104 protein-coding genes and 1 other RNA gene (2 of these 105 only partly in view) are annotated in these 111954 nt (G+C 68.6%); 57 read left to right on the top strand and 48 right to left on the bottom strand.

The features are described 5' to 3' along the window. Together HEP73_RS09290 and HEP73_RS09295 are read right to left on the bottom strand one after the other, a co-directional pair. Positions 1 to 1302, bottom strand: partial view of a glycoside hydrolase family 3 C-terminal domain-containing protein gene (locus HEP73_RS09290; protein WP_185822960.1) — the 5' end (the start) only. Its footprint begins 1680 nt before the window's first position; only the first 1302 of its 2982 coding nucleotides appear in the window; it begins with the start codon at positions 1300 to 1302; its stop codon lies off the left edge, out of view. 79 nt (positions 1303 to 1381) lie between these two features. Further along, complete coding sequence (locus HEP73_RS09295) at positions 1382 to 3154, bottom strand: M14 family metallopeptidase (protein WP_185822961.1); 1773 nt, start codon at positions 3152 to 3154, stop codon at positions 1382 to 1384. Positions 3155 to 3333: 179 nt separating this feature from the next. Between HEP73_RS09295 and HEP73_RS09300 the strand changes: the two genes are divergently transcribed. Next, the gene (locus HEP73_RS09300) at positions 3334 to 4890 is read left to right on the top strand and encodes a POT-type proton-dependent oligopeptide transporter (protein ID WP_185822962.1); all 1557 of its coding nucleotides are present in this window, start codon (positions 3334 to 3336) and stop codon (positions 4888 to 4890) included. Positions 4891 to 4899: 9 nt separating this feature from the next. Further along, on the top strand, positions 4900 to 5535 hold the full coding sequence (locus tag HEP73_RS09305; protein WP_185822963.1) for a rhomboid family intramembrane serine protease: 636 nt from the start codon (positions 4900 to 4902) through the stop codon (positions 5533 to 5535). 163 nt (positions 5536 to 5698) lie between these two features. Here HEP73_RS09305 and HEP73_RS09310 read toward each other — a convergent pair whose 3' ends face one another. Then, positions 5699 to 5899 (bottom strand): hypothetical protein, encoded by a 201-nt coding sequence (locus HEP73_RS09310; protein WP_185822964.1) that lies wholly within the window; start codon positions 5897 to 5899, stop codon positions 5699 to 5701. 302 nt (positions 5900 to 6201) lie between these two features. Here HEP73_RS09310 and HEP73_RS09315 point away from each other — a divergent pair, with 302 nt between their 5' ends. From HEP73_RS09315 to HEP73_RS09330, 4 genes are all read left to right on the top strand, one after another. Further along, a complete protein-coding gene (locus tag HEP73_RS09315) occupies positions 6202 to 6489 on the top strand; it encodes a GNAT family N-acetyltransferase (RefSeq protein WP_185816121.1) in 288 nt (95 codons plus the stop codon). 61 nt (positions 6490 to 6550) lie between these two features. After that, positions 6551 to 7411: a DUF3298 and DUF4163 domain-containing protein gene (locus HEP73_RS09320; RefSeq protein ID WP_185822965.1), complete on the top strand. Its 861-nt coding sequence runs from the start codon at positions 6551 to 6553 to the stop codon at positions 7409 to 7411. Between the two features lie 11 nt (positions 7412 to 7422). Continuing rightward, the gene (gene cfa / locus HEP73_RS09325) at positions 7423 to 8541 is read left to right on the top strand and encodes a cyclopropane fatty acyl phospholipid synthase (RefSeq protein WP_185822966.1); all 1119 of its coding nucleotides are present in this window, start codon (positions 7423 to 7425) and stop codon (positions 8539 to 8541) included. 78 nt (positions 8542 to 8619) lie between these two features. Then, positions 8620 to 9117 carry a MarR family winged helix-turn-helix transcriptional regulator gene (locus HEP73_RS09330; RefSeq protein WP_185816124.1) on the top strand — a complete coding sequence of 166 codons (498 nt, stop codon included), beginning with the start codon at positions 8620 to 8622 and terminating at the stop codon, positions 9115 to 9117. Positions 9118 to 9222: 105 nt separating this feature from the next. On the opposite strand, the gene HEP73_RS09335 is transcribed toward HEP73_RS09330, so the two are convergent. Continuing rightward, positions 9223 to 11424: a M3 family metallopeptidase gene (locus tag HEP73_RS09335; RefSeq protein ID WP_185822967.1), complete on the bottom strand. Its 2202-nt coding sequence runs from the start codon at positions 11422 to 11424 to the stop codon at positions 9223 to 9225. A 208-nt stretch (positions 11425 to 11632) separates the two neighbouring features. Between HEP73_RS09335 and HEP73_RS09340 the strand changes: the two genes are divergently transcribed. Next, on the top strand, positions 11633 to 13675 hold the full coding sequence (locus HEP73_RS09340; RefSeq protein ID WP_185822968.1) for an amidohydrolase family protein: 2043 nt from the start codon (positions 11633 to 11635) through the stop codon (positions 13673 to 13675). Between the two features lie 4 nt (positions 13676 to 13679). After that, the gene (locus HEP73_RS09345) at positions 13680 to 14171 is read left to right on the top strand and encodes a glutathione peroxidase (protein ID WP_185822969.1); all 492 of its coding nucleotides are present in this window, start codon (positions 13680 to 13682) and stop codon (positions 14169 to 14171) included. A gap of 157 nt (positions 14172 to 14328) precedes the next feature. On the opposite strand, the gene HEP73_RS09350 is transcribed toward HEP73_RS09345, so the two are convergent. From HEP73_RS09350 to HEP73_RS09360, 3 genes are all read right to left on the bottom strand, one after another. After that, a complete protein-coding gene (locus HEP73_RS09350) occupies positions 14329 to 15108 on the bottom strand; it encodes a ferredoxin--NADP reductase (protein WP_179565247.1) in 780 nt (259 codons plus the stop codon). Between the two features lie 97 nt (positions 15109 to 15205). Further along, positions 15206 to 15601, bottom strand: a complete 396-nt coding sequence (locus tag HEP73_RS09355; protein WP_255423730.1) for a hypothetical protein — start codon at positions 15599 to 15601, stop codon at positions 15206 to 15208. Between the two features lie 25 nt (positions 15602 to 15626). Then, positions 15627 to 17510, bottom strand: a complete 1884-nt coding sequence (locus tag HEP73_RS09360) for an ABC transporter ATP-binding protein (RefSeq protein ID WP_185822970.1) — start codon at positions 17508 to 17510, stop codon at positions 15627 to 15629. 208 nt (positions 17511 to 17718) lie between these two features. On the opposite strand from HEP73_RS09360, the gene HEP73_RS09365 reads away from it, so the two are divergent. Next, positions 17719 to 17946, top strand: a complete 228-nt coding sequence (locus tag HEP73_RS09365; RefSeq protein WP_185822971.1) for a hypothetical protein — start codon at positions 17719 to 17721, stop codon at positions 17944 to 17946. A gap of 63 nt (positions 17947 to 18009) precedes the next feature. Here the strand turns inward: HEP73_RS09365 and HEP73_RS09370 are convergent, their stop codons facing one another. From HEP73_RS09370 to HEP73_RS09380, 3 genes are all read right to left on the bottom strand, one after another. Beyond that, positions 18010 to 18915 carry a dimethylarginine dimethylaminohydrolase family protein gene (locus HEP73_RS09370; RefSeq protein ID WP_185822972.1) on the bottom strand — a complete coding sequence of 302 codons (906 nt, stop codon included), beginning with the start codon at positions 18913 to 18915 and terminating at the stop codon, positions 18010 to 18012. A gap of 148 nt (positions 18916 to 19063) precedes the next feature. After that, on the bottom strand, positions 19064 to 19504 hold the full coding sequence (locus HEP73_RS09375) for a carboxymuconolactone decarboxylase family protein (protein WP_185816132.1): 441 nt from the start codon (positions 19502 to 19504) through the stop codon (positions 19064 to 19066). A 110-nt stretch (positions 19505 to 19614) separates the two neighbouring features. Beyond that, positions 19615 to 20496, bottom strand: coding sequence for an RNA polymerase sigma-70 factor (locus HEP73_RS09380; protein WP_185822973.1), 882 nt, complete (start codon positions 20494 to 20496; stop codon positions 19615 to 19617). 101 nt (positions 20497 to 20597) lie between these two features. Here HEP73_RS09380 and HEP73_RS09385 point away from each other — a divergent pair, with 101 nt between their 5' ends. Together HEP73_RS09385 and HEP73_RS09390 are read left to right on the top strand one after the other, a co-directional pair. Beyond that, on the top strand, positions 20598 to 22121 hold the full coding sequence (locus HEP73_RS09385) for a fumarate hydratase (RefSeq protein WP_185822974.1): 1524 nt from the start codon (positions 20598 to 20600) through the stop codon (positions 22119 to 22121). A gap of 75 nt (positions 22122 to 22196) precedes the next feature. After that, positions 22197 to 22832, top strand: a complete 636-nt coding sequence (locus tag HEP73_RS09390; protein WP_185822975.1) for a glutathione S-transferase family protein — start codon at positions 22197 to 22199, stop codon at positions 22830 to 22832. Positions 22833 to 22905: 73 nt separating this feature from the next. Here HEP73_RS09390 and HEP73_RS09395 read toward each other — a convergent pair whose 3' ends face one another. After that, positions 22906 to 24057, bottom strand: a complete 1152-nt coding sequence (locus tag HEP73_RS09395; protein ID WP_185822976.1) for a phospholipase A — start codon at positions 24055 to 24057, stop codon at positions 22906 to 22908. Between the two features lie 128 nt (positions 24058 to 24185). Continuing rightward, positions 24186 to 24671 carry a DUF456 domain-containing protein gene (locus HEP73_RS09400; RefSeq protein ID WP_185822977.1) on the bottom strand — a complete coding sequence of 162 codons (486 nt, stop codon included), beginning with the start codon at positions 24669 to 24671 and terminating at the stop codon, positions 24186 to 24188. 234 nt (positions 24672 to 24905) lie between these two features. Between HEP73_RS09400 and HEP73_RS09405 the strand changes: the two genes are divergently transcribed. Then, positions 24906 to 25121 carry a cold-shock protein gene (locus HEP73_RS09405; RefSeq protein WP_046979462.1) on the top strand — a complete coding sequence of 72 codons (216 nt, stop codon included), beginning with the start codon at positions 24906 to 24908 and terminating at the stop codon, positions 25119 to 25121. Between the two features lie 98 nt (positions 25122 to 25219). Here the strand turns inward: HEP73_RS09405 and HEP73_RS09410 are convergent, their stop codons facing one another. Together HEP73_RS09410 and HEP73_RS09415 are read right to left on the bottom strand one after the other, a co-directional pair. Next, positions 25220 to 25696, bottom strand: a complete 477-nt coding sequence (locus HEP73_RS09410; RefSeq protein ID WP_185822978.1) for a glycine zipper 2TM domain-containing protein — start codon at positions 25694 to 25696, stop codon at positions 25220 to 25222. A 153-nt stretch (positions 25697 to 25849) separates the two neighbouring features. Continuing rightward, positions 25850 to 26275 (bottom strand): hypothetical protein, encoded by a 426-nt coding sequence (locus tag HEP73_RS09415; RefSeq protein ID WP_185822979.1) that lies wholly within the window; start codon positions 26273 to 26275, stop codon positions 25850 to 25852. A 95-nt stretch (positions 26276 to 26370) separates the two neighbouring features. Here HEP73_RS09415 and HEP73_RS09420 point away from each other — a divergent pair, with 95 nt between their 5' ends. From HEP73_RS09420 to HEP73_RS09430, 3 genes are all read left to right on the top strand, one after another. Further along, entirely contained in the window at positions 26371 to 27204 is an 834-nt protein-coding gene (locus HEP73_RS09420; RefSeq protein WP_185816140.1) for a tRNA threonylcarbamoyladenosine dehydratase, read from the top strand. Between the two features lie 137 nt (positions 27205 to 27341). Then, the gene (locus HEP73_RS09425; protein ID WP_185816141.1) at positions 27342 to 27629 is read left to right on the top strand and encodes a hypothetical protein; all 288 of its coding nucleotides are present in this window, start codon (positions 27342 to 27344) and stop codon (positions 27627 to 27629) included. Positions 27630 to 27958: 329 nt separating this feature from the next. Then, positions 27959 to 28114 (top strand): hypothetical protein, encoded by a 156-nt coding sequence (locus HEP73_RS09430; RefSeq protein ID WP_185822980.1) that lies wholly within the window; start codon positions 27959 to 27961, stop codon positions 28112 to 28114. 48 nt (positions 28115 to 28162) lie between these two features. On the opposite strand, the gene HEP73_RS22425 is transcribed toward HEP73_RS09430, so the two are convergent. The 5 genes from HEP73_RS22425 to HEP73_RS09455 all read right to left on the bottom strand — a co-directional run bounded on the left by HEP73_RS22425 (position 28163) and on the right by HEP73_RS09455 (position 30469). Continuing rightward, positions 28163 to 28315 carry a hypothetical protein gene (locus tag HEP73_RS22425; protein ID WP_221899391.1) on the bottom strand — a complete coding sequence of 51 codons (153 nt, stop codon included), beginning with the start codon at positions 28313 to 28315 and terminating at the stop codon, positions 28163 to 28165. A 190-nt stretch (positions 28316 to 28505) separates the two neighbouring features. Further along, entirely contained in the window at positions 28506 to 28940 is a 435-nt protein-coding gene (locus tag HEP73_RS09440; protein WP_185822981.1) for a tetratricopeptide repeat protein, read from the bottom strand. 3 nt (positions 28941 to 28943) lie between these two features. Continuing rightward, positions 28944 to 29390 carry a hypothetical protein gene (locus HEP73_RS09445; RefSeq protein ID WP_185816144.1) on the bottom strand — a complete coding sequence of 149 codons (447 nt, stop codon included), beginning with the start codon at positions 29388 to 29390 and terminating at the stop codon, positions 28944 to 28946. Between the two features lie 50 nt (positions 29391 to 29440). Further along, positions 29441 to 30223 carry a TatD family hydrolase gene (locus HEP73_RS09450; protein WP_185816145.1) on the bottom strand — a complete coding sequence of 261 codons (783 nt, stop codon included), beginning with the start codon at positions 30221 to 30223 and terminating at the stop codon, positions 29441 to 29443. Between the two features lie 6 nt (positions 30224 to 30229). Then, entirely contained in the window at positions 30230 to 30469 is a 240-nt protein-coding gene (locus tag HEP73_RS09455) for a DUF6116 family protein (RefSeq protein WP_185816146.1), read from the bottom strand. A gap of 174 nt (positions 30470 to 30643) precedes the next feature. Here HEP73_RS09455 and HEP73_RS09460 point away from each other — a divergent pair, with 174 nt between their 5' ends. The 12 genes from HEP73_RS09460 (at position 30644) to HEP73_RS09515 (ending at position 44202) form a co-directional block, all read left to right on the top strand. Continuing rightward, positions 30644 to 31456 carry a glycine zipper 2TM domain-containing protein gene (locus tag HEP73_RS09460; protein WP_185816147.1) on the top strand — a complete coding sequence of 271 codons (813 nt, stop codon included), beginning with the start codon at positions 30644 to 30646 and terminating at the stop codon, positions 31454 to 31456. Between the two features lie 105 nt (positions 31457 to 31561). Next, positions 31562 to 32725, top strand: a complete 1164-nt coding sequence (locus HEP73_RS09465; RefSeq protein WP_185822982.1) for an acyl-CoA dehydrogenase family protein — start codon at positions 31562 to 31564, stop codon at positions 32723 to 32725. A gap of 60 nt (positions 32726 to 32785) precedes the next feature. After that, positions 32786 to 33325, top strand: a complete 540-nt coding sequence (locus tag HEP73_RS09470; RefSeq protein WP_185822983.1) for a GNAT family N-acetyltransferase — start codon at positions 32786 to 32788, stop codon at positions 33323 to 33325. 91 nt (positions 33326 to 33416) lie between these two features. Continuing rightward, positions 33417 to 33971 carry an NADPH-dependent FMN reductase gene (locus tag HEP73_RS09475; RefSeq protein WP_185816150.1) on the top strand — a complete coding sequence of 185 codons (555 nt, stop codon included), beginning with the start codon at positions 33417 to 33419 and terminating at the stop codon, positions 33969 to 33971. 217 nt (positions 33972 to 34188) lie between these two features. After that, entirely contained in the window at positions 34189 to 35607 is a 1419-nt protein-coding gene (locus tag HEP73_RS09480; RefSeq protein WP_185816151.1) for a replicative DNA helicase, read from the top strand. A 175-nt stretch (positions 35608 to 35782) separates the two neighbouring features. Then, positions 35783 to 36892 (top strand): FIST N-terminal domain-containing protein, encoded by a 1110-nt coding sequence (locus HEP73_RS09485; RefSeq protein ID WP_185822984.1) that lies wholly within the window; start codon positions 35783 to 35785, stop codon positions 36890 to 36892. A 2-nt stretch (positions 36893 to 36894) separates the two neighbouring features. Further along, positions 36895 to 38028 carry a sensor histidine kinase gene (locus tag HEP73_RS09490; RefSeq protein WP_185822985.1) on the top strand — a complete coding sequence of 378 codons (1134 nt, stop codon included), beginning with the start codon at positions 36895 to 36897 and terminating at the stop codon, positions 38026 to 38028. A gap of 3 nt (positions 38029 to 38031) precedes the next feature. Then, the gene (locus HEP73_RS09495; RefSeq protein WP_185822986.1) at positions 38032 to 39138 is read left to right on the top strand and encodes an HDOD domain-containing protein; all 1107 of its coding nucleotides are present in this window, start codon (positions 38032 to 38034) and stop codon (positions 39136 to 39138) included. Beyond that, positions 39135 to 40292, top strand: a complete 1158-nt coding sequence (locus tag HEP73_RS09500) for an HD domain-containing phosphohydrolase (protein ID WP_185816155.1) — start codon at positions 39135 to 39137, stop codon at positions 40290 to 40292. Before HEP73_RS09495 ends, HEP73_RS09500 begins: the two co-directional genes overlap by 4 nt. Before the next feature lie 102 nt (positions 40293 to 40394). Then, positions 40395 to 41819: a cryptochrome/photolyase family protein gene (locus HEP73_RS09505; RefSeq protein ID WP_185822987.1), complete on the top strand. Its 1425-nt coding sequence runs from the start codon at positions 40395 to 40397 to the stop codon at positions 41817 to 41819. A gap of 123 nt (positions 41820 to 41942) precedes the next feature. Continuing rightward, complete coding sequence (locus HEP73_RS09510) at positions 41943 to 43397, top strand: WS/DGAT/MGAT family O-acyltransferase (protein WP_185822988.1); 1455 nt, start codon at positions 41943 to 41945, stop codon at positions 43395 to 43397. A 106-nt stretch (positions 43398 to 43503) separates the two neighbouring features. After that, positions 43504 to 44202 carry an OmpA family protein gene (locus tag HEP73_RS09515; protein ID WP_185816158.1) on the top strand — a complete coding sequence of 233 codons (699 nt, stop codon included), beginning with the start codon at positions 43504 to 43506 and terminating at the stop codon, positions 44200 to 44202. A 155-nt stretch (positions 44203 to 44357) separates the two neighbouring features. Here HEP73_RS09515 and HEP73_RS09520 read toward each other — a convergent pair whose 3' ends face one another. Beyond that, positions 44358 to 45455 (bottom strand): LysR family transcriptional regulator, encoded by a 1098-nt coding sequence (locus HEP73_RS09520; RefSeq protein ID WP_185822989.1) that lies wholly within the window; start codon positions 45453 to 45455, stop codon positions 44358 to 44360. Between the two features lie 128 nt (positions 45456 to 45583). On the opposite strand from HEP73_RS09520, the gene HEP73_RS09525 reads away from it, so the two are divergent. The 6 genes from HEP73_RS09525 (at position 45584) to HEP73_RS09550 (ending at position 53325) form a co-directional block, all read left to right on the top strand. Further along, positions 45584 to 45808, top strand: coding sequence for a hypothetical protein (locus HEP73_RS09525; RefSeq protein WP_185822990.1), 225 nt, complete (start codon positions 45584 to 45586; stop codon positions 45806 to 45808). Beyond that, the gene (locus tag HEP73_RS09530; RefSeq protein WP_185816161.1) at positions 45805 to 46578 is read left to right on the top strand and encodes an SDR family NAD(P)-dependent oxidoreductase; all 774 of its coding nucleotides are present in this window, start codon (positions 45805 to 45807) and stop codon (positions 46576 to 46578) included. Before HEP73_RS09525 ends, HEP73_RS09530 begins: the two co-directional genes overlap by 4 nt. A gap of 11 nt (positions 46579 to 46589) precedes the next feature. Further along, entirely contained in the window at positions 46590 to 47783 is a 1194-nt protein-coding gene (locus tag HEP73_RS09535; protein ID WP_185822991.1) for an efflux RND transporter periplasmic adaptor subunit, read from the top strand. A gap of 163 nt (positions 47784 to 47946) precedes the next feature. After that, positions 47947 to 51117: an efflux RND transporter permease subunit gene (locus tag HEP73_RS09540; protein ID WP_185822992.1), complete on the top strand. Its 3171-nt coding sequence runs from the start codon at positions 47947 to 47949 to the stop codon at positions 51115 to 51117. Positions 51118 to 51148: 31 nt separating this feature from the next. Beyond that, positions 51149 to 51883, top strand: a complete 735-nt coding sequence (locus HEP73_RS09545) for an SDR family oxidoreductase (RefSeq protein ID WP_185822993.1) — start codon at positions 51149 to 51151, stop codon at positions 51881 to 51883. Beyond that, entirely contained in the window at positions 51877 to 53325 is a 1449-nt protein-coding gene (locus HEP73_RS09550; RefSeq protein ID WP_185822994.1) for an efflux transporter outer membrane subunit, read from the top strand. The genes HEP73_RS09545 and HEP73_RS09550 overlap by 7 nt, the downstream gene beginning before the upstream one ends. 59 nt (positions 53326 to 53384) lie before the next feature. Here the strand turns inward: HEP73_RS09550 and HEP73_RS09555 are convergent, their stop codons facing one another. The 3 genes from HEP73_RS09555 to HEP73_RS09565 form a co-directional block, all read right to left on the bottom strand. Next, entirely contained in the window at positions 53385 to 53552 is a 168-nt protein-coding gene (locus HEP73_RS09555) for a hypothetical protein (protein ID WP_185822995.1), read from the bottom strand. Between the two features lie 13 nt (positions 53553 to 53565). After that, the gene (locus HEP73_RS09560; RefSeq protein WP_185822996.1) at positions 53566 to 54540 is read right to left on the bottom strand and encodes a GGDEF domain-containing protein; all 975 of its coding nucleotides are present in this window, start codon (positions 54538 to 54540) and stop codon (positions 53566 to 53568) included. 290 nt (positions 54541 to 54830) lie between these two features. Continuing rightward, entirely contained in the window at positions 54831 to 55859 is a 1029-nt protein-coding gene (locus HEP73_RS09565; protein ID WP_185823367.1) for a LysR substrate-binding domain-containing protein, read from the bottom strand. 120 nt (positions 55860 to 55979) lie between these two features. On the opposite strand from HEP73_RS09565, the gene HEP73_RS09570 reads away from it, so the two are divergent. Then, entirely contained in the window at positions 55980 to 56564 is a 585-nt protein-coding gene (locus HEP73_RS09570; protein ID WP_185822997.1) for an FMN-dependent NADH-azoreductase, read from the top strand. 273 nt (positions 56565 to 56837) lie between these two features. Here HEP73_RS09570 and HEP73_RS09575 read toward each other — a convergent pair whose 3' ends face one another. Beyond that, entirely contained in the window at positions 56838 to 57173 is a 336-nt protein-coding gene (locus HEP73_RS09575; RefSeq protein WP_221899428.1) for a hypothetical protein, read from the bottom strand. A gap of 472 nt (positions 57174 to 57645) precedes the next feature. Then, positions 57646 to 57997, bottom strand: a transfer-messenger RNA (tmRNA) gene (gene ssrA, locus HEP73_RS09580). Between the two features lie 689 nt (positions 57998 to 58686). Here ssrA and HEP73_RS09585 point away from each other — a divergent pair. After that, complete coding sequence (locus HEP73_RS09585) at positions 58687 to 60927, top strand: S8 family serine peptidase (RefSeq protein ID WP_185823368.1); 2241 nt, start codon at positions 58687 to 58689, stop codon at positions 60925 to 60927. Between the two features lie 90 nt (positions 60928 to 61017). Here HEP73_RS09585 and smpB read toward each other — a convergent pair whose 3' ends face one another. Next, complete coding sequence (gene smpB, locus HEP73_RS09590) at positions 61018 to 61521, bottom strand: SsrA-binding protein SmpB (protein ID WP_003467984.1); 504 nt, start codon at positions 61519 to 61521, stop codon at positions 61018 to 61020. Between the two features lie 60 nt (positions 61522 to 61581). Between smpB and HEP73_RS09595 the strand changes: the two genes are divergently transcribed. Both HEP73_RS09595 and HEP73_RS09600 read left to right on the top strand, forming a co-directional pair. Next, complete coding sequence (locus HEP73_RS09595) at positions 61582 to 62013, top strand: type II toxin-antitoxin system RatA family toxin (protein ID WP_179565174.1); 432 nt, start codon at positions 61582 to 61584, stop codon at positions 62011 to 62013. Further along, positions 62010 to 62273 (top strand): RnfH family protein, encoded by a 264-nt coding sequence (locus HEP73_RS09600; protein WP_185822998.1) that lies wholly within the window; start codon positions 62010 to 62012, stop codon positions 62271 to 62273. The genes HEP73_RS09595 and HEP73_RS09600 overlap by 4 nt, the downstream gene beginning before the upstream one ends. A 27-nt stretch (positions 62274 to 62300) precedes the next feature. On the opposite strand, the gene HEP73_RS09605 is transcribed toward HEP73_RS09600, so the two are convergent. Continuing rightward, positions 62301 to 62699, bottom strand: coding sequence for an outer membrane protein assembly factor BamE (locus HEP73_RS09605; protein WP_185816169.1), 399 nt, complete (start codon positions 62697 to 62699; stop codon positions 62301 to 62303). 103 nt (positions 62700 to 62802) lie between these two features. On the opposite strand from HEP73_RS09605, the gene fur reads away from it, so the two are divergent. After that, the gene (fur, locus tag HEP73_RS09610; RefSeq protein ID WP_179565169.1) at positions 62803 to 63225 is read left to right on the top strand and encodes a ferric iron uptake transcriptional regulator; all 423 of its coding nucleotides are present in this window, start codon (positions 62803 to 62805) and stop codon (positions 63223 to 63225) included. A 610-nt stretch (positions 63226 to 63835) separates the two neighbouring features. On the opposite strand, the gene recN is transcribed toward fur, so the two are convergent. After that, positions 63836 to 65503, bottom strand: a complete 1668-nt coding sequence (gene recN / locus HEP73_RS09615; RefSeq protein ID WP_185822999.1) for a DNA repair protein RecN — start codon at positions 65501 to 65503, stop codon at positions 63836 to 63838. 112 nt (positions 65504 to 65615) lie between these two features. Here recN and hrcA point away from each other — a divergent pair, with 112 nt between their 5' ends. The 8 genes from hrcA (at position 65616) to HEP73_RS09655 (ending at position 76031) form a co-directional block, all read left to right on the top strand. Next, positions 65616 to 66674, top strand: coding sequence for a heat-inducible transcriptional repressor HrcA (gene hrcA, locus HEP73_RS09620; protein ID WP_185823000.1), 1059 nt, complete (start codon positions 65616 to 65618; stop codon positions 66672 to 66674). Positions 66675 to 66848: 174 nt separating this feature from the next. Further along, positions 66849 to 67370 (top strand): nucleotide exchange factor GrpE, encoded by a 522-nt coding sequence (gene grpE / locus HEP73_RS09625; RefSeq protein WP_185816172.1) that lies wholly within the window; start codon positions 66849 to 66851, stop codon positions 67368 to 67370. A gap of 149 nt (positions 67371 to 67519) precedes the next feature. Beyond that, positions 67520 to 69436 (top strand): molecular chaperone DnaK, encoded by a 1917-nt coding sequence (gene dnaK / locus HEP73_RS09630; RefSeq protein WP_185823001.1) that lies wholly within the window; start codon positions 67520 to 67522, stop codon positions 69434 to 69436. A gap of 158 nt (positions 69437 to 69594) precedes the next feature. Beyond that, complete coding sequence (dnaJ, locus tag HEP73_RS09635) at positions 69595 to 70734, top strand: molecular chaperone DnaJ (protein ID WP_185816174.1); 1140 nt, start codon at positions 69595 to 69597, stop codon at positions 70732 to 70734. A 438-nt stretch (positions 70735 to 71172) separates the two neighbouring features. Beyond that, positions 71173 to 73251, top strand: a complete 2079-nt coding sequence (locus HEP73_RS09640; protein ID WP_185823002.1) for a hypothetical protein — start codon at positions 71173 to 71175, stop codon at positions 73249 to 73251. After that, positions 73248 to 73967 (top strand): DUF3142 domain-containing protein, encoded by a 720-nt coding sequence (locus tag HEP73_RS09645; RefSeq protein ID WP_221899392.1) that lies wholly within the window; start codon positions 73248 to 73250, stop codon positions 73965 to 73967. The genes HEP73_RS09640 and HEP73_RS09645 overlap by 4 nt, the downstream gene beginning before the upstream one ends. Before the next feature lie 46 nt (positions 73968 to 74013). After that, complete coding sequence (gene pdxY / locus HEP73_RS09650; protein ID WP_185823003.1) at positions 74014 to 74922, top strand: pyridoxal kinase; 909 nt, start codon at positions 74014 to 74016, stop codon at positions 74920 to 74922. After that, positions 74919 to 76031, top strand: a complete 1113-nt coding sequence (locus HEP73_RS09655; RefSeq protein ID WP_185823004.1) for a prephenate dehydrogenase — start codon at positions 74919 to 74921, stop codon at positions 76029 to 76031. Before pdxY ends, HEP73_RS09655 begins: the two co-directional genes overlap by 4 nt. A 360-nt stretch (positions 76032 to 76391) precedes the next feature. Here HEP73_RS09655 and HEP73_RS09660 read toward each other — a convergent pair whose 3' ends face one another. The 5 genes from HEP73_RS09660 to HEP73_RS09680 form a co-directional block, all read right to left on the bottom strand. Continuing rightward, entirely contained in the window at positions 76392 to 76604 is a 213-nt protein-coding gene (locus tag HEP73_RS09660; protein ID WP_185816178.1) for a hypothetical protein, read from the bottom strand. A gap of 127 nt (positions 76605 to 76731) precedes the next feature. Next, entirely contained in the window at positions 76732 to 78498 is a 1767-nt protein-coding gene (locus HEP73_RS09665; protein ID WP_185823005.1) for an ABC transporter transmembrane domain-containing protein, read from the bottom strand. Next, positions 78495 to 79088, bottom strand: coding sequence for an IMPACT family protein (locus HEP73_RS09670; RefSeq protein ID WP_185823006.1), 594 nt, complete (start codon positions 79086 to 79088; stop codon positions 78495 to 78497). The genes HEP73_RS09665 and HEP73_RS09670 overlap by 4 nt, the downstream gene beginning before the upstream one ends. Before the next feature lie 148 nt (positions 79089 to 79236). Next, entirely contained in the window at positions 79237 to 80127 is an 891-nt protein-coding gene (locus HEP73_RS09675; protein ID WP_255423732.1) for a hypothetical protein, read from the bottom strand. 293 nt (positions 80128 to 80420) lie between these two features. Then, the gene (locus tag HEP73_RS09680; protein ID WP_185823008.1) at positions 80421 to 80975 is read right to left on the bottom strand and encodes an RNA polymerase sigma factor; all 555 of its coding nucleotides are present in this window, start codon (positions 80973 to 80975) and stop codon (positions 80421 to 80423) included. 214 nt (positions 80976 to 81189) lie between these two features. Between HEP73_RS09680 and HEP73_RS09685 the strand changes: the two genes are divergently transcribed. Then, complete coding sequence (locus HEP73_RS09685; RefSeq protein WP_185823370.1) at positions 81190 to 84066, top strand: bifunctional diguanylate cyclase/phosphodiesterase; 2877 nt, start codon at positions 81190 to 81192, stop codon at positions 84064 to 84066. 687 nt (positions 84067 to 84753) lie between these two features. Here HEP73_RS09685 and HEP73_RS09690 read toward each other — a convergent pair. The 6 genes from HEP73_RS09690 to HEP73_RS09715 form a co-directional block, all read right to left on the bottom strand. Further along, on the bottom strand, positions 84754 to 85347 hold the full coding sequence (locus tag HEP73_RS09690; protein WP_185823009.1) for an LOG family protein: 594 nt from the start codon (positions 85345 to 85347) through the stop codon (positions 84754 to 84756). A 226-nt stretch (positions 85348 to 85573) separates the two neighbouring features. After that, positions 85574 to 87010 (bottom strand): dihydrolipoyl dehydrogenase, encoded by a 1437-nt coding sequence (lpdA, locus tag HEP73_RS09695; protein ID WP_185823010.1) that lies wholly within the window; start codon positions 87008 to 87010, stop codon positions 85574 to 85576. A gap of 180 nt (positions 87011 to 87190) precedes the next feature. Continuing rightward, positions 87191 to 88405, bottom strand: coding sequence for a dihydrolipoyllysine-residue succinyltransferase (gene sucB / locus HEP73_RS09700; RefSeq protein WP_179565129.1), 1215 nt, complete (start codon positions 88403 to 88405; stop codon positions 87191 to 87193). Positions 88406 to 88448: 43 nt separating this feature from the next. After that, positions 88449 to 91274 carry a 2-oxoglutarate dehydrogenase E1 component gene (locus HEP73_RS09705; RefSeq protein ID WP_185823011.1) on the bottom strand — a complete coding sequence of 942 codons (2826 nt, stop codon included), beginning with the start codon at positions 91272 to 91274 and terminating at the stop codon, positions 88449 to 88451. Positions 91275 to 91455: 181 nt separating this feature from the next. Beyond that, positions 91456 to 92364 carry a GNAT family N-acetyltransferase gene (locus HEP73_RS09710; RefSeq protein ID WP_185823012.1) on the bottom strand — a complete coding sequence of 303 codons (909 nt, stop codon included), beginning with the start codon at positions 92362 to 92364 and terminating at the stop codon, positions 91456 to 91458. Between the two features lie 10 nt (positions 92365 to 92374). Next, positions 92375 to 93613: a ribosomal protein uL16 3-hydroxylase gene (locus HEP73_RS09715; RefSeq protein ID WP_185823013.1), complete on the bottom strand. Its 1239-nt coding sequence runs from the start codon at positions 93611 to 93613 to the stop codon at positions 92375 to 92377. A gap of 241 nt (positions 93614 to 93854) precedes the next feature. Here HEP73_RS09715 and HEP73_RS09720 point away from each other — a divergent pair, with 241 nt between their 5' ends. Further along, positions 93855 to 95036 carry an OmpA family protein gene (locus HEP73_RS09720; RefSeq protein ID WP_185823014.1) on the top strand — a complete coding sequence of 394 codons (1182 nt, stop codon included), beginning with the start codon at positions 93855 to 93857 and terminating at the stop codon, positions 95034 to 95036. Positions 95037 to 95087: 51 nt separating this feature from the next. On the opposite strand, the gene HEP73_RS09725 is transcribed toward HEP73_RS09720, so the two are convergent. Both HEP73_RS09725 and purB read right to left on the bottom strand, forming a co-directional pair. Then, the gene (locus HEP73_RS09725) at positions 95088 to 95726 is read right to left on the bottom strand and encodes a DUF3060 domain-containing protein (RefSeq protein WP_185823015.1); all 639 of its coding nucleotides are present in this window, start codon (positions 95724 to 95726) and stop codon (positions 95088 to 95090) included. A gap of 70 nt (positions 95727 to 95796) precedes the next feature. Further along, positions 95797 to 97164: an adenylosuccinate lyase gene (gene purB, locus HEP73_RS09730; protein ID WP_185823016.1), complete on the bottom strand. Its 1368-nt coding sequence runs from the start codon at positions 97162 to 97164 to the stop codon at positions 95797 to 95799. Positions 97165 to 97389: 225 nt separating this feature from the next. Here purB and HEP73_RS09735 point away from each other — a divergent pair, with 225 nt between their 5' ends. Next, entirely contained in the window at positions 97390 to 98379 is a 990-nt protein-coding gene (locus tag HEP73_RS09735; RefSeq protein ID WP_185823017.1) for a YiiG family protein, read from the top strand. 466 nt (positions 98380 to 98845) lie between these two features. Next, positions 98846 to 100258: a class II fumarate hydratase gene (locus HEP73_RS09740; protein ID WP_185823018.1), complete on the top strand. Its 1413-nt coding sequence runs from the start codon at positions 98846 to 98848 to the stop codon at positions 100256 to 100258. 419 nt (positions 100259 to 100677) lie between these two features. Here HEP73_RS09740 and HEP73_RS09745 read toward each other — a convergent pair whose 3' ends face one another. The 7 genes from HEP73_RS09745 to HEP73_RS09775 are packed head-to-tail and all read right to left on the bottom strand — an operon-like array spanning position 100678 to position 105107. Further along, positions 100678 to 101118: a hypothetical protein gene (locus HEP73_RS09745; protein WP_185823019.1), complete on the bottom strand. Its 441-nt coding sequence runs from the start codon at positions 101116 to 101118 to the stop codon at positions 100678 to 100680. Positions 101119 to 101171: 53 nt separating this feature from the next. Continuing rightward, positions 101172 to 101732, bottom strand: coding sequence for a DUF2884 family protein (locus tag HEP73_RS09750; RefSeq protein WP_185823020.1), 561 nt, complete (start codon positions 101730 to 101732; stop codon positions 101172 to 101174). A gap of 40 nt (positions 101733 to 101772) precedes the next feature. Then, positions 101773 to 102597: a GIN domain-containing protein gene (locus HEP73_RS09755; RefSeq protein WP_185816565.1), complete on the bottom strand. Its 825-nt coding sequence runs from the start codon at positions 102595 to 102597 to the stop codon at positions 101773 to 101775. A 53-nt stretch (positions 102598 to 102650) separates the two neighbouring features. After that, entirely contained in the window at positions 102651 to 103631 is a 981-nt protein-coding gene (locus tag HEP73_RS09760; RefSeq protein WP_185823021.1) for an ABC transporter permease, read from the bottom strand. Further along, positions 103628 to 104509: an ABC transporter ATP-binding protein gene (locus HEP73_RS09765; RefSeq protein ID WP_185816198.1), complete on the bottom strand. Its 882-nt coding sequence runs from the start codon at positions 104507 to 104509 to the stop codon at positions 103628 to 103630. Before HEP73_RS09765 ends, HEP73_RS09760 begins: the two co-directional genes overlap by 4 nt. Continuing rightward, a complete protein-coding gene (locus HEP73_RS09770; protein WP_046980357.1) occupies positions 104506 to 104868 on the bottom strand; it encodes a GntR family transcriptional regulator in 363 nt (120 codons plus the stop codon). The genes HEP73_RS09765 and HEP73_RS09770 overlap by 4 nt, the downstream gene beginning before the upstream one ends. A gap of 2 nt (positions 104869 to 104870) precedes the next feature. Continuing rightward, positions 104871 to 105107 carry a hypothetical protein gene (locus tag HEP73_RS09775; RefSeq protein WP_185816199.1) on the bottom strand — a complete coding sequence of 79 codons (237 nt, stop codon included), beginning with the start codon at positions 105105 to 105107 and terminating at the stop codon, positions 104871 to 104873. Positions 105108 to 105236: 129 nt separating this feature from the next. Here HEP73_RS09775 and HEP73_RS09780 point away from each other — a divergent pair, with 129 nt between their 5' ends. The 7 genes from HEP73_RS09780 to HEP73_RS09810 form a co-directional block, all read left to right on the top strand. Continuing rightward, on the top strand, positions 105237 to 105803 hold the full coding sequence (locus HEP73_RS09780) for a glutathione peroxidase (protein ID WP_255423733.1): 567 nt from the start codon (positions 105237 to 105239) through the stop codon (positions 105801 to 105803). 87 nt (positions 105804 to 105890) lie between these two features. After that, positions 105891 to 106838, top strand: a complete 948-nt coding sequence (locus tag HEP73_RS09785; protein ID WP_185823022.1) for an FKBP-type peptidyl-prolyl cis-trans isomerase — start codon at positions 105891 to 105893, stop codon at positions 106836 to 106838. A 15-nt stretch (positions 106839 to 106853) separates the two neighbouring features. After that, a complete protein-coding gene (locus HEP73_RS09790; protein WP_185823023.1) occupies positions 106854 to 108197 on the top strand; it encodes a UDP-glucose dehydrogenase family protein in 1344 nt (447 codons plus the stop codon). Continuing rightward, positions 108160 to 108423 carry a SlyX family protein gene (locus HEP73_RS09795; RefSeq protein ID WP_185816202.1) on the top strand — a complete coding sequence of 88 codons (264 nt, stop codon included), beginning with the start codon at positions 108160 to 108162 and terminating at the stop codon, positions 108421 to 108423. The genes HEP73_RS09790 and HEP73_RS09795 overlap by 38 nt, the downstream gene beginning before the upstream one ends. Before the next feature lie 21 nt (positions 108424 to 108444). Further along, on the top strand, positions 108445 to 109224 hold the full coding sequence (locus HEP73_RS09800; RefSeq protein ID WP_185823024.1) for a DUF2058 domain-containing protein: 780 nt from the start codon (positions 108445 to 108447) through the stop codon (positions 109222 to 109224). Between the two features lie 2 nt (positions 109225 to 109226). Beyond that, entirely contained in the window at positions 109227 to 111371 is a 2145-nt protein-coding gene (locus HEP73_RS09805; RefSeq protein ID WP_458309663.1) for an acyltransferase family protein, read from the top strand. A 31-nt stretch (positions 111372 to 111402) separates the two neighbouring features. After that, positions 111403 to 111954, top strand: the 5' portion of a protein-coding gene (locus HEP73_RS09810) for a transporter (RefSeq protein WP_185823026.1). 270 nt of this gene lie beyond the right edge of the window; 552 of the gene's 822 nt are visible here — the first part of the coding sequence; its start codon is at positions 111403 to 111405; its stop codon lies off the right edge, out of view.

Below are 111954 nucleotides of genomic sequence, written 5' to 3' on the forward strand. Positions count from 1 at the left end.
CCCGGCCAGCAGCGGATCTTCGCCGGCGTACTCGAAGTTGCGGCCGTTGCGCGGATCGCGCTGCAGGTTGACGCTGCCGGCCAGCAGCACGTTGAAGCCCTGCTGCCAGGCCTCGCGACCCATGGTGGCGCCGCCGGCGAAGGCCAGCTCGCGGTTCCAGGTGGCGGCGGTGGCCGGGCCGGACGGCAGCGCGGTGGCATGGTCGCCGGGGCGCACGTTGCCCGGATTGGTCACGCCGACGCCGGCATCGGCCAGCTGTTGCGCGGCGATGCCCAGGCGTTCGATCGCCGGCACGAAGCCGGCCGAGCCGAGCGCGCCGGGCGGCAGCGGACCGCCGTCCTTGCCCAGGCCGAAGTAGCTGTGCAGCATCTGGAACTTCTCGTCGGGAGTCATCGCCTGCACCAGCAACGCGGCGCGGCGGTCCGGCGCCAGCGCGCGATCGGTCCACGGGCGCTGCGCGTCGGCGCTGGCGCTGGGCGCCAGGCGCAAGGTGCTGACCAGGCCGAAGTGATCCGAGGCCCACACGCCGTTGGCGTCGGGTTTCTGGAACAGGATGCGGCTGCTCACCGGCTCGAAGCGCTCGTGCTGGAAGAACACGTGGTCGATGCGTTTGGGCGGGTTGAACTTCGGGTTCAAGGTGCTGTCGCCGCGGCGGTCCTTGGCGCCGTGCAGGGTGCCGTAGCTGTCGCCGAAGCTGGCGCGCAGCGCGGCCAGTTCCGGCGCGTCGGCGCTGGCGTTGAAGTCGCCGGCGAGCAGCGACGGCGCGCCGTCGGCGGTCCTGTCGACCCAGGCCAGCAGGTCCTGCAACTGGCGTTCGCGCAACGCGCCGCCCGCCTCGGTCCAGTGCAGGTGGGTGACGTAGAGATTGACCGCGCGGCCGTCCACGTCCAGGCGCAGGCGCCCGGCGGTGCGGCTGTCGTCGAGCGGGTTCAGGCGGATCTGCTCGCGCGCCAGGATCGGGCGCCGGGTCAGCAGCGCGTTGCCGTAGCGCTGCGCGTTGCCGGGCGGATCGACGCTGGTGAAGTACCACTCGTAGCCGAGCTGCTCGGCCAGCCATTGCGCCTGGTTCGGCAGCTTGTCGTGCTGCAGCACTTCTTCCAGCGCGATCGCGTCCGGGTGCAGTTCGCGCAGGGTCTGCACGATCTGGGTGCGCCGATTCGGCCAGTCGAGCTTGTCGTGATACAGGTTCAGCGTGACCACGCTGAGCGTCGGGGTGTCCTTGTCGGTCGCGGGCGCAGGCGCGGCGAAGGCCGGCCAGGCCAGCGCGAGCGCCAGGCAAAGGAATCCTGAAAACGTTTTCATAGCGGGGCGTGAGGCCTCTCTAGCAGCTGAAGGGATTGCGCATCGGGGGGAGTCGGGGGAGGGGAGAGCCGGTGGAGCGCTAGGACGGCGCTTCGTCGCTGCGCATCACCGGATACAACCGGTACTGCGCATCCCAGGAGGAATGGCGGCGGTGGAAGAACTCCAGCCGCGCATGCGGATCCTTGGCGAAGGCGGCATCGTGCTCGAGCTTGCCCTCGAATTCGGCCTTCAGTGCCGGGTCGCTGGCCAGCATCTGCCGCGCCACGTCCTCGGCCACATAGTCTTCCATGTATTCGGTGCGCTCAAAGGCGCTGTTGAACTCGCCCCATTGCAGCAGCGAATCCGGCGCTTGCGGCTCCAGCAGCGCCATCAGCAACCGCGCCTTGGGCTGGGCGATCGGCACGAACAGGGCGCCGGTGCCGATGGCGCGCGTTTCGGGTGCCCAGGCGCCCTGCACGCTGAGCCGCTGGTGGCCTTCGGAGGAGCGCGCGGCGAAGCTGGCGTCGTCGGCGCGGAACGTCTGCACCGGCAGCGTGGCGCCCGCGTCCACCGTGCGGAAGGCGATGCCGTGCTGGCGCAATTTGGCGGCGACCAGCGCGGCCTGCGCGGCCGGCACCAGATAGCCGGCGCGCGGCGCCACCACTTCGACGCTGGGCACGATGTGATCGCGCAGCGGTACCCGCCAGATCTGCGGGGTGCGTTCGTCGTAGCGGGTCATCAGCGCGCCGGACACCGGCGACAGCGTGCGGGTATAGGCGTAGCCGCGGAAATCCACCAGCCGCGACTGCTCGGTGGTGCGGTAGTCCAGCGTTATCGTCTTCCCGCCCAGCTGCTGCGCGCGCACGTCGGCGGCCAGTGCGTCGGCGCGCCAGCGGCCGCCGTTGCGCGCCACCTGCTGCAGCACCGAGACGATGGTGTTGCGGGTGATCCGCACGCGCTGCGGATAGGGCTTCCACGAATGCGTTTCCACCAGCACGCCGAAACGGTTGCGCAGCTGGAAATAGCCGTGCGAGAAGCGCGGCGTGGCCACGCCGTCCTCGAAGCCGGACGCCGGATCGTCGTTGACAACGAACGAGGGGTAGTAGGGCAGCGGCAGCGAGCCCTGCCGCTTCAGGTCGGCGAGCACGCTGTCGCGCAGGCGCAGGCCGTCGCCGCGCAGCGCGGCGTCGCCGGCATGCAGCGGTTCCACCTGCACCGACACGTCGTGCTCGAACTGCGCGCCGTCGGTGACGTGCAGGTCCACGTACAGCAGCGGATCCCACTGTTCGACCAGGCGCAGCATCGCCTGCATCTCCGGCGCGTCGGCCTTGACGTAGTCGCGGTTGAGGTTGAGGTTCTGCGCGGTGGTGCGCCAGCCCATCTGCTCCGGGCCGCGCTGGTTGGGCCGGTTCCAGGCGCCGAAGCGCTCGTGGCCGTCGACGTTGAACACCGGCACGAACAGCCACACCTGCTTGTCCAGCGCGCCGCGCGCGGCCTGGCCGTCGAGCAGCTGGCGCAGCGCCAGGAAGCCGGCGTCCTTGCCGTCGATCTCGCCGGCGTGGATGCCGCCCTGGATCAGCACCACCGGCAGCTTGCGCGCCTGCGCCGTCGCGGCGTCCAGCGCGCCGGAGGTGGAGACCGCCAGCGCCTTCATCGGCCGGCCTTCGGGCGTGGTGCCGAAGTCGAAGCAACGCACCGCCTGCGGATAGCGCTGCGCGAACGCGTCGCACAGCGCGATGGTCTCCGCGTAGCGCCCGGTACGCATGAAACCGCTGCGCTCGGCCTCGGTGGACAGGCCCGCATCGCTGGCCAGCAATGGCATGCTGCACAGCAGCATCGACAGCAGGAGGGGGACCAGCCAGGGTCGGATCATTGCGGCACCGTCGCGGGATAGGCCCCCATGATGCGTGCAGCGCGCCGATTGCGAAAGCACCTGGGTGCCGCCGCGGCCGCTGCGGGCGGTTCGATTCGCCCGGAACGATCGGGTAACCTTCTGAAAATTTTGCCTGGACCAGTGCCTGTGACGAGCGAACGAGCGACGAGGAAGTGCGGATGAGTGCGGCCAACGCACACGCCGGCGCGCGGATGCCGCGGCAGATCCCCTACATCATCGGCAACGAGGCCTGCGAGCGTTTCAGCTTCTACGGCATGCGCAACATCCTGGTGCAGTTCCTGATCACCTCGCTGCTGCTGCAGGAAGTGACCGCGCCCGGCCGCGAGGCCGAGGCCAAGCACATCATGCACAGCTTCATGGTCGGCGTGTATTTCTTCCCGCTGCTCGGCGGCTGGCTGGCCGACCGCTTCTTCGGCAAGTACAGCACCATCCTGTGGTTCAGCCTGATCTATTGCGCGGGCCATGCCTGCCTGGCGCTGTTCGAGGGCAGCCGCGAAGGGTTCTTCGTCGGCCTGGGGCTGATCGCGCTGGGTGCTGGCGGCATCAAGCCGCTGGTGGCCTCGTTCATGGGCGACCAGTTCGACCAGTCCAACAAGCACCTGGCCAAGGTGGTGTTCGACGCCTTCTACTGGATCATCAACTTCGGCTCGCTGTTCGCCTCGCTGCTGATCCCGCTGGCGCTGAAGAACCTGGGTCCGGCCTGGGCGTTCGGCATTCCCGGCATCCTGATGTTCGTGGCCACGCTGGTGTTCTGGGCCGGGCGCCACCGCTACGTGCGCATGCCGCTGCCGCCGAAGGATCCGCACGGCTTCGCCCAGGTGGTGCGCAGCGCGCTGCTGTCGCGCGCGCCGGGGCAGGGGCGCCCCGGCCTGGCCCTGGCTGCCATCGCGGTGGTGCTGGCGTTGGCCAGCTTCGCGCTGCTGCCAACGCTGGGCATCGTGATCTGCCTGTGCCTGGCGCTGGTGCTGTTGCTGGCCGGAATCGGCGGTGGCACCTGGTGGCAGCTGGAGCGCGCCCGCGCGGTGCATCCGGATGCGGCGGTGGACGGCGTGCGCGCGGTGCTGCGGGTGCTGGTGGTGTTCGCGCTGGCGACGCCGTTCTTCTCGCTGTTCGACCAGAAGGCCTCGACCTGGGTGCTGCAGGGCCAGCAGATGCAGATGCCCGACTGGTTCAGCGCCTCGCAGATGCAGGCGCTGAATCCGGCGCTGGTGATGCTGCTGATCCCGTTCAACAACCTGGTGCTGTACCCGCTGCTGCGCCGCGGCGGCTACGAGCCGACCGCGCTGCGGCGGATGACCGCCGGCATCGCCTTCAGCGGCCTGGCCTGGATCGTGGTCGGCACGCTGCAGGTGGCGATGGACGGCGGCGACGCGTTGTCCATCGCCTGGCAGATCCTGCCGTATGCGCTGCTGACCTTCGGCGAGGTGCTGGTGTCGGCGACCGGCCTGGAGTTCGCCTACAGCCAGGCGCCGCAATCGATGAAGGGCGTGGTGATGAGCTTCTGGAACCTGACCACCACGGTCGGCAACCTGTGGGTCCTGCTGTCCAACGCGGCGGTGCGCAACGACACCGTCACCGCGCACATCGGCAGTACCGGGCTCAGCGAAACCGCGTTCCTGATGTTCTTCTTCGCCGCCTTCGCCTGCGTCGCCGCGCTGTTGTTCGGGCTGTACGCGCGCCGTTACCGCATGGTCGATCATTACCGTACCGCCTGAGGCCCCCACATGCCGTCCGTTACCCCCGTCAACCTGATCCTGATCGTCCTCACCGTGCTGGTGTCGTGGGCGGCGTTCAACAACCGCAAGCTGCTCGACCGGCTGATCCTGTGGCCGCCGGCGATCGACCGGCACAAGCAGTACGACCGGCTGGTGACGCACGGCTTCATCCATGCCGATTTCCCGCATCTGCTGTTCAACATGGTCACGCTGTATTTCTTCGGCGGCCCGATCGAACGGCTGATGGAGCGGCTGACCGGCAGCTTGCTGACCTATCCGCTGTTCTACCTGGCGGCGCTGGTGGTGGCGATCCTGCCCAGCTACCTGAAGAACCAGAAGAACCCGAACTACTTCAGCCTGGGCGCGTCCGGCGCGGTGTCGGCGGTGCTGTTCGCGTACATCCTGCTGGCGCCGTGGACCGGGATCTACTTCTTCTTCATCCCGATCCCGATCCCGGCGATCCTGTACGCGCTGTTCTACGTGGGCTACAGCATCTGGATGGATCGCCGCGGCGGCGACAACATCAATCACAGCGCGCACTTGGCTGGCGCCGCGTTCGGGGTGATGTTCCTGCTGATCATGGAGCCGTCGGTGCTGCAGCACTTCCTCGACCAGCTGGCGCAGCCGCGCTTCGGCCGCGATTAGCGGCTGCGCGAACGCTGGCGGCGATGCCGCCGTTCCAAGTGGGTGTGAGGCGAGGGTGCCGCCGAAACGGAATCGGGCCGCAAGCGCGGAGTGCGCGCTGCAGCCGGTCGCTCGAAACCGTCACGCAGCGGCCCGCCTCGCGGTCCGCAGCGTGACGCTCGGCTCAGGCGGCCTCTTGGCCGCGCAATTGCACGTTGGCGCTGCCGATGGCGGCGTGTGCGTAGGTTTCCTTCAGCCGGTCGTAGACCTCGCTGTTGAGCTGGTCGAATTCCCAGCCCTGGGTGTGGCCGCTGACCACCAGCTGGTACAGCCCTTCCAGCAGCGACGCATCGTGGTCGCCATGGATCTGTTCGTTGTCGCTCATGCGCATCGCCCCTGTTCGATTACACCGTGATGGATTTCGCAAGTCTCATGCCAGATTTCCACGGTGGTACGCGGTTGGTAGCGGCCGCACGTGGCAGGACTTTAGGACGCGTCTCCGATCTCGGGCGCGCTGCAGGGATCCTCGCGCGTTTTTTCTGAGCCGCGTCGTGATCTGCCGCCGGCCCGGCTCAGGCCGGAAGTGACGCAGCGCGTCGGCTGCGGGTGACGCGGTGCGGCGTGCGGCTTCACATCGTCGCGGCGCGCGCGCGACCAGACTGTGTGCTCCGTCGCATGAGCCAGGCCATGAGCGCAGCGCCCCTCCCACCGATCGAACACGATCCGCAGCGACAGCGCTTTACGCTGCAGCTGGACGGCCATGAGGCCGAGTTGGACTATCTGCTGCAGGACGGCCGCCTGGTCATCACCCATACCGGCGTGCCGACCGCGATCGGCGGACGCGGTCTGGCGGCACGGCTGGTGAGCGCGGCGCTGGACCATGCGCGGGCGCAGGGATTGAAGGTGGTCCCGGCGTGTTCGTACGCGGCGGTGTTCGTGCAGCGCCATCCCGAATACGCCGATTTGCTCGGCTGAGTGCGCACGACGCGACGGCGGCGCGATAATTCGTCATCACACAGACGCAAGACACAGGGGAATGGACGTGAGGCACAGGGTACAGACGGGGCAGAACATTTCATGGCGGTGGACGGCGCTGGCGTTGGCGGCGACGTTGGCCGTGGCAGGGTGCAAGCGCGAGGCCGCGGCGCCTGCCGCCGAACCGGCTCCGGCTCCTGCGCCCGCCGCCGCGGCGGCGCCCGCGGCGCCGGCCCCGGTGGAACTGAAGGACGTCATCGAGCACAACCCCAGCTACGTGGTCGGCATTACTTTCCCGCCGGCGCTCAACCGCTACCCGGGCCTGGCCGAGGCGGTCGGCCGCTACGCGCAGGCGGCGCGCGGCGAGCTGATGGACGCGGTCGGCGGCCTCGGCAACGACCGTCCCAGTGCGCCCTACGAGTTGTCGCTGCAGTTCGAGATGTTGCTGGAACGGCCCGAGCTGGTGGCGGTGGCCGCCGACGGCAGCCGCTATACCGGCGGCGCCCATGGCGAGCCGCTGGTGGCGCGCTTCGTGTGGCTGCCGCAGCAGCGGCGCCTGCTGACCGCCGAGACGCTGATTCCCGATCCCAAGGGCTGGGCGCAGGTCGCCGGCTACGTCGCCACGCAGCTGCGCCAGGCGGTGCAGGCGCGGGTGGATGCCGAGCAGTTGCCGCCCGAGGACCATGACGAGCAGGTCCGCAGCGCCGACAAGATGATTGCCGAAGGCACCGAGCCGCAAGCGGAGAATTTCAGCCAGTTCCAGCCCCTGGTCGACGCCGCCGGCAAGATCGTGGCGTTGCGCTTCGTGTTCCCGCCGTACCAGGTGGGGCCGTATTCCGATGGCACGCAGACCGTGGATGTCCCGGCCAGCGTGTTGCGCGGGTTGGTGGCGCCGGAATACGCGGAGCTGTTCGCGGCGTAGCGGGTGCGGGCATGGTCGGGCCGCTGCAGCGCCGTGTCGTCGACCTGCTCGCCAGTGCCGACGTGCGCGTCGGCGGTACGCGCGCCCACGACATCGCAGTGCACGACCCGCGTTTCTACGCGCGGGTGCTGGCGCAGGGTTCGCTGGGCCTGGGCGAAAGCTACATGGACGGTTGGTGGGAGGCGCCGGCGCTGGACCAGACCCTGGCGCGGCTGATCGATGCGCGGCTCGAGCAGCGTGTGCACGGCATCGCCGACCTGGCGTACGCAGTGCGCGCGCGCCTGTTCAACCTGCAGCGCGGGCGCCGCAGCTACGAGGTCGGGCGCCGCCACTACGACCTGGGCAACGACCTGTACCGGGCGATGCTCGGCCGCCGCCTGGTCTACAGCTGCGGCTACTGGGCCGCCGCCGCCGATCTGGATGCGGCGCAGGAGGCCAAGCTGGACCTGGTCTGCCGCAAGCTGCAACTGCGCCCGGGCATGCGCGTGCTGGACATCGGCTGCGGCTGGGGCGAGGCGCTGAAGTTCGCCGCCGAGCGCTACGGCGTGGCCGGCGTCGGCGTCACCGTGTCGCGGGAACAGGCCGATTACGCGCGGCAGCTGTGCCGCGGCCTGCCGATCGAGATCCGCCTGCAGGACTACCGCGAACTGGACGAGCGTTTCGACGCGATCTTCTCGATCGGCATGTTCGAGCACGTCGGCGACAAGAACTACCGCAGCTACTTCGCACGGGTGCGGCAGTGCCTGCATCCGCACGGACTGTTCCTGCTGCACAGCATCGGCAGCAACGTGTCGCGGCACCGGACCGATCCGTGGATCGCGCGCTACATCTTTCCCAATTCGATGCTGCCCTCGGCCGCGCAGATCGCCGCGGCGCTGGAAGGCCGCTTCGTGTGCGAGGACTGGCACAACTTCGGCGCCGACTACGCGCGCACGCTGCAGGCCTGGCGCGACAACATCGAGGCGGCCTGGCCGGGGTTGGATGCGCAGCGCTACGACCTGCGTTTCCGGCGCATGTGGCGCTTCTATCTGGCCGGGTCGATGGCCACCTTCCGCTGCCGCCGCGCGCAGCTGTGGCAGCTGCTGCTGTCGCCCGAAGGTGTACGGGGAGGATACCGCGCACCGCGTTGAGCGCAGGCGGGTGGTTGCCGTCGCACAACAGTCGGTAGCATGGGCGCCCCCCACCCCCGAATTGCGATTGCATCCCCCATGGGAAGTTTCGATCAGACCGAGCGGCGCGTCGCCTTCACCTGCGAGCGCTACCCTGCCTTCCCACGCGAACCGGCCGTGCTGGTCAGGCTCGTCAAGCATCTGTACAAGCGCATCCACGCCAATGCCTGCGGGCTGCTCAAGGCGCACGGCATCAGTCCGCCGGAATACGAGATCCTGATGATGCTGTACGGCACGCCCGGGCAGTGCATCACCCCGACCGAAGTGGCCGAGGCGGCGGGCGAGAAGCCTGCCAACATCACCCGCCTCACCGACAACCTGTGCGGCAAGGGCTTGCTGCTGCGCTCGGCCAGCCCCGAGGATCGGCGCAAGATCACCTTGACCCTGCAGCCTGCCGGGATCGCGCTGATCGAACGCATGTTGCCGGAGGTGTGCACGTTTCTGGACGCGGAGACCGCCGGCCTGGACGAGGCCGAGCAATTGCAGCTGGAGACGCTGCTCAAGAAGATGCTGGCCGGGATCGACAGCGCCGGCTGACCGCGCCGCGTCCGAGCGTGCCGCTGCACGCGATTTCTGCAAGCCACGCAAACGACAACGCCGCCCGCGATGCGGGCGGCGTTGGGGGACGCATGGCGCCTGGGGTCAGTCCTTGCCGGCCGGCGTCTGCGGCATGGCGCCGTCGCCGCCGCCCGGGGTCAGGCCGCGCTTTTCCAGCAACGGCTCGATCTTCGGCGCGTGCCCGGCGAAGTCCTGGAACAGCTGCATCGCATCGACGCTGCCGCCGCGCGAGAGCAGGGTCTGGCGGAAGCGGTCGCCGTTGGCGCGGCTGAGCCCGCCATGCTGCTTGAACCACTGCTGGGTGTTGGCGTCCAGCACCTCGGACCAGATGTAGGCGTAGTAGCCGGCCGCGTAGCCGCCCATGATGTGGCTGAAATAGGGCGTGCGGTAGCGCGGCGGCACCGGCGCGTAGGCGATGCCGTCGGCGGCCAGCGCCTTGGCCTCGAAGTCCATCACCCCCGCGGCCGGCGGCACCTGGCCGGCACCGAGCTGGTGCCAGCGCTGGTCGAGCATCGCCGCGCCCAGGTATTCGGTGGTGGCGAAGCCCTGGTTGAACTTGGCCGCGGCCACCACCTTGTCCAGCAAGGCCTGCGGCATCGGCGCGCCGCTCTGGTAGTGCTTGGCGTAGTGCTTGAGGATGGCCGGGTCGTCCGCCCACATTTCGTTGACCTGCGACGGGAACTCGACGAAATCGCGCGGCACGCTGGTGCCGGAGAAGTACGGGTACTTCACGTCGGAGAACATGCCGTGCAGCGCATGCCCGAACTCGTGGAACGCGGTGGTGACCTCGTCCCAGGTCAGCAGCGTGGGCTGGCCGGCGGGCGGCTTGGGAATGTTGAGGTGGTTGGCGACCACCGGCTTGTAGCCGGTCAGCGCCGACTGCGACACGTAGGAATTCATCCACGCGCCGCCGCGCTTGGATTCGCGCGCGTACATGTCGGCGATGAAGATCGCCAGTTGCTTGCCGTCGGCGTCGAACACGTCGTAGACCAGCAGGTCGTCGCGGTAGGTCGGCAGATCGGTGCGCTGCTTGAAGGTCAGCCCGTACTCCTGGTTGGCGGCGTAGAACACGCCGTTCTCCAGCACGTTCTTCAGTTCGAAGTAGGGCTTGAGCTGGGACTCGTCGAAGTCGTACTTGGCCTGGCGCACCTTTTCGGTGTAGTAGGCCCAGTCCCAGGCGGCGAGGGTGAAGCTCGGCTTGCCTGCAGCCTTCTGTTCCTTGTCGATCATCGCCTGCAGGTCGGCGGCCTCGCGCTTGGCGTTGGCGACCGCGGCCGGGGCCAGCTTGCCGAGCATCGCATTGACCGCTTCGGGGGTCTTGGCGGTCTGGTCTTCCAGCGAATAAGCCGCGTGGTTCGGATAGCCCAGCAGCTTGGCGCGTTCGGCGCGCAGGCTCATGATCCGCGACACCAGCGCGGTGTTGTCGTACTTGCCGCCGTGGCTGCCGCGCGACACCGAGGCTTCGTAGATCTTCTGCCGCAGCGCGCGGTCCTTGAGCTGGGTCAGCGGCGGCTGGCCGGTGGTGTTGAGCAGGGCGATCACGTACTTGCCGTCGAGCTTGCGCGCCTTGGCCGCTTCGGCCGCCGAGGCGATCTGTTCGTCGGACAGGCCGTCGAGCTGCTTGACGTCGTCCACCACCACCGCGGCCGCATTCACTTCGGCCAGCACGTTCTGGCTGAACTGGGTGCCGAGCTTGGCCAGCTCGGCGTTCATCGCCTTGAGCTTGGTCTTGTCGGCATCGCCGAGCTTGGCGCCGTCGCGCACGAAGTCGCTGTAGTACTTCTCGACCAGGCGCACGCCCTGCGCGTCCAGGCCGAGCTGGTTGCGGGTGTCGTACAGCATCTGGATGCGCGCGAACAGCTTGGGGTTGAGCGAGATGGTATCGCGGTGCGCGGCAAACTTGCCCGAGTACTCGGCCTGCAGCTGCTTGCGCGCATCGTTGGTGTCGGCGCCGACCAGGTTGAAGAACACCGTGGTCGCGCGATCCAGCACCTGGCCGCTCTTCTCCATCGCCACGATGGTGTTGTCGAAACTCGGCTTGGCCTTCTGGTTGGCGATCGCCTCCACTTCCTTCAGCTGCTGCGCCATGCCGGCGTCGAAGGCCGGGGCGAAGTCGCTGTCCTTGATCCGGTCGAACTGCGGGTAGTGCAGCGGCAGCGGACTTTCGGCGAAGAACGGATTGGCCTGCGTGGCCGCTTGCGAAGCGGCGGGCGTGGCGGCATTGGCGTAGGCAGGCATGGCGAGTCCGAGCGTGGCGGCGAGTGCGAGGGCGAGGCGGGTGGTCATCCAGCGGTATCCATCGATAAGGTCGGACCATGCAGGCTACCCCAGTGCGGCGCATGCGGCCCGTGACTAAAGCCATGGGCCTGTGGCGCAGCGCAGCACATGCTGCAAGCGCGCTTGCCTTCGCCGCGGCGGCGGCGTCATATAGCGCCAGACCGATGCAGACCACTGCCATTGCGTGAAGACGGCCGACGGCCGCGGGGAGAAACAGATGAAAGCGATCTTCGGCTTGTGCGTGGCCGCGTGCGCGGCATGGGCGGCGCCGGCGTGGTCGGCGCAGACGCTGCGCTACGTGGTGCTGGTGGACGGCGGCAAGCAGGCCGGGCAGCAGAACGTCAGCGTCGGCGACGACGGCGTCACCCGGGTCGACTACGTGTTCAAGGACAACGGCCGTGGCCCGGAACTGAAGGAGCAGTACACGCTGGCCGCCGACGGCACCTTCAAGACCTACCAGGTGCAGGGCACCTCCACCTTCGGTGCGCCGGTGGACGAGCGCTTCAGCCGCGACGGCGAGCGCGTGCAGTGGAAGTCCACGTCCGACCAGGGCGAGCGACGCGTGGCCGCCGGCGCGCAGTACTGGCCGCTCGGCGGCACACCGGCGGCGACCTCGGCGGCGGTCACCGCGCTGAGCCGCCGCGCCGACGGCAAGCTGCCGCTGATTCCCAGCGGCGCGCTGACCCTGCGCAAGCTGCAGCAGGCGCAGGTCGGCCAGGGCAACAGCGCGCGCAAGGTGCAACTGGTGGCGCTGACCGGGGTCGGCTTCACTCCCACCTTCGCCTGGCTCACCACCGACACCACGCCGCGCCTGTTCGCGTTCATCGCGCCGGGCTGGATGCAGTTGATCGAGACCGGCTACGAAAAGGATGCCGACGCGCTGGAAGCGGCGCAGAAGCAGGCCGAAGCCACCGCTCTGGTCGAGTTGCAGCAGCGCCTGGCGCATCCCTTGCCCGGCACCACGCTGATCCGCAACGCGCGCGTGTTCGACAGCGAGCACGCCACGCTCGGCGCCGCGTCGGACGTGCTGCTGCGCGACGGCAAGATCGTCTCGGTGGTCGCCACCGGCAGCGCGCCGGCACAGGCGCAGCAGGTGATCGATGCGCAGGGGCGGGTGCTGCTGCCCGGCCTGTTCGACATGCATGGGCACGTCGGTCGCTGGGACGGCGGCCTGCACCTGGCCGCCGGCGTCACCACCGTGCGCGACATGGGCAACGACAACGCCACGCTGCAGCAGGTGATGCAGGAAGAACGCGCCGGCCAGTTGCTGATGCCGAGCCTGGTCGCCTGCGGCTTCCTGGAGGGCGAAAGCCCGATGGCGGCGCGCAACGGCTTCGTGATCAGCACCCAGGCGCAGGCCAACGAAGCGGTCGACTGGTATGCGGCGCACGGCTACGTCGGCATCAAGATCTACAACTCGTTTCCGCAGGCGCTGGTGCGCGACACCGCCGCCTACGCGCACGCCAAGGGCCTGCGCGTGAGCGGGCACATTCCGGTGCACATGCTCGCGCACGAGGCGGTGGAGCAGGGCTACGACGAGATCCAGCACATCAACCAGGTGCTGCTGAACTTCTACGCCACCCACGACACCGATACGCGCACGCTGGAGCGTTTCTACCTGCCGGCCAAGCGCACCGCCGACCTGGATTTCGACTCGGCGCCGGTGCAGGCCTTCGTGCAGGAACTGGCCAAGCGGCAGATCGTCATCGATTCGACCGTGGCCACCTTCGACTTCATCCGCCAGCGCCCGGGTGAACTGTCGCAGGCCTATGCCGCGGTCGCCGGGCATCTGCCGCCGGACGTGCAGCGCGGGCTGCGCAGCGCCGAGTTCGACATTCCCGACGACGCCACCGCGGCGCTGTACGACCGTTCCTACGAGAAGATGATCGCCTTCGTCGGGCGCCTGTACCGCGCCGGCGTGCCGCTGGTGGCCGGCACCGATGCCACCCCCGGCTTCACCCTGCAGCGCGAGATCGAACTGTACGTGCAGGCCGGGCTGACCCCGGCGCAGGCGCTGCAGGTGGCGACCTGGAACGGCGCCAAGTACTCGCGCACGCTGGACAGCCGCGGCTCGATCGCGCCGGGCAAGCGCGCCGATCTGCTGCTGGTCGATGGCGACCCGACCCGCGACATCGCCGACCTGCGCAAGGTCGCGCTGGTGGTCAAGCAGGGCACGGCGTACTACCCCAGCGAGGTCTACGCGGCGCTGGGCATCGAACCGTTCGCCGCGCCCGCGCGCATCGCCACCGTCGAGGATTGAGTGCATGGACACGCCGACCACCGCCTACGCCTTCACCGCCGACGACCTCGACGGCCGCCCGCAACCGCTGTCCGACTATGCGGGCAAGGTACTGCTGATCGTCAACGTCGCTTCCAAGTGCGGCTTCACCCCGCAGTACGCCGGACTGGAAGCGCTGTGGCGGCAGTACCGCGAGCGCGGGCTGGTGGTGCTCGGCTTCCCTTGCGACCAGTTCGGCCACCAGGAACCCGGCGACGCGGACGAGATCAAGCGCTTCTGCGCGCTGACCTACGAGGTCGATTTCCCGATGTTCGCCAAGGTGCAGGTCAACGGCGACGCCGCGCATCCGCTGTGGCAATGGCTCAAGCAGCAGAAATCGGGGCTGCTCGGCATCGCCGCGATCAAGTGGAACTTCAGCAAGTTCCTGGTCGGCCGCGACGGCCGGGTGCTGGCACGCTATGCGCCGACCGACAAGCCGGAAGCGCTGGCGGCGGACATCGAGCGCGCGCTGGGTTGAGCGGAATTGATGTGCGATGCGGCCTGCTTTTCTGTAGGAGCGGCTTCAGCCGCGACAGGCTCTACGGATAGCGGCTGTCGCGGCTGAAGCCGCTCCTACAGTAGTGCGTTGCGAGTGGTGCGTCGCGGTTGGCAGGCGCAGGCATCGCGGCTGCGCGTCACTTCTCGACGAAGGCGCGCTCGAACACGTAGTGACCCGGCGTGCCGATCCGCGAGGAGGCGACGAAGCCGCGCGCGTCCAGGGTCTGGCGCAGGTCGGCCAGCATCTGCGGGCTGCCGCAGATCATCGCCCGGTCGTATTCCGGGTTCAGCGGCGGCAGGCCCAGGGTCTGCTGCATCTGCCCACTTTCCAGCAATTCGGTGAGGCGGCCGCGGTTGCGGAAGTCCTCGCGGGTCACCGCCGGGTAGTACAGCAGTTTCTCGCGGATGGTCTCGCCGAGGAACTCGTGCTGCGGCAGCTCGTTTTCGAAGTAGTCGCGGTAGGCCAGGTCTTTTTCGAAACGCACGCCGTGGGTCAGGATCACCTTGTCGAAGCGCTCGTAGGTTTCCGGATCCTTGATCACCGACAGCCACGGCGCCAGGCCGGTGCCGGTGCCGAGCAGGTACAGGTGCCGGCCGGGGTGCAGGTCGCTGATCAGCAGGGTGCCGGTGGGCTTCTTGCCGACCAGCACCGCATCGCCCGGCTTGATGTGCTGCAGGCGCGAGGTCAGCGGGCCGTCCGGCACCTTGATGCTGAAGAACTCCAGCCGCTCTTCCCAGTTGGCGCTGGCGATGGAGTAGGCGCGCAGCAGCGGCCGCGTCTCCGTCTCCAGGCCGATCATCACGAACTGGCCGTTGTCGAAGCGGAAGCCTTCGTTGCGGGTGGTGGTGAAGCTGAAGTAGTCGTCCGTCCAGTGGCGGACGTCGAGCACCGTTTCGGGGCCAAAAGCAGAGGACATGCCGTTGATCGTGATGGGGAAGGAGCGGGCGCCATTCTACCCCATGTCGGCTCAAATGAGAGGGAATCTCATTTGGGACGGTTCATCCCGGCGGGCTTCACTTCTCGAACGACAGTTCGTAGGACAGGTACAGCGGCGCCTTCGGCGGGACCAGCAACGGGCGCTGGCGCAGGAAGCGCTCCAGGCATAGCGCCAGCGGCGTGGTGCCGTTGCGCCAGCTCGCGCCGACGTTGCCGTCGTCCTGCAGCTGGACCACGACGACGAACGGCGAGGTGTCCGGGCGCGGCGTGGCGCAGCTGGCCACGCCCTCGTCCAGCGCCGCGCGCTGCAGCGCCTGCAGGCGCTCGGCCAGCGCGCCGGGCAGCGCGGCCTCGTCGCGGTCGGCCAGGGCCTTGGCGGCGGCGTAGTCGGACGGGCCGGGAACCGGGTCGGCCGCGGCAGCGGGGAACGCCACGGCGGCGGCAAGCAGGCAGGGCAGGAGGCGTCGCAGCATGGCGGATCCGAAGGACAGGCGAAGCTCAACGATACCCAGCGGCCTGCAATTCGAACAGCTCCGCGTAGCGGCCGCCTTGCGCCATCAGTTCGGCATGGGTGCCGCTGGCCTCGATCTGGCCGCCGGCCAGGACCAGGATGCGGTCGGCCATGCGCACGCTGGAGAAGCGGTGCGAGATCAGCACTGCGGTGCGGTTGTCGGACAGTTCCTTGAAGCGCTGGAACACCTCGAACTCGCTGCGCGCGTCCAGCGCCGCGGTCGGTTCGTCGAGGATCATCACCTGCGCATCGCGCATGTAGGCGCGCGCGATCGCGATCTTCTGCCACTGCCCGCCGGACAGGTCCACGCCGGTCTTGAAGCGGCGTCCGATCAACTGGTCGTAGCCGTGCGGCAGGCCTTCGATCAGCTCGCTGGCCATCGCCCGCTGCGCGGCGGCGCGGATTCGCGTCGCGTCTGCCATCGAATCGACCCGGCCGACGCCGATGTTCTCGCCGGCGCTGAGGTGGTAGCGCACGAAGTCCTGGAAGATCACCCCCAGGTTGGCGCGCAGGTCGTCCAGGTCGTAGTCGCGCAGGTCGCGGCCGTCGAGCAGGATGCGGCCTTCGTCCGGGTCGTACAGCCGCGCCAGCAGCTTGACCAGGGTGGTCTTGCCGGCGCCGTTCTCGCCGACCAGCGCCAGCACCTCGCCGGCGCGCAGCTCGAAGTCCAGGTGCCGCACCGCCCATTGCTCGGCGTCCGGATAGCGGAAGCCGACGTTCTCGAACACGAAGCCGCGCACGATCGGCCGCGGCACCGGCACCGCGCCGGGGCGGGTGCGGATCTCCGGCACGATGCGGAAGAACGAATACAGGTCGTCCAGGTACAGCGCCTGGCCGGCCACCTGCGAAAACCCGATCAACAGCCCTTCCAGCAGCTGGCGCAGGCGCAGGAAACTGCCGGCCAGGAAGGTCAGGTCGCCGATGCTGAAATCGCCGCGTACCGTGCGCCAGGCGATGTAGCCATAGGCGGCGTAGTAGCCCAGCGTGCCCAATGCCGCCAGCAGCGTGCCCCACAGCATGCGCTTGCGCGCCAGCGCGCGGTTGGCCTGGAAGAAACGGTCGGCCAGCGCGCGGTAGCGCTCGATCAGGAAGCTGTGCAGATTGAAGATCTTCACTTCCTTGGCGGTCTCGACGCTGGCGCCGACCTGGCGCAGGTAGTCGAGCTGGCGCCGCTCCGCGGTCCACTGGAAGTTCAGCGAATAGCCCAGCGCGTTGAAATGCGCCTCGCCGACGAAGGCCGGGATCAGCGCGATGGCCAACAGCAGCATCAGCCACGGCGCATACACCACCAGGCCGACCGCGAAGCTGACCACGGTGATCGCGTCCTGCACCTGGCCGAACAGCTGGCTCATCAGGTTCATCCGGCCCATGGTCTGGCGCCGCGCGCGGTCGAGCTTGTCCTGCTGCTCCGGGTCCTCGAAATCCTCCAGGTCCAGCTGCGCGGCATGCTCCATCAACTGCACGCTGGTGACGTTGTTGAACAGCTCCGACAGCAGCGTGTCGGCATAGCTGACCAGCCGCCCTAGCAGGTCCGAACCGATCGCCAGCGCCAGTTCCAGCGCCAGCAATTCCAGCAGCCGTTCTAACCGCCCGCTGGCCAGCGCTTCGCCGAACGAGGTGAAGCCGGGCGACTGCCCGACCAGGTGGATCGCCTCGTCGATGATCAGCTTGCCGATGTATAGCGAGGCCACCGGGATCAGCGCACGCAGCACGCGCAGGCCGATGCTGGTCAGGGTCAGCCAGGGGCTGGTCTGCCAGATCTGGCGCAGGAACGGCGGCAGGTTGCGCATTGCGTCGAAGCGCTCGCGCAGGCTGGGGCCGGTACGGGGAGACGGGCGCGGCGCGCCATGGACAGGAGAAGGGGAAGCCATCCGCGCATTGTGCCGGGGCCGGGTGTGCGCGGGGAGTGTTTGGGCCTCAGGCGAGACCGGCGGGCCGCTGTGGGAGGGCGCACCCGCGGCGGCGGCCCGCTGTCGCGAAGACGATGTTCCCGCTATCTTCGCAGTCGGACCAGGGACCGATCTCCATGCAGGACGAACTGCCGCTTGCCACGATCGGTTGCTTTCGAGGACATGCGCGATGACGACGGGCTTCGCCATCCGCTATGTCGTCTACTGTCTGGCCATCATCGGTTGCGTGTTCTGGATCGACTCATCTCTGCCGCCGGTTGTTCCCATCGTTGCCGCGCTGGTGTTCTTCGTGTTTGCGGTCGTCTACACCGTGTTCCGCTTGCTTGGCGGGCGCGGCCGCCTCGGGGTCGGCAAACTCTGGAAGGAGTTCCTGGATTTTCTTTACGGTCTGGGCTAAGTGGCGCTGCAGGTATCCCATGCCGCTGCCAAGCGCCGGCCGGCCGTCGATCGCTTCAGCGTCTCACTCGTCCAGGCGCAGGGTCAGGCACTTGGCCGCGCCGCCGGCCTTGAGGAATTCGTCCAGCGCGGTCTGCACTACGCGGTAGCCGATCCGCGCCAGGGCCGCGCACAGCTCTGGCGAGGCGCGGTTGAGCAGCACGCTCTGGTCCAGGTCCACCGCGTTGCAGGCGAAGGCGAGGGCATCGGCTTCGCTCACCGCGATGCGCTGCGCCGGCGGAATGCGGCGGGCGATGGCCTGCTGGGCGTAGTCGTCGAAGGCGGCCGGGTAGTACAGCAGGTAGCCGTCGCGCAGCGGGCAGAAGCAGGTGTCCAGGTGGTAGAAGCGCGGATCGACTAGGCGCAGCGGCATCACCTCGATGTCCAATAGGTCGGCCAGCTCGTGCGCGGCGACCAGGTCGCTGCGATGGCCGTGGCCCATCCACAGCCGGCGTGCGCCGCGCTCCAGCAGCGCGTCGCCGGCGCCCTCGAAACGCACGTCCTCGGGCAGCGCGCGGATGCGGAAGCCGGCGCGGCGGCACCAGTCGGCGAACAGCGCTTCCTCGCCGCGGCGCTCGGCGTGGCGGAAGCGGCTGGGCACGAAGCTGTCGCCGAGCACCAGGCCGGCGTTGGCGCTGAAGACCATGTCCGGCAGGCCGGCGGCCGGCGCGATCCGCTCGACCCGAACGCCGGCCGCCTCGGCTGCGGCGACCAGCGCGTTCCACTGCGCCTGCGCGCGCTCGCGGCTGGCGGCATGGACGTTGCCTTCCATCCAGGGATTGATCACGTAATCCACGGCGAAGTGCTGCGGCGCGCACATCAGCAGGCGATGGCCTGCGTGGGCGGCGCTGGAGGCCTGCGCTTGCGGCTCGGCCAATGCCAGGTCCGTGTCGTCCGCGGCCGTGCCACCTACCAGGAATTTCTCGCTCATGCCCGCCTCGCTGTGCGTTGGTGATGCGCAAACGCTAGCGGGGTCGTGTTGCGGTTTGCGGTCATGAAAGCCGGGACTGGGGATTCGAGATTGGGGATTGAGGCGGTCGGCGTACCGGCGTGCGCCGGTACGCCGCTGCGCGCTGCGCTTACGGCATTGCCGGTTGCAGGCCTACGCCGAGCCGGTTCCAGGCGTTGATGATGGCGATGGCCATGGTCAGCGCGCTGATGCCGTGTTCGTCGAAGTGCGCCGACAGGGCGTCGTAGGCGTCCTGCGGCGGCGCGCCGGACGGCAGCGTGGTAAGCGCCTCGGCCCAGGCCAGCGCCAGCCGTTCGCGCGGATCGAAGAAGCGGCTCTCGCGCCAGCCGGCGACGGTGTCGAGCTTGCGCGGTTCGATGCCGGCCTTGCGCAGCGCGGTGGCGTGCATGTCGATGCAATAGGCGCAGCCGTTGAGCTGGGACACGCGCAGGAACACCAGTTCGGCCAGTTCGTGGCCGAGCACGCCCTCGTGCACCTGCTGGCTGGCGGTCAACAGGGCGCGGAAGGCGGCGGGTTCGTGGCGGGTGTAGTCGACGCGATGGAAGTGCATGGGTCTTGCTCCATGACGGCCGCAATGGCCGTCTTCGCAGCAAGGACGCGGCAGCGCGCGGCGGCGTGACAGCGCCGCCCCAAATCAGGCTTTCGCGTCAGGCGTTCGCCTCAGCCGCTCGCGGCAGCGTCCGCGCCGGCCAGCGCCGGCAGCTTGTCCGGATTCATCAGGGTCAGCACTTCGACGATGCGCTCGCCGTCGATCACTACCAGCACCGCCGAATGCAGCCGCGCACCGATGAAGCGCAGGATCGCCGGCTCGCCGTTGACCGTGCCGATCCGCACCTGCAGGCCCAGGCCGCGCCGCGCCACCGCCCAATACAGCATGGCGATACGCTCGGCGCCGAGCAGCGGGCGCAGCGTGGCGGTGACCTTGCCGCCGCCGTCGGAGAACATCCGCGCGTTGGCGTCGAGCAGGGCCACGATCGCGCCGCGGTCGCCCTGCTGCGAGGCGTGCATGAAGCGCTCCAGCAGGTGCCGGTGGCGCTCCGGCGCCACCGCGAAGCGCGGCCGGCCGGCCTTGAGCCGTTCGCGCGCGCGGTGCACCAACTGCCGGCAGTTGGCTTCGGCATGCCCGAGCAACTGGCCGATCTGCGCGTAGTCGTAGTCGAACGCCTCCTTCAGCAGGAACGCGGCACGTTCCTCCGGTCCCAGCCGTTCCAGCAGCGCCAGGAACGCCACCGACACCTGCTCGGCGCGCGCATGGCGCTCGGCCGGATCGGTGTCCTCGGCGATCTCCAGCGGCTCGGGCAGCCACGGACCGGTGTAGTGGACGCGGGCGCTGCGCGCGGCGCGCAGCCGGTCCAGCCCGAGCCGGGTGGTGGCGGTCACCAGCCAGGCCTCGGGGTCGCGGATCGCGGCGCGGTCGCTGGCCTGCCAGCGCAGCCAGGCGTCCTGCAGCACATCCTCGGCGTCGCTGCGGCTGCCGAGCAGGCGATAGGCCAGGCCGAACAGCCGGGGACGTTGGGATTCGAAGGTGGGATCGGGGCTCATGGCGACCAGGACGGAACAGCGCGTGCCGGCGTGACAGCGGGCGAGGCGGTCACTTTGCCCTAAAATGGCCGGGTTTCCCCCCGCCAGCCGTAGAGCCAGCCGTGACCTCGATCAAGCAGGAAGACCTCATCCAGTCCGTCGCCGACGCGCTGCAGTACATCAGCTATTACCACCCGGTCGATTACATCAAGAATCTGGCCGCCGCCTACGAGCGCGAACAGTCGCCCGCGGCCAAGGACGCGATCGCGCAGATCCTGATCAATTCGCGCATGTGCGCCGAGGGCCACCGCCCGATCTGCCAGGACACCGGCATCGTCACCGTGTTCCTGGAAATCGGCATGAACGTGCGCTGGGACGACGCCACGATGGGCGTGGAGGACATGGTCAACGAAGGCGTGCGCCGCGCCTATAACCATCCGGACAACAAGCTGCGCGCCAGCGTGCTGGCCGATCCGGCCGGCAAGCGCGCCAACACCAAGGACAACACCCCGGCGGTGGTCAACACCAAGATCGTGCCGGGCGAGCACGTCGAGGTGATCGTGGCGGCCAAGGGCGGCGGTTCGGAGGCCAAGAGCAAGTTCGCGATGCTCAACCCGTCCGACTCCATCGTCGACTGGGTGCTCAAGACCGTGCCGACCATGGGCGCCGGCTGGTGTCCGCCGGGCATGCTCGGCATCGGCATCGGCGGCACCGCCGAGAAGGCCATGCTGCTGGCCAAGGAAGCGCTGATGGAGCCGATCGACATCGTCGACCTGCAGGCGCGCGGCGCCTCCAACCGGGCCGAGGAACTGCGCCTGGAACTGTACGAGAAGGTCAACGCGCTCGGTATCGGCGCGCAGGGCCTGGGCGGCCTGACCACGGTGCTGGACATCAAGGTCAAGGACTATCCGACCCACGCCGCCAACCTGCCGGTGGCGCTGATCCCGAACTGCGCGGCCACCCGCCATGCGCATTTCACCCTGGACGGCAGCGGCCCGGTGATGCTGGATCCGCCGTCGCTTGAGGACTGGCCCAAGCTCACCTACAACCCGAGCAACGCGCGCCGGGTGAACCTGGACACCATCACCCGCGAGGAAGTCGCCAGTTTCAAGCCGGGCGAGGTGATCCTGCTCAACGGCAAGTTGCTGACCGGGCGCGACGCCGCGCACAAGCGCATGATCGACATGCTCAACCGCGGCGAGACGCTGCCGGTGGATTTCACCAACCGCTTCATCTACTACGTCGGCCCGGTCGATCCGGTGCGCGACGAAGTGGTGGGTCCGGCCGGCCCGACCACCGCCACGCGTATGGACAAGTTCACCCGGCAGATGCTGGAACAGACCGGCCTGCTCGGCATGGTCGGCAAGTCCGAGCGCGGCGATGCGGCGATCGAGGCCATCCGCGACAACAAGGCGGTGTACCTGATGGCGGTCGGCGGTTCGGCCTACCTTGTGTCCAAGGCGATCAAGGCCTCGCGCGTGCTGGCGTTCGAAGACCTGGGCATGGAGGCGATCTACGAGTTCGAGGTCAAGGACATGCCGGTCACCGTGGCGGTGGACTCCAGCGGCGAGTCGGTGCACAAGACCGGCCCGCGCGAATGGCAATCGCGCATCGGCAAGATCCCGGTGGTGGTCGAGCCGGCCTGAGCCGCCGGCACCGCGCGAAATGCGAGACTGGCGCGGCCGTGGTCATCCGGCTTCGGCGACTTACCAGGAGATTGCATGAGCGCCACCCTGTACTACTCGCCCAGCACCGCCGCCCTGGTGGTGCACTGGCTGCTGATCGAGCTGGACGTGCCGCATACGCTGCACGCCCTGGACTTCGAACGGCGCGAGCACAAGGCACCGGAGTACCTGCAGCTCAATCCGGCCGGCGTGGTGCCCACGCTGGTGCTGGACGGGCAGGTGCTGACCGAGGCGGCTGCGATCGTGCTGCACCTGGCCGACCTGCATCCGCAGGCCGGGCTGGCGCCGCCGCCCGGCAGTCCGGCGCGCGCCGACTACTACCGCTGGATGCTGTTCTGCGCCAACACGCTGCAGCCGGCCTACCGCGCCTGGTTCTATCCGGACGAGCCGGCCGGTGCCGACAACGTCGACGCCAGCAAGGTGCAGGCGCAGCGGAAGCTGGAGGCGGCCTGGGAACAGGTCGCGCAGCACCTGGGGGCGCATGGCCCGTACCTGCTCGGCGAGCAGCTGTCGGCCGCCGATTTCATGTTGACGATGATGATGCGCTGGTCGCGCAACATGCCGCGGCCCAGCGACAGCTGGCCGGCGCTGCAGGCGCATGCGCAGCGGATGAAGGCGCGTCCTGCGTTCCAGGAAACCTACCGCCGCGAAGGCCTGACCGACTGGACCTGAGTCCGGCGGCGGCGATGTGGCGCGGCGGCCGCTGACGGCCGCCGCGCGATTGCGTTGCGAGGCCGTTCGGGCCTCAGTACCACTCCAGCAGCGACACGCCCAGGCCTACGTAGGTGGCGCGATGGTTGTAGTCGATCATGCTCTCGCCGTAGCCGTCGAACACCTGCACATGGCCGCGCAGCAGGTTGCTGATCGGGAAGCCCCAGTCCAGCTGCACCGCGCCGTGGGAGCGGTCGCCGCTGCGCAGCGAATGCCGCGCCATCAGCGAGATCTCGTGGCCGCCGCGGTTGTAGGTCAGGGTGGCGTCGCCGCGGCCCATGTAGTCCTCGATGTCCGGGTTGTTGTCCTGGCGGTCGCTCTCCGGGATCCGGTACCACGGACGCAGCACCAGCGCCCAGTTCTCGCGGTCCAGGCCGATGTTGAGGATCGCCCGGTTCCAGCTGCGCGAGAACGGATCGCTGCGGCCGTTGGACTGGTGGTTGAGCTGGATCCCGGTCATCCGACCCTTCCAGCCGAACAGGCTGTAGTTGTTGCGGAACACCAGCGCCAGTTCCGGCTCGTAGTTGGTCTCGCGGAACGGCCGCGACTGCTCGCTGTTGTAGACCTGCCAGCGCGAACTCTGGGTATAGGCGCCCCATAGGTCGCCGTTGTCGCCGAAGATGTTCTCCACGATCTTGGTCTTGAAGCTGAGCTGGAACTTGGCCTCGATGCTGTCCAGCGGCTCGGCCGTGGTCACCGTGTTGTTCGGGTTCGGCGAGGACGGCGTTTCGTTCTTCTTGCTGGTCCAGAACGCCGGCAGCAGGTACACCGGCTTGTAGGCGCGCAGCTGGAAGTTGCCCAGCTTGGAATCCTTGGCCAGCTCCCAGCGGCTGTCCAGCAACGAGCCCTTGCCGGCGTTGGCGATGGTGGCGTCGTAGCGGTCGTCCTTGAACAGCGAGGCGGTGCGCTGGCGGGTGCGCTGGGCCAGGCCGGCGTCCTGCGGAATCGACGCATCCAGCTGCTGCTTCTGGGTCTCGCTGGCCATCTTCGCCGCCGCATCGGCGGCCTGCGGATCGGCGACCCGGCGCGACAGCGCCTGGTCGTAGCAGGACAGGCGCGCGGCATCGCTGGAAATCGCGACGCAGGCTTCGGGCGAGGCAGGAGTGGGCATCACTTCCTGGGCGTGGGCCAGCGGCATCGCCGCGAAGGACAGCAGCAACAGGGGACGGGCCGGGCGATGGATCATGCAGGTTCTCTCGAAAACGGGCGGCGCGGGCGGTGGTGCGCTGCCGAGGTGAATAGCCGGTTGCGAAAATACAGCAGCTGGCACAACAGGGTCATCACGCGTTCATCTCGCGACACCGATGCCATGCCTTACAACAGCCAGGCGGCCGCGAACAGGCCGACCATCGCCAGCGCCAGGGCCAGCTTGGCGGCGGTGCCGAGCACGATGCCCAGCCAGGTGCCGAGGCCGACCTTGGTCGCCTGCTGCAGCTGCCGGCCATGCCAGTACTCGCCGGCCAGCGCGCCGACGAAGGGGCCGACGAACAGGCCGATCGGCATGAAGAACAGGCCCGCCACGCTGCCCAGCACCGACCCCCACAGCGCCTTGCGGCTGGCGCCCACGCGCTTGGCGCCGAACACGGTGGCAAGGAAGTCGACCAGGAATGACAGCAGGGTCAGCACGCCGAGCACCGTCAGCATCACCCAGCCCACGCGCTGGAAACCGTCGGCCCAGGCCGCCAGCACCAGCCCGGCGAACAGCAGCGGCATCCCCGGCAGGGCCGGCAGCACCACCCCGGCCAGGCCCAGTACCACCAGCAGGCCGGCGAGGATGTAGTAGATGAACGTAGGATCCACGCGGTGTGCTCCGGGGCGATTTTGGGGTTGACAGAAAGGGTATTTTTGCTGATTGCATTTTCATTTTCGCCGCGGTAACTTTCAGCCGCTGCGTTTGCAAAGGTCACCGTGAATCGTGGCCCGATGCGGTAGATCCAGACGATCCGCTACAGCGTTATACCTCGCTTCCTCCTTGCAACCAGCCGCCGAACCCACGGCGTACCCACCCCTGAGACTGTTTCAAGGAGTAAGTCCATGACTGACGGCAATCGCGAAAACGGTACCGTGAAGTGGTTCAACGATGCCAAGGGCTTCGGTTTCATCAGCCGCGAGAACGGCGAGGACGTGTTCGTGCACTTCCGCGCGATCCAGACCCAAGGCTTCAAGAGCCTGAAGGAAGGGCAGAAGGTCAGCTTCACCGTGGTGCAGGGCCAGAAGGGCCTGCAGGCCGACGCGGTGCAGCCGGTCTGACCCCGGCGCGCCCGGCCCGGCGCCGAGCCCACGCCCAGCAAAAAGGCCCGCAGTGCGGGCCTTTTTGCATTGCGGCAAACGCCTGGCAGCGGGTGCGCTTAGCGCGGCACCACGCGGCCGTTGACCACGCGTACATAGGTGTTCTCGCGGATCCCGGCCAGATCGCGCTGGTTGACCACGATCACCCGGCCATCGTCCATCTGCACGTGCAGGTCGTAGCTGTCGCTGGTGACGTTGTTCTGGATCTGGTTGCCGGCCAGGGCGCCGGCGGCGGCACCGGCCACGGCCGATACGTTCTGGTTGCCCTTGCTGCCGCCGGTGTGGTCGGAGATCTCATGGCCGGCGATCGCGCCGACGATGCCGCCCAGGACCGCGCCGGTGCCGGTCGGCGCGGTGCGGCCGGAGCCCACCGTGTCGATGCGGGTCACGATGCCGCAGTCCGCGCAGCGGTTGTCCGAATAACCGCGCGACGGCTGGCTGTAGCCGCCGCCACCGCCGCCGTAGCCGGGCGACGTGGCGCAGCCGGCCAATGCCAGAACGGCGACGGCGCCAGTGGCCAGTAGATGAATCTTCATGTGTGCTCTCCTCGACAGACGGTGGACCGCGGCAGCCCCGCGTTTGCACGCATCCTGTTCGCCAGCGTGTGAATGCAACGCCAATCGCCACCCGCTTGGGTTGCCGACGCGCTGCAGCGTCAGGGGGAATTCATCGAGAAGCGCGATGGCGGGTCAGCGGAAATCGCGATGGCAGGCCTCGCAGCCTTCGTCGATCCGGTGGGTGAGCTGGTCGAGCGCGGCGCAGGTGGTCGGCAGCGGGGCCTGCGCCGCATCCAGCGTGGCGCGCAGCGCCCCGGCATGCTGCTGGAAGCGGCTGTCGTCGCTGAGTCCGGGAAACGCCGTTTCCAGGTCGTTGCCGAGCAGGCGCAGCGTGTGCACGCGCGCCTGCAGGTCGGCGGCGCTGCAGCGGTTCTGCGCATGGCTGCGTTGCAGCAGGGCCAGTTGCTTGTCCATCACCTGCATCAGGCTGCGCGGGAACGGATCCTGCCGCGCCTGCAATGCGCGCATCGCCATCACCGTCGCCACCAGGCCGATCAGGATGCCGGCGAGCAGCACGAACAGGTAGCGGGAGGCAGTGGAGGCGGGCGGGCTGGCCATGGGGCGGGCTGGCGGAAGGAAAGCGCGATAGTACGCCGGCCGCCGAGCTGCGTGGCGCCGCCGCCGCGTCGTCGCCGATGAAATAAACTGCGCGCATGAACGAACAACTGCGTGAGCGCTTCGCCGGCATCGACCGGCTGTACGGGCGCGGGACCATCGAGCGCCTGGCGCAATGCCGCGTGGCGGTGGTGGGCATGGGCGGCGTCGGCTCGTGGGTGGTGGAGGCGCTGGCGCGGTCGGCGGTCGGCCATCTGACCCTGATCGATGCCGACGACATCTGCGTGTCCAACACCAACCGCCAGTTGCCGGCGCTGGAAGGGCAGTACGGGCGCAACAAGGCACGGGCCATGGCCGAACGCTGCGTGGCGATCAACCCGGCGATCGAGGCGACCGCGGTCGAGGCCTTCCTGACCCCGTCCAACATCGCCGAGTTGCTCGGCACCGGCTTCGACCTGGTCATCGATGCCTGCGACAGCTTCCGGGTCAAGGTCGAGACCATCGCTTGGTGCCGCCGCCGCAAGCTGCCGCTGCTGACCGTGGGCTCGGCCGGCGGGCGCACCGACCCGACCCTGGTGCGCATCCGCGACGTATCGCGCACCGAGCACGACGCGATGCTGGCGCTGATCCGCAAGAAGCTGCGCAGCGAGTTCAACTTCCCCAAGAACCCGCAGCGCTACTTCGGCGTGCCGGCGGTGTATTCGCTGGAGAACGTGCGCTATCCGCAGGCCGACGGCAGCGTCTGCGGGCTGCGCCCGCAGCTGGGGCCGGATGCGGCGCTGAATCTCGACTGCGGCGCCGGGCTCGGCGCGGCCACGCATATCACCGGCGCATTCGCCTTCGCCGCGGCAGGCAAGGCGCTGGAGATGCTGCTCAAGCCCAAGCGGGCGCAGGCTGCCGCGGTGCCGGAGTCGGCACTGGCGGCCGAGTAACCGGCGGTGCTGCGCAGGAGATGCTGTCCGTATGGTGAGCGGCCCATGTCGGCCGAAGCGCAACGACGAGGTCGCATGCTCGAGGCATGGGCCGGGTACGTCGCTGCGGACCGTCATCCCCGCGATGAGGCCGATCGGTGAACGGATTGGAGGAGGCGCTCGACGCAGGAAAACGGCGCGGCTACGAAGAGTTCCGCCGGATCGATGGAATTTCGTTCCTGTTCCAGTACGCCATAAAGCGGCAGGGCGGCGTCTATTGCACGTATTGCTTCTCGGTCGCCGAGTCTTCAATGGACATATTCGAAGATGGCGAGGACGAGGAGGTCAGGGAATTTTCGAGCCTTGACGACGCAATGGAGCACTTGAGAGCCAAGGGGGCGGCGATGGAGAAATTCGCGCCGATCAAAAGGACTCTTCCGTTCTAGTCAACGGTATGCGGATCGGGCCAGGCGCCGGGCACTGTCGCACGTGATTACTGCAAGTCGATTGCAGAGCGCTCAGGCAGTGGCTCAATCCTATACTTTAATGAAATTTGGCTTCATGCTAGTGCGCAAGGAATGGATGCAGTTGCACGCGAGAGTGAGTCGGGGGGTATTTTAATTTCCAAAGCATTGGCCGACGCCATGATCGAACGAAAATTCAAAAGCTATAAAGGATTGGGCTTCTATGCCGCTAAGCGCTTTTTCACGCCGTATAAAAAACAAGCGTGATTGGGCGCGGGTGAGAACGGCATTTAGCCCGCCAGTAAGCCCGCGTGATCTGCTGGCTGGGGCCGGACGCGCCTCTTAACCTGGCTGCGGCGCCGGGTTCGGCCGCCTTCGTCGCGGCCGGAAAGGCGCTGGAGGTGCTGTTGAAGCCCAGGCGGGAGCAGGCGGCAACGGCGACGGCGTCGGAACTGGAAGCGCAGTAACGGTCAAAGCCGTTGCATGCCCTCATGGGCCCGGCAACCGGTTCGCTGTTACCAGCCTGATGGCACGCCGGCGTCGTCGACGATGGAGAGGTCGGTGCGTACCCTGATCCAGGCGAAGAGAGCGGAAAGATCGGCTTCGATGCTGGGCGGATGGGCGGTGATTTCCAAGAAGATGTGGTCCTTTTTCAGGAACAGTCGCACGTCGTGGCTCCAGTTTTCCGAATGTCTGGGTTCCGTGCCAACCAATCGAAACTGACTGGATGTCGTCGCAGCACTGGGGAAACGTCTCCAGGCCGGTGATCTGTTGCCGTATTGCGTCCAGGTTGGCGGCGCGCCAGTTGTCGTCTTTGAAAAGCAGCATGAACTCTGATGACATGGAGTGGCCGCCTTTTCAGGCTTGGTTTTCCAAGTAGAACGCGAGGTACTTCCTTGGCCGTTCCTGGAAGGCTCTTGCCTTGCCGAGGCGGTGGGCTTGTTCGAAATAGCGATAGGCCTCGGCATATTCTTCCAGCTCGAAGTGCGCCATTCCCAGGTCGATCAAGGGGCCGGTGTCGATATCCGATTCGCGGGCCTGTAGCGACTTCTGCGCCCATTGTTTGGCGGCGGCGAAGTCGGCGCTGTCGAAATGCAGATTGTAGAAAGAGCCGGTGATCCACGCCGACAATGGTGGCCATTCCAGTTTTGGCTCGGGCAGCAAGTCCCAGGCGCGCTGGTATGCCGACCGGGCGGCGTCTTTGTCGCCGCGCTCGTCCAGCGCATTGCCGGACTCCATGATGCCCATGATGTCTTTGGCCAGCTCGGGGTTTGCGTTTGCCAGGTCTTCCATGCGTCACGGCTCCTTGTCGATGCGTTCTTCGTAGTCCGCCGATTCTGCGTCCAGCGCAGCGGGCAGCCATTTGCCTGCGATTCTCTTGTAGCTGTCTGCACGATAAGGGTAGCGAGCGACGATGTCCGAAATTCGCTTCTGGAAATCGCGCTCCTCATGCCAGACGCTGCCGCACTCGCCGCAGCCCCAGAACGGCGGCGACTCGGCATCGATCCAATCGACCCATCCCGCGCATCGTGGAAGCGGGCAGCGATAGGGTGCCTCGTGGTCCTGCGGCTTGGTGACGGAGGCCATCGCGACGTACTGCGTGGACGCGCCGCAGCACCGGCACTCGATCATGATGAAACGCTGGCCCTTTGCCAGCAGCGGCATGACGAACACACGCTGTTGCGTGTCCAGAGCGAAGCGCTCCTTGCAGAGTTGGCACTGTGCGTTCGTTATGGATTCCATGTCTGTTTCCCTGCAGTGTGCCGGCCGCAGGCCGCTCCATTTCCGAGCCGTCACGCTGGCTCGGCACTCGCACCCAGACCGAACAACTGCTGCGCATTGCGCGTGGTCTGTTCGGCGATCTCGGCGGCGGGTTGGCCGCGCAGCGCAGCGATCGTGTCCAGCACCGTGCGCAGCCGCGCCGGTTCGTTGCGCTGGCCGCGGATGGAGGCGTCGGGCTGGTCCGGGGCGTCGGTTTCCAGCAGCAACTGCTGCAGCGGCAGTTCGGCCGCCAAGCGCCGCAGCCGCTGTGCGCGTTCGTAGGTGACCGGGCCGCCGAGGCCGATCAGGAAATCCAGCGACTGCAGTTGCCGCGCCTGTTCCGGGCTGCCGGCGAAGCTGTGCACCACGCCGCGCAGGCGGCCGACCTTGCGGATCGCCAGGATCACCGCGTCCACCGCGCGCCGCGCGTGCACGATCACCGGCAGGTCGAACTCGCGCGCCAGCTGCAGCTGGCCGGCGAAATACCGCTGCTGCTCGGCTTCGTCCAACCCGTCGACGAAGAAGTCCAACCCGCATTCGCCAATGGCGCAGGGTCGCTCGCGCGCGATCCACTCGCCGAGCATCGGCAGGTGCTCAGGGCGGTGCTGGTCCAGGAACAGCGGATGCAGGCCGTAGGCCGGGTGCAGGCCGTCGGCCATCGTGCAGACCTCGCGCAGCTTCGGCCAGGACGCCGCCGTCACCGCCGGCAGCACCTGCGCGGCGATGCCGGCCGCCTGCGCGCGCGCGATCACCGCGGCGCGGTCGCCGTCGAACTCGGCGGCGTCGAGATGGCAGTGGCTGTCGATCAGGCGCATCGGCGGTCAGCGGCGCATGCGTCGCGCGGTGGACGCGATGGGTTCCGGTTCGACGGGCGCAGGCGTGCGGGTCTTCCAGTTGGCCAGCAATAAGGTGCCCAGGCCGAACACGATCTCGTCGATGAAGGGCAGCGGGTCGGGCAGCAGCACGCTCAGCACGAACAGGCCGGCGGTCAGTTTGAACAGCGTGGGGTAGCGCAATTTGCCGGCCCAGCGCAGCAATGGCAGCACGATCGGGTTAGGCATGGACGATCCTCCGGCAGGGTGATGAAAACGCTAACACGCTTGATATGGCGCCTTTCCAGGCATCGCACCAGACCGCGCTGCGGATTTTTGCTGAATAGGGAGCGGATCGGTTCAGCTTCGGCATGGTAATCACAGCACCGTAGACAACGCGGCCAGACCGCAGGAGAGAACACGATGAAGAGCAATACGACAACCATTCTGGTCGCGGCTGGCGCATTGCTGGTCGGCGGCGTGGCCACTGCGGCCTTCATGAACAACCGCGACAAGCAGGAGTTCGCCGGCAGCGGCGACGTGCGCCCGGCCGCCGACAGCGTGTCTGGCGACGCGGTTGCCAGCAACGGCGTCGCCGGCAAGCTGGAATACGCCGATGTGGTGCGGGTCGATCCGATCACGCAGAAGGAACAGCGCTACGCCGAGGTGATCGGCACCGAGCCGCTGCGCGAGACTTCCACCACCACCACCCCGCGCCAGGTCTGCAACGACGTGGTGGTGCAGGAGCGCCTGCCCGAGCGCGACGGCAACGTCGGCGGCACCGTGGTCGGTGCGGTGGTCGGCGGACTGCTCGGCAACCAGGTCGGCCATGGCAACGGCCGCAAGGCGGCGACCGCCGCCGGTGCCGTGGCCGGCGGCTTCATCGGCAACCAGGTCGACCGCAACCATGTAGGCGGCCGCGTGGTCGATCGCACCGAGCGCCAGTGCCACACCGAGAACAGCACCGCCGAGTCCTCGCGCGTCACCGGCTACAACGTGACCTACCGCAACGACGACGGCAGCACCGGCACCATGCGCACCGACAGCAAGCCGGGCAGCCGCATCGCCCTGGGCAAGGACGACGTGGTCAAGGGCTACGAGGTCACCTACCGCTACGACGGCCAGGAGAAGACCGTGCGCATGGACGACAAGCCCAGCAGCGATCGCCTGCCGGTGCTGGACGGGCGCCTGGTCACCCAGACCGCCTCGGCCGGCGACGTGATCAGCCAACGCTGAGCTGCGCGCAGCAGCAGCGAGGAAAGGCCGGCCAAGTGCCGGCCTTTCCTTTTCCGGAGCGCGCGCGCGCCGATACAATGCGGCTTTCGCCTGCCGAGTCCCGCCATGCCGTTGCCTTGCGACGATCTGTTCGATGTGGCCTCGCTGCTGAGCGAGGAAGAGCGCGCGATCCAGCAGGCGGTGGCGCGCTTCGTCGATGCCAGGGTGCTGCCGATCATCGGCGATGCGTTCGACCAGGCGCGGTTTCCCGCCGAACTGGTGCCGGAGCTGGCGCAGCTGGGCCTGCTCGGCGCCACGCTGCCGCCCGCCGACGGCGGCGCCGGACTCAATGCGGTCTGCTACGGCCTGATCTGTCAGGAACTGGAACGCGGCGACAGCGGCCTGCGTAGCTTCGTCAGCGTGCAGTCTTCGCTGTGCATGTATCCGATCCACGCCTATGGCAGCCAGGCGCAGCGGCAGCGCTGGTTGCCGGCGATGGCCGCCGGCACCGCGATCGGCTGCTTCGGCCTGACCGAGGCGCAGGGCGGTTCCGACCCGGCCGCGATGCAGACCCGCGCGGTGCGCGATGGCGACGGCTGGCGCCTGAGCGGCAGCAAGATGTGGATCACCAACGGCAGCCTGGCCGACGTGGCGATCGTGTGGGCACAGACCGAGGACGGGGTGCAGGGGTTCCTGGTCGAAGCTGGCACGCCCGGCTTCGCGACCCAGGACATCGAGCACAAGATGAGCCTGCGCGCTTCGGTGACCTCGGCGCTGTTCCTGGACGAGGTGCGCCTGGCGGACACGCAGCGGCTGCCGGGCGTGCGCGGATTGAAGGGTCCGCTGGGTTGCCTGACCCAGGCCCGCTACGGCATCAGCTGGGGCGCGATCGGCGCGGCGATCGCCTGCCTGCGCGAGGCGCTGGCCTATGCCGGCGAGCGCATCCTGTTCGGACGCCCGCTGGCGGCCACGCAGAGCGCGCAGATCAAGCTGGCCGACATGGCCCGGCGCATCGCCGGCGCGCAGCTGTTGGCGCTGCAGCTGGGCCGGCTCAAGGATGCCGGCGCGCTGCAGCCGGCGCAGGTGTCGCTGGCGAAGTGGAACAACGTGCGCATGGCGCTGGACATCGCCCGCGAGTGCCGCGACCTGCTCGGCGGCGCCGGCATCACCACCGAGTACGGTGCCATCCGCCATGCCTTGAACCTGGAGTCGGTGATCACCTACGAAGGCACCGAGACCGTGCACCAACTGGTGGTCGGCCGCGAGCTGACCGGCATCAATGCGTTCTGAACCGGCGCGCGCCGCTGGCGTGGCGCCCGGGGCAATTGACAGGCACGAGGAGGCGAGGGCATGAGCATTTTCGATCTGCGACTGGAAACCGAGCGGCTGCTGCTGCGCCCGCCGAGCGCGGCGGATTTCGCGGACTTCTGCCGTTTCACCGCCGATGCCGAGGCGATGCGCCATCTGGGCGGCGTGCAATCGCCGCCGGTGGCCTGGCGCGCGCTGGCGGCGCTGGTCGGCAGCTGGCAGCTGCAAGGGTTTTCGATGTTCTCGGTGATCGAGAAGCGCAGCGGGCAGTGGATCGGCCGGATCGGGCCGTGGCAACCGCATGGCTGGCCGGGGACCGAGGTCGGCTGGGGAATCGCGCGCCCGTACTGGGGCCAGGGCTATGCGCCGGAAGCGGCGCGCGCGTCGATCGACTGGGCGTTCGCGCAATTGGGCTGGACCGAGGTGATCCACACCATCGCCGCCGACAACGCCAATTCCAAGGCGGTGGCGGCCAAGCTGGGCGCGCGCTACCTGCGCCAGGATCGCCTGCCCGAGCCGATGCAGGCGCACGAGGTGGAAGTGTGGGGGCAGTCGCGCGCGGACTGGCAGGCGCGGCGCTGAGCGGGCTGGCGGCGGTCGCCTCGGCCGTATTCACCTGGCCGCGCCGCGCCGGCGGCTAGGCTGCAAGCCCCAAATCGGTCAGGAGTACGCCATGAGCCAGTACCGCATCGCCGTCTTCGTCGGCAGCCTGCGCAAGGAGTCGTTCAACCGGCGCCTGGCGCTGGCGCTGGAGAAACTGGTCGGCGACCGTGCCCGCTTCGAGTACGTGGAGATCGGCGACCTGCCGCTGTACGACCAGGACCAGGACCACGACTACCCGGAGCAGGGCAAGCGGCTGAAGGCGCAGGTCAGCAACGCCGACGCGGTGCTGTTCGTCACCCCCGAATACAACCGCTCGATCCCCGGCGTGCTCAAGAACGCGATCGACCTGGGCTCGCGGCCCTATGGCGACAGCGCCTTCGCCGGCAAGCCGGCGGCGGTGTGCGGGGTCTCGCCCGGCGCGCTCGGCACCGCGCTGGCGCAGCAGCACCTGCGCAACGTGCTGGCCTACCTGGACATGCCGGTGCTGGGCCAGCCGGAGGTGTTCTTGCAGTTCACGGACGGCTTGATCGAGGCCGACGGCAGCATCGGCAACGCCGACACGCGCAAGTTCCTGCAGGGCTTCGTCGACAAGTTCATCGCCTGGGTCGACGAACTGCAGGCCTAGCCGGCACGAACGCGCGATCGCAGCCGCTGCGACCGATGGCGGCAATGCTGGCGCTGCGGCGATCGCCTTGCGTGGCGCGGCCTGTGCGCAGTTCTCAACGGGTTGTCCACAGACTTGTCCCTAGCCGCGCCGCACGCCGCTGACTAAGATGGCCGGCCGGGTCGCGCCATCGGCGCCGACCCCGCCGACCGCGTCCCCCAGAGAGAAGATCCAGCCCATGTCCGCCCGTCCCGGCTACCGCGGCGACCGCAAAAGCGAGCGTGGCGAACGCAGCGAGCCGCGTATCGATCAGTTGCGCGTGCCGCCGCATTCGATCGAGGCCGAGCAGGCCGTGCTCGGCGGCCTGATGCTGGCGCCCGACGCCTACGACCGGGTCAACGACCAGCTCACCGACAACGATTTCTACCGGCGCGACCACCAGCTGATCTACCGCGCGATCCGCGAGCTGGCCGAGAAGGGCCGTCCGTTCGATGCGGTGACCCTGGGCGAGTGGTTCGAGTCGCAGGGCAAGCTGGAGATGGTCGGCGACGGCGCCTACCTGATCGAACTGGCCAGCACCACGCCGTCGGCGGCCAACATCGCCGCCTACGCCGAGATCGTGCGCGACAAGGCGGTGCTGCGGCAGCTGATCGAGGTCGGCACCAGCATCGTCAACGACGGCTTCCAGCCGGAAGGGCGCGAGAGCGCCGAGCTGCTGGCCAGCGCCGAGAAGGCGGTATTTAAGATCGCCGAAGCCGGCGCGCGCGGGCGCAGCGATTTCGTGGCCATGCCCGGCGCGTTGAAGGACGCGTTCGAGGAATTGCGCAGCCGCTTCGAGAACGGCGGCAACATCACCGGCCTGCCCACCGGCTACAGCGACTTCGACGCGATGACCGCCGGCCTGCAGCCGACCGACCTGATCATCCTGGCCGCGCGTCCGGCGATGGGCAAGACCACGCTGGCGCTGAACATCGCCGAGTACGCCGCGATCAAGTCGAAGAAGGCGGTGGCGGTGTTCTCGATGGAAATGTCGGCCTCGCAGCTGGCGATGCGCCTGATCTCCTCCAACGGCCGCATCAATGCGCAGCGCCTGCGTACCGGCCAGCTCGAGGACGAGGACTGGGCGCGGGTCACCGGCGCGATCAAGATGCTGAAGGAAACCAAGATCTTCATCGACGACACGCCCGGCGTGTCGCCGGAGATCCTGCGCTCCAAGGCGCGCCGGCTCAAGCGCGAGCACGACCTGGGGCTGATCGTCATCGACTACCTGCAGCTGATGTCGGTGCCGGGCAACAGCGAGAACCGCGCCACCGAGATCTCCGAGATCTCGCGCTCGCTCAAGGGCCTGGCCAAGGAACTGGGCGTGCCGGTGATCGCGCTGTCGCAGCTCAACCGCTCGCTGGAAACGCGCACCGACAAGCGCCCGGTGATGGCCGACCTGCGCGAATCCGGCGCAATCGAGCAGGACGCGGACATGATCGTGTTCATCTACCGCGACGATTACTACAACAAGGAAAATTCGCCGGACAAGGGCTTGGCCGAGATCATCATCGGCAAGCATCGCGGCGGCCCGACCGGCTCGTGCAAGCTCAAGTTCTTCGGCGAATACACCCGCTTCGACAATCTGTCGCACGATTCGGTGGGCGCGTTCGAGTAAGCGCCGCACGCGACCACGATGCCGGTCGCGCGATTGCTGCGTTGCGGTAGAAGCAGCCGGCGGCGCGCGTATTCATCCAGCACAGCGATACGTCTGTCACAGAGCGCTGTGACAGCGCTCAACCTCAATCCGTGATGGTCGATACCGGGAGGGAACCCTTCCCGGATCCCCGCCCATGCCGCTGACCGTCACCCATGCGGAAACCGCCGACCGCGATGCCGTCGCCGCGGTCGCCGCGTTGCGTGCGCAGCTGGGCACCGCGCCGCTGGACGCCTTGCTGCTGTTCTGCGACGCCGAATACGATCTGGACGCGCTGGGGCCGGCGATCAAGTCCGGCTTCGACTGCCCGGTGATCGGCTGCACCGCCGCCGGCCAGATTGGCGAGCAGGGCTTCCAGAGCAACGGCATCCTGGTCGCCGGCCTGCGCGGTGGCGTGCTGCAGGCGCAGCCGCTGCTGATCGCGCCGCTCAGCGACCTGCAGGCGCAGGTCGCGGTGGTGGCCGAGACGGTGCAGGCGGCGACGGCCGACAAGGCCGGGCAATGCTTCTCGCTGCTGCTGGTCGACGGGCTGTCCACCTGCGAGGAATACCTGGCGGCGGCGCTGTACCGGATGATCGGCGACGTGCCGCTGCTCGGCGGCTCGGCCGGCGACAACCTGCGTTTCGAGCGCACCCTGGTTTACTACGACGGCCGCTTCCTGGCCGATGCGGCGGTGCTGACCCTGTTCCATTCGCGGCATCCGTTCGTGGTGTTCAAGCTGCAGCACTTCGTCGCCAGCGAGATCGAGCTGGTGGTCACCGATGCCGATCCGGAGCGGCGCCTGATCCGCGAGATCAACGGCGAGCCGGCCGCGCTGGCTTATGCGCAGGCGATCGGTGTGCCGCTGGAAGCGCTGGAACCGAAGGTGTTCTCCACCTATCCGCTGCTGCTGACCTTGAGCGGCGAGCCTTACGTGCGTTCGATCCTGCGCGTCAACGAGGACTTGTCGATGACCTGCTACTGCGCGGTGGAAGAGGGCATGGTGGTGTCGGTCGGCCAGGCGGTGGACGTGATGGAAACGCTGCAGCAGGCCTTTGCCGAGGTGCACGAGACGATACCCGACCCGGCGCTGGTGATCGGTTGCGATTGCATCCTGCGCCGGCTGGAGTTCGGCCAGTCGCAGATGCAGCAGCAGGTCGGCGCGTTCATGGCGCGGCAAAGCGTGTTCGGGTTTTCCACCTACGGCGAGCAGTTCAACGGCTTGCACGTCAATCAGACCTTTACTGGCGTGGCGATCGGGAGATGAGCATGTCCGCAGATGCAGCGACGGTACCGTTCCTGGCGCATGCCGCTGCCGCGCCGCCGGAGAGCGGCGAGACGGCGTTGATCGCCGAGTTGCGCCGGCAACTGGCCGCGCGCGACAAGGTGATCGCGGTGCTGAAGAAGCGGGTCACCGCGCGCGACGATGCGGTGGCCTCGCCGCTGGCGACGCTGCAGCAGAACATCGCGCTGGGCAAGGTGGTCGCGCTGAAGACCCAGGAACTGAACCGCGAGCGGCAGGAACTGGAGCATGCCTTGGACGACCTCGGCAAGGCCCAGGTCGCGCTGCTGCAGGCGCAGAAAATGGAATCGATCGGCCAGCTCGCCGCCGGCATCGCCCACGAGATCAATACGCCGGCGCAGTACGTGCGCGACAACGTCGCGTTCGTGTGCAAGGCCAAGCAGATCCTCGACCACGTGTTCGACATGACCTTCGGTATCGTCGATGCGGCGCGCGCGCAGGGCGTGGCGCCGGAGCTGGTAGCCGCGCTCGACGCGCAGGTGAGCTCGTCCAAGTTCCAGTACCTGCGCAAGCAGACCCCCGAGGCCTTGCAGCAGTCGCTGGAAGGGCTTGACCGCATCACCAAGATCGTCAGTGCGATGAAGACCTTCTCGCATCCTTCGGCCGGCGAGAAGGAGCCGGTGGACCTGCGCGAACTGGTCGCCACCACCATCACCGTCGCCCGCAACGAATGGAAGTACGTGGCCGAGATCGAGACCGATTTCGCCGCCGACGTGCCGCTGGTGCCATGCCTGCGCGACGAGATCGGCCAGGTGCTGCTGAACCTGGTGGTCAACGCGGCGCATGCGATCGGCGACACGCTGGTGCCGGGCGAACGCGAGCAGGGCCGGATCCGCATCATCCTGCGCCGGGCCGGCGACAGCCACGTGGACCTGTGCGTCAGCGACGACGGTCCGGGCATTCCCGAGGCGATCCGGACCAAGGTGTTCGATCCGTTCTTCACCACCAAAGCGGTCGGCAAGGGCACCGGCCAGGGCCTTGCGATCGCCTATTCGGCGGTGGTGGAAAAGCACCAGGGACGGATCTTCTTCGAACCATCGGCGGACCAGCGCGGCACCACCTTCGTGGTGCGGCTGCCGTTGCACGCGGCGGCGGGCTGAACGATGCGCGTGCTGTTCGTCGACGACGAGAAGCAGGTGCTGGCCGGCCTCGAGCGCACCATGTTCATGGCCGATCGCGATTGGGACGTGGCGTTCGCCGGCAGCGGTGCCGAGGCGCTGGTCGCGCTGCAGGCGCAGCCGGCCGACGTGGTGGTCTCGGACATGCGCATGCCGATGATGGACGGCGCCGAACTGCTGCGCCAGGTGCGCGACAGTTGCCCGCGCACCATCCGCATCATCCTGTCCGGGCATACCGAACAGGAAGCGGCGCTGCGTTCGCTGGACGTGGCGCATCAGTTCCTGGCCAAGCCCTGCCAGGGCGATGCGCTGATCGAAGCGATCGATCGCGCGGTGGCGCTGCAGGTGCTGCTGGACGATCCGGCGGTGCAGGCGGTGGCCGGACGCATCGGCGGGCTGCCGTCGGCGCCGCGCATGTTCGCGCGGCTCAACCACCTGCTCGGCGATCCCGCTGCCGGCGTCGCGCAGGTGGCCGCGGTGGTGGAAGGCGACCCGGCGCTGGCCGCCAAGGTGCTGCAGCTGGCCAATTGCGCGTTCTTCGGCAACGGTCATCGCGTGGCCGAGGTCAAGGACGCGGTCAACCGCATCGGCATCGGTCTGCTGCGCACGCTGGTGCTGGCCAGCGAGGTGTTCCACAGCGACGCCGGCGACTCGGCCGACGCGATCCGCGCCGACGCGGTACGCGCGTCGCGGCTGGCGGCGACAGTCGGCAAGGGCCATGCCGCCGAGGACGTGGTCACGACCGCGGCGCTGCTGGCCAACGTCGGCGCGTTGCTGCCGGACATCGCGCGGCTGTGCCGCGATGCCGATCCGCATGGCCGCGGCTTTCCGTCGCATGCGGAGATCGGCGCCTACCTGCTCGGCGTGTGGGGCCTGCCTGGGGCGATCGTCGAGGCGGTCGCGCATCATCGTACGCCGCGCCGGGTCGAGCATCGCCAGTTCGACGCGATCGGCGTGGTGCATGTGGCGGTCGCGCTGGCGCAAGGCCGGGCGCCGGACCTGGAATACCTGCAGGCGATGGGCGTGGCCGCGCAGTTGCCGCAGTGGCAGGCGGCGTGCGCGCAGATTCGCGAAGCGGAGGTCGGGCCATGAGCGAACCGGAACTGCCGCGCATCCTGTGCGTGGACGACGAACCCAATCTGCTGGCGGCGCTGGAGCGCAACCTGTTCGGCCAGTTCGACGTGGTCACCGCCAACGGCGGCGAGGCCGGGCTGGCCGCGATCGCCGCCGGTCCGCCATTCGCGGCGATCGTGTCGGACATGCGCATGCCGGGCATGGACGGCGCCGCGTTCCTGGCCGCGGCGCGCGCGCGCGCGCCGGACAGCGTGCGCCTGCTGTTGACCGGGCAGGCCGATGCGACCTCGGCGATCGCCGCGATCAACCAGGGCGCGATCTTCCGCTTCCTGTGCAAGCCGTGCCCGACCGAGGAACTGGTCGCCGCGCTGGAGCAGGCGGTGGCGCTGCATCGCGCCACGCTGCTGGAACGCGAGCTGCTGGAAACCACGCTGGCCGGCACCACGCGCATGCTCACCGAGGTGCTGTCGATGGTCGCGCCGTGGGCGTTCCAGCGCTCGGCGCAACTGCAGGCCTGCGTCAGCCACGTCACCGCCAAGCTGCCGTGGCCCAACCGCTGGATGGTGGAAGTGGCCGCAGCGCTGAGCCACATCGGCTGCGTCAGCGTGCCGGGCGACATCGTGCAGCGCGAGATCGCCGGCGACGAACTGTCCGAGGAAGAGCAGAAACTGATCGATGGCCACCCGCTGGTCGCGTACCGGCTGCTGACGGCGATCCCGCGCATGCAGCCGGTGGCCGAGATCGTGCGCTACCAGGCGCTGCCGCCGCCGGCCGACGCCGCGCCGGACGTGGTCCGCGGCGCACACCTGCTGCGCGCCTCGCTGCTGCTGGTGCGCGGGCTGGCGCGCAAGCTGCCGCTGGCGCACGCGGTGCAGGAACTGCGCAAGGTCGAGCCGCCGCTGCCGCGCGGCCTGATCGACGCGCTCGCCGACCTGCAGCTCAATACCCGCAGCGGCATCCGCAAGGCCAAGGTCTGCGACCTGGTGCCGGGCTGGCGCCTGGAGCAGGACGTGGTATCCAAGCGCGGCATGATGCTGCTGGCGCACGGCACCGAACTGAGCCTCACCTCGATCCTGGCCTTGCGCAATCTGCAGGCGGCCGGCGCCATCGTCGAGCCGCTGCTGGTCAGCTACGGCAACCAGGAACAGTCCGGCGCGCCGGTCGCCGCCTAATCGGCGCGCCAGCCGGCACCCGAGCCGGTGCCGTGCGCGCTCACGCCGGCTGCGCGCCGGCGCCGAGTATCCTTGCGCGTCCTTTTCCGACCCATCCTGCGCATGAGCTACGCCATCGTCTGGTTCCGGCGCGACCTGCGCCTGCACGATCACCCCGCGTTGCACGCGGCGCTGGCCGCCGGGCATACGCCGGTGCCGGTGTATGTGCACAGTCCCGGCGACGAAGGTGCCTGGGCCGCCGGCGCGGCCTCGTTGAGCTGGCTGCAGCGCTCGCTGGCCGCGCTCGACGCGCAACTGCACGCGCTGGGTTCGCGACTGATCCTGCGCCAGGGCCCGGCCGAGACCGTGCTGCGCGAGCTGATCGCCGAATGCGGCGCGGTCGCGGTTTACTGGAACCGCCGCTACGAACCGGCCACGCAGCCGCGCGACGCCCGGCTCAAGCGCGAACTGCGCGAGCAGGGCCTGCAGGTGCACAGCCACAACGGTGCGCTGCTGTTCGAACCGTGGCAGCTGGCGACCCAGCAGGGCGGGCCGTACAAGGTGTTCACCCCGTTCTGGCGCAGCGCGCTGAGCCATTGGCAGGTGCCTGCGTTGCAGCCTGCACCAAACGCGTTGCCGCCACCGCCGGCGGCCTTGCACAGCCTGCCGCTGCAGCAGCTCGGACTGGCGCCGGCGCTGGGCTGGGACCGCGGCTTCTGGGAGGTATGGCAACCGGGCGAAGCGGGTGCGCACGAAGCGCTGGAGGTGTTCGTCGACGGCGCGCTGCGCGGCTACGTCGCCGGCCGCGACCGTCCCGACCAGGTCGGCACCTCGCGCCTGTCGCCGCACCTGCATTTCGGCGAGATCGCGCCGTGGCGGATCGTCGCCGAATTGGAAAAGCACCGAAGCGCCGCCAGCGGCGCTGCGATCGATGCCTATATCCGCCAACTCGGCTGGCGCGACTTCGCCCATCACCTGCTGCACCATTTCCCGGCCACGCCCGAGCACAACCTCAATCCGCGCTTCGCCCGGTTCCGCTGGGCCGCGCCGGATCCGGCGCAACTGCAGGCCTGGCAGCGCGGCCGCACCGGCGTGCCGATCGTCGATGCCGGCCTGCGCGAGCTGTGGCACACCGGCTGGATGCACAACCGGGTGCGGATGATCGTCGCCAGTTACCTGTGCAAGCACCTGCGCGTGCATTGGTCCGAAGGCGCGCGCTGGTTCTGGGATACGCTGGTCGATGCCGACCTGGCCAACAACACCCTCGGCTGGCAGTGGGTGGCGGGCACCGGCGCCGACGCCGCGCCGTATTTCCGCGTGTTCAATCCGGTGACCCAGGCGCAGAAGTTCGATCCGCAGGGCCGCTACATCGCGCGCTGGGTGCCGGAACTGGCGGCGCTGCCGGTGGCCGAGCGCTTCGCGCCATGGCTGTCGCCGCAGCGCCTGGCCACCAGCGCGCCGCACTATCCACGGCAGCCGATCGTGGACCTGGCCGCCGGACGCGACGCCGCGCTGGCCGCCTACCGCGAGACAAGCGGCGGCGGCTGACGCGGGCCAACGCCGTGCGCGCCTGCTGCGCTCGGGGTGAACCGCGGCAGCGCAGGGCAGGGGGCCGCGATTGACGCCCTTTGCCGCGCCATGATTCACTCCGGCCACGCACAGGGAGCATGCATGGCCACCAGCACAGCCCGCCGCAAGCCGCGGCGCGAACCGATGTCGCGTGTGGATACCGCCTGGTTGCGGATGGAGCGGCCGACCAATCCGATGATGATCACCGGCGTGCTGATGCTCGACGAGGCGCTGTCGCTGTCGCAGTTCAAGCAATTGGTGCGCAAGCGTTTCCTGTCGTTTCCGCGCTTCCAGCAAAAGCCGGTGGACACCGCCACCGGCGCCTACTGGCAACACGACGACGACTTCGACCTGGACTGGCACGTGCGCCTGTCGGCCCTGCCCGGGCGCGGCGGCAAGAAGGCGCTGGAGCGCTTCGCCGGGCAGATGGCGTCCACGCCCTTGGACAAGACCAAGCCGCTGTGGCAGTTCCATCTGATCGAACGCTACGAAGGCGGCTCGGCGCTGGTCGCGCGCATCCACCACAGTTACGCCGACGGCATCGCCCTGGTGCAGGTGCTGCTGTCGCTGACCGACATGCAGCGGGTGCCGGAGCCCGCGGCGCAGCTCGGCCGCGCCTGGCTGAAGGACGACGGCAAGGAGGTGGTGCGCCGGGTCGGGGCCATCGACCGCTACCTGAAACTGGGCGGACGCATGCTCGACAAGGGCCGCGAGATGTACCAGGACCCGAACCTGGCGCAGATGCTGGCCAAGGAAGGCGGCCTGATCGGCCGCGAACTGGCCAATGCGCTGCTGCTGTCCGACGATCCGCCGACGCTGCTGCGCGGGCGCCTGGGGGTCAGCAAGCGGGTGGCCTGGGCCGCGCCGCTGGACCTGGACGAAGTGAAGGCGGTCGGCCGCGCCTGCGACTGCACGGTCAACGACGTGCTGATGGCGACCATGGCCGGCGCCCTGCGCGACTACATGCTCGAGCGCGGCGAACAGCTGGACGGGGTGACCCTGCGCGCCACGGTACCGGTCAACCTGCGCCCGCTGGAACACGCGCGCAAGCTCGGCAACCATTTCGGACTGGTGTTCCTGGACCTGCCCGTCGGCGAGGACAATCCGGTGCGGCGCGTGCAGCGCGTGGCCGAGTCGATGCAGCAGCTCAAGCAGTCGCGGCAGGCGATGGTGGTGTTCGGGTTGCTGGCCGCGGTGGGCATGGCGCCGGCGGCGCTGCAGTCGCTGGCGCTGGACCTGTTCAGCCGCAAGGCGACCACCGTGGCGACCAACGTGCCGGGACCGCAGCAGCCGCTGTACCTGGCCGGCAGCCGCGTGCGCGAGATGATGTTCTGGGTGCCGCAGACCGGCTCGATCGGGGTCGGCGTGTCGATCATGAGCTACAACCACCGCGTGCACTTCGGCCTGATCGGCGACGCGCGGCTGATTCCCGACCCGGATGCGGTGATGCGCCGGATCGGTGCCGAATTCGAGAAGCTGCTGTACCTGGCGCTGATGGGCGACTGGGATCATCCGCTGCGCGCAGCGGATGCGGACGCGCTGCTGCCGGCTTCCTGAACGGGGCACATTGGCGCGCAGCGCGACCGGCGTGGCGTTCATGCCCGTCTCGCAGGCGCTTGTTTATGCTTGCTGCCACTTCAATCCAGATGTGGGAGAGAGCGCGATGAAACGCACCGTGATCCAAGGCATGTCCGTGGCGCTGGCCAGCGCGCTGCTGTTGTCCGCCTGCGCCACCGGCGGTTCCTACGTGCAGCGCGACCAATACGGCAATCCGACCGAACAGCAGAACAACCGCACCGGCCGCGGCGCGCTGATCGGCACCGCGGTCGGCGTCGCCGCCGGCCTGCTCAGCGGCAGCAGCGCCACCGAGCGCCGCCAGCACGCGATGATCGGCGCCGGCATCGGCGCGCTCAGCGGCGCGGCGATCGGCAATTACCAGGATCGCCAGGAACGTGCGCTGCGCGAGCGCACCGCCAACACCGGCATCGACGTGCGCCGCGACGGCGACAACATCACCTTGAACCTGCCCGACGGCATCACCTTCGACTTCAACCAGTCCACGCTGAAGCCGCAGTTCTATTCGGCGCTCAACGGCGTGGCCTCGACCCTGGGCGAATACAACCAGACCATGATCGAAGTGGTCGGGCACACCGACAGCATCGGCAGCGACGCGGTCAACCAGCGCCTGTCCGAGCAGCGTGCCGCCTCGGTGGCGGCGTACCTGACCGCGCAAGGCGTGCAGCGCGAACGTATCGAGACGCTGGGCGCGGGCAAGAAGTACCCGATCGCCGACAACAGCACCGAGGCCGGTCGCGCGCAGAACCGCCGGGTCGAGATCCGCGTGGTGCCGCTGCGCTCCTGAGCGGCGCCTGCCCACCCCGCAAAATGCGAACGGGCCGCTGATGCGGCCCGTTTCGCGTTGTGCGCCAGCTGCGCGCCGGCGTGTTCCAAAGTCGTCCCGAACTCGCCGCGCGCAGGGCCGCGGCCAGCTGCCGCGGTCGCTGCGCGCCCGCCTGCTCAGACCAGCGCTTCTTCCTCCTGCTCCTGCTCCTGCTCCTGCTCCGCCTGCGCCTCCTCCAGCAACGGCAGTTCGGCCAACTGCGGCAACGCCACGGTCTGGGTGTTCATCGCCACGCCGCTGCACAGGGTGAACTCGGCTCCGCTGTCGGCGTGTTGCGCGGCCAGCTTGACCGGGCACTGCGCCAGCATGTAATTGACGTCGAAGTTGAGCTTGTCGACCAGGAAATCGACGAAGGCGCGCACCTTCGGCGACAGCATGCGTCCGCCCGGGAACACCGCGTTGAAATCCAGGTCCGGACCGACCCAGCCGCCGAGCACGCGGCGTGCCTTGCCGGCTTCGATCAGCGGCTTGATCGTCGCATCGCTGGCCAGCACCAGGCCTTCGCCGCACACCAACCCGCCGATCAGCGCGGCCGAGTCGTTGGCGACCAGGATCGGCTGGATCGCGAAGTCGCCGCTCTGCTTGCCGTTGCGTAGCGGCCAGCTGAGCCGGTTGTTGCCGTTGCGGCCATTGCTCAGCGCCAGCGTGCGGTGGTGTTGCAGGTCGTCCGGATGCAGCGGCTCGCCGTGGCGTTCGATGTAGTTGGGGCTGGCGAACACCTGGGTGCGGAAGGTGGCCAGCTTGCGCGCGACCATGGTCGAATCCAGCAGCGCGCCCATGTGCAGGGCCACGTCCACACCCTCGGCGATCGGATCGACCTTGTCGCTGGTCATGACCATTTCCAGGCGCACTTCCGGATGCTGCTTGTGGAATTCGCCCAGGATCGGCGCCACCCAGGAAATGCCGGCGGAGTAGGGCACGCTGAAACGCAGCCAGCCGCGCGGGCCGGCCTGCAGCTGCCCGACCGCGCTCTCGGCTTCCTCCAGTTCGCGGGCGATGCGCTGGCAATGCTCGTGATAGACCGCGCCGGCTTCGGTCAGGCCGAGGCGGCGCGTGGTCCGGTGCAGCAGGCGCGCGCCCAGGCGCGCCTCCAGATCCTGCACCTTTCTGCTGACGGTGGTCTTGGGCAGGCCGAGCGCGTTGGCTGCGGCGATGAAGCTGCCTTGTTCGACCACCTTGACGAAGATCAGGGTGTCGTTCAGATCGTGGGTCATGGCGGGTTCCTGAGGAGTGAGAGCGATTGGACCGGTGACGGGACGATTATTCCCCTTAATTCGGACTAATCAAGTGCGGCTTTGACGCCTAATTTGTACGCATTCGCCGCTACCCAGGCCATTTGCTCATGCTGTTGCGCACTCTGTTCCAGTTTCTCGTCGGCGTCCGTCGCCCGAATCGGCTCGATGGTACGCCCATCGACGCGCTGGAAACCGGTTACCTCAAGGCATTTCGTGAATTCACCCCGCCGCCGCGCAGCCAGGCCGGCAGTTCGATGCAGCTCGGCCAGCGCGGCAGCGGCCGACTCGGCCGGATTGCGATTGTCCCGTTTGCGGGAGTAAAAGTCCCGTGAGCGGGACGCTGGACCCGGAGGTGCTGGTGCTTGGCGGCACCGGCAACATCGGGCTGGGCGTGGTCCGCGCCTTGCTCGAAGCCGGCAGTCCGGTCGTGGCCGTAGCGCGCGACCGCGGCCGGCTGCGCGCCTTGCGCGACCGCTACAGCGACGAACCGGCGTTGGACGTGCTGCAGGGCTCGGCCGCCAACGACGCCACCGCCGCTGCCCTGGCAGCGGCGGTGGCGCAGCGGCCGCGGCCGCTGGCCGGGGTGGTCGCCAGCCTCGGCAGCCCGCTGCGCTGCGGGCGCCTGCTGGACCAGCCGGTGACCGCGCTGCGCCGGCGCATGGAAGCGGACCTGCTGCCGCATCTGGCCGCGGCCCGGCACCTGCTGCCGCTGCTGGCGCAGGCCGAGCGCGGCGGCCGCTACATCCTGCTCGGCAGCCCGTGCGCGTTGCGCGCCTGGGCCGGGCATGGCGAGAGCTCGGTGGCCGCGGCCTCGATCCGCATGCTCGCCCAGGTCCTGCACGAAGAAGCCAAGCCGCTGGGCGTGCGCGTGCAACTGCTGTCGCTGACCCATCCGGTCTGCAGCAGCGAAGCCGGCGCCGACGCCTGCCCGGAATGGTTCACCACGCTCAGCGTCGGCCGTGCCGCGGTGGCGCTGCTGGCCGACGCCGGCGTGCCGGGCCAAGCCATCGTCGACATCGACAAACACCACTACGCGCATCCACGCACCTCGTTGATGACCGCACCGCATTTTTCTCCTTCCACTCACGAGGTTTCTCCATGAACCCGATTCCGATGTCATTCCATTCCCCGTCGCGCGCCTTGCGCCCGCTGGCGATCGCGCTGCTGGCCGCGGCCCTGGCCGCTTGCGGCGGCAAGGCCGAGCAGCAGGGCGCGCCGCCGCCGCCGGCGGTCGGCGTGGCGCCTGCGCTACAGAAGGAAATCAGCCAGTGGGACGAGTTCAGCGGCCGCGTCGAGGCGATCGAACACGTCGACCTGCGCCCGCGCGTGTCCGGCTACATCGACAAGGTCAACTACGTCGAAGGGCAGGAGGTGAAGAAGGGCGATGTGCTGTTCACCATCGACGCGCGCAGCTACCGCGCCGAACTGGCGCGCGCCAACGCCGAACTGGCGCGGGCGCGGACCCAGTCCAAGCTCAGCGGCAGCGAGGCGGCACGCGCCAAGAAACTGTCCGACCAGCAGGCGATCTCCACCGAGACCTGGGAGCAACGCCACGCCGCCGCCGACCAGGCCGAGGCCGACGTGCTCGCCGCGCAGGCCGCGGTGGACACCGCGCGCCTGAATCTGGAGTGGACCCAGGTCCGCGCGCCGATCGACGGCCACGCCGGCCGCGCCCTGGTCACCGCCGGCAATCTGGTCAGCGCCGGCGACAGCGCCAGCGTGCTGACCACGCTGGTGTCGCTGGACAAGGTGCATGTGTACTTCGATGCCGACGAAGGCACCTTCCTGCGCTATGCGCAGATGGCGCGCAAGGGCGAGCGGCCCAGCGAACGCGACGGGCAGTTGCCGGTGCAGGTCGGCCTGGTCGGCGAGGACGGGTTCCCGCACGCCGGCAAGGTCGATTTCCTGGATAACCAGATCACCAGCAGCACCGGCACCATCCGCGTGCGCGCCGTGCTCGACAACGCCGATCGCAGCTTCACCCCGGGCCTGTTCGCCCGCGTGCGCCTGCTCGGCAGCGGCCGCTTCAACGCGCTGCTGATCGACGACCGATCGGTGCTGACCGACCAGGACCGCAAGTACGTCTACGTCGTCGACAAGGACGGCAAGGCGCAGCGTCGCGACGTGCAGCTGGGACGCAGCGCCGAAGGCCTGCGCATCGTGCTCGGCGGGCTCAACGCCGGCGACCGGGTCATCGTCGACGGGGTGCAGAAAGTGTTCATGCCGGGCATGCCGGTGCAGGCCAAGTCCGTGGCCCTGGCCACGACTTCGCCGGCCGCCGCACGCAAGGCCGTCGCCCTCGACTGAGTCGCCTCCGACTGACGCCGGAGGCGCGCACAGCGTCGTAGACCGGCCGCGCTGGCGGCCGGTGTTTGCAGGTCGGGCCACCGTCGTGGCCCGGCGTCGCCGCCGCTTTGCCCGCATTCCTGTTCGGCCATCCGTTTCACCTTAGTTTCCAGGACCACCACCCATGGACTTTTCTAGATTCTTCATCGACCGGCCGATCTTCGCGGCCGTGCTGTCGATCGTCATCTTCGCCGCGGGATTGATCGCGATCCCGATGCTGCCCATCGGCGAATACCCCGAAGTGGTACCGCCGTCGGTGATCGTGCGCACGGTGTATCCGGGCGCCAACCCCAAGGTCATCGCCGAGACCGTCGCCACGCCATTGGAAGAGGCGATCAATGGCGTGGAAGGCATGATGTACATCAAGTCGGTGGCCGGCTCCGACGGCGTGCTGCAGATGACCATCACCTTCCGCCCGGGCACCGACGCCGACGACGCTGCGGTCAAGGTGCAGAACCGCGTCTCGCAGGCGCAGGCGCGCCTGCCCGAGGACGTGCGCCGGCAGGGCGTGACCACGCAGAAGAAATCGCCGACCTTCTTGATGGTCGTGCATGTGACTTCGCCCAAGGGCAAGTACGACACGCTGTATCTGCGCAACTACGCGCGCCTGCACGTCAAGGACGCGCTGGCACGGATCCAGGGCGTGGGCGATGCGCAGGTGTTCGGCGGCGGCGACTACGCGATGCGCGCCTGGCTGGATCCGGAACGCATCGCCGCGCGCGGACTCACCGCCGGCGACGTGGTCGCCGCGATGCGCGAACAGAACGTGCAGGTCTCGGCCGGTCAGCTCGGCGCCGAGCCGATGCCGGACAGCAAGTTCCTGACCCTGATCAACGCGCAGGGCCGCCTACGCAGTGAAAAGGAGTTCGGCGACATCGTGCTCAAGGTCGGCGCCGACGGCGAAACCGTGCGCCTGGGCGACGTCGCGCGCCTGGAACTGGGAGCCGGCGACTACACGCTGCGCTCGCAGCTGGACGGCAAGAACGCGGTCGGCATCGGCATTTTCCAGGCGCCGGGCGCCAATGCGCTGGAGATCCGCGATCAGGTGATCGCGACGATGGACGAACTCACCAAGCAGTTCCCGGCCGACGTGAAGTACGAGGCGGTGTACGACACCACGATCTTCGTGCGCGACTCGATCACCGCCGTGGTGCACACCTTGCTGGAAGCGGTGCTGCTGGTGGTGCTGGTGGTGATCCTGTTCCTGCAGACCTGGCGCGCCTCGATCATTCCGCTGATCGCGGTCCCGGTGTCGGTGGTGGGGACCTTCGCCGCGCTGTACGTGCTGGGCTTCTCGATCAACACGCTGACCTTGTTCGGCCTGGTGCTGGCGATCGGCATCGTCGTCGACGATGCGATCGTGGTGGTGGAGAACGTGGAGCGCAACATCGAGGAGGGATTGACCCCGCTGGCCGCGGCGCATCAGGCGATGCGCGAGGTGTCAGGGCCGATCGTGGCGATCGCGCTGGTGCTGTGCGCGGTGTTCGTGCCGATGGCGTTCCTGTCCGGCGTGACCGGCCAGTTCTACAAGCAGTTCGCGGTCACCATCGCCATCTCCACGGTGATTTCGGCGATCAACTCGCTGACCCTGTCGCCGGCGCTGGCCGCGCTGCTGCTGCGCTCCCACGACGCGCCCAAGGACGCGGTGTCGCGGCTGATGGACCGCCTGTTCGGCGGCTGGCTGTTCCGTCCGTTCAATCGCTTCTTCAACCGCAGCTCCGAACGCTACCAGGGCAGCGTGTCGCGGATCCTCGGCAGGCGCGGCGTGGTGTTCGTGGTCTATCTCGGCCTGTTGGTGGTCACCGGCGTGATGTTCAAGGCGGTGCCGGCCGGTTTCATCCCGACCCAGGACAAGATGTACCTGATCTCCGGCGTGAAGCTGCCCGAGGGCGCCTCGCTCGAACGCACCGACGCGTTGCTGCGCAAGGTCACCAATATCGCCATGCAGACCGACGGCGTCGAGCATGCGATCTCGTTCCCCGGTTTGAACGCGCTGCAGTTCACCAACACGCCCAATACCGGCGTGGTGTTCCTGACCCTGAAGCCGTTCGCCAAGCGCCATCGCAGCGCGCTGGAGATCAACGCCGAAATCAACCAGCGCATCTCGCAGCTGGGCGAAGGCATGGCGTTTGCGTTCATGCCGCCGCCGATCCTGGGCCTGGGCAACGGCAACGGCTACCAGTTGTTCATCGAGGACCGCGCCAACCTGGGCTACGGCGCGCTGCAGAACGCGGTCAACGCGATGCAGGGTGCGGTGGTGCAGACCCCGGGCATGAGCTATCCGATCGGCACCTACCAGGCCAACGTGCCGCAGCTGGATGCCGAGGTCGACCGGGTCAAGGCCAAGGCGCAGGGCGTGGCCCTGACCGATCTGTTCGATACGCTGCAGACCTACCTGGGCTCGACCTACGTCAACGACTTCAACCAGTTCGGCCGTACCTGGCAGGTGATCGCCCAGGCCGACGCGCCGTTCCGCGAGAGCGTGGAGGACATCGCGCGGCTGCGCACCCGCAACGCCGCCGGCGAAATGGTGCCGATCGGCTCGATGGTGACGGTCAAGCAGACCTTCGGTCCGGATCCGGTGCTGCGCTACAACGGCTATCCGGCCGCCGACCTGGCCGGTGAGGCGGATGCGCGCATGCTGTCCTCGGCCGAAGCGATGGCCAAGCTCACCCAGATCGCCAAGCAGGTGCTGCCCAACGGCATGGAGATCGAATGGACCGACCTGAGCTACCAGCAGGCGAGCCAGGGCAAGGCGGCGATGGTGGTGTTCCCGCTGGCGGTGATGTTGGCGTTCCTGGTGCTCGCCGCGCTGTACGAAAGCTGGACGCTGCCGCTGGCGGTGATCCTGATCGTGCCGATGACGCTGCTGTCGGCGCTGTTCGGGGTGTGGCTGACCGGCGGCGACAACAACGTGTTCGTGCAGGTCGGCCTGGTGGTGCTGATGGGCCTGGCGTGCAAGAACGCGATCCTGATCGTCGAGTTCGCCCGCGAACTAGAGCTGCAGGGCAAGGGCATCGTCGAATCGGCGCTGCAGGCCTGCCGCCTGCGCCTGCGCCCGATCGTGATGACCTCGATCGCGTTCATCGCCGGCACCGTGCCGCTGGTGTTCTCGCACGGCGCGGGCGCGGAAGTGCGCTCGGCCACCGGCATCACGGTGTTCGCCGGCATGCTCGGCGTGACCCTGTTCGGTCTGTTCCTGACCCCGGTGTTCTATGTCGCCCTGCGCAAGCTGTCCGGGCGTCCCCTGGTGTCGCATGCGCCGGCGCACGCCGATGCGCCGACCCACGCTTGATCCTTCCATTCCCCCTTTTTAGGAAATCCGCATGAACACGACCCACAAGATCGCCCTCGTCACCGGCGCCACCCGCGGCATCGGCCTGCATACCGTGCGCCAGCTGGCCGAGGCCGGCGTGCACACGCTGCTGGCCGGCCGCGACTCCACCCGCACCACCGCCGCCGCGCTGGAACTGCAGGGCGAGGGCTTGCCGGTGGAGGCGCTGACCCTGGACGTCACCGACGCCGCCAGCATCGCCGCCGCGGTGGCGGCGGTGCAGGCGCGCCACGGCCGGCTCGATATCCTGGTCAACAATGCCGGCATCATGATCGACGACATGAAACTCGCGGTCTCGCAGCAGAGCCAGGACACCTGGCGCAAGACCTTCGACACCAACGTGTTCGGCCTGATCGCGGTCACCCAGGGGTTCCTGCCGCTGCTGCGCGCCGCGCCCGCCGCGCGCATCGTCAACGTGTCCAGCCTGCTCGGCTCGCTCGCCCTGCACAGCCAGCCCGGCTCGCCGATCTACGACTTCAAGATACCGGCCTACAACGTGTCCAAGAGCGCGGTGAACGCGTGGACCGTGCAACTGGCCTACGAACTGCGCGACACCCCGATCAAGGTCAACACCATCCACCCCGGCTACGTGAAGACCGACATGAATTCCGGCGAAGGCGAACTGGAAGTGGCCGACGGCGCGCGCAGCAGCGTGATGATGGCGCTGCTCGACGCCGATGGCCCGACCGGCAGCTACACCCATGTGGGCCAGGTGCTGCCATGGTGATCCGTCCCGCGATCGGCGCGCTGGCGTTGGCGCTGCTCAGCGCCTGCGCCAGCGTCGGCCCCAACTACCACGCCCCGGAACAGGCGCCGGTGACGCTGCAGGGCGCGGCGGCACCGGTGTTCGCGACCACCTCGCCGGTGGCGTCGTGGTGGGCGCAGTTCGACGACCCGGTGCTGGAACAGCTGGTGCACCAGAGCCTGGCCGCCAACCTCGACCTGCGCATCGCCCTGGCGCGGGTGCACGAGGCGCGCGCGGTGTTCGCCGAACGGCGCCTGGACCAGGCGCCGCACGTCACCGCCAACGGCGACTACAGCCGCGGCAAGGCGCCGGATGCGGACGCCGGCGGCGCGCGGGTGCTGACCGAGAGCTACAGCCTGGGCTTCGATGCCGGCTGGGAACTCGATCTATTCGGACGCCAGCGCCGCGCCACCGAGGCGGCGCGCGCCGACCTGGAAGCCGAGCAGGCCGGCATGGCCGATGCGCAGGTCACCGTGGCCGCGGAAGTGGCGCGCAACTACTTCGAGTTGCGCGGCGCGCAGAAGCGCATCGCGGTGGCGCGCACCACGCTGGACAACCTGCGCGATACCCAGCGCCTGACCGAGACCCGCTGGCAGCTGGGCGCCGGCAGCGAACTGGACGTGCAGAGCAGCCGCGCCCGGCTCAAGGCGATCGAGGCCGACATCCCGTTGCTGGAAGTCAGCGAGGCGCAGGCCCGGCATCGGCTGGCGGTGCTGCTGGGCCGCCCGCCCGGCGCGCTGGACGAGCTGCTGGCGCCGCGTGCGACGCCGGCCTACGCCCGCGCGCTGCCGCTGGGCGATACCACCCAGTTGCTGCGCCGGCGACCGGACGTGCGCATCGCCGAGCGCCGGCTGGCGTCGGCGACGGCGCGGATCGGCGTGGCCACCGCCGACCTGTTCCCGCGGATCAGCCTCAGCGGCTTCGTCGGCTTCCTGTCCGGCGATGCCGGCTCGCTGCTACAGGGCAGCAGCAAGGCGTGGTCGCTGACGCCGTCGATCAGCTGGGCAGCGTTCGACTTCGGTACCGTGCGGGCGCGGTTGCGCGCCAGCGAGGCGCAGGCCGACGGTGCTGCCGCCGACTACGAGAAGGCGGTGCTCGGCGCGCTGGAGGACACCGAGAACGCGTTGACCTCCTACGCCAAACAGCAGGCGCGGCTGGCGATCGTCGCCGAGCAGGCGCAAGCGGCCGGCCGTGCCGAAGCGCTGGCGCAATTGCGTTACCGCGAAGGGTCGGAAGATTTCCTGACCCTGCTCGATACGCAGCGTACCAAGCTGTCCGCCGACGATGCCCTGGCCGACGCCGAGGCGTCGGTCAACGTCGGCGTGGTGCGGGTCTACAAGGCGCTCGGCGGCTGGGGCCAGGATGCGGTGCTGCCGCCAGAGGTGGCGCTGGCAACGCCGCCGCCGGCGCCGGTCGCGCACTGACGGCGGGCGTCTGCTTTCGGTTGGTCACAGGCCGCGGGATCGATCCGCGCGAAGCCGCTTCAGTCGCGATGGGCCGCAGCAACGACGCCCATCGCGACCGACGGCTTGCGCCAGGCGAGGGCGCTGCGGCTGGAATGCCGCGGCGCCTGCGCGGCAGCGCAGAGCGAGAACGCGCATGGCGGTGGCATCGGCATCCGGCTCGATGCGATCATGCTGCCGTCACCCATGCACCGCGATCGCTCACTCCTGGATCAGGTCCTCGGCGATCACGTAGGTGTCGCGGCCGCCGTTCTTGGCCTGGTACAGCGCCGCGTCCGCGCGCGAGAACCAATCCTGCCAGTGCTGCTCGTCGCACAGCATGGCCGCGCCGAGGGAGACGCTGATGCGCCCGCCGGGGCCACGCAAGGCCTCGCGCGTGACCTGGTGCAGGCGCTTGGCGAAGGCGGCCAGCTCGTTGCGCGACTGCAGTCGCGTCACCACCACGAATTCCTCGCCGCCGAAGCGGAACACCTCGTCCGGCGCGCGCACCTGGAAGCGCAGCAGTGCGGCCAGCTCGGCCAGCGTGCGGTCGCCGGCGGCGTGCCCGTAGAGATCGTTGACTTCCTTGAAGTGATCGATGTCGATCACGATCAGCCCATGCCGGCGCGTCTTGCGGCGCGTATCGGCCACGCGCTGCGACAGGCTGCGTTCCAGCATGCGCCGGTTCGGCAGCCCGGTCAGCGCGTCGTGCGACGCCAGTTGTTCCAGCTGCACGCGGTCGCCCTCCAGGCGCAGCGACAGCACGTAGCCCAGGCCGGTGATCAGCAGCGACACGGCGATCAGCGAGAACGTGTGCTCGGCGCCGAGCAGGGTGCCCGGGGTGACCAGCATGATCACGATCAAGGTGGCGTTGCAGGCCAGCCCGACGCCGCGCGCGACCACGAAGAAGTTGCTCATCATCACCAGGTACAGCCACGGCACCGCGGCCTGCTGCAGGGCATGGCTGGCCAATGCGCTGCCCAGCAACCAGCTCAGGGTCAGCAGCGGGTCCATGCGGCCGTCGCCGCGGCGCAAGGCCAGCCACGTCGCCAGCGCCGCCAGGCCGGCCAGCGTGGCGCCGGCGGCGGCGCTCCAGGCATGGCCCTGCAGCCACTGATAGGCCCCGAACAGCAACAGCACCGCGGCCGTGGTCGGCCCCAGGATCCTGATGATGCCGAGCCGGAAGTGCCGGCGCATCGAGGCGCTCACGGCCTTGCGGCGCTCTGCATGGCGCGCGCTATCGGCCTGGCGACGACAGGCTGGAGAAAGGCGAGAAAGGCGTGCATGCGGGCATCGCGCTGCGTTAGGGTCGCAGTGGAGAAGCAAATTGTGTGCCGTCCGCCGCATCGGCTGTGTGAGTGCGGCAGGGCGGGCCGATCGCCGGGCAGCTGGCCTTGCCCTCGGGCGGTGCCGCGTGCCGATCCGCCATGCTCCTTAATTGGCAAAGGCGTGAGCCGGCGCAGTGGGGGGGGCGTTGCCCTTGCACTTCACTCCCGCTGAGGCACGGGTACCGCTGCCGCTGCGGGAACGGTGCCGGCGACGCGGGCCATCTGCAGCCTGGCCGCCTGGCTCTGGTCGGCCGCCAGCCGCTGGCAGTCGTGGTGGAACGTGGCCTGCGGCAGGCGTTCGGCCAGGAAGTCGACGAAGCTGCGGATCGCCGGCAGCAGGCCGCGGCGGCTCGGGTAGACGAAATGCAGCAGGCCCTGGGCGGTGCTGTAGTCCGGCAGCACCCATTCCAGCATGCCGTTGTCGAGCAGCGGGGCGCAGTATTGCTCGGGTAGCAGCGCCACTCCGCAGTGTTGCACGGCGGCGGCGATCAGCACCGAGAAATCCCCGCTGACCAGCCGTGGCACGACCTCGATCGCGGTCTTGTTGCCGTCGCCGTCGAGCAGTTCCCACAGCTGTGCGCCCTCGTGCTCGAACATCGACAACGCCGGCAACTGGGCCAGCTCCTGCAGGGTCTGCGGACGGCCATGCGTGTCCAGGAACGCGCGGCTGGCCACCAGCATGCTGCGCGCATGGCCGATGCTGCGCACCACCAGCGTGGCATCGGTATCGAGTTTGTCGCGCACGCGGATCGCCACGTCGTAGCCTTCGCCGATCACGTCCACGCGGCGGTTGGTCGCGGTGAGCCGCACCTGCACCTTGGGGTGTTCGAGCAGGAACGCCGGCAGGATCGGGCCCAGCACGTTCTGCGCCAGCGACACCGGGCAGCTGACCCGCACCACGCCGCGCGGCTCGGTGCGCAGTTCGTCGACCGCCTCCTGCGCGGCGCGCGCTTCTTCCAGTACCGCGCGGCAGTGCTGGTAGAAGCGCGTGCCGACCTCGGTGACCACGAAACGCCGCGTGGTCCGCTGCAGCAGGCGCACGCCGAGGCGTTCCTCGAGCTGGGCGATGCGCTTGCTCAGCCGCGACTTGGGCAGGCCCAACGCGCGCCCGGCGGCGGAAAATCCGCCGTGTTCGACCACCGAGGCGAAGAAATACAGATCGTTGAGGTCGTGCAGGACGCCGTCCATCGTCGGGCTCATCGTTTCTCGTTGCGAACGATCAGTGTACTTCAGGCGGACTAATCGTTCGATTGTTTCGCGAGTATCGTCTTTGCCATGCCGCTACGCGGTCAACGCAAAGGAACCTCCATGAAACTCCTGCACATCGACAGCAGCGCACTCGGCGCGCATTCCGTCTCGCGCGGCCTGACCGCGGCCATCGTTGCCGAGTTCGTCGCCGCGCATCCGGGCGTGGACGTCGCCTACCGCGACGTGCATGCCGCGCCGCTGAGCCACTGGGCGCCGCCGGCCGGCGATGCCGACCCGGCGGCCATCGAAAACAGCCAGGTACTGGAAGAGTTCCTGGGCGCCGACGTCGTCGTGATCGGCGCGCCGATGTACAACTTCGGCATCGCCAGCTCGCTGAAGGCCTGGATCGACCGCCTCGCCGTGGCCGGCAAGACCTTCCGCTACGGCGCAGCCGGTCCGGAAGGCCTTGCCGGCGGCAAGCGCGTGATCGTCGCGTCTTCGCGCGGCGGCATCTACAGCCCGGGCAGCCCGGCGGCGGCAAACGATTTCCAGGAAACCTACCTGCGTGCCGCGTTCGGCTTCTTCGGCATCACCGACATCGAGTTCGTCCGCGCCGAAGGCGTGGCGATGAGCGACGATCACCGCACCCAGGCGATCGGCGGCGCGATCGCCGGCATCGGCGGCTTGTTGCGCGAAGCGGCGTGATCTGCCGCGTCGCGCGTTGCCGCAAAGTCTTCCGGTAGAGCGGGGGCGTCGGTGAGGCAAGAGCGGCTGGGCGCAAATACGCCCGGCCGCTTTCGTATATGCGCCGGGGTGGTGAACTTCTTGTGCAGGGCGTCGGCAAGAGCTCACACGGCCGCCATGGCGATGCTGCTGCATGGGCCATGCCGAAGAGATCGGGATGCGCCCGTCCATCCGATGGCGTCCATGCCACCAAGGGAGGTCGTTGCCGGCGCTGGATCCCGCTTTGTGGCGGCTCTACTTGGCTTCGTCGTCGATCAGGCGCATGCCTTGCGGGCTGAGCGCGATGTCGCCGTCTTCGCCTTGCGCGGCGTAGTTCTCGCGCACGGCCCAATTCGCCTCTTCTTCGGTGACAGGCTTCGTGGCATGAATGTCTTGCAGAATGCGCAGTTGTTCGTTGGTCAGTTGCATGGCGAACCAGAGTCGGCAATCGATGCCGTCACCGTACAGACCGCGCGTGATGGGTATGTCGCCGGCACTGGCCTGGGCAGGCTGCGTTTCTTCGAGCGGCACAGCGCCACGCGCCGTCAATTGTGGGATCCGCAACGCAAGTCCGGACATCGTTCCTCGCATGTCGTCGTTCCGACATGCCGCAAGGACATCTTCCTAACAGTACCTGCCGCATCCTTGCCTCACCAGCTGTGCGGCCGTAGGTAAATCTCAGGGCTGCTTCAAGGGTGCAGGCATCCGCGGCTGGACCATCTTCTTTCGATACGTTGCAGATGCGCCCACCGCGGTGCGGTCTGGCAACCTGCAGCTGCGCCGTGCGCTACCGGCGCTCCTCATAACGACTGACAACACCTCGATCCGCTCACGTGCAGCGTCGAATCGATGTGCTGGGCGATGGTGTTCGCTGCGAATGCTGCCGTCGCGATTGCTCCGCGGTAGACCGCGCTGATTCCGGCAACGTCCACAGGCGCATCGCGCATGCCGGCCAAGGCACGTCTTGTCGATGGCGGGTACAAACAAAAAGGGCCGGATTGCCCTGGAATCCAGGAAAATCCGACCCTTGTCGTACGTCCGCGAATTGCTGCGAACGTTCAGATGGTGGAGGTGGGCGGAATCGAACCGCCGTCCGAAGGCACTCCATCCCCGGCACTACATGCTTAGCTCATCGTTGGATCTCATCCCGGAACAGCACGATGTGCGAAGCGCATCCCGGGACCAGCCTGCTTTATTTAGCCAATGGTTGACAGGCAGCCACCACCGGCGATTCCGTGATAATGACCCTACGTCGCGAGCACGGACACAAGCGATTTCGGGGCTAGGCCTTAAGCGGCCAGTGCGTAGTTGTCGTCGTTGGCAACTATAAGTTTGCTGCTGGATTTACGAGGAAAGCGGCCCCCTCGGCATGCGCCAAGCGATTTTGCAACCCCCGTCGAAACCAGTGCACCCCCGGGGAAAACGTAAAACGCTGACCCACACAGTGTAGGGATCGGGGAGGCCAGTCACAAGTCTTGCGACAGGGGCGGCTTAAGCTGGCTTCACTCGGCGCGGCAGCTGGCGGTCTGCGCCGACGGATCTCCCCCAGGCATGGAGCACCGCGATGGCAACCAGGCAACAGCGTGCGCGCGACGGCGGGCGCGATGGCAAGCGAGCGGCCACGGCAGCGGCCGCCGCAGCGAAACCAGCGAAAGCGTCCGCTCAGGCCGGCCGGGCACTGCCTGCGCGGCAGGGCGTTGCGGCGAAGAAGGCCAAGCCCAAGAAGGCGGCCGCGCAGCGGGCCGGGGTGAAGAATGCGGAAAAGACGGTCGCGCGGTCGAGCGGACCGGCGCGGCGCACCGCGGCGAAGCCAGTGGCTGGCGACACACCCAGGACAGGCGCGCCCAAGGCGGCCAAGTCCAGGACAGTCAAGCCCAAGACGGCCAAGCCCGGGACAATCAAGCCTGGGACAGCCAAGCCGCAAGCCGCCACCAGGCGCGCGCCGTCGTCTCAGGGCGGCGCAGGTGCCGCCACCGCTGCCAGCGCTCCCACGCCTGCGCGCACCGCCAGGCCCAAGGCCACCGGCCAAAGCTCGCTGGCACAGGGCCGGGCGCGCACGGTCGTCTACATCCATGGCATCGGCAACAAGCCGCCGGCCGAGGTGCTGCGCTGCCAGTGGGATCGCGCCCTGTTCGGTCGCGAGATGGGCGAGCGCACGCGCATGGCGTACTGGGTCAGCCGCGAGCGCTATCCATCGCCGGAGCCGGGCAGTTGCCAGGAGCAGGACCGCGGCCCGGCATTGAACCAGGCCGAGCAGCGGGTGCTCGGTGCGCTGGGTGTGGTGCCGCAGTTGGCCGATCTGCGCCAACTGGCCGATACGCTGGCCGGCAGCGACGCCGAGCGCGCGTGCCTGCGGCAGTTGCTGGACGAGGTGCAGGCTGCCGCGCCGGAGGCCGCCGGCCTGCATGCGCAGGGTCCGATCGACGTGCTGAACCGGATGCTGCTCAAGCTGATCTCCGCCGCGCTGCTGCAGGACGTGCACGATTTCTTTTTCGTGCCGGCGCGGCGCGAGCAGATGCGCGAAAGCCTGCTGCAGCGCATGCGTGCCGGCGGCGGTCCGTTCGTGGTGATCGCGCACAGCCAGGGTTCGCTGATCGCCTACGACGTGCTGCGCGAGTTCGAGGCCGAGGGCTGCGAGGTGTCGCTGTTGCTGACCCTGGGTTCGCCGCTGGGCCTGCCGGTGGTGCGCAGCATGTTCAAGCAGTGGACCGGCACGCCGAAGTTGCCGTTTCCGGCCTGCGTGAAGCGCTGGGTCAACGTCGCCGAGCGGCGCGATCCGGTGGCGCTGGACGACGATTTGAGCGACGACATCGCCGATGCGCAGGGGCGCTTCCACAACATCGCCGGATCGCGCATCAACCCGGATTGGCAGCGCAATCCGCATTCCGGCTCCGGCTATCTGTCCATCCCCGAGGTCCGCGCTGAGGTGCGGCGCGCGGTGGGCGTCGGCTTCGACCAGCCGATCGCGCATCCGGTGCTGATCAAGGACCTGTCCGACCAGTTGGAGGCGCACGCGCCGGACTATCGCCACGAGGTGCTGATCGAACTGGACCGGCTGCCGGACGCGCGCGAGCCGGCGCAGTTGAAGCGCGAGCTGGTCGCGGCGCTGCGCGAGCTGACCCAGGCGTCCACGGGATTGAAGGGCGAGGCGCTGGACACGGCGATCGAGCTGGAGGACACGCTGCAGCGCTACGTGTCGGCGCGCCTGACCCGGTTCGAGATCGAAAGCCTGCGCGAGCGCTATCGCACGTTGAGCCTGAAACGGCTGTGGCGCGATGCCGGCAAGCGCGCCCTGATCTACCAGTCGCGCAGCACCGTGCAGGCCGACGCGGCGCAGGTGGCGTACCGCGCGCTCGGCGCAGGCATCGGCTGGGCAGTGCTGGACAGCGGCATCGCCGCGGCGCATCCGCATTTCCAGCAGCCCGGTCTGCCGGAAACGGTGCTGGCGCAATGGGACTGCACGCAGCGCGGCCGTGCCCGCGAACTTCGCCGCCGCGACGGCGCCGGCTTCGCTGCGCTGGACGGCAACGGCCATGGCACCCACGTGGCCGGGATCATCGCCGGGCAGTGCGATGCGCCGTTGCCCGGGGTGGCGCCGGCCACGCCGCTGCGCTTCGCCGGCATGGCGCCGCAGGCGCGGCTGTACGGGCTGAAGGTGCTGGACGACGACGGCAACGGCCGCGACTCGTGGATCATCAAGGGCGTGCAGCAGGTCGCCGAGATCAACGAGCGCGCCGGCGAACTGGTCATCCACGGGGTCAACCTGAGCCTGGGCGGCTACTTCGATGCGGAAAGCTACGGCTGCGGCTTCACCCCGCTGTGCAACGAACTGCGCCGGCTATGGCGGCAGGGCGTGGTGGTGGTGATCGCGGCCGGCAACGACGGCCTGGCCTGGCTGATGCAGGACGATGGGCAGGCCTACCCGATGAATCTGGACCTGAGCATCGGCGACCCGGCCAACCTGGAGGAGGCGCTGGCGGTGGGCTCGGTGCACAAGAGCAGCCCGCACAGCTACGGCGTGTCGTACTTCTCCTCGCGCGGCCCGACCGCCGACGGCCGGCACAAGCCGGACCTGGTGGCGCCGGGGGAGAAGATCGTCTCGGCCCATCACCGCTACGACGCCGACGACCCCGACACCTGGATGGTGGAGATGAGCGGCACCAGCATGGCCGCCGCGCACGTGTCCGGACTGATCGCCGCGTTCCTGTCGGTACGCCGCGAGTTCATCGGCTTTCCGGACCGGGTCAAGCAACTGCTGTTAGACCAGTGCCTGGACCTGCAGCGCGATCCCTACATGCAGGGGCGTGGGTTGCCGAGCCTGATGCGGATGCTTGGCGGGACGTGATGGGGCAGGGATTGGTGATTAGGGATTAGGGATTCGCAACGGCGGCATCTCGCTTGCCGCTTTTGCCAATCCCCAATCCCGAATCCCGAATCACGCGTTCTTGTTGTGACGCCGCATGATCCGCTGCTTGTCGCGGGCCCAGTCGCGGTCCTTGGCGGCGTCGCGCTTGTCGTGGTCCTGCTTGCCCTTGGCCAGCGCGATCTCGAGCTTGATCTTGTTCTTGCTCCAGTACATCGCGGTGGGCACCAAGGTGTAGCCGTCGCGCTCGACGCGGCCGATCAGCTTGTCGATCTCGCTCCGGTGCAGCAGCAGCTTGCGGGTGCGGCGGTCGTCGGCCACCACGTGGGTGGAGGCCTGGATCAGCGGGGTGAACTGCGCGCCGAACAGGAACAGCTCGCCCTGGCGCACGAACGCGTAGCTCTCGCCGATGTTGGCGCGGCCGGCGCGGATCGACTTGACCTCCCAGCCCTGCAGGGCCAGGCCGGCTTCGTAGCGGTCCTCCAGGTGGTATTCGTGGCGCGCACGCTTGTTCAACGCGATGGTCTTGTTGGCCGTCGCGCCGTTTGCTTTATCCTTGGCGGGTTTCTTGCTCATCTTGCTATTGTCTCCGATTCGGGGCCTCCCGAACGTCTTGGTCCACTTTCCCCGCACCGAATGCCTATCATCCGCCGCAGCGCCCTGGTCGAACACCCCGCAACGCGCATGTTCGACCTGGTCAATGATGTCGCCGCCTATCCGCGCCGCTTCGCCTGGTGCGATGCGGCGCATGTGCTCGAGCATAGCGACCAATACCTGGTGGCGCGGCTGGACCTGGGCGTGGGCTCGTTCCGCACCTGGTTCACCACCGAAAACCGGCTGCAGCGCCCCGACCGCATCGATATGCTGCTGCGCGACGGCCCGTTCAAGCGCCTGCAGGGGCAGTGGGAGTTCCAGGGCTTCAACGACCACGCCAGCAAGGTCAGCCTGACCCTGGACTTCGAGCCGGCCTCGCGGCTGCTGGGGCCGGCGCTGGCGCTGGGCTTCCAGAGCCTGGCCGACCGCATGGTCAACGACTTCGTGCGCGTGGCCGACCGCGAAGACGCATGAGCGGGCTGCGGGTCGAAGTGGTGCTGGCCTGGCCGGACCGTTTCGTCGCGCGCACGCTGCAATTGCCCGAAGGATCCACCGTCGCCGATGCGTTGCGCGCAGCGGCCCTGGCCGAGGCGACGCCGGGCATGCCCTGCGCGATTCATGGCAGCGTCGCCGCGCCGACCCAGCTCCTATACGACGGCGACCGGGTCGAACTGCTCAGGCCATTGCTGGCCGATCCGAAGGATGCCCGGCGGCGGCGCGCGAAACCGCGCTAGCGCCGCCAGGCGCGTTGCCGGCGATGCTTACTCGCTGCGGCGCTGCTTCTTCTTGTCCTTGGCCAGGTTGCGGCCGAACTGGCGCACGCTGTTCTTGGCCAGCTCCGAATCGTTGTCCGGGAAATAGTCGCCTTCCCAGCGGGTCACCGTGTCGTTGTCGAAGTAGACGACGAAATTCTTGATCTCGGTCCGGCCGAGGCGATCGAGGCGCTCGGTCGCGGTGTAGTCCCAGCGTTGGGCATGGAACGGATCCGGGATCGACGGGGTGCCGAGCAGCGCGTTGACCTGCTGCTTGCTTTGGCCGACCTTGAGCTGATCGACGGCCGCCTGCTTGATCAGGTTGCCTTGATAGATAGGCTGCTTGTAGATGATCCCGCAGCCAGCGGTGGACAGGGCAACAGCGGCGACCAGCAAGAGATTGCGCATCGGGGACAGTACTGAGGGAAATCGGGTCGATGATACACTCCCGATGACCGCCGCGACCCATCCCGAGGCAGCTGGCGCTAAACCAGCTATGAATGGAGACGCCATGGAATCCCACGATCTGCGCAAAGTCGGCCTGAAGGTCACGCATCCCCGGATGCGCATCCTGGAGCTGCTAGAGCAGAAGTCGGCGCGCCACCACATGACCGCGGAAGAGATCTACCGCCAGCTGCTCGATCACGGCGACGAGATCGGCCTGGCCACGGTGTACCGGGTCCTGACCCAGTTCGAGGCGGCCGGACTGGTGCTCAAGCACAATTTCGAAGGCGGCCAGGCGGTGTACGAACTGGACCGCGGCGGCCACCACGACCACATGGTGGACGTGGACACCGGCAACGTCATCGAATTCGAAAGCGCCGAGATCGAGGAACTGCAGCGCAAGATCGCCGCCGATCACGGCTACGAGCTGGAAGAGCACTCGCTGGTGCTGTACGTGCGCAGCAAGCGCCCGGCGGGCAAGAAGGGCTGAGTTCGGGCCCGTTCGGGCGCGGTAGCGTTCGACGCAGGGCCATCGCCGCAGACCGCGTGGAGAGGAAGGGCCTGAGTGGCTTCGGTTTCCACGGATTGCCAGCTGTCACTGATCTCCCAGCTCCGTTCGTCGCGACTGAAGTCGCTCCCACAGGGGGCTTGCGGTGAGCCGGCTTGGTGCGCTGTGGGGGCGGCTTTAGCCCCGACTGCTTCCCGACTGCTTCCAAGGCCGGAACAACTGGTGGCTCCGTTCGTCGCGGCTGAAGCCGCTCTACAGCGACTCGCGACTAACTGGCTGGGTGCACTGTGGGAGGGACTTCAGTCCCGACGCCTTCCGCCCCTGGGTCGTCGGACGGCTCCGCTCGTCGCGGTTGAAACCGCTCCTACAGGGAACTCGCGACGAACCGGCTGGGTGCACTGAAGGAGGGGCTTCAGCCCCGACCTGACACCATCCGGAGCCTGCAAGCTTCATATTCCCTGTGGCCTGAGTCACAGGGCTCGAGTCGCCCGATGGCTCGAGGCCACCCAACGCCATGTGCGGAGTGGCGGCCCAGTAACAGAGCCGAAGCCCAGGCCCAGCCCACCAACCCGGCGCAACCTGGCAGAGCGCCTCAACCAGCGCTCTGCAACAGCCGCTTGGCCGCCGCGCGGGCTTCCTTGCTGACCTCGACCCCGCCCAGCATTCGCGCCAGTTCTTCCTCGCGCTGGCGCGGCGCCAGCAGTTCGACCGAGCTCTGGGTCATGCCCTCGACCGGCGCCTTGCTGACCCGGTAATGGGCGTGGCCCTGCGCCGCGACCTGCGGCAGGTGGGTCACGCACAGCACCTGGCGCTGCTCGCCGAGCGCGCGCAGCTTCTTGCCGACGATGTCGGCGACGGCGCCGCCGATGCCCGAGTCCACTTCGTCGAACACCATCGTCGGCACCGCGTCCAGGCCCAGCGCGGCGACCTCGATCGCCAGCGAGATGCGCGACAGCTCGCCACCGGAAGCGACCTTGCGCAGCGCGCGCGGCGGCTGCCCGGCGTTGGCCGCGACCAGGAACTCGACGCGCTCGGCGCCGGCCGGGTCGGGGCGCTCGGCCTCGTGCGGCTCGAGCTGGATCTCGAAGCGCCCGCCGCCCATGCCCAGTTCGCCGATCAGCGCGGTGGTGTCGCGCGACAGCGCCTGCGCGCCACGCTGGCGGGTGCCGCTGAGCGCGGCGGCGGCGTCGCGCCAGGCCTGGGTGGCGCGGACGATCTCCGCATCCAGCACGTCCAGCCGTTCGCCAGCGCCGCGCAGGCCCTCGACTTCGGCCAGCAGCGCGTCGCGGTGCTCGCCCAGCGTGTCCGGGGTAACTCGGTGCTTGCGCGCCAGGTCGTGCAGTCGGCCCAGCTTGCGTTCCATGTCCTCGAACTGCGCCGGATCGGCGTCGAGGTCGTCGCGCACCCGGTCGACCAGCGCCAGCGCCTCTTCCAGTTGAATCGTGGCGCTGTCGATCAGCGCTTCGACCTCGGCCAGGCGCGGCTCGTATTCGCCGACCTTGCCCAGTTCGTGGCGGGTCTGCTGCAGCAGTTCCAGCACCGCCGGCGCCTCGTCGCCGTTGAGCCGCTGCGCGGCGCCCTCGCAGGCGCCGATCAGCGCCGCGGCATGGGCCTGGCGGCGATGGTTGGCGTCCAGCGCGGCGATCGCCGCCGGCGCCAGGTCCTCGCGCTGCAGCTCGGCCAGCTGGTGCTCGAGGAAGCCGATGCGGTCGGACACGTCGCCCTGCGCCAGCAGCGTCTCGCGCTCGGCCAGCAGCGCCTGCCAGCGCACGGCGGCGGCGCGCACCGCGGCGCGTTCGGTCTCGTTGCGGGCGTAGGCGTCGAGCAGGCCGAGCTGGCTGCCGCGCGACAGCAGCGCCTGGTGTTCGTGCTGGCCGTGGATCTCGACCAGATGGCCGGCCAGCTCGGCCAGCTGCGACAGGGTCACTGGGCGGCCGTTGATCCAGGCGCGCGAGCCGCCGTCGGCGCGGATCACCCGGCGCAGCTGGCATTGTTCGTCGTCGTCGAGTTCGTTTTCGCGCAGCCAGGCGCGCGCCGGAGCGGCCTCGGGCACGGCGAATTCGGCCGACAGCTCGGCGCGGTCGGCGCCGTGGCGGACCACGCCGCTGTCGGCGCGCAGCCCGGACAGGAAGCCGAGCGCGTCCACCATCAGCGACTTGCCGGCGCCGGTTTCGCCGGACACCACGGTCATGCCGGGGCCGAATTCCAGTTCGGTCCCGCGGACGACGGCGAAATCCTTGATCGAGAGATGTCTGAGCATGGGGGTCGGAATCCAGGGGCGCGCAACGCTAGCACGCGGGGGTAGGTGGGCCAATCACTTGCCAAGCCGGCATGCAGCCATTATCTAGTGTCCAGTCTCACGGATTGATTGCATGCGCGCCTCCCCGGTCCACTCCTCGCTCGACCCACGCGCCCGGCAGCTGTTGCGCACGCTGATCTCGCGCTATATCCGCGACGGCGAACCGGTCGGCTCGCAGACTCTGGCCCGCCACGCCGGGCTGGACGTGAGCCCAGCGACGATCCGCAACATCCTCGCCGACCTGGAGGACGCCGGCCTGCTCAGCTCGCCGCACACCTCGGCCGGGCGCATCCCCACCGCCACCGGCTACCGGGTGTTCGTCGACAGCCTGGTGCAGATGCGCCCGCCGGGCGAGAGCGAGGTGGCGCGGCTGCGCGCGGAGATGAGCAACGCCGCCGGCACTCAGGCGCTGCTCGGCAGCGCCTCGGAGCTGCTGTCGGCAATGACCCATTTCGTCGGCGTGGTCAGCGCGCCCAAGCGCGAGCAGTTCGCGTTCCGGCACATCGATTTCGTGCCGCTGGACGCGCGCCGGGTGCTGGCGATCCTGGTGTTCGCCGACAACGAGGTGCAGAACCGGGTCATCGAACCGCGCAAGACCTACGAGCCGGCCGAACTGGAACGGGTGGCCAATTACCTGAACGCGCATTTCGCCGGGCGCGCGCTGGCCGACATCCGCGCCAGCCTGGTGCGCGACCTGCGCCACGCCCGCGACGAGATGGAGCTGCTGCTGGCGCACAGCGTGGAGCTGGCCGAGCAGGCGCTGGCCCCGGCCGGTGACGACATGGTGCTGGCCGGGCAGACCAAGCTGATGGGGGTGCAGGACCTGTCGGACCTGGAGCGGCTGCGCGAGCTGTTCGAGATCTTCGCCAGCAAGCGCGAGATCCTGCAGCTGCTGGAGCGCACCATCCGCGCGCCGGGCGTGCGCATCTTCATCGGCGAGGAAACCGGGGTGGTGCCGCTGGAGAGCGTGTCGCTGGTCACCGCGCCATACATGGCCGGCGGCCAGGTGCTGGGCGTACTGGGCGTGATTGGCCCCAAGCGCATGGACTACGACCGGGTGATCCCGCTGGTGCAGACCGCCGCCGAAGTCCTCGGCGCGGCCCTGGACCCGACCCCGCCGACAGAGCGGTAGCCGGGCAGGGAGGGGCGGGCACGCGGCAGCCGGTGCGTGCCGTGGCGCCGCTCCGACCAATCCCGAATCCCCAATCTCCAATCCCGAAGATGCAACACAGCATCTTGAATCCGCCCCGCACGCCCACATAGGTGGTCCGGTAGGGCGGGTGCATCTCCCGCCAGGGAACCGGAAATGAACCAAGACCACCCCGAATTCGATTCTGAACACCTGTCCGAGGCCCAGCAGCCGGCGACCGATCCGCTGCAGGCGCAGATCGAGACCCTGCGCAGCGAGCTGGCGCTGCTCAAGGCCGACGTGCTGCGCGAGCGCGCCGACCTGGAAAACCAGCGCAAGCGCATCGCCCGCGACGTCGAGCAGGCGCGCAAGTTCGCCAACGAGCGCCTGCTCGGCGACCTGCTGCCGGTGTTCGACAGCCTGGACGCCGGCCTGAGCGCCGCCGGCAGCGAACCCAGCCCGCTGCGCGACGGCCTGGAGCTGACCTACAAGCAGCTGCTCAAGGTCGCCGCCGACAACGGCCTGACCCTGCTCGACCCGACCGGGCAGCCGTTCAACCCGGAGCACCACCAGGCGATCAGCCAGGCCGAGGCCGACGGCGTCGCCCCCGGCCACGTGATCCAGGTGTTCCAGAAGGGCTACCTGCTCAACGAACGCCTGCTGCGGCCGGCGCTCGTGGTGGTCGCCAAGCACGATTGACGCGTGCCGCCGGCGGTCCGCGCCTGAATCCGGCGCGGCCGCGGCAGAACGCTAATTTGCGGTGATGGCTTGAATGACCTGCGGCCATCCCTATATCCGAACCAGACCCCGGCAGCGGCCGGACACCAGAAATTTTCAGGAGTCATCCAATGGGCAAGATCATCGGCATCGACCTGGGCACGACCAACTCGTGCGTGGCGATCATGGACGGCGGCAAAGCCCGCGTCATCGAAAATTCCGAAGGCGACCGCACCACGCCCTCGATCGTCGCCTACACCAAGGACGGCGAAGTGCTGGTGGGCGCCTCGGCCAAGCGCCAGGCGGTCACCAATCCGAAGAACACCTTCTACGCGGTGAAGCGCCTGATCGGCCGCAAGTTCACCGACGCCGAAGTGCAGAAGGACATCGGCCTGGTCCCGTACGGCATCGTCCAGCACGACAACGGCGACGCCTGGGTGGCCACCGCCGACGGCCGCAAGCTGGCCTCGCAGGAAATCTCCGCGCAGGTGCTGGAGAAGATGAAGAAGACCGCCGAGGCGTTCCTGGGCGAGACCGTCACCGAGGCGGTCATCACCGTGCCGGCGTACTTCAACGACAGCCAGCGCCAGGCGACCAAGGACGCCGGCCGCATCGCCGGCCTGGACGTCAAGCGCATCATCAACGAGCCGACCGCCGCGGCGCTGGCCTACGGCCTGGACAAGGGTCAGGGCGGCGATCGCAAGATCGCGGTGTACGACCTGGGCGGCGGCACCTTCGACGTGTCGATCATCGAGATCGCCAACGTCGACGGCGAGAAGCAGTTCGAAGTGCTGGCCACCAACGGCGACACCTTCCTGGGTGGCGAAGACTTCGACAAGCGCGTCATCGACTACCTGGTCGAGGAATTCAACAAGGACCAGGGCATTGACCTGCGCAAGGATCCGCTGGCGCTGCAGCGCCTGAAGGATGCGGCCGAGCGCGCCAAGATCGAGCTGTCGACCTCGCAGCAGACCGAAGTCAACCTGCCGTACGTCACCGCCGACGCGTCGGGCCCGAAGCACCTCAACATCAAGCTGACCCGGGCCAAGCTCGAGGCGCTGGTCGAGGACCTGGTCAAGCGCACCATCGAGCCGTGCCGCACCGCGCTCAACGACGCCGGCCTGCGCGCCAGCGACGTGACCGAGGTGATCCTGGTCGGCGGCCAGACCCGCATGCCGAAGGTGCAGCAGGCGGTGTCCGAGTTCTTCGGCAAGGAGCCGCGCAAGGACGTCAACCCCGACGAGGCCGTGGCGCTGGGCGCGGCGATCCAGGGCGGCGTGCTGGCCGGCGACGTCAAGGACGTGCTGCTGCTCGACGTGACCCCGCTGAGCCTGGGCATCGAGACCCTGGGCGGCGTGTTCACCAAGATCATCGAGAAGAACACCACGATCCCGACCAAGGCCTCGCAGACCTTCTCTACCGCCGAGGACAACCAGTCCGCGGTGACGGTGCACGTGCTGCAGGGCGAGCGCGAGCAGGCCCGCTACAACAAGTCGCTGGCCAAGTTCGACCTGTCCGGGATCGAGCCGGCGCCGCGCGGCCTGCCGCAGGTGGAGGTGTCCTTCGACATCGACGCCAACGGCATCCTGCACGTGTCGGCCAAAGACAAGAAGACCAACAAGGAACAGAAGGTCGAGATCAAGGCCGGCTCTGGGCTGTCGGACGACGAAATCCAGCGGATGGTCGCCGACGCGGAAGCCAACCGCGAGGAAGACAAGAAGTTCCATGAGCTGGTGCAGGCGCGCAACCAGGCCGACGGCCTGATCCACGCCACGCGCAGCGCGATCACCGAGCACGGCAGCAAGGTCGGCGGCGACGTGATCGGCAAGGTCGAGTCGGCCCTGGCCGACCTGGAAACGGCGATGAAGAGCGACGACAAGGGCCAGATCGAGGCCAAGACCAAGGCGCTGGAAGAGGCCGGTCAGTCGCTGTACGCGGCGGCCGCCGCCGGCGAACAGCAGCCGGGCGCCGCCCCGGGCGGTGCGCAGGCGGCCGGCGACGACGTGGTCGACGCCGAGTTCACCGAAGTCAAGGACGACAAGAAGTAAGCCGGGATTCGGGATTCGGGAGTAGGGATTCGAAGGCTTTCGCCTGTCGGCTTCCGTTCCCGATACCCTGTCCGTAGCGCTCGCAAAAGCGGACGAGTTAGCGCTCTCCGCTTTTGCTTTACACGAATCCCGAATTTCGAATCCCCAATCTCCGCCCTATGAGCAAACGCGACTACTACGAAGTGCTGGGCGTGGCCCGTACCGCCAACGACGACGAGCTGAAGAAGGCCTATCGCCGTTGCGCGATGAAGCACCACCCTGACCGCAACCCGGGCGACCAAGCCGCCGAAGCCGCGTTCAAGGAGTGCAAGGAGGCCTACGAAGTCCTGTCCGACGGCAACAAGCGGCGCATGTACGACGCGCACGGCCATGCCGCGTTCGAGCACGGCATGGGCGGGATGGGCGGCGGTGGCGGTCCCGGCGGCCCGGACATGGGCGACATCTTCGGCGACATCTTCGGCAACATCTTCGGGGGTGCCGGCGGCGGCGGTGGCCGTGCGGCGCGGCGCGGCGCCGATATCGGCTACGTGCTGGAACTGGATCTGGAAGAGGCGGTGGCCGGGATCGAGCGCCGCATCGAGATTCCGACCCTGGGCGAATGCGAACACTGCCATGGCAGCGGTTCGGAAGACGGCAAGGTCGAGACCTGTACCACCTGCCAGGGGCGCGGCCAGGTGCGGATCCAGCGCGGCATCTTCGCAATGCAGCAGAGCTGCCCGCATTGCGCCGGGCGCGGCCAGATCGTGCAGAACCCGTGCGGCACCTGCCACGGCGCCGGGCGCGTCGAGGAAACCAAGGTGCTGTCGGTGAAGATTCCGCCGGGCGTGGACAACGGCGACCGCATCCGCCTGTCCGGCGAAGGCGAGGCCGGTCCGGCCGGCACGCCGCCTGGCGATCTGTATGTGGAAGTGCGGGTGCGCGAGCACGCGATCTTCCAGCGCGACGGCGACGACCTGCACTGCGAAGTGCCGATCCGCATTTCCCAGGCCGCGCTCGGCGACACCGTGCGCGTGGCCACGCTGGGCGGCGAGGCGGAGATCCGCATTCCGGCCGAGACCCAGACCGGCAAGCTGTTCCGCTTGCGCGGCAAGGGCGTGCGTTCGGTGCGTAGCCGCAGCGAAGGCGACCTGTACTGCCGCGTGGTGGTGGAAACCCCGGTCAACCTGACCGCCGACCAGCGCAAGCTGCTGGAGCAGTTCGAATCCACGTTCACCGGCGAGGACGCGCGCAAACACTCGCCGAAGTCGGCGACCTTCATCGACGGGGTGAAGGGGTTCTGGGACCGGATGACGTCGTAGAGCCGGGATTGGGATTCGCAACGGCGGGTCCCGAGCGGCGGTCGAGATTGTGTGGACCGATGGAAGAGGCATGTGCAGGGCGAGAGCCCGGTACGTGCCTTTTTTAGTTTTCGGGATTGCGATCGATTGCCTGCGAATCGAATGCCGGTTGCGGGAGGGGACGCCGCAGTGTCGCTGTTACGAATCCCCAATCCCGCATCCCCAATCTCAGCCCTTGAACTACGGCGGTGAACGCACCCGCCGGGGGTGAGGGGGTTCTGGGGACCGGGTGACCTTTTTATCCTTTCAGCATGGCAGCGCCGGTGCACTGCCGGCGCGGCCGCGCTGGCGCGCATCGCTAGCGTGCGCTCTTTGCGCCGCGTCACCGTCCGTGGCGCGGTCCGGCATGCGAACATGCCGCTACGCCGATCGCGGCGCATCTCGCTTGCAGAGCCCGCCATGCAGATCGGCCGTTCCGTTGTTGCCCGCCTTGCCGCGCTGCTGCTGTGCGCTTGCTTTGCCGCACCCGCGCTCGCCAGTTCCGATGCCGGTTGCGACTCCAGCCTGCTGCTGGATTTCGGCGATTACAGCGGATGCCAGAACACCGTCGCGCTGGCGCCGGGCAGCGACACCCGGGTCAACCTGCTGCTGTTGATGCGCGATGGCGCAGCGCAGGCGGTGGCGCCTGCCAGCCCGCTCGAACCGGTGTTCACCTGGGAGGCAGCGGTCCAGGCGCTGCAAGCGCCGGCGACCGATCAGGCCGCTGCCGTGGAGGGTGCGCTCGATGGCGAGGCGAACCGCTGCAACAGCAATGCGCGCGGCGTCAGCGCGTTCAACGACGCGCTGAACGCGAACGCGCGCGTGCCGGCGGCGGAAAAAGCGCGCTTGGCCCAGGCGCGGCCGGCGCAGTGTCCGGACCAGCAAATCGCTGCGCCGGACGGCGTGTCGTCGGCTGCAGGCAGGGAATTCGCGCAGTATCTGCAGGCCGCCAGCGCGTTCTACGCCGGCGCCTTCGACGCGTCCGCGCAGGGCTTCGATGCGCTTGCCAAGGCGGCCGATCCCTGGCTCAGGGAGACGGCGCGCTACATGCTGGGGCGGGTGGCGCTCAATGCGGCGCAGGTCGATGGCTTCGACGAATACGGCGTGCAGCGCGAGCCGATGCAGTTCGACAAGGCCGCGCTGGCGCGCGCCGAGCAGGCGTTCGCGCAGTACCTGCACGACTATCCGCAGGGGCGCTATGCGGCTTCGGCGCGTGGATTGATGCGGCGGCTGTACTGGCTCGGCGGCGACACCGGGAAACTGGCAGCCGAATACGAGCGGCTGCTGCGGCTGCCTGCCGCGCAGCGCGGCCTGTCCGACCCGGAGCTGGCCCAGGAAATCGACAACAAGCTGCTGGGTAGCGTCGATCCTGCGACGCTGACCACGCCGCTGCTGCTGGCGGTGGCCGATCTCAAGGCGATGCGCGCGAGCGATGGCGGCAGCGAGCGCCAGCGGCTGTCGTTGGCGGCGCTGGAGGCACAGCGGCCGCACTTCGCCGACGAACCGGCGTTGTTCGCGTTGCTGCTGTCCAGCTACCAGTATTACGTGGCCGGGTCGCCGACGCAGGCGCTGCGCCTGCTGGAGACGGGCCAGGGCGGAAGCAGGTGCGGCAGCGTGGCCTTCGCCACGGCCATGCTCAAGGGCTTGGCGCTGGAGGACAGCGGTGCGCCGGAGTTGGCGGCCTACTGGCGGCGCCTGCTCGGCAGCGCCGAGCCTGGGGTGCAGCAACCGCTGGTGCAGCTGGCGCTGGCGCGGCGCCTGGAGCGCGACCGTGCGCTCGACCAGGTGTTCGCCGCGGATTCTCCGATCGTCAACCAGTCCATCCGCGACCAGCTGCTGATCTATGCCGCCGGTGCCGATCTGCTGCGCCGCCACGCGCTGGCGCCGAGCGTGCCGGCGCACGAACGCGAACTGGCCGGCTTCGTGCTGCTGTACAAGGAGCTTTCGCGTGGCCAGTCCAAGGCGTTCCTGCAGGATCGCGTGCTGCTCGCCGACGTCCCGCTCGACAGCAGCGAGCCCCGGCGCGGGCCTTACTGGTTGCCGCAGTCGTCGCCACCGCTGGCGGTGTTCTCCGGCACATTCGAGCAGGGCGAGGATGCATGCCCGGCGATCGAGGCGGTGGCCAAGACCCTGGCCGCTGCCCCCGCCGACGCCCATGCGCAGTTGTGCGTGGCCGAGTTGGTCCGGGTCATGAACTGGGATGACTTGCCGATCAACTGGCAACCGCCGGCCGCCGAGCTTGGCGGAGCGCCTTCGCAATTTCCCGGCGCTGCGTATTTCCGTTTGCCGGTCTACCAACGCGTCATCGATGCTGCGAACGTGCCTGCCAACGACAGGGCCTATGCGCTGTACCGCGCCATCCAGTGCTATGCGCCCAGCGGAAACAACGATTGCGGCGGCAAGGACGTGCCGGTGGCCGAGCGCAAGCGTTGGTTCCAGCGCCTGAAACGGGAATTCCCGTCCTCGACCTGGGCGCAGGACCTGAAGTACTACTGGTGAGCGGCGCCATGCGCGTGCGCTGCGCCGTGCTGTTGGCGCTGTGCCTGACGATGGGCGCGGCCAACGCCGCGCCGGTGGAGGCGCGCCGCTACGATGCGTTCTGGTTGTGGGCCGGGGTGCGGCCGCAACCGGTGCTGGCCAACGCGCGCCGCGTGTACCTGCTGCAGGCCGAGGTGCCGCTGGACGCCGACGCGCCGGCAAGATTGGTCGCGCAACGCGCCGCGTTGCCGCAACTGCGCCACTGCCAGGTATGGATGGTGTTGCGGGTGGAGCGCATCGACTGGACGCCGGCATTGTTCGACGCGGTGCTGGTGCAGTTGCAGCGTTGGCGCGCGGCCGGCAACGACGTGGCCGGCCTGCAGATCGATTTCGACGCAGGGACCGGCCACCTCGAGCAGTACGTGGCGTTCCTGCGCACGCTGCGCGGGCGCTTGCCGGCCGACTACCGGCTCGGCATCACCGGCCTGCTGGACTGGAGCGTCAACGGCCGCGCCGAGGCGTTGGCCGGATTGCGCGGCGTGGTCGACGAGGTGGTGCTGCAGATCTACCAGGGACGCGCGGTGATTCCCGACTATCCCATCTATGTCGCCAGGCTGGACAGGTTGCAGGTGCCGTTCCGCATCGGCCTGCTGCAGGGCGGCGACTGGCAACCGCCGCGGGGCCTGCAGGACAATCCGTGGTTCCGCGGCTACGTGGTGTTCCTGCGCAACCGGTGAGCGGGCCGGTACTCCGCCATCGATTGCCGCGGCCTAGAATGTGCGGATGAACGCATCCACTGCCAGCCATCTCCTCCACGGCCGCCGCCAGCGTCCGGACGGGCCTTCGCCGATCGACGTGATCTCGGTGCAGTCGCAACTGGTCTACGGCCATGCCGGCAACAGCGCGGCGGCGGTGCCGTTGCGCGCGCTGGGCCTGCGCGTGGCGGAAATTCCGACCACCTTGCTGAGCAATGCGCCGTTCTACGACACCTTGCGCGGCAAGGTGCTGCCGTCGGACTGGTTCGCCGACCTGCTGCTCGGCGCCAGCGAGCGCGGCCTGCCGCAGCGTGCGCGGATGCTGGTGTCTGGCTATTTCGGCAGCGTCGGCAACGGCACTGCGTTCGCCGACTGGCTCGACGCCACGCTGCCGCAGTGCCCGTCGCTGCGCTATTGCCTGGATCCGGTGATCGGCGACACGCATACCGGCCCCTATGTCGAGCCGGGCTTGGAAGCGGTGTTCGCCGAACGACTGTTGCCGCATGCCTGGCTGGTCACCCCGAACGCGTTCGAACTCGGCCGCCTGACCGGCCTGCCGGCGCTGGCCCAGGACGATGCCATCGCTGCGGCGCGCGTGCTGCTGGCGCGCGGGCCGCAGTGGGTGTTGGCGCACAGCGTCAGCGGCGACGCAGGCCAACTGGTGACTCTGGCGGTGAGCCGCGAGGCGACCTACCGCTGGTGCTCGCCGCTGTTGCCGGTGGACGTGGCCGGCACCGGCGACGTGCTGATGGCACTGCTGGTCGCGTTCCTGCTGCGCGGCGACGCGTTCGAACTGGCGATCGGCCGCGCCATCGCCGGCGTGCATGCGGCGCTGGAAGCGACCCTGGCCAGCGGCTACGAGGAACTGGACGTGCTCGCCGCCGCGCCGGCGGCGCTGGCCACGCCGCTGCGCTTCGCCGTGGAGCGCCTGGCGTGAGCCTGCGCCCGGTGGTCGGCATCGTCGGCAGCGCCGGCGCCTATGGCCGCTGGCTGAGCCGGTTCTTCCGCGAGCGCATGCAACTGGAGGTGGTCGGCCACGATCCGGCCGATCCGCAGTCGCTGGATCCCGATGCCTTGCTGCAGCGCGCGCAGGTGCTGATCTTCTCCGCGCCGATCCGGCACACGCCGGCGCTGATCGGCGACTACGTGCGCCACGCCGGCGGGCGCGAACGCGATCAGCTGTGGCTGGACGTGACCTCGGTCAAGCGCGAACCGGTGGCGGCGATGCTGGCCTCGCAGGCGGAGGTGGCCGGGCTGCATCCGATGACCGCGCCGCCGAAGTCGCCCACGCTCAAGGGCCGCGTGCTGGTGGTGTGCGAAGCGCGGCTGTCGCGCTGGAGCGCGTGGCTGCAGCAGCTGTGCACGGCGCTGGAAGCCGAATGCGTGCGCAGCACGCCCGATCACCACGATCAGGTGATGGCGCTGGTGCAGGCGATGGTGCATGCGAGCCACCTGGCCCAGGCCGGTGTGCTGCGCGAGCACGCGCCGACGCTGGGATCGCTGGAGGCGCTGATGCCGTACCGTTCGGCCTCGTTCGAACTGGATACCGCGATCATCGCGCGCATCCTGGCGTTGAATCCGGCGATCTACGAAGACATCCAGTTCGGCAACCCGCATGTCGGCGGCGTGCTCGATGGCTTGATCGCGCAACTGTCGCGGCTACGCGAGCAGGTCGGTCGCGGCGACGATGCGGCGCGCGCGCAGTTCCGCGCCGATTTCCTCGACGCCAATCGCCAGGCGCTGGGCGATGCGGCGATCGCGCACGGCAACTACAGTTACGAGCGCGTCGGCTATCTGCTCGCGGACCTGACCGAGCAGCTCACGCTCAGCGTCTATCTGCCCGAGGACCGTGCCGGCTCGCTGCGGACCTTGTTGTACGTGTTCGAGCGCCACGGCGTCAGCCTGGCCTCGATCCATTCCTCGCGCACGCCGGCCGGCGAACTGCATTTCCGCATCGGCTTCGATCCGGCCACCGTGGCGACGGCATTGGACGCCGCGGCGGCGGAGATCGACGCCAGCGGCATCGGCCGGGTGTTGCCGCGCTAGTCCGAAGCAGGCGGGCCAACCTGTAGGAGCGGCTTCAGCCGCGACAGGCATTGCCGATCAAGCGATTGGTTGTGGTCGGCGGCTAGCGCGTTGCGCATGCATGTCCGCGTCCAGGTAGTTCCGGTCGCGGCTGAAGCCGCTCCTACGAGGGGGCAGGGAACATACGGTTGCCGCAGCTGCGCTTCATCCACAGGCAGTGTGGATGGAATGCGCGCAAACATGTGGATAAGTGTCTGCGCGCCTTGCTGGCGGGCGTGTCAAGAGGCTTGGTCAATAATTGACCACTGGCCGTCGCGCGCACCGCACATGGGCGGACAGATCGCACTGCCGCTCGTCGTCGCTGCGCGGCAGCGCGCGCGCTCACACCGCGGTCAGGGTCAGTTCGCCGCCGGTGGTGGTGAACTGCTGGCCGCGGCGGATCAGTTTGCGCCCGTCGGCCAGTTCGTAGCGCAGCGCCGGCGTGGATGGCGCGTCGTGCTGCGCCTGCTGCTGGTGCTGGGCTTCGTCCTGGAACTCGGTGATCAGATAGGCCTCGCCATCGGGGCCGAGGGCGGGCAGTTGGCGAAAGGACATGGCATGTCTCCTGTCGAAGGCGATTCGTCGAACCGGATTGCGCCGGAAACGCTGCCGGCGCCTTGCGCCGCCGCCGTGGCGTGGGGCGCAGCGGGACCGTAGTCCCGCCGGTGTTAGCGCTGCGTGCTCAGTCGATGAATTGCAGGCGTGCCAGTTCCGCGTACAGGCCGCCTTGCGCCAACAGTTCGGCATGGGTGCCCTGGGCGACAATGCGGCCGTGGTCCATCACCACGATGCGGTCGGCCTTGAGCACCGTCGCCAGGCGGTGCGCGATGACCAGTGTGGTGCGCCCGGCCATCAGCCGTTCCAACGCCTGCTGCACGGCGTATTCGCTCTGCGCGTCGAGCGCGCTGGTGGCTTCGTCCAACAGCAGGATCGGCGCGTCCTTGAGCAGGGCGCGGGCGATGGCGATGCGCTGCTGCTGGCCGCCGGACAGGCGCGCGCCGCGCTCGCCCAGTTCGCTGGCGTAGCCCTCGGGCAACTGGCCGATGAAGGTGTCGGCTTCGGCGGCGCGCGCCGCGGCCTCGACTTCGGCATCGCTGGCCTCGAGCCGGCCGTAGCGGATGTTGTCGGCGGCGCTGGCCGCGAACAGGGTCGGATGCTGCGGCACCAGGCCGATGCCTGCGCGCAGCTGCGCCGGGTCCAGTTCGCGCAGGTCGGCGCCGTCCACCCGCACCACGCCCGATTGCGGATCGTGGAAGCGCAGCAGCAGCGACAGCACGGTGCTCTTGCCGGCGCCGGAGGGGCCGACCAGGGCCACGCTCTCGCCGGGCCGCACGTGCAGGTCGAAGCCGTCCAGCGCGGGGTGGTCGGGGCGCTGCGGATAGCGGAACACCACGTTCTCGAAGCGCACCTCGCCGCGCAGCGGCTGCGGCAGCGCGCGCGGCTGCGCCGGCGCCAGCACCTCGGGGCGTTCGGCGAACAGTTCGGCGATGCGGCCCATGCCGCCGGCCGCGCGTTGCAGGTCGTTCCAGACTTCGGCCAGCGAGGCCACCGAGCCGCCGCCGAACATCGCGTACAGCACGAACTGGCCGAGCGCGCCGGCGCTCAGCTCGCCAGCCGCCACTTCGTGCGCGCCGGACCACAGCACCAGCACGATCGCGCCGAACACCAGCACGATCGCCACCGCGGTGATCAGCGCCTGCGCGCGCACCCGGCGCCGCGCCACGTCCACCGACAACGCAAGCGCCTGGCCGAAGCGGCCGCGCTCGTAGGGCTCGCGCGCATGCGCCTGCACCGTGCGCACCGCGCCCAGGGTTTCGGCGGCCAGCGTGTTGGCATTGGCGACGCGGTCCTGGCTGGCACGCGAGATCTTCTGCAGGCGGCGCGCGCCGAGCACGATCGGCAACACCGCCAGCGGGATGCCGAGCAGCGCGTAGGCCGCCAGGTGCGGGCTGGTCACGAACAGCATCACGATGCTGCCGATCGCCGTGACCGTGCTGCGCAGCGCCACCGACATGGTGCTGCCGATCACCCCGCGCAGCAGTTCGCTGTCGGCCGACAGCCGCGACACCAGCTCGCCGCTGCGGTTGCGGTCGTGGAAGCCGGCGTGCAGGCCGATCAGGTGCGCATACAGCCTCCCGCGCAGGTCGGCGACCACCTTCTCGCCCAGCAGCGACACGAAGTAGAAGCGCAGCGCGGTGGCGATGGCCAGCACCACCGCCACCGCGAACAGCAGCGCGAAGGACTGGTTGATCCTGCTGCTGTCGCTGAAGCCGTGGTCGATCATCTGCCGGACCGCCACCGGCAGGCTCAGCGTCGCGCTGGAGGACACCGCCAGCGCCAGCAGCCAGGCGCCGAACAGGCCGCGCTGGCGCTGCACGAACGGCCACAGGGTACGCAGGCTGCCGAGTTTGCGCAGCGACTTGGCCTGGTCGGCCGACGGATCGTTCATGCGGGGGAGGTTTCCGAACAGCAGACCCTGTTCCGAGTGGCGTCGCGCAGCCGCGTTTTCAAGGCGTCGACGCGATCGCTGGGCAGGCGCAGGCGCAGTTCGGCGCCGTCGGCGTCGAAGCGTTCATCGAGTTTTTCGGCGGCGCAGGCGCTCAGCGCCGCATGGACGGTGCCCAGATCGTCGAAACCGCAGTACAGGGTGATCAGGCTCAAGGCCAGCAGCGGCTGCCGCGGCGCCAGCCGCAGGCACTCGGCGGCGCTGCCGCCGTAGGCGCGGACCAGGCCGCCGGCGCCGAGCTTGATGCCGCCGTACCAGCGCGTGACCACCACCATCACGCGGTCGAAGCCCTGGCCGTCGATCGCCGCCAGGATCGGGCGGCCGGCGGTGCCGGCCGGCTCGCCATCGTCGCTGGAACGGTAGTCGTCGCCGTGGCGGTAGGCCCAGCAGTTGTGGGTGGCGTCGGCCACCGCGACCCGCTGCACGAACGCCAGCGCCGCGCCGGCGTCGGCGATCGGCGCCGCCTGGGCCACAAAGCGGCTGTGCTTGATGTCCACGCTGTGGCTGACGGGGTAGGGAAGCGTATCGGGCATCGGCGCCATTCTAGTCGAGGCGCTGTGGCGAGCTGCGCTCGACTGTGGTTCGGTGGCGCGCCGCGCAGCCGGTTGCCCGCGATGCGCACGACCGCGGCGTCGCGCGCACTGGCGGCGGTGCGCATCGCCTCCGATGGCGGAAGGCGGGTCAGTCGCCGAGCAGCTCGCGCAGGTCATCGGGGATGCGCGCGTGCGGATGCTCGCGTTGGAAGCGCTGCAGGCTGGCGCGCGCGGCGGCCTGCTCGCCAGCGTCGCGGCGCTCGCGGATGCGTGCCAGCCAGCGTCGCGGAGACAGGCGCGCGTCGTTCTGCGCCGCTGCCGCAAGCGCCGGATCGGTGCCGGAGGCGCGCGCGGATGCCGCCAACGGTGCGTCGTCCGCCGCGATCGGCGCAGCCGGCATTGCGGCTGGTGCCGGTGCCGGTGCCGGCGTTGCGCTGAGTTTGCCTTCGACGCGCGCGGCGTATCCCTCCGCTTGCTGTGCCTGTGCGCTTGCCGCGTCGCTGCCGGCGCGCTCGGCGAGGTCTTCGCTGCGTTGTTGCAGCATGCGCCGGTCTTCGCGCTGCATGGCGTTCGTCTCTCTCGCGCGCGCTGCCGGCTTCGCCAACGCCTGCGGTGCCTGCGCGGGAGGCGTCAGCGCTTTTGCCGGGGCCGGCGGCGCAGGCGGTGCAGGGGGCGAGACCATGGCCGGCGCGGGAGGCGGCAGCGCCTCTATCGGCGCCGGCTCGGCCGCGGCGGGGGCGTCCGCGGGTGCTGCCGATGGCGCGGGCGCGGCGGGCATCGAGTCGAGATCGTTCGCTGCCGGCGCCAGCTTCTGCACGGATGCTGGCGGAGGCGGAGGTGGCGGCATGTCGGTGGGCGTGGGTGCCGTGTCGGACGCGACCGCCGCGTCTTCGGCATCGGCCGGCTGGGCGGCAGCGGCTTGCTCGGTCGCCGCGTCGGAGGCGGCTGGTACGGGAGCGACCGCCTCGGGCGCGACCGGCGCGGCCACCGGCGGTGTCGGCGTGCGCAGCTGCCAGGCGATGCCGACGGCCAGCGTCAACGATGCCGCCAGTCCGGTCCAGGCTTGCCAGCGTGCGCGGCGCTGTGGGACTGTGCCGGGACGGGCATAGTCCGCTGGTGCTGGTGCGGTTGCGCTCGCAACGGGTGCCGGCGCCGGCGCCGGCTCGGCGGCGGCGCTGTGCGACGCCGAGGCCGCGACCGGCGCAGGCACCACCGCGGCGCGCGCCGCGGCCAGGATCGCGGCGTCCAGCGCCGCCGACGGCGCCGCCTGCCGGCCCAGCCGCAGGCGTTCGGCGAGGGCGCGTTCTTCCGGCGTCAGCGGTTCGTCGGCACTCATCCGCCCAGCCTCGCGCGCAATTTGTCCATCGCATAGCGCAGCCGCGACTTGACCGTCTCGCGGCCGACGCCGGTGATCTGTGCGATTTCCTCCAGGCTCAGTTCCTGTTCCAGGCGCAGCAGCAGCACTTCGCGTTGATCCTCCGGCAAGTCGTCGAGCGCCAGTTGCAGCTGGCGCCGCTGTTCGAACGCGGACAGCTGCCGCTCCGGGGTATCCGGATCTGGCACGCTGGCGGTACGCAGTTCGGCATCGGCCGGCGTGGCCGGGCGGTGCTTGGCCGCGCGCCAGTGGTCGCCGAGCCGATTGTGGGCGATGCGCAGCAGCCAGGTACTGAACGCGGCCTGCGGCTGCCAGCCCTGGCGCGCAGCGATGACCCGTTGCCACACGTCCTGGAACATTTCCTCGGCCAGCGCCACGTCGCGCAGCTGGCGCAGCAGATAGTGGTAGAGGCGGCCGCGGTGGCGCGCGTACAGGGTTTCGAACGCGCCGGCGTCGCCGGCCGCATAGGCCAGCATCAGGGCTTCGTCGCTCGTTTCGACCAGGGCATCCACGGCGGCAAGCCTAAGCGTTCGCCGGCCCGGCGCATAGCGTGGCGTGAGGGCTTTGGCGGCGGGCGGGGGCGGAATGGCAGCAGGCATCGTAGACAGTGAACGCGCCAGCGGCGCGCATGGGGTCATCGCGCGTGCGCCTGTTCACGTAAAAGGTATGCTGGCGTCTAAGGGGGAGGCGTGGGGCAGGTCCCACGTCATGCAGGAGTTGTTGTCGATGTTGTTTGAGCCGTCCGCGATCGACCGCCAGGATCACCCCGACGGCCCCGCTTCCATGCAGACCGCGGTTGCCTTATGCGGCTTGCTGCCACCCGGTAGCGATGTGGCCATCGCGTGCGGCGACGGCACCGTCGGCGGGCGCCTGTTCGGCGCCACGCCGGATGCGCCGGCATGGCTGTCGACGCTGGTCCGGCGCTGTCTCGCCGAGACCGTGCCGGCGCCTACGGACGCCTTGCTGCATGTGCTGAAGACGCCCGACGGCGCCTGCGTGGCCGTGGCCGCCCGGCTGCAGCAGCCGCTGTCCGAGCCGCAGCGCGCCGCGTGGTGCGAGATGGCGGCCGCGTTCGGCCTGGCGCTGCTGGAAGCCGAGCGGATGCGTGCGCGCATCGAGGGCCTGGAGAAGTCCAAGCAGTTGCAGCAGGCGTTGTACGAGATCGCCGATCTGGCCGGTGCGGATCTGGAAATGTGGCAGATGCTGCAGCACGTGCATTCGGTGCTGGACTCGCTGATGTATGCGGAGAACTGCTACATCGTCGAGTACGACGAAGAACAGCAGAGCATGCGCTTCCTGTATTTCTCCGACCGGCACGACGATTTCGTCGCCGATCCGGAACGGCTGTACTACCAACGCGACATGCCCAACAGCCTGACCTTCGCCCTGCTGCGCCACGGCCAGGCGGTGCGCGGGCCGTCGCCGCAGGTGCGCGACCGCCTGCGGGTGGATTACGACGCCCTGCATGGCCCGGACAGCAAGGATTGGCTGGGCGTGCCGATGCTGCGCGAGGGCCGGGTCTGCGGCGCGATCGTGGTGCAGAACTACGACCGTGCGCTGCACTACACCGATGCCGACCGCGCGCTGCTGGCGTACGTCGCCCAGCACGTGCTGACCGCGATGGACCGGCGCCACGCGCAGGTGCAACTGGAGCGGCGCGTGCAGTTGCGCACCCAGGAACTGCAGCGCGCCAACCACGACCTGCAGGACGAGATCCAGGAGCGCAAGCGCGCCGAAACCCTGCAACTGGCCCTGTTCCGCATCGCCGAGCTGGCGATCCGCTCGGAGAGCCTGCAGCAGTTCTACGCCGAGGTGCATGCCATCGTCGGCGGGCTGATCGATGCGCGCAATCTGTACATCGCGCTGCTGTCCGACGACGCCAAGATGCTGGAGTTCGTCTACTCGGTGGACGAGCACAGCCCGCGCCGTCCGCTGCGGCGGCGCGGCAGGGGCCTGACCGAGTACGTGATGCGCAAGCGCCGGCCGATGCTGCTGGAACTGGCGGAAATCGAAGCGCTGGTGGCGCAGGGCGAGGTGCAGGAATACGGCACGCGCTCGCACAGCTGGCTGGGCGTGCCGCTGTTCGACGAGGGCGAGGTGGTCGGCGCGATCGTGGTGCAGAGCTACACCACGCAGGTGCGTTTCACCGAATACGACCAGCGCCTGCTGACCTTCGTCGCGCACAACGTCGGCGGCGGCCTCGCGCGGCAGCGCGCGCAGGAACGGCTGCGGCTGGCGCATGCCGAACTGGAGCAGCGGGTGGCCGAGCGCACCCGCGAACTGGCCGAGGTCAACCAGCAGCTGCTGGCGCAGATCGCCGAGCGCTGGCGTGCCGAGCAGCGGCTGACCCATCAGGCGCTGCACGACGCGCTGACCGGCCTGCCGAACCGCTCGCATCTGCTGGACCGGCTCGGCGAAGCGATCAACCGCGCGCGCAACGGCGACGGCATGGCGTTCGCAGTGCTGTTCCTGGACCTGGACCGGTTCAAGCTGGTCAACGACAGCATCGGCCACGCCGCCGGCGACGACATGCTGGTGGAGGTGGCCAAGCGCATCGTCTCCACGCTGCGCAGCGACGATGTGGTCGCGCGCCTGGGCGGCGACGAGTTCGCGATCCTGGTCAGCTGCGAAGAGGGGCTGGAAGGCGTGCGCGAGTTGGCGCAGCGCCTGCTCGGGGTGCTCGGCCAGCCGATGTGGGTGGCCGGCCGCGAGCTGTTCCCGTCCGGCAGCCTGGGCATCGCCGCCTGGCACCCGCGCTATCGCAGCGGCGAGGAGCTGTTGCGCGACGCGGACGCGGCGATGTACCGGGCCAAGGCGCAGACCCAGGATCGCTGCGCGGTGTTCGACGAGGAGATGCGCGAGGCGGCGCTGCGCAGCCTGGACCTGGAGGCGGACCTGCGGCGGGCGATCAAAAGCGGCGACTTCGAGCCGTTCTACCAGCCGATCGTGCGCTTGATCGACGGCGAGGTGGTGGGCCACGAGGCGCTGCTGCGCTGGCGCCACGAGAGCCGCGGACTGCTGGTGCCCAGCCAGTTCATCGATCTGGGCGAGGACAGCGGGCTGATCGAGCAGGTGGACTGGCTGCTGTACGCGCAGGTGATCCAGCGTCTGGCCCGAAGCGGCACCGGCTATGTGTCGGTCAACGTCTCGCCGCGGCATTTCCGTTCACCGGATTTCACCGATCGGCTGTTCGGTCTGATCGATACCGCTGGCGCGGATCCGCGGCGGCTGCGGGTGGAGATCACGGAGGTGGCGCTGCTCGACGATGCGCCGCGCACGTTGACGATCCTGCAGGCGCTGCGTGATCGCGGGGTGTTGGCGCAGTTGGACGATTTCGGCACGGGGTTCTCGGCGTTGTCGTATCTGCACCGGTTTCCGATTTCGGCGTTGAAGATCGATCAGAGTTTCGTTGCCGGGTTGCATGGGGAAAGCGGTGCGGGGAGCTATGCGCTTGTGCGCAGCATTCTGGCGCTGGCCAGTACGCTGGGTATCGAGACCATCGGCGAAGGCATCGAGACCGAGCAGCAGTTGGATACGTTGCGTGAGCTGGGTTGCGACTACGGGCAGGGGTATCTGTTGGGGCGGCCTGCGCAGCATGATTGATTGCGTGCGTGCGTGCGTGCGTGCGAGTGCAAGCGTGCGTTGATTTGGCTTGGGTGGCTTCGTATTGAGGCGAATGCGGCGCGGACAGTGCCGCTGTCTATCCGTTACGGATGCTTTGTTTCTGCTGCTGTTTAAGGTCTTTAGAGCCGAAGCAAAAGCTTTCGCGCTTTGGCGCGAGTCACTTTTCTTTGCTCGCGCAAAGAAAAGTAACCAAAAGAAAGCGCGCCCTACCTCGCGCCCTCCGCGCTGCGCGCTCCGGGTCCGCGTCCATGACGGGGATTCGCGGAAGGGGCATCCTGCCCCTGCCGCGAACGGCGCACATCCATGTGCGCCGCCCTTCGGGTTTTTCCCCGCCATGGCCGCCGCTGCGGAAGGGAACCCGGTAAATCAAAAGCAACAGCAGCAGCAACAGCAACAGCAACGGCAACGGCAACGGCAGCTGTAGCAACTGGCCTGGCAGAAGCCCCCTGTGGGAGCGACTTCAGTCGCGACGAACGTAGTGGGAAATTTCCAGACTTCATAGCGCACCGACCGGCGCTCCGAAGTCCCTGTAGGAGCGGCTTCAGCCGCGACAGAAGTCGTCCGCATACGGCGGAATGTGCGGCTTCTCGGGACTGAAACCTATGCCGGGGATGCTGGGCGCCTTGCCGCGCGTCCTGGGGTGCAGCTGTTTAAGAGTCGTGGGTTTCAGCGCAGCGCGTTGCGGCGTTTTTCGTCGATCCACTTCGACGCCTGGGCCGGGGTGTAGTCGTGCATCCAGGTCAGCATGGTGTCGATGTCGTTGCCGTACCACAGGTCGGCGCGCTGGTCCGGGTGCAGGAAGCGTTCGGCGACCATGCGGTCGATCATGCCGATCAGCGGGGCATAGAACTCTTCCACGTCCAGGAACGCGCAGGGCTTGTTGCCGATGCCGAGCTGGCGCCAGGTCAGCATCTCGAAGATCTCTTCCATCGTGCCGAAGCCGCCGGGCAGGGCGATGAAGCCGTCGGACAGGTCGAACATGCGCGACTTGCGCTCGTGCATCGAGCCGACGATTTCCAGTTCGGTCAGGCCGCGGTGCGCCACTTCCCAGTCGGCCAGTTGCTTGGGGATCACCCCGGTGACCTGGCCGCCGGCGGCAAGCGCCGCGTTGGCCACGGTGCCCATCAAGCCGACGTTGCCGCCGCCGTAGACCAGGCGCAGGCCCTGCTCGGCGATGCGCGTGCCCAGCGCGGTGGCGCGCTCGGCGTAGGCGGGTTTGTTGCCGGCATTGGAACCACAGTAGACGCAGATGCTTTTCATGGGATTGGGGATTGGGGATTCGGGATTGGGGATTCGTAACAGCGGGACGTTACATGCGTTCACGGTGCTAGGAGCAGGGTACGTCGTAGGCAACTGATTCGGTATTTGCGGCGATCCGCAAAGCACAACGCCGGGCTTTCGCCCGGCGCTATGCCATTGCCGGAAAAGATGCGGGATGGGGCCGGCGCTGTTGCGAATCCCCAATCCCGACTCCCGAATCCCAGCCTCAATTGGCCTTATGGATCGCCCGCTTGCTCACCGCCATCGCGGCGTCGTGGATCGCCTCGGACAGGGTCGGGTGGGCGTGGCAGATGCGCGCCAGGTCGTCGGCCGAGCCGTTGAACTCCATCGCCAGCACGCCTTCGTGGACCAGCTCGGAGACGCCGACGCCGACCAGGTGCAGGCCGAGCACGCGGTCGGTCTCGGCATGCGCGATGACCTTGACGAAGCCGGCCGGCTCGCCCATCGCCACCGCGCGGCCGATCGCCGCGAACGGGAAGCTGCCGGTCTTGTACGGCACGTCCTCGGCCTTGAGCTGCTGCTCGGTCTTGCCGACCCAGGCGATTTCCGGCTCGGTGTAGATGACCCACGGGATCGTGTCGAAGTTGACGTGGCCGGGCAGGCCGGCGATCAGTTCGGCGACCGCGATGCCTTCCTCGAAGCCCTTGTGCGCCAGCATCGGCCCGCGCACGCAGTCGCCGATCGCCCACACGCCGTCGACGCCGGTGTGGCAATGCGCATCGACCTCGATCTGGCCGCGCTCGTTGACCTTGACCCCGGTGCCTTCGGCCAGCAGGCCCTTGGTCGCGGCACGGCGGCCCACGGCCACCAGCAGCTTGTCCACGGTCAGGCTCTTCTCGCCGTCGCCATCGGTATAGGTGACGACGACTTCCTGCTTCTTGCCCTTTCCAGTGACCTCGGTCTTGGAGACCTTGGCGCCCAGCTTGATATCCAGGCCCTGCTTCTTGAATTCCTTCAGCGCGGTCTTGGCCACTTCGGCATCGGCCAGGGCCAGGAAGTCCGGCAGCGCCTCGAGGATGGTGACCTCGGCGCCCAGGCGCTTCCACACGCTGCCCAGCTCCAGGCCGATCACGCCGGCGCCGATCACCGCCAGGCGCTTGGGCACTTCGCTGAAGTCGAGCGCGCCGACGTTGTCGACGATGGTGGCGCCGTCGAACTTGGCGAACGGCAGTTCGATCGAATCCGAACCGGCGGCGATGATCACGTTGGTGCCCTTGAGCTCCACCTCGCTGCCGTCGTGTTGCTTGACCTTGACCACATTGCCTGCCTGCAGCTCGCCGAAGCCGTAGTACGGGGTGATCTTGTTCGCCTTGAACAGCATCGCGATGCCGCCGGTGAACTGTTTGACGATCTTGTCCTTGCGCCCGACCATCGCCTCGACGTCGATCTTGGCGTCCTTGAAGCTGATGCCATGCTCGCCGAACAGGTGGCCCATGTTCCAGAACTGGCGCGAGGAATCCAGCAGCGCCTTGGACGGGATGCAGCCCACGCGCAGGCAGGTGCCGCCCAGCGCCGGCTTGCCGTCCTTGCCCAGGGCCGCGTCGATGCAGGCGACCTTCATGCCCAGCTGTGCGGCGCGGATTGCAGCGTGATAACCGGCCGGACCGGCACCGATGACGACGACGTCGAAGTTTTCAGCCATTTCAGATTCCTTTGCCTTTCCCTTCTCCCGCCGGGAGAAGGTGGCGCGTAGCGCCGGATGAGGGTACGGCGGAGCGGAGCGAGCTGCGGGGGTGCTTTGAAGGGTGGGCGCTGGGCGATGTCCAGTGCGGTCGTACCCTCACCCCAACCCCTCTCCCGGTGGGAGAGGGGCTTCAGGCGCTTACAGGCCGAACAGCATCCGGCCCGGGTTTTCCAGCTGGTTCTTGATGTCGACCAGGAACTGCACCGAGTCCTTGCCGTCGATGATGCGGTGGTCGTAGGACAGCGCCAGGAACATCATCGGCGCGATCACGACCTGGCCGTTCTCGGCGATCGGACGCTCCTTGATCGCGTGCATGCCCAGGATCGCGCTCTGCGGCGGGTTGATGATCGGGGTGGACAGCAGCGAGCCGAAGGTGCCGCCGTTGGTCACGGTGAAGGTGCCGCCCTGCAGTTCTTCCAGGCTCAGCTTGCCGTCGCGCGCCTTCTTGGCGTAGTCGGCGATGCCCTTCTCGATCTCGGCGAACGACTGCCGCTCGACGTTGCGCAGCACCGGCGTGACCAGGCCCTTCTCGGTCGAGACCGCGATCGAGATGTCGCTGTAGCCGTGATAGATGATGTCCTCGCCGTCGATCGAGGCGTTGACCAGCGGGAAGCGCTGCAGCGCGTTGGCGGCGGCCTTGACGAAGAAGCTCATGAAGCCGAGCTTGATGCCGTGGGCCTTCTGGAACTCGTCCTGCAGCTCCTTGCGCGCGGCCGAGACCTTGGCCAGGTTGACCTCGTTGAAGGTGGTCAGCATCGCGGTCGAGTTCTTCGACTGCATCAGGCGCTCGGCGATGCGCTTGCGCACGCGGGTCATCGCCACGCGCTCTTCCGGACGCGCGCCGGCGGCCTTGCCGGCGCCGCCGTTCTTGGCGTAGTTGAGGATGTCTTCCTTGGTCACCGCGCCGCGGCGGCCGGTGCCGTCGACCTGCGCCGGATCCACGCCTTCGGTGATCGCCGAGAAACGCGCGCCCGGGGGCAGGCTGGAGACGTCGCCGGCGGCCTTGGCCGACTCGACCTTGGCCGCCTTCGGCGCTTCGGCAGCGGCGGCCTTCGGCGCCTCCGCCTTCGGCGCGTCGGCGACCTTGGCCTCGGCCGGAGCCGCGGCGGCGGTCGCGCCTTCCTCGATGATCGCCAGGATCTGCGAGCTGGTCACGGTGGCGCCGGCCTCGAACTTGATCTCCTTCAGCACGCCGTCGACCGGGGAGGGCACTTCCAATACGACCTTGTCGGTCTCCAGGTCCACCAGGTTCTCGTCGCGCTTGACCGCGTCGCCGGCTTTCTTGTGCCAGCTGGCGATGGTGGCATCGGATACGGATTCGGGCAGTACCGGAACTTTGACTTCGGTGGCCATTGCAGAGGGCGTCCTAGTGGGTCTTTTGGAAGGGGAAGGAGGTTTATTCAGCGACTTGGTCGTTGAACGGATTCAATAGCGCGTCGGCGACCAGCTTCAGCTGCTCTTCCAGGTGCTCGGCGAAATGGCCGGCAGCGGGAGACGGCGAGCGCGGGCGGCCGGCGTAATGCAGGCTCTGCCCGTCGGCCAGGCAGGCCTGCAGGTGGTGCTTGATCTGGTACCAGGCGCCCTGGTTCTGCGGTTCTTCCTGGCACCAGACCAGGTCGGTGGCGTTGCTGTAGCGCTTCAGCTCCGCGGCCAGCAGCTCGCGCGGGAACGGGTACAGCTGCTCCACGCGCAGGATGGCGACGTCGTCCTGGCCGCGCTTGGTCTGGTCCTCGAGCAGGTCGTAGTAGACCTTGCCCGAGCAGGCCACGACGCGCTTGACCTGCTTCGGATCGGCCTTCGCATCCGGGATCAGGTGCTGGAACTCGCCGTCGGCCAGTTCCTCCAGCGTCGACACCGCCAGCTTGTGGCGCAGCAGCGACTTGGGCGTCATCACCACCAGCGGCTTGCGCGTGGTCATGCGCATCTGCCGGCGGATCATGTGGAAGCACTGCGCCGGCGTGGTCGGCACGCAGACCAGCATGTTCTCCAGCGCGCACAGCTGCAGGAAACGCTCCAGGCGCGCGGAGCTGTGCTCCGGGCCTTGCCCTTCGTAGCCGTGCGGCAGGAACAGCGACAGCCCGCTGATGCGGCCCCACTTGGCTTCGCCGGCGGCGATGAACTGGTCGATCACCACCTGCGCGCCGTTGGCGAAATCGCCGAACTGCGCTTCCCAGATGCACAGCGCATTGGGATCGGTGGTCGAGTAGCCGTACTCGAAGCCCATCACCGCTTCCTCGCTGAGCAGCGAGTCGATCACGGTGGCGTCTTCCGGGTTCTCGACCAGCTGGCGCAGCGGCAGGTAATAGCTGTCGGTCTTCTGGTCGTGCAGGATCGCGTGACGGTGGAAGAACGTGCCGCGGCCGGCGTCCTGGCCGACCAGGCGCAGCTTGTGGCCCTCGCCGAGCAGGGTGGCGTAGGCCAGGTTCTCGGCGAAGCCCCAGTCGCCCGGCAGGTCGCCGGCGGCCATCTTGACCCGGTCGTCGTAGATCTTGGCCACGCGCGGATGCAGTTCCACGCCGGCCGGGATCGTGGTGATGATCTTGGCCAGCTGGTCCAGGGTCTTGCGCTTGACCGTGGTGTCGACCTTGTCGGTGACCTTGCCGGACAGGTAGTTGCTCCAGTCGATGGCGAATTCGTCCGGCTTGCGGGTCGCCAGCTCGGTGGTGTATTCGCCCGAATCGAGCTTGTTGCGGTAGCTGTCGACCAGCGCCTGCGCCTGGCCGGCCTGGATCACGCCTTCGCTTTCCAGCTGCGCGGCGTACAGCTCGCGGGTGGTCTTGTGCTTGCGGATGGTCTGGTACATCACCGGCTGCGTCGCCGCCGGCTCGTCGGCCTCGTTGTGGCCCCAGCGGCGATAGCAGACCAGGTCGATGACCACGTCCTTCTTGAACTGCTGGCGGAAGTCGTAGGCCAGGTTGGCCACGAACGCCACCGCGTCCGGATCGTCGCCGTTCACATGGAACACCGGCGCGCCGATCATCTTCGCCACGTCGGTGCAGTACAGCGTGGAGCGGGCGTCGTCGCGGGCGCTGGTGGTGAAGCCGATCTGGTTGTTGATGACGATGTGCACGGTGCCGCCGACCGCGAAACCGCGCGCCTGCGACATCTGGAACAGCTCCATCACCACGCCCTGGCCGGCGAATGCGGCGTCGCCGTGGATCACCACCGGCAGCACCGTCTTGCGCGCGGCGTCGCCGTAGCGCTCCTGGCGCGAACGCACGCTGCCGACCACGACCGGGTCGACGATTTCCAGGTGCGAGGGATTGAACGCCAGCGCCAGGTGCACCGAATTGCCGTCGGCCACCGCCACGTCGGCCGAGAAGCCCATGTGGTACTTGACGTCGCCGGTGTGGGCGCGGTCGTCGTGGGCGTGCTCGAACTTGCCTTCGAACTCGTCGAACAGCTTGCGCGGGTTCTTGCCCAGGGTGTTGACCAGCACGTTGAGGCGGCCGCGGTGGGCCATGCCGACCACGATGTCCTTGACCGCATCGGCGCCGGCTCGGCGCACCACCACGTCCATCATCGGGATCAGCGCATCGCCGCCTTCCAGCGAGAAGCGCTTCTGGCCGACGTACTTGGTGTGCAGGTAGCGCTCCAGGCCTTCGGCGGCGGTGATCCGCTCCAGCGTGCGGCGGCGGCTGTCGGCGTCGCCGGCGATGTTGCCGCCGGCGTTCTCCAGCCGCTGGTAGATCCACTGGCGCTGCTCGAATTCGGGGATGTGCATGAATTCGCTGCCGATCGACCCGGTGTAGGTCGCCTTCAGCCGCGCCAGCAGGTCGCGCAGCTTCATCCGCGGCTGGCCGCCGAGGCCGCCGGTGCTGAACTCGCTGCCCAGGTCGCTTTCCGACAGGCTGTGGAACGGCAGGCCCAGGTCCGGCGGATTGATCGGCGGGGTCAGCCCCAGCGGATCGAGCCGGGCGCCGAGGTGGCCGCGCGAACGGTAGGCGGTGATCAGCCGGCCGACATGGCGCTCGCGCTCGTCGCCGCCGGGGCTGGTGCCGCTGTTGGCGGCCTGGCGCGCTGCGCTGGCGATGTGCGCGATGACCGCGGAGTGGGGAACGTCACCGGCGTCGCGGCCCTGGAAGCCGTCGAAGTAGGTCTTCCACTTGGGGTCGATGCTGTCGGGAGAGACCAGGTACTGCTCGTACAGGTCTTCGATATAGGCGGCATTGCCGCCGGCGAGTTGCGATGACTGCGCAAACTGCTTTAGGAGATTGTCCACGATGGTGGGGTCGGGTCGCTTTGTGGGTTGGCTTGCGGTTGGAACCGGCGGACGCGTGGCCTGCGCGGGCGTAATCAAGCGAAAAAATTATACCCCCATGCGCAAGCCGGGGTGTGCATTTCGGATACACAGGGGCTACGCGGGGTTCATTCGTCGCGCCATCGGCAGCGGCGACGCGGCGCTACCAGCCCAGCGCGCGCAGCTCGCTGCAGTCGCGCGAGCGCTCCCAGACCCGCGCGAACGCGTCGCGCAGCTGGCGCGCGCGGCCGCCGCCGAGCAGGTCGGTCTCGCCGTCGTAACGGTGACCGAGCGCACGGAAGTAGTAGCCGCCGCCATCGTTGACCAGGTACGCGGCGGCGTAGCCCTGGTCCACCGGATCGACCACTTCGCGGAAGCGGAACACGCTGGGCAGGCGTTGCGCCAGGGCCAGCAGCGGCGCGGCGGCGCGTTGCGGGGCGGCCGCGTCGTGCAGCAGCACGCGCACCTGCTTGTCGTGCGCGGCCACCGCGAAGCGGCGCAGTTGCTCGAGCAGCGGCGCGCTGTCCAGCAGGCCCGGATCCAGTGCGCGGCTGTAGATCAGCAACTGGCGCCGCGCCTGCGCGACCACCGCGGCGCTGGCCGCGATCGCCGCGGCCGCATCCTCCACCGCGGCGGCGCCGCCGAGCACGCGCCGCATCGGTTGCCGTTCGCCGCCGCCATGGGCGTCGGCACTGCGCGCGCCGAGCGGCAGGAAGCCGTGCCGCGCGTAGAAATCGAGCGCGGCCGGCGGCGTCTGCAGGTCCAGGCGCGGCCAGCGCCGGCGCTGCGCTTCCTCGATCAACGCGGCCAGCAGCGCGCTGCCGACGCCGCGACCGCGCCAGGCCGGCAGCACCGCCATGCCGTCGATGCGCTGCTCGGGGCTCAGCCGCACGCTGCCGAGCGGCTGGCCGTCGTCGGCGCGGGCCAGCACGTGGTGGCTCAGCGCATCCAGGGCCTGGCCGGCCGCGTCCGCAGGCGTCGGCACGCCGGCCTGTTCGCGCAGCGCGCGCAGTTCGCCGGCCTGGCGGGCCGGGTCGAGCGTTTCGATGCGGAAGCCTGGGGCGGCGGGCATGGCGGGCGGCTCAGTGCTGTGCGTCGGCATCCTCGTCGCCGTGCTCGGCCTCGTCCAGCGGCTGGTAGAAGCCGGCTTCGACCAGCTGCAGCAAGGTGTCGCGGCCGGCGGCGGACAGCGCCGCGTAGTCGCTGCCGTCGAGGTGCTCGGCCGCGGCCAGGCGCCGCGCGTCCTTGATCGGCAGGGCGAATTCCAGGCCGCTGCAGAACAGGGTGGCGCCGCGCGTGGCCCGGCGCCAGGCCGGCCGCGCCCACGGGTGGCGCTGCAGGACCAGGCCCTGCTCGAGCGCCGCCGCCACTTCCTGCGGCGCCGGCGGGTTGGCCGGCGGCAGGATCTCGCCAGCGGCGCGGTAGGTGGTGATGAAGCGGCCGAACCAGGCGCCGAGGCGGTCGGGATCGTTCATGCGCAGCGCGTTCAGCGCCTCGACCACGCGGCCCATCGCCGCCGCGTCGATCTCGTACGGATCGGCCGGCACCTGCACGTCCTCGTCGTGGTAGCGCAGCGCCTCGTCGGCGCCGTCGATCAGGGTGTCCAGGTAGTCGCCGATCAGTTCGGCCGAGGACGGCGCGCGGGTGCCCACCGAGAAGGTCAGGCAGGCGTCTTCGGCGACGCCGTGGTGCGGCACCAGCGGCGGCAGGTACAGCATGTCGCCGGGGCCGAGCACCCACTCGTGGGTGGGGCTGAAGCTGCGCAGCAGCTTCAGCTCGACGTCCTCGCGGAAGTCGGTCGGCGGCGCCGTGCGGCCCATCGAGGCGCTGGCGTCGATCTGCCAGCGGCGGTGGCCGTGCGCCTGCAGCAGGAACACGTCGTAATGGTCCACGTGCGCGCCGACCGAGCCGCCCGGCGCGGCGAAGCTGACCATCACGTCGTCCACCCGCCAGCGCGGCAGGAAGCGGAACTGCTCGAGCAGGGCGCGGATGTCCGGGTCCCATTTGTCGACGTCCTGCACCAGTAGGGTCCAGTCGTGGTCGGGCATGCCGGGGAATTCGCTTTCCTGGAACGGCCCACTGCGCACGCTCCAGCGGTCGTTTGCGCGGTCGTGCACGATCAGCCGCGACAGCGCGGCCTCTTCGCAGGCCAGGCCGGCCAGATCGCCCGGCTCGATCGGCGAGACAAAGCCGGGGAAGGCGTTGCGGATCAGCAGCGGGCGCTTGTGCCAGTAGTCGCGCAGGAAGCGCGCGGCGGGCATGCCCAGCGGCTGTTGCCGGGTGGCGTCGATTTCGATCGGGAACGGGGCGGATTTCTTCATGGGCAGGCAGTCCGGCAGGGGCGAGGCCGACGTGGAGGCCGGCGATGGTCGCCATTGTCGCCCAGCCCGCCGCCCGCTGCGTTGTCCGTGCGCATGGCGGCGGGTCCGGCGGCGTGCTTGAGGGCGAGGCGGGCCGCTGTATCCGTGCCGTTGCGGTCCACCTGCCGCTGCGGCGCCGATTGTTTGACAAGCGGCCTGCGCGCAGGCTGAAGTGCGCGGCTCAGGACCAGGAGGGAAGGGAATGCGTTCACTGCCGATCTTGCTGTCGTCGTTGTTGTTGGCCGGGTGCGGGGCTGCGGACAAGCCGGGTACGACGTCCGCGCCGGTAGCTGCCGCGGCCAAGGCCTCAGCCACGCCCGACACCACGCCCGCCGCTGCGGCGGACGTGCCGGAGTTCCCGGCCATTCCGCTGATCGTGGTCCCGGAAATACTCGGGGTGACGCCTGCGCAGCGTGCGCTGGAAGCTTCGATGAAGGGCGCGCTGGATCCGATCCAGGGCGTCAGCATCGCGCCGGCGCGCTGCGCTAGCGACGGCGTACTGATCAACGATGCCGGCATCACCGGCGTCGATGCGCAGGGCAATCTGCTGCGCAATGGCGAGGACGGCCTGTTCAAGATCAACGCCGACGGCAGCGGCACGGCCAATTTCGAGGGCGGCCTGGTACAGGTCAACGCCGACGGCAGCGGCACCATCAACGGCACCGTCGGCGACGGCGAGGACGCGATCGTGCGGGTGCAGGCGGATGGATCGGGCAGCTACAACGGCCCGGCCGGCCTGATCACGCTGGACGGCAGGGGTGCAGGCACCTGGAACGGCGGCAGCGGCCTGATCCAGAACAATGGCGACGGCAGCGGCACCTGGAACGGCCCCGAAGGCCTGGTGACCATCAATGCCGACGGTTCCGGCACCTGGAACGGTGAGCACGAAATGATCCGCAACAACGGCGACGGCACCGGCATGATCGGCACGCCCGGGCGCAAGGTGGCGATGGCGCCGCTGCCCAAGGTGCCACCGGCCGGGCGCTTCCCGCCGCTGCGCAAGTTCGCGCCGCCCGGCGCGCCATGCGGCTATCTGATCACCTTGAACGATCGGGTCCTGTTCGACTTCGACAAGTCGCAGATCCGCGCCGATGCCGCAAAGGTGCTCGACACGCTGGCGACCGCGCTCGGTACCGTGCAGGCGCGCGACCTGGAAGTGGGCGGGCATACCGACAGCAAAGGCGGCGACGACTACAACCAGGTCTTGTCCGAACGCCGTGCCGCGGCGGTGCTCGAGGCGCTACGGGCGCGCGGACTGGCGCTGAAGGCGTCCGCCAAGGGCTATGGCGAATCGCGTCCGGTGGCGCCGAACCAGTTGCAAGGCCAGGACAATCCCGCCGGACGGCAGTTGAATCGGCGCGTGGAGATCTTCGTCAGGACCTGAGCGCGCTGCGCGGTCCGGCCGCGGGCGGCCGGCCGCGTGGCGTCGGCACGCTCAGTTGCCGGCGATCTGATTGTCGCGGCCGTAGTCCTGGACCTGTGCCGTGCCGGTTTGCTGGGTGAGCTGGTTCTTGCTGCCGTGCAGGGTCGCCGAGCCGATGGCGACCGCGCGCAACTGGTTTTCGTCGCCCGGCACCGCCAGTGTCTCGATGCGGCCCATCTGCAGGTTGCCGTGGCGGCCGAACAGCTCGACATTCTTGGTGTCGCTGCTCATGACCACCTGCGCGTTGTCGCCGACCACGCGCACGCCTTCGGCATGCTCGATCTGCAAGGTGCCGTTCGCGCCCAGCAACGCGATCATGCCGCACTGTCCGCGCAGCACGAGCCTGGCATCGCGGCCGGTGATGTCCACGTTGTGGCCGTCGCAGTCGATCGTGCCGCTGGTCGAGGTCACCATCAGCGTCGGACGTTCGCCGTCCGGCTGGCCGCTGGCCTGCGCGTCGCTCGTCGCTTGTGCCGACATGCTGGGGACTGCAGGCACCGGCGCGATCGGCGCCGCGGCCGTCGTGGTGGCGGCAGGCGCGGCCGCTGCGGTTGTGGTCGCAACGGCGGCATCGGTGCCGGAGGGCGAGGGCTTCTGTGTGCAGGCTGCCAACGCCAGCAGCAGCAGGCAGAGAAACGGATTCCGTGTCATCGCATATCTCCTTGTCGGGGTTCGAAGGCGGTGTTGCCGCGCCGGCGAGGGGGCGACCGGCGCGTCTGGCTCAGATCGCGCGCGCCAGGCGCTCGGCCAGGCCGATGTAGCCGCCCGGGGTCAGCGCCCGCAGGCGTTGCTTGGCGTCCTCCGGCAGTTCCAGGGTTTCGACGAAGGCCTGCATCGAGGCGGCGGTGATGCCCTGGCCGCGGGTCAGCGCCTTGAGCTGCTCGTACGGGTTGGGCAGGCCGTGGCGGCGCATCACCGTCTGCACGGCTTCGGCCAGCACTTCCCAGGCCGCGTCGAGGTCGCCATCCAGGCGCTCGGGATTGACGGTCAGCTTGCCCAGGCCCTTGGCCAGCGAATCCAGCGCCACCTGGCTGTGGCCGAACGCGGTGCCGAGCGCGCGCAGCACGGTGGAGTCGGTGAGGTCGCGCTGCCAGCGGCTGATCGGCAACTTGGCGCTGAAGTGCTCGAACAGCGCATTGGCGATGCCGAAGTTGCCTTCGGCGTTCTCGAAGTCGATCGGGTTGACCTTGTGCGGCATGGTCGAGGAGCCGACTTCGCCTTCCTTGAGCTTCTGCTTGAAGTAGCCTAGCGAGATGTAGCCCCAGATGTCGCGGGCCAGGTCGATCAGGATGGTATTGGCGCGGCGGGTGGCATCGCCGAGTTCGGCGACGTTGTCGTGCGGCTCGATCTGGGTGGTGTAGGGGTTGAACACTAGGCCCAGGCCTTCCACGAAGCGCTGCGCGAAGGCCGGCCAGTCCACGTCCGGATAGCTGGCCACGTGCGCGTTGTAGTTGCCGACCGCGCCGTTGATCTTGCCGGTCAGTTCGACCGCGGCGATCTGCCGGCGCTGGCGTTCCAGGCGCGCGACCACGTTGGCGATCTCCTTGCCCAGCGTGGTCGGCGAGGCGGTCTGGCCGTGGGTGCGCGACAGCATCGGCTGCGCGGCCTGGGCATGGGCGAGCGCGCGCAGGGTGGCGGCGACGCCGTCCAGCGTCGGCAGCAGCACCTCGCGCCGCGCCTGCTCCAGCATCAGCCCGTAGCTGAGGTTGTTGATGTCCTCGCTGGTGCAGGCGAAATGCACGAATTCCAGCGCCGGGCCGAGTTCGGCGTCGTCCTTCAGCTGCTCCTTGATGAAGTACTCCACCGCCTTGACATCGTGGTTGGTGGTGCGCTCGATCTGCTTGACCCGCGCCGCGTGCTCGACGCCGAAGCCGTCGGCCAGCGCACGCAGCCGCTGCGTGGCGGCCGCCGAGAACGCGGGCAGCTCGGCGATGCCCGGCTCGGCGCCCAGCGCCAGCAGCCATTCGATTTCCACCTTCACCCGGGCCTTGATCAGGCCGTATTCGGAGAAGATCGGCCGCAGGGCATCGACCTTGCCGGCATAGCGGCCATCGAGCGGGGACAGGGCGAGCAGGGCGGAATCCGACATGGGCAGGGGCAGGGCGGCAGCGGTGGGGCGCATATTCTACGCCGGCCGCGCACCGGCCATGCCGTGCCGACGGCCGCAGCACATCGGTGAGCAGGCTTACGCTCGCGGGCACGACCGCCGCGGCCGACCGAAGTCCTGTTCCGCGACAGCGCGTGCGCTGGCGCATGACAAACGCTCGTTGCTAAAATGCGCGGCTGTAATCGTTTTCAACAAGGACGTGCTCCTATGACTTCCCGCTTCCGCCTGGCTGCGCTGGCCGCTGCCGTCTCCGTTTTCCTGGTCGCCTGCGGCGGCAAGCCCTCGGCTGCTCCTGCCGGCCCGGCCGATGGCAAGGCGCCCGCCGACCAAGCCGCGAGCGATCCGCACGAGGCGCTGACCAGCAAGCTCAACGCGTACATCGAGTGCTTCAACAAGGTCGATGCGGACATCCACCGCGGCGCCCAGTCCTATGTCGGCTGGATGAAGGATCCCGCCGCCGGTCCCACCGGCAAGGAAACGAGCGTGTACGGGCCGGCCAAGATCGACGAGTACGACATGAAGGTCTGCGATGCGCCGATGCAGCAGGCGGTCGCCGCCAAACCGCTGCTGCCGGCCCTGGATGCCGCCGCGAAGCGTTACGCGACGGCGCTGAAGGCGCTGCAGCCGCTCGGCAACCAGGTGCGCGATTACTACGAGCGCGAGGACTATCAGGACGACGGGTTCGCCAAGGGCAAGCAGCTGCATGCGCCGCTGATGGCGGCCCTGTCCGAGTTTTCCGAGGCGAGCCATGCGTTCAGCGCCGAACTGGATGCGCAGAACGACGCCGCGCAGCGCGAGCAACTGAAGGCCATGGAAAAGGCCGAAGGCCGCACCCGCGACTTCTACCGGATGTCGATGATGCTCGAGGCCAAAGACATCGTTGCCCTGTTGCAGGAGGATGCGTTCGATACGGCCAAGGCCACGGCCTTGCTCGACGGCTTCAACACGCTGTCCGACGAAGCGCACGCCAAGGTCGCCGACCAGGAACCGGGCAAACTGGACTGGAACAGTTTCGAGACCGCCGCGGAGAACTTCCGCAAGGAAGGCAAGGCGCGGATCAAGCGGGTCGTCGACAAGACCCCGTACAGCCGCATGGAACAGGGCTGGCTGGACAACCCGACGCTGGCGCCGGAAGGCTCGCCGGGACGGCTGCTGAAGAAGTACAACGACCTGGTCTTTCAGAGCAACCGCCAGTAACCGCAGGTCGCGGCGGCCGGCGGCAACGCGGCCGCCGCTGCGCCTGGATCGGGAACCCGGCCGCGCGGCGATGTCGCGCCGGCCGCTGCCGAAGTGCCCCGGCCTTCGCCACCGCTGGCCGATTCCCGCGTTCGATCCGATCGCATCCGTGCCAGGCGCGCTTGGCGCGCTCGGCCAACGCCTGGCCGCCGCTTCACTTCCTGCGCGGTACTGGCCAAGACTCCGACATCCGCGAGGCATGCATCGGCAGCGGCATGGCTGGATGATGCGTGCCGTCCGCATCGCCATGCGGCGGCTGCGCCGTGCCTCCAGGCCTTGCTAACAACCCTTGGCGCACACTGCTGACGCCGGGCGCTGTGCCGCGGATAATGCCTGCGCCAGCCGCAGCTCCGCCAGCCTGCCTTCCCGGACGTCCCTCGCGACAGCGCCGGGTGGATTCCTTTTATGCAGATGTGGAGATTGCGCAATGAGCGACAAATTCAGGGTCGAGCACGACAGCATGGGCGAGTTGCAGGTGCCGGCCGAGGCGCTGTGGGGTGCCCAGACCCAGCGTGCGGTGCAGAATTTCCCGGTGTCCGGGCAGCCGATGCCGCGCGGCTTCATCCGCGCGCTGGGCCTGATCAAGGCCGCCGCGGCCGGGGTCAACGCCGACCTGGAACTGCTGCCCAAGGCCGTGGCCAAGGCAGTGCAGGCGGCCGCGCTGGAGGTGGCCGACGGCAGGCACGATGCGCACTTCCCGATCGACATCTACCAGACCGGCTCGGGCACCTCGTCCAACATGAATGCCAACGAGGTCATCGCCACGCTGGCTTCGCGCGCGGCCAAGCCGGGCGCGCCGGCGGTGCATCCGAACGACCACGTCAACCTCGGCCAGAGTTCCAACGACGTGGTGCCGACCGCGATCCGCGTCTCCGCCCAACTCGCCACGCAGGAACAGCTGCTGCCGGCGTTGAAGCACCTGCGCAAGGTCATCGACAAGCGTGCCAAGCAACTGGACAAGGTGGTCAAGACCGGGCGCACGCACCTGATGGATGCGATGCCGCTGACCTTCGGCCAGGAGTTCGGCGCGTGGTCGGCGCAGCTGGCCTCGGCGCAGGAGCGGCTGCAGGACAGCCTCAAGCGGCTGCGCCGGCTGCCGTTGGGCGGCACCGCGATCGGCACCGGGATCAATGCCGATCCGCGCTTCGGCGGCAAGGTGGCCAAGGCGCTGTCCGCGCTGACCGGTTGCAAGTTCGACAGCGCCGACAACAAGTTCGAAGGCCTGGCGGCGCAGGACGATGCGGTGGAACTGTCCGGCCAGCTCAATGCGCTGGCGGTGGCGCTGATCAAGATCGCCAACGACCTGCGCTGGATGAATGCCGGACCGCTGGCCGGCCTCGGCGAGATCGAGTTGCCGGCACTGCAGCCGGGCAGCTCGATCATGCCGGGCAAGGTCAATCCGGTCATTCCCGAGGCCACGGTGATGGTCTGCGCGCAGGTCATCGGCCACCACACCGCGATCACCGTGGCCGGGCAGACCGGCAACTTCCAGTTGAACGTGGCGCTGCCGCTGATCGCGGCCAACCTGTTGGATTCGATCAACCTGCTGGCCAACGTGTCGCGGCTGCTGGCCGATTCGGCGATCGCCGGGCTGAAGGTGCGCGAGGACCGGGTCCGCGAGACCCTGGACCGCAATCCGATCCTGGTCACCGCGTTGAATCCGATCATCGGCTACGAAAAAGCCGCGGCGATCGCCAAGCGCGCCTACAAGGAGAACCGCCCGGTGCTGGAGATCGCGCTGGAGGACAGCGGCCTGGGCGAAGCCGAACTGCGCAAGCTGCTCGACCCGGCGGCGCTGACCAAGGGCGGCATCCACGCCGGCGCGGGCGGCGGCGGCTGAGGCGTGCCCGCATGGTGCGGCGGGTGCTGTGCCATGCTGGCTGGCGTGTCGCATTTGAAATGCGGATGTGGGTGGCCGGAGGACGTCGAGCTTCCGGCAGATCGGCTAATCAGCCGCAACACAGTTCCGAAGCCTACCTTCATGGCTTCGCGCGTCGCGACTGAATTCGCTCCCACAACTGGGTTATGGGATCGCCAGCTAGATGCACTGTAGGAGGGGCTCCAGCCTCGACGGTATCGAAGCCGGAACCTTTGCCACCGTGCTTGTCGCGGCTGAAGCCGCTCCTACAGGGGAGGCTGCGATGGAATGCCGGGTGCACTGTAGGTGCGGCTTCAGCCGCGACAGGATCCGGCGTTGCACGTCCATCGCCACCGCCGCGGTCGCGACCGATGGCGTGTGTGCGGCAGGCGCCAGCTACTTCAGCGCCGCTCCGCCTGCAGGTTGCCGAAGCTTTCCTGGTACGGCTGCAGCGACGGGATGTCGCGCAGCAACGCGCTCTGCAGGGCGCCGATCTCCGGCGTGGTGGCGAAGCCGACCGAGCGCATGTTCGGGTCCGGCGCCGCGGTTTCCAGGGTGCGCTGGCGCTGCATTTGCAAGTGCATGAACAGCTGTTGCAGCTGGGTGCGTTGCGCCTGCGGCAACGGCAGTTCGATGTCGTCGATGCGCAGGCTGCCGTCGGGGCCGATCGAGGCGTTGGCGGCCGGCGCGCGGCGCAGCATCACGCTCATGCTGTCCACCGACACGCGCGGCTTGCCGCGTTCGGCGCGCGAGGACGAAGCTGCGCCGTCGCGCGCGCCGCACCCCGCCAGCAGCAGGCACAGCGCGATCAGGGAAAACCAGGCGACTAGCGTCTTCTTCATCGATCGGTTCGGAGCAGGAGGGTCCCGGCCATTTTAGGCCGGGACCGCCGCAATTACTTGACCGATTTGTCGCAGTCGCTGATGTCGCTGGCGTCCAGGCTGGCGTAGGGGCGGAACGCCGGTACTTTCTGCGCCAGCGTGTCCTGCGCCTGGCGCAGCGTCGCCACCTGCGCGCAGATCTTCAGCGCTTCCTGCTTGAGCTTCTCGGCCTGTGCCTCGATGTTCTCGCCGACATGCTCGGTGTTGCCGCTGATGACCCCGGCCAGCGCGTCGCCGGCCGCTTTCACGCCGAGTGCGGCGCCTTGCTTGCCGACCTCCAGCCCCTGCATGCCGACCGCGCCGAGTTGTTCGCGATAGCGAGCCAGCACGGCGTGCTGTTCAGCGTCGAGCGCGACCTGCTTGCCGTCGATCAGCAACTCGCCGGTGCGGGTGATGGTCGCCGGCGGTTGCCCAGACACCTTCAGGGTGATGTCGCCGTTGTCGAAACTCAGGCTGCGCGCGCTGGGTGTGTTGCTGGTCGTCCGGTCGGACTGCGGGGTCGAGGGCTGGCAGGCGGCCAGGGCCAATAGCGCGATCAGGGCGATGCCGGCCAACGGCAGGGAACGATGCTGCATGGGTGTGTCCTCGGTCGAAGCGAGAAGGGAAGGCCGCGGCTCAGCGCGGCTTGGGCACGTTGACGCTGCCGCGCACGCCGCTGTGGTGGATGTCGCCGCTGCCGACCCGCTCCACGGTGAGGTTGCCACCGACGCCGTTGACTTCCAGGTCGCCGGAGCCGATCGATTGCAGCGCCACGCTGCCGGTCACGTCGCGCAACTGCGCATCGCCGGAGCCGATGCTGCCGATCTGCACCGCGCCGCGCACGCCGTGCACGGTCAGGTCGCCGGAGCCGACGGTGCCGATCTTGACGTCGCCGCCGACCTGGCTCGCCTTGACGTCGCCCGAACCCAACGTCGGCAGGCTGAGGCTGCCGATGTCGCGCAGTTCGATGTCGCCCGATCCCACCGTGGCGCTGACCGCGCCGCGCACGCCGTGCGCATGCAGGTCGCCGGAGCCGACCGTGGCGTCGAGCGAGGCCACGCCGCCGATGTCGGCATCGCCGGAGCCCAGCCGCAACTGCACGGGCAGGGAACTCGGCACGCTGCCGGCCAGGTCCAGGTAGGCGTAGCGGGTGCCCGAGCTGATGCCGTGGATCTTGCCGTCGTGCTGCAAGGTCACGATCAGCGTGTCGCCTTCGCGGCGCTGGCGCACGGTGAGCTCCTTGAGCATGTCCGCATCGGAGGCGCAGGCGCGGCCGCGCAGTTCGAACGCGGCACCGCTGGCGCCGGTCAGCTTGAGGTTGTTCTGCTGCGCGTCGAAGATCACATTCTTGGCGCCGGCCAGATCCAGTTTCAGGTTGCGCGGCTCGGAATGCCGGCATTCGTCGGCCAGGGCCAGGGCCGGTACCAGCAGCAGCGCGGACAGCAGCAAGGTCTTGCGCATCATCGTGAACTCCATATGCAAAGAGGGAATCGGGAAAGGGAGAACGCTGCGGATCAGGCTTCGTCGCGCCAGCGGCGCAGGTAGATCGCCGCGACGATGAAGGCCACGCCGATCGCCGCGCCGATCCAGATGTCGGCGCTCTGGAAGATGCGCCAGGCGTCGCTGAGTTGGATTGCGTTGGCCAAGTCCTGGGCACCGTCGATCTGCATCGGCGGCGCGCTCTCGCTGAGCACCGGCAGCCAGGTGCCCGGCAGCACGCTCAGCAGGCCACGGTAGACCACCGTGTACCAGATCGCGTTGTGGTTCACGTGCAGCATCGGCAGGATGCCCATCATGCTCGCCATCACGCAGCCCAGGACCGGGATCAGCACCGCCCACAGGAACGGCTTGGTGCGCGCCCAGGCCGAGCAGAACATCAGCCAGCCGATGGTCGGCAGCGACCACATCACGTAGATCGGCAGGTTCGACAGCACGCCGCCGATGATGCGCAGCGGATGCGAGTGGGTGAACACCGCGCTGCTCTGGGTGATGCCGTTGACCGAGATGGTCAGTGCGGTGATCACCCACAGGGCGACGCCGATCAGCAGACCGATGCCGATCGCCACGATCGGCGCCAGCAGCAGCGCCCAGACGGCCTTGGACAGCACCGTGCTCAGGTCCGACAGCGGCAGCGACTTCCAAAACAGCACGCTGCGGTCGCGGCGGTCGTCGTACAGCGAGCCCAGCGCGTAGAAGAACACCACGAAGCCAAGCACGATGCAGGCGATGACCACGCCGGCCAGCATGGTGCCGTCGCCGACCGCACCGACGATCTCGTGCAGCTTCTCCGGCCCGCCGTCGACGTTGATGCCGTTGCTGTCGTTGCCGTGGCCGGCGATGGTGCCGATCAGCGCCAGCACCGCGTACATCACGGTGACCACCGCACCGGCGATGACCGGCGCCCACAGGAAACCGCCGCGGTGTTCCCAGAATTCGCGCTTCAGCAGCCACTTGAAGGTGGACAGCGGCGAGATGGACTTGGCGGGTGCGTTCATGCGTAGGTCCCCTTCATGATGGCGACGAACAGGTCGGCGAGGCCGGGGTTGCGGGTTTCGCCCAGCGCGGCCAGCTGCGCCTGCGGCACGCCGTCGTACAGGAACACGGTCTTGCCGAACGGCAGGCCGCGCTCGTCGATCGGCTGCAGCGCGCGCGCCGCGTCGATGCGCTCGGCAGGCACCAGCAGTTCGGTGTAGCGCGTGGCCATGTGCTCCATGTCGGCGCTGAGCACGATGCGGCCGTCGCGGATGAACAGCACGTCGGTGAGGATGTGCTCGATCTCCTCGACCTGGTGGGTGGTGATGATGATGGTCTTCTGTTCGTCGAAGTAGTCTTCCAGCAGGCGCTGGTAGAACTCCTTGCGGTACAGGATGTCCAGGCCCAGGGTGGGCTCGTCGAGCACCAGCAGGCGCGCGTCGATGGCCATCACCAGCGCCAGGTGCAGCTGCACGATCATGCCCTTGGACATTTCGCGCACGCGCAGCTTCGGCGTGAGCTTGGTGTTGGCCAGGAAACGCTCGCACTTGGCGCGGTCGAAGCGCGGATGCACCCCGGCGACGAAGTCGATCGCCTCGCGCACCCGCATCCAGCGCGGCAGCACCGCCACGTCGGCGATGAAGCACACGTCGTTCATCAGCTCGTTGCGTTGCTTGCGCGGGTCCATGCCCAGCACACGCAGTTCGCCCTCGACCGCGGTCAGGCCGAGCACTGCTTTCAAGGCGGTGGTCTTGCCGGCGCCGTTGGGACCGATCAGGCCGACGATGCGGCCCGGCGCGATCGCAAAGGAGGTATCGGCCAGCGCCGGCTTGTGGTTGTAGGTCTTGCGCAGCGAGCGCGCGGAGACGACGGATTCGGATGCGGCGACAGCGGCAGTCATGGTGTTTTCCCCGGTGGCAACAAGTCTTCCAATGTCAGGCCCAGGCGCTGGATCCGTTCCAGCACCAATGGCCACTCTTCGTTGAGAAAGCGGTCGCGTTCGCTGCCGCGCAGCTTCTTGGCCGCTTCCTCGGTCATGAACATGCCCAGCCCGCGGCGCTTCTCGACCAGGGCCTCGTCGGCCAGTTCCTGGTAGGCACGTGACACGGTGATCGGGTTGAGCTGGTATTCGGCGGCGACCTGGCGCACCGAAGGCAGCGCGTCGCCGGGCTTGATGATTCCATCCAGCATCATCGCGATCACGCGATCCTTCAGCTGGCGGTAGATCGGAGCGCCATCGCTCCATTGGATATCGCTCATGGTCAGCTCCGTGGACGCAGCGTGTGCGCGAAGGAGAAATAGGGCATCGACAGCGATGCGCGCATCCGCCGTACCGGCGCGGGCGCGGCGGGAGGGGCGCGGCTGTCTTCCTGCGGCTCGCTGGCGCCATAATCGGGCGACCGTCCCTGGCTACCTTGGGCGCCGACCCAGCTCACCGAGAACAGGGCGCCGACGATGACCATGGCCGGAAGGCTGCGCTGCATGCGTTGGAGGTTCATCGTTTCCCCTGCTCTGGGTGAGTGGTGTTGTATTTAACTATAACACCGTCACACGTCATGTCAACACAGCGACCACCCCAACTCATGGCCTAGTGCCTGCGCGTTTCCCTTTCTCCTTACGGTGCCCCGATGAAACTATCCAAACGCTTGTTTTTCCTCGCGATCCTGGCCGCTGCCGGCACCGTCGGCAGTGCCTGGGCGGCGTCGCTGCTGGACCAGGACTACCGTCCGCTGGCCGGCAAGGACAAGGTGAATCTGAACAAGACCTACGGCGGCAAGGTGCTGCTGGTGGTCAATACCGCCAGCAAGTGCGGCTTCACCCCGCAATACGACGGCCTGGAGCAGCTGCAGCAGCGCTACGCCGCGCAGGGTTTCAGCGTGCTCGGTTTCCCGTCCAACGACTTCAAGGGGCAGGAGCCCGGTTCGGAGAAGCAGATCCAGGAATTCTGCACGCTGACCTACGGGGTCAAGTTCCCGATGTTCGAGAAGGTGCATGTGCTCGGCACCGAGGCGACGCCGCTGTACCAGCAATTGACCAAGGCCACCGGCGTGGCGCCAGGCTGGAACTTCCACAAGTATCTGATCGCGCGCGACGGACGCGTGGTCGCGCAGTTCCCCAGCAAGATCGCGCCGGACGATCCGGCCCTGCGTGCGGCCATCGAACGCGAACTGAAAGCGCAGCCGGGATCACATTGAATCCGGGTCGATATCGTTGCCGCGCATGCGACAATGCGGCCTCTGCGCCATGGCGGCGCCTCTAATTCACTTCCAGGAAAGTAGCGAATGAAGATGGGAATGCGCGGCGCCGTGGCGTCGCTGTTGATGGGGATGGCGGTGGTGGCGGGCAGCGCGTCCGCGCAGGCGCCGGCGGCGGCCAAGCCGGCGGCGCTGAGCAGCGATAAGCAGAAGGTCAGCTATGCGATCGGCATGGACGTGGCGCGCTCGTTCGAGCCCATCGCCCAGGACATCGATCTGGACGCCATGCAGCGCGCGATCGAGAACGCGTTCAAGGGCGGCAAGCCGTTGTTGTCCGACGAGCAGGCGCAGGCCACCGATACCGCATTGCGTACGCAGATGGCCGCGCGCGCCGGGCAGCCGATCCCGGGCATGGCGCCGGGCAGCCAGCCGCCGCCGGTGTCCAAGCAGAACGTGGGCCTGATGCTCGGCGATCGCGCGGTCGGCCCGTCGCTGGCGCGGATCCAGAACGAGATCGATCTGGGCATCTTGATGGGCGCGGTACGCACCGTGTTCGCCAAGGGCGACACCGCGATGACCCAGGAGCAGGCGGCCGCCACGCTGCAGGCCTACAGCGCCTCCAAGCAGGCCGCCGCGTCGACCGAGAACCGCGAGAAGGGCAACGCCTTCCTGGCCCAGAACAAGACCCAGAAGGGCGTGGTCACCACGCCGTCGGGCCTGCAGTACATGGTGCTGCGCCAGGGCAGTGGCGAACGGCCGATGCCGACCAGCAAGGTGCGGGTGAACTACGAAGGCAAGCTGCTCAATGGCGAAGTGTTCGACAGCTCGTACAAGACCGGGCAGCCGGCCGAGTTCTCGCTCAGCCAGGTGGTGCCGGGCTGGAGCGAGGGCGTGGCGCTGATGCCGGTCGGCTCCAAGTACCGTTTCTGGATTCCGTCGAACCTGGGCTACGGCCCGCAGGGCACGCCGGGCGGCCCGATCGGCCCGGATTCCATGCTCACCTTCGACGTGGAACTGTTGGGCATCCTTCAATAACCGAAAGGAGATTACATGCGCGTAGCGATATTCGGCACCGGCTATGTCGGGCTTGTCACCGGAACCTGTCTGGCCGAGGTAGGCCATCACGTGGTATGCGTGGACATCGACCAAGCCAAAGTGGATGGGCTCAACAAGGGCGTGGTCCCGATCTACGAGCCTGGCCTCTCGCCGATGGTCAAGGCCAATCACGCCGCACGGAGGCTGTTCTTCACCACCGACGCGGCCAGCGCCATCGCGCATGGAGATATCGTGTTCATCGCCGTCGGCACGCCGCCGGACGAGGACGGTAGCGCCGATCTGCAGTACGTCCTCGCAGTGGCCCGCACCATCGGCCAGCACATCCAGGGACCGACGGTGGTGGTCAACAAGTCGACGGTGCCGGTCGGCACCGCCGACAAGGTGCGCGCGGCGATCGCCGCCGAGCTGGACAAGCGCGGCGAGACGATCGAGTTCGACGTGGTGTCCAACCCGGAATTCCTGAAGGAAGGCGACGCCGTCGCCGACTGCATGCGTCCGGACCGCATCGTGATCGGCAGCAGCAAGCCGGGCACCGCCGCGCGCCTGCGCCGCCTGTACGCGCCATTCAACCGCAACCACGACCGCATCGTGGAGATGGACGTGCGTTCGGCCGAGCTGACCAAGTACGCGGCCAACGCGATGCTGGCGACCAAGATCAGTTTCATGAACGAGATCGCCAACATCGCCGAGCGGGTCGGCGCCGACGTGGAGAAGGTGCGCCAGGGCATCGGCTCGGATCCGCGCATCGGCTGGCACTTCATCTACCCGGGCGCCGGCTACGGCGGCTCGTGCTTCCCCAAGGACGTGCAGGCGTTGGCGCGCACCGCGCAGCAGTACGGCCACGAGGCCAAGCTGCTGGACGCGGTGGAAGCGGTCAACGAGGCGCAGAAGGGCCATCTGTACGAGCTGATCCAGCGCCACTACGGCGGCCAGAGCGTGGCCGGCAAGACCTTCGCGGTGTGGGGCCTGGCGTTCAAGCCCAATACCGACGACATGCGCGCCGCGTCCAGCCGCCGCCTGTTGGCGCAGCTGTGGGAGGCCGGGGCGACGGTGCGTGCCTACGATCCGGAGGCGACCGAGGAAGCCAAGCGCATCTTCGGCGAACGCGACGACCTGAGCTTCTGCGAGGATGCCTTCGCTGCGCTGGAAGGCGCCGACGCGCTGGTCGTGGTCACCGAATGGAAGCAGTTCCGCAGCCCGGATTTCACCCGGATGAAGGAACTGCTCGGCGACGCGGTGGTGTTCGACGGCCGCAATCTCTACGATCCGCAGGAAATCGAGACCTTCGGCCTCGCTTACTATGGCATCGGCCGCGGGCGTTCGATCAGTGAAGCATGATTTCTCCACCCAGGATCGACTGCTGGAGAACCGGTTGATCGAGCTGGAGACGCGCCTGTCCTTCCAGGAACAGGCGCTGTCCGAGGTCAGCGATGCGTTGGCCGAGGCACGCGCCGAAAGCCAACGCAACGCCGTGCTGTTGCGCCACCTGCTCGAAGACCTGGGCAAGGTGCGCAGCACGCTGTATGCCGACGCCGCCGACGAACCACCCCCTCCGCATTATTGATACCGATCCGATCCTGCCACGATGAGCGATACCCTCCGCGACCAGCTGCTGGGCCTGGGCTTCAAGCCTGTGCCGAAACCCGAACGCCCAGAGCGCAACGCCACGCCCGCGCAGCCGTCGCGCGGGCGGCCCGGCCAGCATCCGGTGCATGGCCACAAGCCGCCAGGCGCGCGTGGCGAACGCCCGCACGCCGCCGGCAAGCCCGGTGGCGCGCGCGCGCATGACGGCGCCGGCCGTCCGCGTGGCGACGGTGCCGCTCGTCCTCCGCATGCGGCAGGCGACGGCCGCGGCCGTCCGCAGGGTGCGGGCAGGCCGCAGGGCGCGCCTGGCCAACAGCCGGCGCGGCCGCATGCCGCACGGCCGCCGCGCACGCGCGAGGACATCGACCTGGCCAAGGCCTATGCGATCCGTGCGCAGCGCGAGAAGGACGAGCGCATCGAGGCCGAACGGCTCAAGCAGGAGCAGGCGCGGCTGCGCCGCGAGGCGCGGGCCAAGCTCGACGAACTGGTGAAGGACCAGGCGCTGAATCATGCCGAGGCCGACATCGCCCGCCACTTCCCCTATGGCGGCAAGATCAAGCGCATCTATGTCACCGCCGAGCAGCTCAAGGCGCTCAATGCCGGCGAGCTGGGCGTGCTGCAGCAGAACGGCCGCTACCTGCTGGTGACGGCGGCGCTGCTGGATCAGGCCGAGGCGATCTTCCCGGCGTCGGTGGCGTTGCGGGTCGATCCGAACGCCACAGCCGAAGAAGATCCCTACGCCGATCCGAAGTACCAGATCCCCGACGATCTGGTCTGGTAAGCATGGCTTTCCCAGGGATGGGGAGCGCAGGGAACGAGCGCCTGCGCACGTCATCGCCCGCACACGCGGCGGGCGGCTATCTGCCGTATATCGATGGACTGCGCGCGCTCGCGGTGCTGGCGGTCATCGCCTACCACCTGGATCCGGCCTGGCTGCCGGGCGGTTTCACCGGCGTCGACGTGTTCTTCGTGATCTCCGGCTTCGTGGTCAGCGCCTCGCTGCAACGCTTGCCCACAGCCGGCAGCTTGGGCGTGTTCGCGCAGTTCTATGCGCGGCGCATGCGCCGCATCGCGCCGGCGCTGGTGGCCTGCCTGCTGATCACCGCGCTGGCCAGCGGCCTGTTCATTCCCGACTCCTGGTTGAGCGAGACCAGCGCCAAGACCGGGCGCATGGCCTTCGTCGGCCTCAGCAACTGGGTGCTGGCCGCGACCGGCAACGATTATTTCTCGCCGAAGGCCGAGTTCAATCCGTATACGCATACCTGGTCGCTGGGCGTTGAAGAGCAGTTCTACCTGCTGTTCCCGTTGCTGTTCCTGGCCTGGAACCGTGGCGGCCGCGGCCGCGTGTGGTCGACGCTGCTGGTGGCGCTGGCCTCGGCCGGCTCGCTGGCGTATGCGCTGCTGCGCAGCCGCGGCGGCGGCGAGGCCGGCGATGCGTTCTACCTGACCACCGCGCGCTTCTGGCAACTGGGCAGCGGTGTGCTGCTGTACCAGGCACTGGCGCTGAGCGGGCGCTTCGATGCCGGCGCCGTGCCAGCGCCGCATGCGGCCTGGAACTGGCGTTCGCCGCTGCTGGCATTGGCGCTGGGCTTGGTCGGTTACGGATTGTGGCGTGCGCGCCCCGGGTACTCGCCGTGGCCCGATGGCCTGTGGCCGGTGTTGGGCACGCTGGGCCTGCTGGGATTGCTGCATGGCGCGCCGGCCGGCTGGATCAAGCGAGCGCTGTCGCAGCGCGCGGTGGTGGCGATCGGCCGCGTCTCCTATTCGCTGTACCTGTGGCATTGGCCGGTCTTCGTGCTGTTTCGCTGGACCGTGGGCCTGGAGTCGGCGCTGGCCAAGGCGCTGGCGTTGCTGCTGGTGGCGGTGCTGGCGATCGCGTCGTACCGCTGGGTGGAACTGCCGTGGCGCAGCGGCCGCATCGGCAGGATGCGCACCCCGGCACGCACCATCGCCGCCGGGCTGGGCCTGATCCTGCTCGCCGCCGGCGCGCATGCGCTGTTGCTGGATACGCAGCGCTATTACTCGCTGAGCACGGTGAGCCGGCATCCGCTGGACTGGTACGCGTATGCCAAGGGCATGCGCAAGGAGTTCCCGCATTGCACGCTGAAGACCGGACGCGCGGAGCTGCAGGTCGGCAGCGCCAAGCTGTTCGAGCGCGGCGATTGCGACTTGCGTAACCGCGATGGCGGGCAGCTGTTCGTCGCCGGCGATTCGCATGCGCTGGCCTACAACGAACTGCTGCGCCGCTTCGCGCTGCAGAGCGGCGTGGCGGTGCGCCTGTACGGCGTCGGCGGCTGTCCGATCGTCGGCCTGCAGGCCTGGCAGGCGACGCATGCCGGTTGTCAGGCCTACGAGCGCAGCACCCTGGCCGACGTGCAGGCGCAGGCGCGCGACGGCGATGTGCTGTTCCTGCCCGCGCTGCGGCTGCTGCGCCTGGCCGAGCAGACCCAACTGTTCGACGAGGCGGCGGTGATGGCCGAGCAGGACAGTGCGCAGGCGCAGGCGGTACGCGCCTCCGGCGAGGAGGCGGCGGTCGCGCTGCTGCAGCCGCTGGCGCAGCGCGGCGTGCGCATCGTGTTCGAAGCGCCCAAGCCGTTGCTGCGCGCGCCGCCGTACCGCTGTTCGGACTGGTTCAACCGCGGCAACGCGATCTGCGCGCGCGGCACGCAGATCCAGCGCGACACGATGGAACGCTACCGCGCGCCGGTGCTGCAGAGCCTGCAGCGGATCGCCGCGCGGTTGCCGCATGCGTCGGTTTGGGACCCGTTGCCGGTACTATGCGAGCCGCAGCGTTGCGCTGGCATGCGCGACGGGCACCCGCTGTTCTTCGATGCCGATCACCTCAGCGGCTACGGCAATCGGCTGCTGTTGCCGAGCTTCACGGCGCACTTCAAGGCGGTGCAGGCAGAATCGGGCACGACGTTGTGAGCGGCGGCGCTCGCTCTTGCGGAGGCAGTCCATGACCACAGGCATTCCGGTTGCGCCGTTGCGCGCGCAGGTCCGCCGCCGCGGCGCGTGCGCAACGCATCGTGCGGCGGCGCTCATGCTGGCGCTCGGCGCTTTGGGTGCAACGCGCATCGCTCATGCCGACGATGCGCCGGCATTCGACCGCCCCGGCATCGGCTTCGCATCGCAGACCCTGCCGGCTGGCAGCGTCGCCTGGGAGCAGGCGCTGTCGGACGTGAGCTACGACCGCAGCGGCGGCGTGCGCAGCACCGAGTACGTGGCCGACAGCCGCCTGCGGATCGGCCTGAGCGCGCAGGCGGAACTGCAATTGGCCATTGACAGCCAGGTCTGGCAGCGCGTGCGCGGCACCGGCCAGGATTTCCGCGGGCATGGCGGCGGCGATGCCAGCGTCGGTTTGAAATGGGCCTTGCCGAGCACGCGCGACAGGTTTTCCTGGGCCGTGCTCGGCACCGCCGCCGTGCCGGTGGGACGCGCGCCGTACGGCGACGACGGGCATCGCTACGACCTCGGCGTCAGCGCCGGCTGGGACCTGGACGGCAGCCGC

This window comes from Xanthomonas sp. GW, from assembly GCF_014236815.1.
Lineage (GTDB): Bacteria > Pseudomonadota > Gammaproteobacteria > Xanthomonadales > Xanthomonadaceae > Xanthomonas_A.

What these genes read in the sequence shown, in the direction of transcription:
- HEP73_RS09360 (WP_185822970.1), bottom strand. Translation starts at nt 17,510, where the DNA reads ATGGCTTCCCCTTCTCCTGTCCATGGCGCGCCGCGCCCGTCTCCCCGT.
- HEP73_RS09765 (WP_185816198.1), bottom strand. Translation starts at nt 104,509, where the DNA reads ATGACTGCCGCTGTCGCCGCATCCGAATCCGTCGTCTCCGCGCGCTCG.
- HEP73_RS09340 (WP_185822968.1), top strand. Translation starts at nt 11,633, where the DNA reads ATGAAAGCGATCTTCGGCTTGTGCGTGGCCGCGTGCGCGGCATGGGCG.
- HEP73_RS09420 (WP_185816140.1), top strand. Translation starts at nt 26,371, where the DNA reads ATGAACGAACAACTGCGTGAGCGCTTCGCCGGCATCGACCGGCTGTAC.
- HEP73_RS09725 (WP_185823015.1), bottom strand. Translation starts at nt 95,726, where the DNA reads ATGACACGGAATCCGTTTCTCTGCCTGCTGCTGCTGGCGTTGGCAGCC.
- HEP73_RS09595 (WP_179565174.1), top strand. Translation starts at nt 61,582, where the DNA reads ATGCCTATCATCCGCCGCAGCGCCCTGGTCGAACACCCCGCAACGCGC.
- HEP73_RS09685 (WP_185823370.1), top strand. Translation starts at nt 81,190, where the DNA reads ATGTTGTTTGAGCCGTCCGCGATCGACCGCCAGGATCACCCCGACGGC.
- HEP73_RS09310 (WP_185822964.1), bottom strand. Translation starts at nt 5,899, where the DNA reads ATGAGCGACAACGAACAGATCCATGGCGACCACGATGCGTCGCTGCTG.
- HEP73_RS09460 (WP_185816147.1), top strand. Translation starts at nt 30,644, where the DNA reads ATGAAGAGCAATACGACAACCATTCTGGTCGCGGCTGGCGCATTGCTG.
- HEP73_RS09740 (WP_185823018.1), top strand. Translation starts at nt 98,846, where the DNA reads ATGAGCGACAAATTCAGGGTCGAGCACGACAGCATGGGCGAGTTGCAG.
- HEP73_RS09605 (WP_185816169.1), bottom strand. Translation starts at nt 62,699, where the DNA reads ATGCGCAATCTCTTGCTGGTCGCCGCTGTTGCCCTGTCCACCGCTGGC.
- HEP73_RS09395 (WP_185822976.1), bottom strand. Translation starts at nt 24,057, where the DNA reads ATGATCCATCGCCCGGCCCGTCCCCTGTTGCTGCTGTCCTTCGCGGCG.
- HEP73_RS09570 (WP_185822997.1), top strand. Translation starts at nt 55,980, where the DNA reads ATGAAACTCCTGCACATCGACAGCAGCGCACTCGGCGCGCATTCCGTC.
- HEP73_RS09790 (WP_185823023.1), top strand. Translation starts at nt 106,854, where the DNA reads ATGCGCGTAGCGATATTCGGCACCGGCTATGTCGGGCTTGTCACCGGA.
- HEP73_RS09760 (WP_185823021.1), bottom strand. Translation starts at nt 103,631, where the DNA reads ATGAACGCACCCGCCAAGTCCATCTCGCCGCTGTCCACCTTCAAGTGG.
- HEP73_RS09775 (WP_185816199.1), bottom strand. Translation starts at nt 105,107, where the DNA reads ATGAACCTCCAACGCATGCAGCGCAGCCTTCCGGCCATGGTCATCGTC.
- HEP73_RS09555 (WP_185822995.1), bottom strand. Translation starts at nt 53,552, where the DNA reads ATGGGTGACGGCAGCATGATCGCATCGAGCCGGATGCCGATGCCACCG.
- lpdA (WP_185823010.1), bottom strand. Translation starts at nt 87,010, where the DNA reads ATGGCTGAAAACTTCGACGTCGTCGTCATCGGTGCCGGTCCGGCCGGT.
- HEP73_RS09350 (WP_179565247.1), bottom strand. Translation starts at nt 15,108, where the DNA reads ATGTCCTCTGCTTTTGGCCCCGAAACGGTGCTCGACGTCCGCCACTGG.
- HEP73_RS09485 (WP_185822984.1), top strand. Translation starts at nt 35,783, where the DNA reads ATGCCGCTGACCGTCACCCATGCGGAAACCGCCGACCGCGATGCCGTC.
- cfa (WP_185822966.1), top strand. Translation starts at nt 7,423, where the DNA reads ATGGTCGGGCCGCTGCAGCGCCGTGTCGTCGACCTGCTCGCCAGTGCC.
- HEP73_RS09710 (WP_185823012.1), bottom strand. Translation starts at nt 92,364, where the DNA reads ATGCCCGCCGCCCCAGGCTTCCGCATCGAAACGCTCGACCCGGCCCGC.
- hrcA (WP_185823000.1), top strand. Translation starts at nt 65,616, where the DNA reads ATGCGCGCCTCCCCGGTCCACTCCTCGCTCGACCCACGCGCCCGGCAG.
- HEP73_RS09330 (WP_185816124.1), top strand. Translation starts at nt 8,620, where the DNA reads ATGGGAAGTTTCGATCAGACCGAGCGGCGCGTCGCCTTCACCTGCGAG.
- HEP73_RS09785 (WP_185823022.1), top strand. Translation starts at nt 105,891, where the DNA reads ATGAAGATGGGAATGCGCGGCGCCGTGGCGTCGCTGTTGATGGGGATG.
- HEP73_RS09355 (WP_255423730.1), bottom strand. Translation starts at nt 15,601, where the DNA reads ATGCTGCGACGCCTCCTGCCCTGCCTGCTTGCCGCCGCCGTGGCGTTC.
- HEP73_RS09345 (WP_185822969.1), top strand. Translation starts at nt 13,680, where the DNA reads ATGGACACGCCGACCACCGCCTACGCCTTCACCGCCGACGACCTCGAC.
- HEP73_RS09500 (WP_185816155.1), top strand. Translation starts at nt 39,135, where the DNA reads ATGAGCGAACCGGAACTGCCGCGCATCCTGTGCGTGGACGACGAACCC.
- HEP73_RS09665 (WP_185823005.1), bottom strand. Translation starts at nt 78,498, where the DNA reads ATGAACGATCCGTCGGCCGACCAGGCCAAGTCGCTGCGCAAACTCGGC.
- HEP73_RS09295 (WP_185822961.1), bottom strand. Translation starts at nt 3,154, where the DNA reads ATGATCCGACCCTGGCTGGTCCCCCTCCTGCTGTCGATGCTGCTGTGC.
- HEP73_RS09770 (WP_046980357.1), bottom strand. Translation starts at nt 104,868, where the DNA reads ATGAGCGATATCCAATGGAGCGATGGCGCTCCGATCTACCGCCAGCTG.
- recN (WP_185822999.1), bottom strand. Translation starts at nt 65,503, where the DNA reads ATGCTCAGACATCTCTCGATCAAGGATTTCGCCGTCGTCCGCGGGACC.
- HEP73_RS09750 (WP_185823020.1), bottom strand. Translation starts at nt 101,732, where the DNA reads ATGCAGCATCGTTCCCTGCCGTTGGCCGGCATCGCCCTGATCGCGCTA.
- HEP73_RS09670 (WP_185823006.1), bottom strand. Translation starts at nt 79,088, where the DNA reads ATGCCCGATACGCTTCCCTACCCCGTCAGCCACAGCGTGGACATCAAG.
- HEP73_RS09535 (WP_185822991.1), top strand. Translation starts at nt 46,590, where the DNA reads ATGTCATTCCATTCCCCGTCGCGCGCCTTGCGCCCGCTGGCGATCGCG.
- HEP73_RS09365 (WP_185822971.1), top strand. Translation starts at nt 17,719, where the DNA reads ATGACGACGGGCTTCGCCATCCGCTATGTCGTCTACTGTCTGGCCATC.
- HEP73_RS09480 (WP_185816151.1), top strand. Translation starts at nt 34,189, where the DNA reads ATGTCCGCCCGTCCCGGCTACCGCGGCGACCGCAAAAGCGAGCGTGGC.
- sucB (WP_179565129.1), bottom strand. Translation starts at nt 88,405, where the DNA reads ATGGCCACCGAAGTCAAAGTTCCGGTACTGCCCGAATCCGTATCCGAT.
- HEP73_RS09475 (WP_185816150.1), top strand. Translation starts at nt 33,417, where the DNA reads ATGAGCCAGTACCGCATCGCCGTCTTCGTCGGCAGCCTGCGCAAGGAG.
- dnaK (WP_185823001.1), top strand. Translation starts at nt 67,520, where the DNA reads ATGGGCAAGATCATCGGCATCGACCTGGGCACGACCAACTCGTGCGTG.
- HEP73_RS09505 (WP_185822987.1), top strand. Translation starts at nt 40,395, where the DNA reads ATGAGCTACGCCATCGTCTGGTTCCGGCGCGACCTGCGCCTGCACGAT.
- HEP73_RS09545 (WP_185822993.1), top strand. Translation starts at nt 51,149, where the DNA reads ATGAACACGACCCACAAGATCGCCCTCGTCACCGGCGCCACCCGCGGC.
- HEP73_RS09445 (WP_185816144.1), bottom strand. Translation starts at nt 29,390, where the DNA reads ATGGAATCCATAACGAACGCACAGTGCCAACTCTGCAAGGAGCGCTTC.
- HEP73_RS09640 (WP_185823002.1), top strand. Translation starts at nt 71,173, where the DNA reads ATGCAGATCGGCCGTTCCGTTGTTGCCCGCCTTGCCGCGCTGCTGCTG.
- HEP73_RS09540 (WP_185822992.1), top strand. Translation starts at nt 47,947, where the DNA reads ATGGACTTTTCTAGATTCTTCATCGACCGGCCGATCTTCGCGGCCGTG.
- HEP73_RS09470 (WP_185822983.1), top strand. Translation starts at nt 32,786, where the DNA reads ATGAGCATTTTCGATCTGCGACTGGAAACCGAGCGGCTGCTGCTGCGC.
- HEP73_RS09565 (WP_185823367.1), bottom strand. Translation starts at nt 55,859, where the DNA reads ATGGACGGCGTCCTGCACGACCTCAACGATCTGTATTTCTTCGCCTCG.
- HEP73_RS09660 (WP_185816178.1), bottom strand. Translation starts at nt 76,604, where the DNA reads ATGTCCTTTCGCCAACTGCCCGCCCTCGGCCCCGATGGCGAGGCCTAT.
- smpB (WP_003467984.1), bottom strand. Translation starts at nt 61,521, where the DNA reads ATGAGCAAGAAACCCGCCAAGGATAAAGCAAACGGCGCGACGGCCAAC.
- HEP73_RS09715 (WP_185823013.1), bottom strand. Translation starts at nt 93,613, where the DNA reads ATGAAGAAATCCGCCCCGTTCCCGATCGAAATCGACGCCACCCGGCAA.
- HEP73_RS09375 (WP_185816132.1), bottom strand. Translation starts at nt 19,504, where the DNA reads ATGCACTTCCATCGCGTCGACTACACCCGCCACGAACCCGCCGCCTTC.
- HEP73_RS09320 (WP_185822965.1), top strand. Translation starts at nt 6,551, where the DNA reads ATGGACGTGAGGCACAGGGTACAGACGGGGCAGAACATTTCATGGCGG.
- HEP73_RS09600 (WP_185822998.1), top strand. Translation starts at nt 62,010, where the DNA reads ATGAGCGGGCTGCGGGTCGAAGTGGTGCTGGCCTGGCCGGACCGTTTC.
- pdxY (WP_185823003.1), top strand. Translation starts at nt 74,014, where the DNA reads ATGAACGCATCCACTGCCAGCCATCTCCTCCACGGCCGCCGCCAGCGT.
- HEP73_RS09795 (WP_185816202.1), top strand. Translation starts at nt 108,160, where the DNA reads ATGGCATCGGCCGCGGGCGTTCGATCAGTGAAGCATGATTTCTCCACC.
- HEP73_RS09370 (WP_185822972.1), bottom strand. Translation starts at nt 18,915, where the DNA reads ATGAGCGAGAAATTCCTGGTAGGTGGCACGGCCGCGGACGACACGGAC.
- HEP73_RS09575 (WP_221899428.1), bottom strand. Translation starts at nt 57,173, where the DNA reads ATGCGAGGAACGATGTCCGGACTTGCGTTGCGGATCCCACAATTGACG.
- HEP73_RS09380 (WP_185822973.1), bottom strand. Translation starts at nt 20,496, where the DNA reads ATGAGCCCCGATCCCACCTTCGAATCCCAACGTCCCCGGCTGTTCGGC.
- HEP73_RS09305 (WP_185822963.1), top strand. Translation starts at nt 4,900, where the DNA reads ATGCCGTCCGTTACCCCCGTCAACCTGATCCTGATCGTCCTCACCGTG.
- HEP73_RS09490 (WP_185822985.1), top strand. Translation starts at nt 36,895, where the DNA reads ATGTCCGCAGATGCAGCGACGGTACCGTTCCTGGCGCATGCCGCTGCC.
- HEP73_RS09720 (WP_185823014.1), top strand. Translation starts at nt 93,855, where the DNA reads ATGCGTTCACTGCCGATCTTGCTGTCGTCGTTGTTGTTGGCCGGGTGC.
- HEP73_RS09745 (WP_185823019.1), bottom strand. Translation starts at nt 101,118, where the DNA reads ATGAAGAAGACGCTAGTCGCCTGGTTTTCCCTGATCGCGCTGTGCCTG.
- HEP73_RS09550 (WP_185822994.1), top strand. Translation starts at nt 51,877, where the DNA reads ATGGTGATCCGTCCCGCGATCGGCGCGCTGGCGTTGGCGCTGCTCAGC.
- HEP73_RS09525 (WP_185822990.1), top strand. Translation starts at nt 45,584, where the DNA reads ATGCTGTTGCGCACTCTGTTCCAGTTTCTCGTCGGCGTCCGTCGCCCG.
- grpE (WP_185816172.1), top strand. Translation starts at nt 66,849, where the DNA reads ATGAACCAAGACCACCCCGAATTCGATTCTGAACACCTGTCCGAGGCC.
- dnaJ (WP_185816174.1), top strand. Translation starts at nt 69,595, where the DNA reads ATGAGCAAACGCGACTACTACGAAGTGCTGGGCGTGGCCCGTACCGCC.
- HEP73_RS09520 (WP_185822989.1), bottom strand. Translation starts at nt 45,455, where the DNA reads ATGACCCACGATCTGAACGACACCCTGATCTTCGTCAAGGTGGTCGAA.
- HEP73_RS09510 (WP_185822988.1), top strand. Translation starts at nt 41,943, where the DNA reads ATGGCCACCAGCACAGCCCGCCGCAAGCCGCGGCGCGAACCGATGTCG.
- HEP73_RS09515 (WP_185816158.1), top strand. Translation starts at nt 43,504, where the DNA reads ATGAAACGCACCGTGATCCAAGGCATGTCCGTGGCGCTGGCCAGCGCG.
- HEP73_RS09405 (WP_046979462.1), top strand. Translation starts at nt 24,906, where the DNA reads ATGACTGACGGCAATCGCGAAAACGGTACCGTGAAGTGGTTCAACGAT.
- HEP73_RS09755 (WP_185816565.1), bottom strand. Translation starts at nt 102,597, where the DNA reads ATGCGCAAGACCTTGCTGCTGTCCGCGCTGCTGCTGGTACCGGCCCTG.
- HEP73_RS09465 (WP_185822982.1), top strand. Translation starts at nt 31,562, where the DNA reads ATGCCGTTGCCTTGCGACGATCTGTTCGATGTGGCCTCGCTGCTGAGC.
- HEP73_RS09315 (WP_185816121.1), top strand. Translation starts at nt 6,202, where the DNA reads ATGAGCGCAGCGCCCCTCCCACCGATCGAACACGATCCGCAGCGACAG.
- fur (WP_179565169.1), top strand. Translation starts at nt 62,803, where the DNA reads ATGGAATCCCACGATCTGCGCAAAGTCGGCCTGAAGGTCACGCATCCC.
- HEP73_RS09690 (WP_185823009.1), bottom strand. Translation starts at nt 85,347, where the DNA reads ATGAAAAGCATCTGCGTCTACTGTGGTTCCAATGCCGGCAACAAACCC.
- purB (WP_185823016.1), bottom strand. Translation starts at nt 97,164, where the DNA reads ATGTCGGATTCCGCCCTGCTCGCCCTGTCCCCGCTCGATGGCCGCTAT.
- HEP73_RS09735 (WP_185823017.1), top strand. Translation starts at nt 97,390, where the DNA reads ATGACTTCCCGCTTCCGCCTGGCTGCGCTGGCCGCTGCCGTCTCCGTT.
- HEP73_RS09495 (WP_185822986.1), top strand. Translation starts at nt 38,032, where the DNA reads ATGCGCGTGCTGTTCGTCGACGACGAGAAGCAGGTGCTGGCCGGCCTC.
- HEP73_RS09300 (WP_185822962.1), top strand. Translation starts at nt 3,334, where the DNA reads ATGAGTGCGGCCAACGCACACGCCGGCGCGCGGATGCCGCGGCAGATC.
- HEP73_RS09805 (WP_458309663.1), top strand. Translation starts at nt 109,227, where the DNA reads ATGGCTTTCCCAGGGATGGGGAGCGCAGGGAACGAGCGCCTGCGCACG.
- HEP73_RS09415 (WP_185822979.1), bottom strand. Translation starts at nt 26,275, where the DNA reads ATGGCCAGCCCGCCCGCCTCCACTGCCTCCCGCTACCTGTTCGTGCTG.
- HEP73_RS09335 (WP_185822967.1), bottom strand. Translation starts at nt 11,424, where the DNA reads ATGACCACCCGCCTCGCCCTCGCACTCGCCGCCACGCTCGGACTCGCC.
- HEP73_RS09450 (WP_185816145.1), bottom strand. Translation starts at nt 30,223, where the DNA reads ATGCGCCTGATCGACAGCCACTGCCATCTCGACGCCGCCGAGTTCGAC.
- HEP73_RS09455 (WP_185816146.1), bottom strand. Translation starts at nt 30,469, where the DNA reads ATGCCTAACCCGATCGTGCTGCCATTGCTGCGCTGGGCCGGCAAATTG.
- HEP73_RS09440 (WP_185822981.1), bottom strand. Translation starts at nt 28,940, where the DNA reads ATGGAAGACCTGGCAAACGCAAACCCCGAGCTGGCCAAAGACATCATG.
- HEP73_RS09390 (WP_185822975.1), top strand. Translation starts at nt 22,197, where the DNA reads ATGAGCGCCACCCTGTACTACTCGCCCAGCACCGCCGCCCTGGTGGTG.
- HEP73_RS09780 (WP_255423733.1), top strand. Translation starts at nt 105,237, where the DNA reads ATGAAACTATCCAAACGCTTGTTTTTCCTCGCGATCCTGGCCGCTGCC.
- HEP73_RS09560 (WP_185822996.1), bottom strand. Translation starts at nt 54,540, where the DNA reads ATGCGCCGGCACTTCCGGCTCGGCATCATCAGGATCCTGGGGCCGACC.
- HEP73_RS09800 (WP_185823024.1), top strand. Translation starts at nt 108,445, where the DNA reads ATGAGCGATACCCTCCGCGACCAGCTGCTGGGCCTGGGCTTCAAGCCT.
- HEP73_RS09410 (WP_185822978.1), bottom strand. Translation starts at nt 25,696, where the DNA reads ATGAAGATTCATCTACTGGCCACTGGCGCCGTCGCCGTTCTGGCATTG.